Source organism: Collimonas sp. NPDC087041, assembly GCF_044745265.1.
Classification (GTDB): domain Bacteria; phylum Pseudomonadota; class Gammaproteobacteria; order Burkholderiales; family Burkholderiaceae_D; genus Collimonas.
The window spans coordinates 1-113479 of the sequence record NZ_JBIUZX010000007.1 but is presented as its reverse complement, the minus strand read 5'-3'; the positions used below and the strand labels follow the sequence as shown (position 1 = coordinate 113479).

Here is a 113479-nt window from a genome sequence, read left to right as displayed (position 1 = left end):
GTATCTGATTCCAAATGAAATCGAAGCGGCGATGCTGGCCGGTTTGCCTGAAGCCAGTCTCGATAGCGATGCGGCGATCGACGCTGCCATCGTGAAATTGCGCGCCAGTGGTTCCGACAAGGTGCTGGTCACCTTGGGGGCAAAAGGCGTTTACGCCGCGCTATCCTCAGGATCGGAACATTTTGCGGCGCAGCCGACCAAAGCCATCGACACCACCGCCGCCGGCGACACCTTCATCGGCGGTTTCGTGGCAGCGCTGGCCGAAGGGCGCAGCGAAGCCGACGCCATCGCTTTCGGCCAACGCGCCGCTGCGTTGAGCGTGGCGCGCATCGGTGCGCAAACCTCGATTCCTTATCGTCACGAACTGGACGCTTGAAATGAAGAAAAGCCCTTTATTGAATATCGCGCTGTCGCAATTGATCGCATCGCTGGGTCATGGCGAGAGCGTCGTGATCGGCGATGCCGGCCTGCCGGTGCCGCCCGGTGTGCCGCTGATCGACCTGGCGCTGACCCGCGGCGTGCCCGGCTTCATGGTGACGCTGCAAACGATCCTGAGCGAAATGCAGGTCGAGCATCATGTGTTGGCCGATGAATTGCCTTTGCACAGTCCGCAACTGGCGCAACAGATTGACGCGCTCGGTCTGCCGGACAAGCGCACCTTGTCGCACGCCGATTTCAAACGCATGACGCATAGCGCCAAAGCGGTGATCCGCACCGGCGAGTTCACGCCGTATGCCAACATCATCCTGGTTGCCGGCGTAGTCTTTTGATAATATTTGTGCGGTATTTCTGACAATCCAGCGACGGCAGGTACAATAAACGCATGGATATATCATTGCCTGAACTGGAACAAGCCATCAATTACTGGCGCCTGCAACGGCCTGCGGTCGGGGAAGAGTGCGCGTTGTCACCCGAGGTCAACGCGCTTGCCGATGTGTATGCGCTGATGATCATCAATCACAGCAGCAGTGTCGCGCTGGCTTCGATGGGCAGCGTGGCCCAGCAGTTGATTGCGGTATGGCGGCAGCACATGCTCGATCTCGCCAGCGCCAGATCAGTGGGCTAAATGGCGCGCTTGCCGTTTGGGCGCCGCCATGCCCTCGGTTTCCTGCTTAACTACCAATTGCTGCACATCTGCCTGCTTGGCAGGTTTGCCCGCATAGTCCGTGCTGAGCACGGCATTCACTTCTTTTTCCGTCATTCCCTGCAAGCGTAGCCATTGCCCGACCAGGCCCGCCAGCCGGTCCAGCGCGATCCGATGGGTGGCGTCGGTCTTGCCGTACAACCAATCGGAAAACGCCATGAAATTGGCGAACGGCGATTCGCCCAGCAAAATCGGCAGCGTGTGCGCAAAACGTCCCGAATTGGCGACCAGATCCCAATAACGAGAGAAGCGCTGCAGGCGCTGCATGGTCGGGAAATCGATCAGGTTGGTCGCCAGGATGGTGTACGGCGGATGCGGATCGAAGATCAGGCCGAACGGTTCGGTATGGCGGATGATCGGCGTGCCGCGCAGGCGCTTGAGGATGCCGAACTGGATTTCATGCGGCTGCAGCGCCACCAGCTTATCGAAGCCGCGGGCGAAACTGTCGACGTCTTCACCCGGCAAACCAGCAATCAGGTCGACGTGCAAATGCGCGTGCGACTGCTGCATCAGCCAGCGGATGTTTTCTGCCGCTTTCTCGTTATTTTGCTTGCGGCTGACCAGCGCCTGTACTTCCGGATTGAAGCTCTGGATGCCGATTTCGAATTGCAGCGCGCCTGGCGGGAATTGCGTGATCGCATCCTTCAGCGCATCCGGCAAATGATCGGGCACCAGTTCGAAGTGGGCGAACACCGGATCGTCCGGATTGGCGGCCAGCTTGTCGAGGAAAAACTGCAGGATCTTCAGGCTGGTCTTGACGTTCAGGTTGAAGGTGCGGTCGACGAATTTGAACAGCCGTGCGCCGCGTGCATGCAGCGACTCCATCTCGGCCAGGAAGTCGTCGAGTGCGAACGGCCACGCGGTCTTGTCCAGCGCCGACAAACAGAATTCGCATTTGAACGGGCAGCCGCGCGAGGCTTCCACGTACAGCGTGCGATGAGCGATGTCGTGGTCGCTGTACAGGCTGTACGGCAAGGTGATATCGGCCATCGGCGGCTGCACCCCGACATGCACTTTCATCAGCGGCTTCGGTCCATGCAGGATCTGCTTGCACAAGTGCGGCAAGGTCACGTCGCCCCAGCCGGTGACCAGGTAATCGGCCAGCTGGACGATCTGCTGCTCGGCCGATTCGTAGGACACTTCCGGCCCGCCCAGCACGATCACGATATCGGGAGCGACCCGCTTCAGCATCGCCACCACCTTGGTGGTTTCCTCGATATTCCAGATGTAGACGCCGAAACCGACAATGGTGGTGCCTGTGCTGGCTTTGTGCGCCAGCAGCTTCTCGACGATATCGGTAGTCTTGGCGCCGATCACGAACTCATGCAGCTGGGTGGCCTCGCGCAACTCGCCCATGTTGGCCTGCAGGTAACGCAGCCCGAGGGAAGCATGGGAATAGCGCGCGTTGAGCGTGGACAGCAGGATAGTCATAGTTGGCTAGCGGAAAGATGGGCGGCAAAAGCTGCAGAATGCGCCATTTTACGCCTCAGCGCCGGCTCAAAGCCTTTGTCACCAGCAATACCGGAATCAGCCCCACCGCGACGATGGTCAGTGCCGGCAGTGCCGCTTCGCCGAGCCGCTCGTCACGCGCCAGGTTATGTGCGATCACCGCCAGCGTGTCGGTGTTGAATGGGCGCAGCAGCAGCGTGGCCGGTAACTCCTTGACGACATCGACGAACACCATCAGGAGTGCCGTCGCCATCGAGCGCCACAACAGCGGTGCGTGCAGGATGCGGGCGATGCGCCAGCCGCTGCTGCCGAGCGTGCGTGCCGCTTCATCTAGCGTCGCCGGAATGCGGGCGTAGCCGGCTTCGATCGATTGCACTGCGACTGCACTGAAGCGCACCAGGTAGGCATACAGGATGCCAAACGATGTAGCTGTGACCAGGATGCCGATCTGGTTGCGAGGCGCGATCACCTGCAGCCACGCCAGCGGCAGCAGGATGCCGACCGCAATCACCGAGCCGGGCACTGCATAACCCATCGACGCCATGCGCGTGACCAGGCGCAACAGCCACAATTTCAGCGGTGGCAGGTGGCGCGCGCGTTGCACATAGCTGAGCGCCAGCGCGACGGCTACCGCAAGAATGGCGGCGATGGCGCCGAAGCGGAAGCTGTTCCAGACCCAGCCGGCGTAGCGCAACAGGTCGAAACCGGCGTTCATGTAGAGATCGGTTTCCTGATGCAGGAATTCGCGCCACATCAGCCGCAGCAGGATCAATACCGGCAACACGAAGCCGAGCAGAATCGGCAGTGCACACACCAGCCATGCCAGCAACTGGCGGCTGCCGTGTAATGGCGCCAATCGGGTTTCCGGTGCATCGCCATGTTGCCCGCGCACGCTGGAAAAGCGCAGCCGTTGCTGGCCCTTGCGCTCCACCCACAACAGCAATGCGACGATGCCGAGCAATACCGACGCCAGCTGTGCCGCCGCAATGCGGTCATCCATGACCAGCCAGGCTTTGTAGATACCGGTGGTAAACGTGCTGAGGCCGAAGTAGGCGCCGACGCCATAGTCGGCCAAGGTTTCCATCAACGCCAGTGCGGCGCCGGCCATCAGCGCCGGTCGGGCCAGCGGCAGCGCCACACGGCGGATGCGCGCCGCCAACGGTGTTCCAAGCAGGCGTGCAGCTTCCATCAAATGTACGCCGCGTTCGTTCAAGGCATTACGCGCCAGCAGGTAGGTGTATGGATAGAGCGTGAAAATGAACAGGAAAATCGCACCGGGCAAGCTGCGTATTTCCGGCAGCCGCAAGCCCGGAATCAATTGGCGCAAACCACTTTGCAGCAGGCCGCTGTATTGCAGGAAATCGGTATACGCGTAGGCCGAGACATAGGCCGGCATCGCCATCGGCAACAGCAGCGCCCACTGGAAAAAACGCCGCCCGCGAAATTCGAACAGGCTGACTGTGACAGCTGTCGCCGCGCCGACGATCACCACACCGATCGTCACCGCCACTGCCAGCCAGGCCGAGGTCGCCAGATAACCCGGCAGCACGGTCTGCATCTGTTGCGTCAGCACGTCGATAGTTTGCGCGTCGAGATGCACCCAGGCGCCGACGATGCCGAGGAGGGGAAGTGCGATCAACAGGGCGATTAAACCGATCAGTGGCATGTCGATAGAAAAGGAGAGTTGCGGGATTGGAGTACGTTAAACTATGCGATCTTCGACTTGAGCCAGCGGCATGCGTTCACGTCGAGCCACCGAATTGTAACCAGCTTCCAGTATCGCTCTCCCATGTTTCTCACCATTGATCAAGTCAGTGTCCGCTACCCGACCGCACCAGCGCCGGCGGTCAATGCTGTCTCGCTGCAATTGGCCGCCGGTCAGCTTGGCGTGCTGATCGGCCCCTCCGGCAGTGGCAAGACTTCCTTGCTGCGCGCGATTGCCGGTCTTGAGCAGGCGCAGAGCGGACAAATTGCTTTGGACCGGGTGCTGCTCGATGGCCCTGGTACCCGGGTCGCCGCCGAACAGCGCCGGATCGGCATGGTGTTCCAGGATTTTGCGTTGTTTCCGCATTTGAGCATCGCCGCGAATATCGGCTTCGGTTTGCCCGGCGTCGGCAAACAGCAACGCACGCGGCGGGTTGAGGAGATGCTGGCGTTGGTGGGGCTGGAAGGCTCGCAGGAAAAATATCCGCATCAGCTGTCTGGCGGCCAGCAGCAACGGGTGGCGCTGGCGCGCGCCCTGGCGCCGGAGCCGCGGCTGTTGTTGCTGGATGAGCCGTTCTCCAGCCTGGATGTCGAACTGCGCGAACGTTTGGCGCACGATGTCCGGCAGATCCTGACCCAGGCGCGCATCACAGCGCTGATGGTGACACACGATCAGATGGAGGCATTCGCCATCGGCGACGTGGTCGGTGTGATGCAGGCGGGACAGTTGGAACAATGGGCGACACCCTACGATTTGTATCACCGGCCGGCGACGCGTTTTGTCGCCGATTTCATCGGCCATGGCGTCATGCTGCCGGGGCGCCTGGTCGAGAGTGGCGGACGCTTGACGGTATCGACTGCGTTGGGTGAACTGCGTGATGTCAGCGCAACTGCCTTGCCGCCGATTCGGGTCGATGGCGACGCCGGCTGGCAATTCGATGTACTGTTGCGTTCGGACGATATCGTGCATGACGATGCATCGCCGTTCAAGGCGAGGATCGTGCGCAAGTCTTTCCGCGGCGCCGAGTTCCTGTACACGCTGCAACTGGCGAGCGGGCAGGAGCTGCTGGCGTTGGTACCGTCCCATCACGATCATGCGATTGATGAATGGATCGGCATCAAGCTCGACGTTAATCACGTAGTGACATTTCCGTTGTAAATCGAACGACTTTTTTGGTAAATCATCATGGCAAAGTATTTTGTGGTCGGGCTGGAATTTGGTGTGATATTGGTGATCGGATTGGCAATCTACATGATCAGAAAAAAATAAATTTTCCATTCAAATAGAAAAGAGCCAGCGAACTTATGCTCGCCCGCCTTTTGCTTCTTGGCCGGATCTTGATGCTGTCCCCGCGTTGCGATACTGGCTGCCGATATTTCTTCCTTTCTCTATACAACGGATACTGGCGCAGATTGCTGATGTGACGCCTCTTGTCGGCATCGCGTTCGCCTAATTGCAGCGACCATATTCAATTGTTAAGTTGTGCACATTCCGTCTAAAAGATAATATTTTATAAATTTTAATGAGCAGTATTTCTTTTTTTGGAAATATCTGATGAGTCTTTTTTCGGGGCGAGACAGACTTTATTTGTTCATGAAATATTATTTTTCCAAGGAGGAATTCCATGCATATTCCACAATCTTTGAGATTGCAACTAGGAGCGACAGCATTACTCTTCGCCTTGCAGGCTCAAGCCGAGCAACCAACGGTGCCCGCTCTTCTATTGCCGGACACAGAGCCCATCGATACGTTCTATCAAGTTACCCCGGCAGAATTGGGAGTGGGTGAGCATGGTCATTTGATTCGACAAAAGGACATAGTACCGCCGGCTGGATTGGAAAATTCTAGCCGCAACATACTCATTATTTACAAATCAAATCAAAACGATCAAGCGGATACCCCGAGGGCTGTTTCTGCAATAGTCGCGATCCCGAAGGGGCAACGACCTGCAGATGGTTGGCCTGTGGTGAGTTGGGCGCACGGTACCTTGGGTAGCGCTGACAAATGCGCTCCTTCCATGGATAACCAACTGGTAGCGGATACGCCGGCTCTAGTTCTCCACAAGAAAATCAATTACGCGCCACATGAGATGTTAAATGCATTTCTGAGCGCCGGATGGGCGGTGGTCATGACGGATTACGAAGGTACAGGTACTGTTGGGCCGCATCCCTATCTGAATGGGCAATCGGAAGCGAGAGGTATTCTCGATGCGGTACGCGCTGCGCACCAGCTGCCGTCTGATGCGCAAGGCAGCCCGCAGTTTTCGAATAGCTTTGCCATTGTGGGACATTCTCAAGGTGGACAGGCCGCCTTGTTTGCAGCGCATTACAAACCTTCCTGGACCAACGAATTGGATCTGGTGGGCGTTGCCGCGGTTGCACCTGCTTCAAAACTATCCGATTTGCAGTTTTTACCTGGCTTGTCTCTCGTCAATCCAGAAGCCAGGGAAGGTTTGCCATTTTTAATCTTATCGATTCTTGGCGCGCAAAGAGGTGATCCATCGATTGATCTGAATCGGATATTTACGTCTGCGGGTTTGGCCCTCTTTAATGAAACCGCCGATAGCATGTGCCGAACCGAGCTCAGCGACAGTCGTTGGACACAGCCGTCACAAGGACTCTTCAACAGCCTGACGGCATCGGTTCTTAACGAGCAATTGGTCGCGATGCATCCAAATTTGGCTATTTCGGTGCCGATCCGGATTTCGCAGGCAACCAACGACTTGCGCGTAACCGCAGAGAAAACCCGTGCGTTGGCGAAAGAGCTCAATGTGACAAACGCTCAGAATGGTTCGGCCCCTGCCGTTTGCTACAAAGAGTATGCGACAGTCGCGCCGGCTGATCCTGTTTCACTGGGAGATCATTTTGGGACCTTGAAATCCGATATCGGGAATATGCTGACATGGCTGAGCATACGATTTAGTCACCAGACTCTGCCGCTTTGTGACGCCATTCCGGAAAGTGGTGAATTACTTTCGGATTCAACGGTTTTGCACTAACCCTTTTAATGCACGTCTTTCGATCATCACACTTGTAGTCTGCTTTTGCGGACTTGAGTACGGCAATTGAGTGCTACTCCAGAATGAAGAAGGGCTGGCGAACAGATGGTTCGCCAGCCCTTGTTTCTACTTGAACCAGCGCGGCTTATTTGTAGCCGGCGCGATCCAGCAACTGCTGCACTTTTAGCTGATTGCGGCCAACCGCCGAGACATCGATCACTTCAGCCTTGAACGGGCCCAGCGCATCCAGCGCCGGATTGCCAGTCTTTACGCCCTTGACCGCCGGGGTTTCATTGTTGCCTTCGGCGAAATAGCGCTGGGCATCGTCGCTCGACAGATATTCCAGGAACTTGACCGCAGCTTCGCGATGCGGCGCATGCTTGGCCACGCCGGCGCCGGCGATATTCACGTGGGTGCCGGTGGTGTTCTGGTTAGGCCAGATCACCGCGACTTTTTTCATCACTTCGATATCTTCCGGCTTGCTTGATTTCATCAGGCGCGCCACATAGTAGGAATTCGAAATCGCCACGCCGCATTCGCCGGAAGCGACTGCCTTGATCTGGTCGGTATCGCCGCCGACCGGTTGCCGCGCCTGGTTGGCGACATAGCCCTTGAGCAGCGCTTCGGTCTTGGCTTCGCCATGATGCTCCAGCAAGGAGCCGAACAGCGAGACGTTGTACGGATGCGAACCGGAGCGAGTGCACAGCTTGCCCTTGTTCTTCGGATCGGCCAGGGCTTCGTAGGTTTCAACGTCTTGCGGCTGGACGTTCTGCTTGTTGTAGACGATCACGCGGGCGCGTGTCGAAAAGCCAAACCATTGCGAGCCTTTGCCGTCATCCTTGCCGCGCAGGTTGGCCGGGATGCGTTGCTCGAGGATGGCCGATTTGACCGGCTGGAACAGGCCGTCATTCTCGGCGCGCCACAAGCGTGCGGCGTCAACCAGCAAGATCACATCGGCCGGGCTGGCTGCACCCTCGCTCTTGAGGCGGGCAATGGTGCCGGCATCGTCGCCATCGACACGGTTGACCTTGATGCCGGTGGCCTTGGTGAAGTTGCTGTACAGCGCCTCGTCGGTTGGATAGTGACGTGCCGAATACAGGTTCAGGATCTGGTCCTGGGCGACTGCAACGGTGGTTCCGACAGCCAGGACAGCGGTGGCGATGATGGAGCGCAAAAGCATGGACATTCCTCTTTTGGTGATTGAAGTGATAATTTTGTTGCTTGTAACAAATTGTTACATTTTGAGATTGCCAAATATAACACAAATGAGAATCGTTACTGTTTGTGATGATTTCATGACATATCGGGCGTCGCCGTTGCCTGTCATCGCGATCGGTTAATATGGTTGTTCCTCCATACACAAGATGGGCGTCAAATGAGCAATAAAACCACTTCCAAGTCACAACCGCGCACGACCAGCAAAGCCGAGTCCACAACACCGCGTGTGGCGCTGGTGCTGCAGGGCGGCGGTGCGCTGGGGGCTTACCAGGCCGGGGTTTACCATGCGATGCATGAGAATGGCCTGACTCCGGATTGGGTAGTGGGAACCTCGATTGGCGCCATCAATGCCGCGATCATTGCCGGTAACGAACGCGATCTGCGCCTGTCGCGCCTGAAGGAGTTCTGGGAGCAGGTCGGCCACGGCGACCTGATGGATTTGAGCCAGGTCCCCGATAGCGTGCGCCAGTTCAACACCTGGTGGACCACCACCGATGTCACTACCCGCGGCGTGCCGGGATTTTTCTCGCCGCGCGGGCTCAACCCGTTTCTGCTAGGTATGCCGGTGGAGGCCGAACAAGCCAGTTTCTACGACACCACGCCGTTGGCCGAAACGCTGGGGCGCCTGGTCGATTTCAAGTACCTGAACTCCCCGGGCGGCATGCGCCTGACCGTCAGCGCGATGCGCGTCGCCTGTGGCAGCCTGGTCAATTTCGATTCCCAGGAGCGGACCATCGGCGTCGAACACATCATGGCCAGCGGCGCCTTGCCGCCCGGCTTTGCGCCGGTGCGCATCGACGGCGACCTGTATTGGGATGGCGGCCTGTATTCGAATACGCCGTTGGAAGTAGTGCTGGACGACGAATCCAAGACCGATGTCGATGGCAACACGTTGTGCGTGATGGTGGATTTGTGGAGCGCCAACGGTCCTGAGCCGCTGACCCTGGACCAGATCACCAACCGCCAGAAAGACGTGACGTTCGCCTCGCGTTCGGAACGTCACATCGAGAATTACTTGCGCATGTATCAATTGCGCAAGGCTGCACAGGCGCTCTACGACAAGCTGCCGCCGGCGCTGCGGAAGAAGTCGGACCTCAAGGATTTCGAGGGTTTGTCCGACAACAGCACGATTCATATCGTGCGCTTGCGCTACAGCGGCCACGATTGGAACATGCCATCCAAGGACATCAATTTCTCCCGCGGCTCGGTGGAATGGCGCTGGGAACAAGGCTATTCGGATGCGATGCAGGCCGCTGAGCGGATCCGCGCCAACGGCGAAACTTTCGGCAGTTCCGATGCCGGCCTGGTGGTGCATGAACTGGTCATGCCGCCGGTGACCTGATGCGGATGCCGGTATTTCGTTTTGCATTATTGTTGCCGCTGCTGTTCGGTGCGGCGACGTTCGCCAATGCGCAGTCGTCCGGTGAGCAGGGACTGGATAGCCGACAATGCGCGGCTGTCAGGGAACGCGTGCTCCAGCCCGGCGCGCCGGTCAATTGCCAGCAGTTACAAGTGGTGCGTTTCCCGTATGTCGACTTCGACGGCAAGCGCCACGAGGATGGCGAAATCATGGTGATGGCGGCAGTCGCGCCGCAAGTGAAGGCGATCTTCGAGGAGCTGTTCAAGCGGCGATTCCCGCTTGCGCAGGCCCGTTTGATGGAGCATTATCAAGGCAATGACGATGCGTCGATGGCGGACAATAACACCTCCGCCTTTAACGACCGGCCGATCACTGGCGGCAAGGCAATATCCTTGCACGCATACGGTTTGGCGATCGATATTAATCCTTTGCAAAATCCGTATGTGCAGCGCGATGCGCAAGGCCGGCTGGAATACAGCCCGCCAGCCGGACAGGCGTTTGCGCAGCGCACAGCGGAGCGCCAGGGCGGCAGTGAACAAGTGGTGGAACTATTTGCCCAGCATGGCTTTCTGATCTGGGGTGGCGACTGGAAAAAGCCGATCGATTACCAGCATTTCCAGGTCAGCCGCAAGCTGGCCGAGCGCATGGCGAAGTTGCCGGTGGCCGAGGCGCGCCGGGTCTTTGAAGACTCGATCGTTGCCTATCGTTCTTGCCGCAATGCCCACGGTAGCCAGCTGAAAACCCGCAAGGCTTGCGCTACGGCGGCGGGCTGACAACAACGTGCGGGAAAGTTTTCCGGGGCTGTGAATAGGATGTGCGCCCTGTATTTTGTGACTATGTAATATGCTTTGCCGCAGTTGGATACAACCTTGCAAGAGTTGATTTGTTCACACAGGAGAAGACCATGTTTTCGTTTCATGAACAGTTCGCAGCAGCCACCAAAGCGCATTTCGAAGCCCAGTTGGCCCTACTCAATACCTTGACCACCAAGACTTTCGAAGGCGTGGAAAAGGTCATCGAACTCAATCTGAGCGCCGCCAAAGCTTCGCTCGAAGAATCCGGCGGCGCCGCCAAGCAACTGCTGAGCGCCAAGGACCCGCAGGAATTCCTCAACATCTCCGCGGCGCAGGCAAAACCTGGCGCCGACAAGGCCGCCGCCTACGGTCGTCACCTGGCCGGCATCGCTTCCGGCACCCAGGCGGAATTGACGCGTGCGGCAGAAGCGCAAGTCGCCGAGACTACGCGCCGCATCAACGCGTTGATCGAGGAAGTCAGCAAGAACGCGCCGGCCGGTTCGGAAAATGCGATTGCGATCCTGAAAACGGTGATCAGCAACGCCAATGCCGGTTACGAACAACTGACCAAAAATACCAAGCAGGCAGTGGAGACGCTGGAAGCCAACTTGAGCAATGCTACTGCCCAGCTGACCCAGGCGGCGACGCCACGCAGCAAGAAATAAGCGAAAAAATGTACGTTAGCGCGCTAGTAAGCGCTAACATTGAAGGATATTGAAAAGGCCGCATCAGCGGCCTTTTTTTATCATATCGGCAAGTCGCGATCCCATTCCGGCGACTCGCCGAATTGCTGCGCCAGGAAATCGACGAAAGTGCGTACCTTGGCGGACAGGTGCTGCCGGCTTGGGTAGACCGCATGCACTGCCAACTGATCGCTACGGTAGTCGGTCAGCAATGGCTGCAGTTTTCCGGCACGGATGGCGTCGCCGATGATGAAGGTCGGCTGGCGGATGATGCCCATGCCGGCCAGCGCCGCCGCCAGCAGCAGGTCGCCATTATTGCAATGCAAGCCGCCGCCGATGCGTACCGTATGCACCTTGCCGTCGCGTTGCAGGCGCCATTCATTGTCGGGCTGGGTGTAGGCATAGGTCAGGCAGGCATGCCGCGCCAGGTCGTCCGGATGCTGCGGCACGCCATGCTGTTCCAGGTAGGCCGGGGCAGCGCAGGTGAGGACATGTACCGGCGCCAGTTTGCGCATCACCAGGCTGGAGTTTTGCAGCTTGCCGATGCGGATCGCCAGGTCGAAGCCTTCCTCGACCAGGTCGACAACCCGGTCCGACAGCGTCACGTCCAGCTCGACATTCGGATAACGCTGCGCATACAACGGCAGCAGCCGGCCCAGATGATTGACCGAAAACGATACCGGCGCATTGATGCGCAACACGCCGCTCGGATTGGCCGCGTGCATGCCGGCCGCCAGCGTGGCCTGTTCCAGGTCGGCCAGCAACTGGCGGCACCGTTCCAGATAGGCGCTGCCGGTATCGGTCAGGCTCAGGCGCCGGGTGCTGCGATTGAGCAGGCGCGCGCCGAGATAGGTTTCCAGATCGGCAATATGCCGCGTCACCGACGGATTCGACAAGTCCAGGATGCGCGCAGCGCCCGACAGACTGCCAACCTCGGCCACTTTGACAAACACTTTCATCGCTTCAAACAGGTTCATCGGCGACCCTTATTGTTTTGGAATTCGGAAATAACATTTCAAGAAAATCGTATTTTTCTTTCAATTGGAAGAATATATAGTGAAAACCGATCCATGAACAAATCATCGAGTTATTGCCCGCAAAACGCGCATGGCTCCGGCTTTTAACCAATATCAAGAAGAGAACATCATGACTACGACAAAAACCATCGACACCGGCGCTTATGCCGCCACCCTGCTGCGCCTGACCTTGGGCATTGCGCTGCTGGCACACGCCTATTTGAAAGTGTTTATCTTCACGCTGCCAGGCGCCGCTGCATTTTTTGTCAGCCAAGGCTTTCCAGGCTGGTCGGTGTACCCTGTGGTGGCGGTTGAAGTGCTGACTGGTATTGCGCTGCTGCTGGGATTGCAGGCGAGGATTGCCGCTGTCATTTCGCTGCCGGTGCTGCTCGGTGCTTTGTCGGTGCATGCTCCGAACGGCTGGGTATTTACCAGCCCGAACGGCGGCTGGGAATATCCGGCATTCATGGTAGTGACCGCGATTGCCATCGCCCTGCTGGGTAACGGCGCGTTTGCGTTGAGCAAGGCAAAATAAGCACATTGCAGGAATTTTTTAGAAAGAGATCAAGATGAGCACAAGCGCCACCCGCATGCCGGCGATTTTCTTCGGTCACGGCAGCCCGATGAATGCATTGGAAGACAACCGCTATACCGCCGCCTGGGAACAACTTGGCGCCAGCGTGGCGCTGCGGCAGCCGAAAGCGATCCTGTCGATTTCCGCGCATTGGTACACCCGCGGCATCGGTGTGACGGCCATGCCGCAGCCGAAAACCATCCACGATTTCGGCGGCTTCCCGCAAGCCTTGTTCGACGTGCGCTATCCGGCGCCCGGCGATCCAGCGCTGGCTGCGCAGGTGCGTGATTTGCTGGCGCCGCTCGATGTGACGATGGATCAATCCTGGGGCTTGGATCACGGCACCTGGTCGGTGCTGGTCAAGGCTTTTCCGAAGGCCGATGTGCCGGTGATCCAGCTGAGCATCGATGCCACGCAGCCGGCGCAGTTTCATTTCGACCTGGGTCGCAAACTGGCGGTGCTGCGCGAGCAGGGCGTGCTGATCATTGGCAGCGGCGATGTGGTGCACAACCTGCGCCTGATGACGCGCGGCGGCCCCGCCGCGGCGCACGATTGGGCGCTGCGTTTCAACGACCACATCCGCGAGTCATTGCTGAAGGGCGATCTGCAGGCGGTGATTGATTACGCCGACCAGGGCCGCGATGCGCAATTGTCGGTGCCGACCCCGGAGCATTATCTGCCGCTGTTGTACATTGCCGGCGCCAAGCAGGATGACGAGGCGATTTCGATTGCGGTGGACGGCATCGATATCGGCTCGATCAGCATGCTGACTGCGGTGGTGGGGACGGCCTGATCTGTTTGATTTGTTTGAGTGGCTCTAGTCGATAAGAATGAACAGCGCTTATCGACATCCAGGATTATTCCTTGCCCTTGACCGGCTTGGGATAATCCTTCATCACATCGATCGGCTGGGCATACGCCGAGTCCCAGGTTTGCTGGTGTAGCTCGGCAATCCGCTTTGCCATCTTCTCGTTGCGCAGCACGATTTCCAGGTTGCGCGAATTATCCAGATAACCCCCGCTCCAGTTGCTGGTGCCGATCCAGGCCACCTGGCCGTCGATTTCCATGGTCTTGCTGTGGATCACCCGCGCAAATGGAATGAAGCCGCTGCTCGCCTGCGGCAGCGTCACAATCCGGATCTCCATGCCGGGCAACAGCGCCAGGCTCTTCAAATAATCAATCGCCGGTTTCTCGGTATTCCAGTTCGACACCATCAGCTTGACCTTGACGCCACGCGCCAATGCGCTGCGGATCGCATCGTCGATCACCGCGTAATAAGGACGCGTGTGATTGGGGCCGTAGCTGAGCGGCGCGTAGTCGAGCAGCTGGATCCGTACTTCGGATTTGGCGGCAGCCAGCAGTTTCGGCAGCTCGGTTTCGGAGTCGCCAACGCCGGGCGGATTGAAGGCGTTCGGGCTGGCCACCAGGAATGTCGCTTGCTGGTCGTTGGCGGCTACTGTGGTTTGATTGAGGCGTGGCACCGGCTGGCCTTGTGCGATCAATTCCTGGGCATGCCAGTCATGCTCGAAAATATTTTGTACCTGGGCGACCACGACCGGATCGGTGATGCGCAAACCGGTTTCGTGGATGTGGGCGAACGAGCGCCAGTCGAAATTCTGGCTGCCGACATACGCAGCGCTGCCGTCGACCACCATGTATTTGGCATGGATGATGCCATTGCCGGTCAGCTTGGAGTAATCGAGATAGCGGAATTCCAGATTGGGAATTTTCTTCAGGCGTTCGATGGTCGGCATATCGGAGGCGAACTTGCCTTTTTCTTCCATCAGGAAGCGGATCTTGACGCCGCGCGCGCCGGCGGCGGCCAGCCGCTCGATCACGCGCTCGAACGCTGCGCCGGGCTGGCTGGCGACATAAAACTGACCGAGCACGATATCGTGCTTGGCGCTGTCGAACATTTCGCTCCAGACCTGCAGCGGTTCACGCAGATCGGGCGTGGCCAGCGCGGTTTCAACTGGCACTGTATGCACCAGTTCATAGCCGGGGATGCCGAACTCGGCATGGGCGGCAGTGCCATAGCCAAGCAGGATGGCAATCGAGACGATCAGTTTACGCATTGGGTAATCCGGGAAAATTAAATTATTGAGAGTTTTATAATTCACGACATAGCCATAGAAAACGGGCAGAGTCATCTGGGGTCAGAGTTTTTTTTCGCGGCCTCTTGCGAAAATTACTCTGACCCCACATGACGGATTCGGAGAAAGACAGAGCGCATTCATGGTGTTGTTTTCAAAGGATGAAGCATGTACTCCGTAGCCCGCTAAGTGGGGTCAGAGTGAAGTTTCTGCAAAAAGCACGCAGAAAGTTCACTCTGACCCCAGTTAGCTGCGCTTGTTAAGCGCGATGAAAACCAGACCACGGTTTTGTCGCTTTTTTAGAAATTCTCATTAGTGAACGCGCACGATGCGACCGGCTGTTTGGGCGCTGCCGGCCGGATGGCCATCGTGCTCGCTGGCGATCAGGTAATGGCTCAATGCATCGAGGTCGTTGATGCCGGTGTCGACGCGATCTGCGCCTTGGGTCAGCAAACTGAAACCGTCGCCGCCCTGTGAGATGAAGCTGTTGACGCTGACGCGGTATTGGCCGCGCGGATCCAAGGCGACGCCGTTCAGCTTGATGCTGCCGGGCAGCACGCGCTGTCCGAGCGGTTTGGCGGCGTCCCAGCGATAGCTCAAGCCGTGTGAAACCTGCAGCATGACGCGGCCGCCTTGGCGATCCTGGTCGAGCCAGCTTTGTTGTTCCAGCAAGGCCTGGATCTGGCTGCCGGTGAGCGTCAGCAGGATCAGCGTATTGCCATACGGCGTTGTCGCCGCCACCTGCGCGTAATTGGTGCCGGCGGCGCCGCTTTCCAGGCTTTCGCGGATACTCTTGTGATTGGTCATGGCGATTTGCGCACCGAGCTTGCGCGTGGCCGCCAGCTGCGAATCGGCCAGCACGTCGCCGAGCGGCGATTCGCCGGCTTCGTTGATATGGTTATCGATGCGCGGCACTGCGATGCGCGCAATCGGCTGCGCCAGCACTACGTCGCTGCGCGCCTTGAGTTTTTGCAGGAACGCCGACAGCGCCGGATCGGGAGTGAAGCGTTGCGTATCCATCAGCACGTTGTGTGCGTGGATCGCGGTAATTTTTCCAGGCAGGTCGGCAACGCGTGGGTCGATGGTCAGGCTGATGCGGGTCAGCATGTGGCCGAACGATTCGCCTTGCGTGACGGTGCGGCCGTCGACCTGGCATGTGTAGCCCTGGTGGCTGTGGGCGCTGATCACCAGCTTGATGGCTGGATCGAGGTGTTTGACGATGTCGACGATCGGGCCTTGCAATTGGCTGCAGGCCACCTTGTCGAACGGTTCCTTGGTTTCGCCGCCCTGATGGATCAGGACCACGATGGCGCTGACGCCTTGCGCCTTGATCTCGGGCACCCAACGGTTGATGGCCTCGGCCTCGTCGATGAAATGGACGTTGGCGATACCGTCGGCGGAGACCATTTTTTCAGTCTCGCGCACGACACTGCCGATGAATGCGATCTTGACGCCACGCACTTGCTCGATGCGATAGGGCGGCAGCATCGGCCGGCCGCTGGCATTGTCGATCACGTTGGCGGCGAGGTAGGAAAATTTCGCGCCAGGATAATGGGCTTCGAACTGGCAAGCCTTGTCGGGGCGAGTGGAGTTACAGCCGCCGTTTTGATAGCGCAGCAACTCTGCGCTGCCCTGGTCGAATTCATGGTTGCCGACGGAGCTGACGCGCAGGCCGAGCTGGCCGAGGGCGGAGATGGTTGGTTCGTCGGCCCAGATCGAGGAGAGTGCAGGGCTGGCGCCGATCAGGTCGCCGGCGCCGACCAGCAGCAGTTGTGGATCTTCAGCGCGCCAGGCATTGAGGGCGCCGCCGATGGTGTCGATGCCGCCGACCTTGAGCTTGCGCGGCGTGGCGCCGACAGCGTCGGCAACGCTGGCAAAGCTCTTTGTTTCGGCTTCGAGGTGGCCGTGCAGGTCATTGATGGCGACCAGGTTGATCTCTACCGGCGCACTGGCCGGGGCGTTTGGCAAGCTGCTGCAAGCACCCAGCAACGTCGCTGCCACGCAGCACAATAACTTGGTACGGCCAATAGATATTGCGCGCATGGAGTTCAACCAATCCTCAAATAAAATGTCATCAGGCCAGATGCAATTTGCCGGCTTCTGCCGCAATTGCCGCTTTGTTGCCGTTGTCAGCCAAGCGGCCGACGCAGGCGCGCAACATCAAGACTTTCAGGTGATCGTTGATGCGCTCGATCCGCTCCTGGAACATGTTGAAGAAGAACATGCCGACCACCGCAATGCCGATCCCCAACGCAGTCGCATACAGCGCGGTGCCGATACCTTGCGATACCTGGCCTGGATCGGATACACCCGATACCGCCAATGCCTTGAAGGTATCGATAATACCCAAAATCGTGCCAAGCAGGCCAAGCAGTGGCGCCGCGGTGACGATGGTATCGAGGATCCACAGGCGGTGCTGCACTTCGCCACGGTTGGCGATGTAAACGGATTCACTGAAATCTTCGAGATCCTTCTCGCTGGTCAGTTGATGCTTTTCTGCCAGGATGTCGGACACCAGCGTCAGCGGCAAGCTGCCGCGCGCCGTCAATTCGGCCGGCAGTTCCTGCACGTGCTGGACCGCATGGGTCATGGCTTTTTCCAGCCCGATGGCCTGGCGCAGCGTGTAATTGAAGAATAGACCGCGTTCCACAATCACGAATAGCGCCAGGGCGGCACAGGCGTACATCAGGTAGAAAGCGAGCTCGTGGAATAATTGCATGTTCATGGTGGCCTCTCTGCGCACGAATGCACTTGTCGGGACCTCGTAAAACCTGCTGCACGCTGCCATCTTGACATTGCAGCGTTCGCTACGGTTTTGGAGATCCCTTGTGTTAATGGCGGTAGACCGAAGTCCACCGCCGGGGTTGCTACAACTTGATTAGAAATCCGCGATCAGCGACACGCTGAAGGTACGCGGTGGGCTGACATAGAACGACGGCGCCGATGCCGCGATGCTGCCGATTGCCACGGAGTTCGTGGTGAACTGGCTGCCGCTGCCGGAGCTCAGGCTCAGGAACTGCTTGTCAAAAATGTTGTTGACGTTGAATTTGATCGTCGGCTTTTTCAACCAGGTCGACGACGGGAAGGTATACCCTGCGCCGGCGTTGAATACGGTGTAACCGCCGATGCTGTCGTCGTTGACCAGCGTGGTATAGCGCTTGCCGGTGTATTTGGCTTGGCCGAATACGTACCAGCTGTCTTGCGCATACTGCAGGCTCATGCCGCTCAGCCAGTTTGGCGTATCAGGAAATTCCTTGCCGGCGGTTGGCAATGTCGCAGTCGCCGAGTACTGCATATTGCTGTCCATTTTGCTCTTGATGTAAGAGAGCGAACCGTACAGGCTCAGGTTCTTGGTGATCGAGTAACCGGATTCCAGTTCCAGGCCCTTGGAGGTTGAATCGCCGACGTTGTAATCGGTATTGCTGTTGGTGTCCTGGTTGTACGAAGTGGCGATGCGGTTCTTGAAGTTGATATAGAACAGCGAGCCGGAGAACGTCCATTTGTCAGCAGCGTAACGGTAGCCGAGGTCGTAGTTCCACGAGGTTTCCTTGTCGACCGGTACAGGACGAACGGTGCCGCCGGTGTATACGCCGTTGACGATGGTGCCGCCGGAGATCAGGTTGAAATACGAGAAATTGCCTGGCGCCTTGAAGTTCTTGGCCGCATTGAAGAACACCGATTGCACCTGGTCCAGCTGATAGCGTGCGCCGAAGCTAGGCAGCAGGTCGGAATACGATTTCTGCAAGGTGTAGAAGCCTGGCGAGCTTTGGCTCGGATTGTTGGTGAAGTCGCGGTCGATGCTCGAATAGCGCGCGCCAACCTGCAGGTTCAGTTTGTCTTGCAGCAGGCTGATGCTGTCTTGCGCAAACGCCGATTTGCCGGTGCTGATGGTCATCGTGTCGCGATACTGCACGTAGGAGCCGTTCTGGTTTTTCAACCATGCGCTTGGATTATTGAGCCAGACATCGGAAGCGTCGCCGTTGTTGTCGATCGCCGTGTATGGACCGGTTTGCTGATGACGTGCGCGCTCATACCAGTAGCCGACCATCAGCTTGTGGTTGTCGATCTGTTGGTTGTACTTGATCGTCACACCTGGACGATAGGTGCGGGTGCGGCTGCCTTCATAAGCAAACACGGTGTCCTTGGTGTCGCCGTCGCCGTTGGCATCACGCACGCCGCCGCCCAACAGGTTGCCGGCATTGCCTTCAGTGACAGTCTGCAACTGGTTGCCGCCGGTGCCGAAGCCGTACCACATGTAGGGGCTGACATCGATACTCGATGTCGGCGCCAGCTGGAAGTGGGCATTCATGGTGCCGAGCCAGTTCTTGAACGGATTCAGGTTGTAGCCGTAGTACAGATTCTTGGCGCCGGTGTTGATGCCGGCATTCGGGCCGTAAGTCGAATCGTTTTGCGCGCCTGGTCCGCCTGGTTGATGCACCGGAGCGACAGTGCCGAAATCCAGGTTCGGGCCGTACTGGGCGATCTGCGCCTTGGTCAGCGAACGGTAGTTGTTGTTGATGGCGGAGTTGTACATGAAGCCGGTGTCGACATAGCTGCCGCCGCCGAGGTCAAATTTGCTGTTGAAGTCGACGTGTTCCTTGTCGGCACGGCCTTCGCCCTTGAACTTGTCAGCCTGGGTTTTCGAGTAGGACAGGAAGAACTTGAAGCGGTCGTTGAAAATCTTGCCCGAATCGAAGCGCACATAGCCCTTTTGCAGGCTGTTGGAACCGAATGTGTATTCGGTGCGGAAGCGTTGCTGGTCTTCCGGTGTGCACATGGTCATGCCGATATTGCCGCCGGAGGCGCCGACGTGCGGCGCTTCAGTGTCGGTCGAACCTTGCGTGACGAAGATGTCGCACAGGTTTTCGGCATCGGTGTATTCCTGTGGATAGACGGCGAAGCTGCCGGAATCGTTGACTGGTGCGCCGTTGATGGTGAAGCCCAATTGATCGCTATTGAAACCGCGCACACGCACGTTGCCGCCGAACAGGCCGGTGCCGTCCTGGTCGTAGGAGTTCACGCCCGGCAGCAGGTTGATCATCTGGTATGGATTGCTGGTGGTGCTTTGCTTGTCCATGTAATCGCGATTGACCGAGCTGCGCGCTTTCGGCGTTTCTTCCTGCTGGATCAGTCCGGTGCTTTGACCGCCGTTGGCATCGCCCTGCACGGTGACCTTGCCGACTTCAGTGGTGTCGGCAGCATAGGCCAGCGGACTGGCGGCGATGAATAACCCGGAGATCAGCAGTGACAGCCGGGTGACTTTGAATTGCATGGCATTACTCCCTGTACGTTTTCGGTGTTGTAAGTGATTAAAAAGTGCGTGTTTCAAAAATCATCCCGCCCCCGGGACGAACTCCAACTCGGCGCTGAATCGGTGTGTCGCTTCTCCGGTCCAGCTGGATTCGGGAAAAGCGGGAAAAGCAGCTCTGTTGATGGTTTTGCGGGCCGCGTCGTCAAGCAGCATGGAGTTCGATGACTCGTCGATGCCTTGCTCAACCAGCGTGCCGTCGCGCTTCAGGACAAACCAGACCTTGACCTTGCCTTGCGGCTTTTGCTGGCTGGCTTCGCGCCCTGTCGGATAGCGCTTGATGCTGTTCAGGTGTGCACGTAATTTGGCGACATAACCGGACTCGATGCTGGCGTTGCTCGGCTTGACGGGCGGCGCTTCCGGTGCCGGCGTCGGTACTGCGGCGACGGCTTTTGGCGGCGCCGGGGTCGGCACTGGCGCTGGAGCCGGAGCAGCCATTTCAGCGCTCGGCAGAGTGCTGACCGGCGCCGGGCTGACTGTCGGTTGCGGCACTGGCTGAGGGCGCACCGGTTGTATCACCGGAACCGGTTTCACAATCTGCGGCGGTGTTGGCGTAGGCGGTGTCGGCGTCACAGGTGTTACCACGGGCGGCACCGGTGGCTCTGGTTCCGTCAACGCAATCTGCACTGTGGAATCGTCCGTGTGCGCCTGGATCTTCACGGCCTTCTGGACGCCGGCAAGGATCAGGATGGCGAGTATGAGTAGCGACGGCAGCGTTGCCACCGCATCTCGGAATCGATAAAAAAACGGCATGGTCGTCATGTCTGGGCTTACGGCTTGCGGGTAGCGATGGAGATCGACTCGAAGCCGTTCTGCTTCAGGTTGTCCATGACTTCCACCAGGCGCTGCACCTCGACACCGCGGTCGCTATTGACGATCACGTTGAGTTTCTCGCCGTCCTTCTTGGCTTGATTCAGGCGCGTCGTCAGCTCACCGATTTTGGTGTCGACACCATCGACCTGCAGTGCATCGTTCAAGCCGATCGTGATGACGGCCTTGTTTTGCGGTTTCAAATCCTGCGAGCTGCTGGCGCTCGGCAAATGGGTTTTCAGGCCGAGTGCGGGAATCACGTTGAGACTGATCAATACAAAAAACACCAGCAGGAACATCATCACGTCGATCATCGGAATAATTTCGACGCGGGCTTTCCGCTTTTTTGGTTCGTCCCAACTACGCATTGCCGCACTCCAGTTGAATATTTGCAGAGATAGCGATCTGTTTGATCGCTATAATTTCTATAACTGTGCGGCAGGATAACGACGAAATATTTCGTCAGTATTACAATCGGTTTCAATTACGGCGCATGTGGTCGCAGCACCACGCGCATGCGTCGCGCAACGCATCGGCGTGCTTGCGCGTTATTGCCGTGCGAACGATTGCAAATGATTAACGGCGGGGCAGTGGGAAGAAGGACAGGAGAATCTTGATCGCGTAGACCACGATCAGCGAACCGGTCAGGTCGCCGATCGACATCACGATCAGGCCCGACCAGAAATGATAGGAGATGCCGCGCATGACGAACCACATCAGCTGCAACAATGGATTGGTCAAGCCATACAACAGGATGCAGGCCAGCAGGCGAGTGGTTGTCAGATTGCTTAACGAGCGTTGCAGGCGCATCTCCTGCAGCGTGAAGCGATAAGCCAGATAGGGCGCCAGCGCCGAGATCACGCTATAGCCGACAGTGGTGACTGGATCGCCGGGAAATATGGCATAGATGCTGGAGGTCAGCAGCGAAGCGATGAGGATGCCGAGCACGCCGGATTCGGCAAACAGCAAGGTGCAAATAAGCCGTATGCCGGCCGGCAGATAGACCCAGGCGATTCCTTGTGTAAACTCGATTTGCTTGAACAGCCAGTCATTTGCCATGTAGACCAGCATGTAGACGACCACGGTGGTGCTGACCGTCATCAGGCTGAGGTGCAATTTCGCGGCAGGAGACGAAGTGGAGGACATGGCGCGCGTATATTACCGAAGTATCCGTATGCGCGCAGGAAAGATACTTGCGAATGTTGTTAAATGACGAGTATCATCGATACAAATTTAAGAGCGCTACCAGACTGTTCCACATTACAGAGTTGATAAAGTAGCCATGGACAAACATAATCGCCCCGCCGATATTTACGTGCGTTTTCTGCAACTGGCGAATGCCTTGCGCGGCTTGCCGTCGTTGCCATCGCTGGACCCGTTGGAAGACCGCATCCTGGCTTTCGTGGCGCGCGCCGGACAAGCCAAGGAACGCCTGTCCGTGCGCGACATGATGGCGCAAAGCGAACTCGGTTCGCCGGCCATGCTGCATGCGCGCCTGAAATCGATGCGCGAAAAAGGCTGGATCGTCCTCAGCGATACCGACGATACGCGCCGCAAGCAGATCGAGTTGAGCCAGGCCGCCTGGCTGCATTTCGACAAATTGTCGAAATGTCTGGTGCAGGCAACGCGCGACGCCAGCAAGTAGCCCGTTCATCGTAGATTGGATTTCTAAAAAAAATACGCCAGCTTGAACTGGCGTTTTTTTTTGCTGCAAACAATCGAAAAATCCAAATCCGATCGTTTAATTTTTCCCCAGTATGCTCAGCGCCACCGCTTCCGCCACCCGGATGCCGTCAATCGCCGCCGACATGATGCCGCCTGCATAGCCGGCGCCTTCGCCAGCCGGAAACAAGCCGGTAGTGTTCAGGCTTTGCAGATTGTCGTCGTGACGCTTGATGCGGATCGGTGACGAAGTGCGGGTTTCGACGCCGGTCAGCACCGCATCGGCCATCGCGAAGCCGCGGATTTGCTTGTCGAATGCCGGCAATGCTTCACGCATGGCCGTGATGGCATAGTCCGGCAGCGCGGTGCTGAGGTCGCCCAGATGCACGCCGGGTTTGTAGGATGGGATCACCGAACCGAGCGCGGTCGATGGACGGCCGGCGAGGAAGTCGCCGACCAGCTGGCCGGGAGCGTCGTAAGTGCCGCCGCCCAGTTCGAAGGCGCGCGATTCCCACTCGCGCTGGAAGGCGATGCCAGCCAGCGGATGGCCGGGATAGTCAGCCGGCGTGATGCCGACCACGATGCCGCTATTGGCATTACGTTCGTTGCGCGAATACTGGCTCATGCCGTTGGTGACGACGCGGCCCGGCTCCGATGTAGCGGCGACTACAGTACCGCCTGGGCACATGCAGAAACTGTAAACCGCACGGCCGTTTTCAGCATGATGCACCAGCTTGTAGTCAGCCGCGCCGAGGATCGGATTGCCGGCGCTGGGGCCGAAGCGGCAGCGGTCGATCAGCGATTGCGGATGCTCGATACGGAAGCCCAGCGAGAACGGTTTGGCTTCGATGTAGACGCCGCGGTCGTACAGCATCTGGAAGGTGTCGCGAGCGCTGTGGCCGATCGCCAGCACCACATGGTCGGTGACGATGGTCTCGCCGCTGGCCAGCACCACGGCCTGTACCTGGCCCTGGCCGTTTTCGGATTTGATGGTGATGTCTTCCACCTTTTGCTGGAAGCGGAATTCGCCGCCCAACGCTTCGATGGTGGCGCGCATCTGCTCGACCATCTTGACCAGCCGGAAAGTGCCGATGTGCGGCTTACTGACGTACATGATTTCTTCGGGCGCGTCGGCCTTGACGAATTCGGTCAGCACCTTGCGGCCGTAATGCTTGGGATCCTTGATCTGGGTCCACAGCTTGCCGTCGGAAAAAGTGCCGGCGCCGCCTTCGCCGAACTGGACGTTAGATTCTGGCTGCAACTCGCGCTTGCGCCACAGGCCCCAGGTGTCCTTGGTGCGTTCGCGCACTGCCTTGCCGCGTTCCAGGATGATCGGATTGAAGCCCATCTGCGCCAGGATCAGGCCGGCGAACAGGCCGCAAGGACCGGTGCCGATCACCACTGGGCGCGATTTCAACTGGCTCGGCGCTTGCGCCACGAAGTGGTAATTGGTATCCGGCGTCGGCATCACGGTGCGGTCGCGCGCCAGGCGCTTGAGCACTTCAGCTTCATCCTTCAACTCGACATCCACGGTGTAGGTCAGGATGACCGCGGATTTTTTGCGCGCATCGTAGCTACGGCGGAAAATCGTGTAACCAAGCATGGCTTCGGCGCCGATTCCCAGGCGTTCCAGGATCGCGCTGTGTAGCGCGTCTTCCGGGTGGTCGAGGGGGAGTTGTACTTCATTCAATCGCAACATGGGTATTCCGGGAAGTCAGGTGGGGTTTCGGGTCTGGCGTCGCGCTGCGGCAACTTTCCTGCGTTGCCCCACAATTATTTTGTAAAACGACAATGCCGTCCGGCAGAGCGCCATTTTACCTTAGGGGCGGCGCCGTGGCAGCCCTGCGGGCGATTCGGGAGGGCCTGGAGCCTGTATCTTTTGGAAACACAAAATTACAAGTAGCCGCATATTTATGACCTATATTTAATCGTCGCTCGAAGTTTTTAAATGAATCAGGAGGTAGTCGATGAAGATCAAATCCATTTTATGCGTCAGCTTGCTGACCTTGGGCGCTGGATTGATGGCGCCAATGAGCCCTGCGCAGGCGCAGGCCTATGTCAATGTCCAGATCGGCCAGCCGCCGCCGCCACGCTATGAAGTGGTGCCGCCGCCACGTCGCGGTTTTGTCTGGGCGCCGGGTTATTGGCGCTGGGACGGCCGTCGCCATGTGTGGATGACTGGTTCGTGGATCAGGGCGCGGCCGGGTTACCGCTATGTGCCGCCACGCTGGGAACGCGGTCCGCGCGGTGACTGGCAGTTCAGGCCGAATCAGTGGGCTCGCTAAGTCGTTTGCACTGATACAAAAGGCGCCTTCGGGCGCCTTTTTTCATGTAGCGTTACCCGGCGCGACGTTGCTTTTTGAGTAAAAACCGCGCCGGATCGAGTGCCGCCGCCAGTTCGCTTTCCAGCGGCAGCGGTTCGCCATCCAGCTGCGCCGCCAGTATTTCCGCTGCCAGCGGCGCCCAGATCAAGCCGCGCGAGGCGTAGCCGAGCAGGCTGTGGAGTCCGGGCAGGCGCGGCAAGTCATGCAATTTTGGCTCGCGCACAGGGCTTGCTGCATCGCCGTCCGGCAACGCTCCCACCAATGGCAAACGATCGCTCGCCACACAGCGAAAGCCGACCCGTCCGCGCAATGGCAAATTGTCATGACGCCAGTCCGGCAGCATCCTTGCCAGGCGCGTCAGATTATCGTCCTGGCTGGCTTGCCGCAGCGTCGGTTGATCATCTTCGTCGTACGACGCGCCGCTGCTGCAGATGCCACCGTGGGCTGGCGTCAGGTAGGCTTCGCCGCATAATACCGGGGCGATGGCGGGCACGCTGGCCGCGTCGAGATGGGTGATTTGGCCACGAATCGCCGTCAACGGCAGGTCTTGCGCCTGCCGAAAGCTCAATGCGCCGCAAGCGTTGGCCAGGATGACTACCGGCGCGCTGGCAATCTTCACGCCATGCGAATCGCGCAGCAGCCATTCGTCGTCGATGCGTTCAAGGCTGGCTGCGCGTTGTCCAAAATGGGATTGCAGCGCAGTGCCGCAATCGTCCAGCAAGGCTTGGCACAGGCTGCCCGGCTGCACCCAGCCGGCGGCGCGGAAGTGCCAGCCACCGGCGTTGACCCGACAACCCGCCGCGCGCGATGCGGCGGGTTGTTCGAGCCATTCGGCAAATTCGGCCGGATAGCGCCAGTGTGCGGCCAATTGGCGTTGTGCTTCGGCATGGGTGTCGTCGCGGGCAATCTGCAGGACGCCGCAGGCGGCGCCGCTGAACGCCTGGCCGATGCCGCCGAGGTTGCGCCACACCTGTTGCGCAAACAGGTAGGCGTTGCGGCTCAGACGTGAGCTAGGGTTGTCGTCGCGCGACAGCAGCGGCATGAAAATGCCGGCGCTGTTGCCCGATGCTTCCTGCGCCGGTGCTGCGTGGCTTTCCACCAGCGTGACGCGCCAGCCGCGTCGCGTCAGGCGTTGGCAGGCGGCGCTGCCGGCCAGCCCGGCGCCGATGACGATCGCATGGCGCTCGCTGTGCGGACGCGCGGCTGTCAGTGGTGTGCGTGCGGTGAAGCGCGGTGCAAACTCTGCATGCAGCATGCCATCGGCGCCAGGGGCGTCGTTGCCAAATGCGAAGCCGCTTTGTTCAAGTCTCTTGCGTCGTGCGTCGTCGGTAGTTGGAAGCGTGAGACTGGCATGTTTGCCGGCCAGTTTTCCCAGCGTGCCCAACGTCGACAGCGACCAGTCCTGCCAGCTATGCCCATGCAGATGGAAGGCATCAACGCTGGCGGTGATTTGCCGCAAACAGGCGGCGCTGTCGCCGCACATCAGCGTCAGCACTACTTGTTCGCGTTCCAGAAGCAAGCGGTGAAATCCAGGGAGTGCTGCGGGCCATGAGGCGCACAGTTCGGCCGACAGCGCTTGCCATGCCGGCTGCCGGCTGCAGGTTCGTTGCACATCTTCCATGGTTGCCATGTGCGGCGCCAACGCCAGGTAATGCAGCCGAGGCGGTCGTTGAGGATCATCGCGCCAAGCCTGCCAGGCAGCAAGAAAATGCGCGCCGTCGCCAAACTCGCTATCCAGCAATACAAAGCGCTGCCGCCCGCTCCAGAGGAAGCGGTGATCTGGCAGTGCTGTTGCGTTGTGGCTTGCAGGCATGGGGTGGCGGTGTGACAAGTGGATAAGACCGGATTATATGCAGTATCGACGCGCAATACTCATACGAGACATCGGCAAGAGCCGCGCCCAGTTGATCTATGTCAAAGCGCTTGCCGCCTGCGCAGGATACGCTTGACCTGGTCGATGTGGTTAGCGCAAGTCGCTGGCGCATCCAATTGCCGGAGCTTGTATATGCTGATTTCCAATGAATCGACGCCTGCCGTTGCGGCAGTTTCTTTCGATGCCTCCCTGCTGCGCAAGCTCAACCAGCTTGGACCGCGCTACACCTCCTATCCAACCGCAGACCGCTTTGCCGAAGCGTTCACGGCCGACGATTATCAGCAGGCAGTTGCGCATCGCCGCGACATGGGCGCGCGCCATGCGCTGTCGCTCTACCTGCACATCCCGTTCTGCAACACCATCTGCTATTACTGCGCCTGCAACAAAGTGGTCAGCAAAAATACCGCCAAGGCGGCTCTCTACCTGACTTACCTGCAACGCGAGATATCGATGCAAGCGGCCTTGTTCGAAGGGATGAATCAGGTCGAGCAGCTGCATTTCGGCGGCGGTACGCCGACGTTTCTGAGTGATGACCAGATGGATGGACTGATGGCGCACCTGCATCGCAACTTCGAGTTCGCAGCGGACGAGCAGGGCGAATATTCGATCGAGATCGATCCGCGCACGGTGACGCCGGCACGCATCGTTACTTTGCGGCGGCAAGGCTTCAACCGCATTAGCCTGGGTGTGCAGGATTTCGACCTGGCGGTACAGCAGGCGGTCAACCGCATCCAGCCTGAAGAAGATACGTTGCAGATAATCGATGCTGCGCGTTATGCAGGTTTTCGGTCAGTCAGCATCGACCTGATCTACGGCTTGCCGCGGCAGAATGTGATCTCGATGTCGCAAACGCTGAACAAGGTGATTGCGGCATCGCCGGATCGCATCGCGATCTACAACTACGCGCACATGCCGCACATTTTCAAGCCGCAACGGCGCATCAATGAGAGTGAGCTGCCGACTCCGGACGCCAAGATCGACATGCTGTTCCTGTGCATCAAGCGCCTGACCGATGCCGGTTATGTTTACATCGGCATGGATCACTTTGCCAAGCCGGATGACGAGCTGGCGATTGCGCAGCGGCAGGGTCGCCTGCATCGCAATTTCCAGGGATATTCGACGCACGCTGAAGCGGATCTGGTTGCCTGCGGCGTCTCCGCCATCAGCGCCGTAGGCGCCAGCTACAGCCAGAACGAGAAGACGCTGGAAGCGTATTACCAGCGTCTCGACCGGCACGAATTGCCGGTTGCGCGCGGCATCAAGTTGAGCATGGACGATTTACTGCGGCGCTTGATCATCCAGCATCTGATGTGCCACTTCGAACTGTCGCTGGCATCGATCGAGATCGCCCATCCGATCAAGTTTTCAGAATATTTCGCCAGCGAACTGGCGCAGCTGGAACTGCTCGCTGCGGATGGCTTGCTCAATCTGGACGATGGATGGATTACCGTCACCATGAAAGGGCGCCTGCTGATCCGCAATATCTGCATGGTGTTCGACCGCTATCTGGATCCAGGAAAATCGCCGTTGCGCTATTCGAAAACCATTTGATTCGAATTTGATTCGAGTTTGGATCAGTTACAGATTTCGCTGCCGGTCGCCACTATTTTGAGGGCCGCCAAATCGATCAACTCAATGTCGCGGTTGCTGACTTTCAGCATGCCGTCTTTCTTCAATTTGGACAGCATGCGACTGATACTTTCAATGGTCAGTCCGAGATAGTTGCCGATATCTTCGCGCGTCATGCGCAATTGAAAATTGGTCGCGGAATAGCCGCGCGCAGCATAGCGCGCCGACAGGTTCACCAGGAATGCTGCGAAGCGCTGTTCTGCGCGCATATTGCCGAGCAACAGGATGACGCCTTGCTCGCGCGTGATTTCCTTGCTCATGATGCGATGGAAATGGCGCAGCAGCGTCGGGATGTCGCTGAACAATTCTTCCAGGCGCGAGAAGGGAATTTCGCATACTTCACTATCTTCCAGCGCCACCGCATCGCATTGATGGGTGTCGGTACTGATGGCATCCATGCCCAACAGTTCGCCGCTCATCTGAAAGCCGGTGATCTGTTGCGCGCCATCGGGATTGGCCTGGTAAGTCTTGAACTGTCCCACCCGCACGGCATACAACGAGCTGAATTTGTCGCCGATTCGGTACAGGGTTTCGTCGCGCCGCACGCGACGACGGCCGATGATGTGGTCGAGACGTTGCATGTCGGCTTCTTCCAGCCCCATCGGCAGGCAAAGCTGGTGCATGCTGCACGAGGAGCAACTGTTGCGTAAGGCGGAGATGTCCAGTAGCGGTACGGGACGGTGTGACGGTTGATTCATTGCGCGGTCCGGTAGAAGGCGTGGCGTTGCACTTGCCACGACACGCCATTCTACCGCTACGCACCTGCGATTTGCCGCTATCCGGCCAAATCAGGCGACAATTGTGGCCGCGCTGGTTGGTATGCCGGCAAAGTCGGTCCAGCAGCGCCGGCGGAAATCGTAGAGTTTGCAACGGCGCGCCGTATCGAAATACCAGCGCCACGAGAATTTCTGGATCACGATGCGCAGCGGCAGCATGGTTTCAAGGATCTGCTGCGCTTCCTGCAAACGATACAGCGGGATGCTCATGTCGACGTGATGCGCGGTGTGTTCCATGATGTGATGCAGCAACGCGCCGATGCGATAGCGGAAGGTCAGGTGCACGGTGGTCGAGACAAACGGCTGCGCCGCTGCCCACACGGTTTTCTGGTCGTACCAGGCAACGCCGGTATGGGTATGGTGCACGTACACGACGAAGCCGATCATCGCGTTCCAGAACAGGAACGGCACCGCAAAACCAGCCAGCAAAGTCAGCCAGAGCGCTTGCCCGGTGGCCAGCGCGGCGGCGCTCAGCATGGCGATCCAGAGCAGCGCCGCCACGGTTACCAGCACGCCATCCCAGACGAATACCGGGCGCCGGGTCGGCATGGTGCGGCGGTTCGGAAAGTACATGCGCTGCCACCACATTTCGACCAGGTAGTACAACCACGGGGCCCAGCCGCTGCGATAGATGCGCTCCAGCCATTGACGCCAGCGCGGTAGCGCCTGGAACTCCTCCAGCGAGAGCGGATGCCAGACGAAGTCGAAACCTTTCAGGTTGGTGTAGCCGTGGTGCACCACGTTATGGCCGACATCCCACAAGCTGTACGGCGTCAGCGACGGCAGGAACACCAAGCGCCCGAGCCAGCGGTTGAGGCGCCGGTGCGGCGTGAAACTTTGATGGCAGGCATCGTGGCCGAGAATGAACAGGCGGCCGATGATGAAGCCGGCGACGCAGCCGAAAAATAATTTTGCTGCTGCATTCTGCAACCACACAGTGGCGCTGATCGCCAGCGCAAACAGGGCCAGGTCGAGCAGCACCAGGGCCAGTGCGCGGCCGGTGTCGCGTTGTGCGATAGGCAGCAGCCAGGAGCGGATCACCTTGCGATGCGGCATAGGTGCCGACGGCGGTACCGGATCGGGCAAGTGGGACGGAATCATGGACAAACCTTTGATAATGAAGAGATAGACGCCGGCCGATCTTAGGTGATTTGCCGGGTTCAAACGTTGACTTCGATCAAAGATTCGCCGGATAGCGGCGTAGATTGCTCCTAGTAAACCCGTTGCACCGTATAGCCGCGTTGCCGCAGCAGCGTCAGCACGCTGTTGGCGCCGACCAGGTGCAGCATGCCGATGGCGACGAAGGCGCCCGGCGCGGCGTTGGTCAGCTTGTCGATACCGTCCGCCAGGCCAGGATTCCTGCCATCGAGCAATGCACGCTGTACGAAGCGGCTGGTAAATGTGTCTTCGCTGGTCATCTCAGCCAGCATCGCCGCCAGGCCGTCGGTGTCGCCGTTGCGCCACAGGGTGACCAGTTGCAGCGAGCGCTGCGCCTTGACCGGGTCCTGGATTTCATCGACGCTGTCCTGCAGGAATTCAATTTGTTCGGCGTCCGACAGACTGCCCAGCAAGGACAGTTGCTGTTCCGGTGTTTCCAGCTCAACCAGGCGCTTGTTGTTGCTCTTGGCGAAATTCGCCAGCGTGGTGTCGACACCGTATTGCGGCAGATAGCCCTGGCTGGTGTATTCGCCGATGCCGAGCAGGGAAGCGAGCAGCCATGGCTTCAAGTTGGCGACAGAGGCCGGCGTCATGCCGTATTTTTCCAGCAAGGCGTCGAGATCCTTTTGCAATGCGGCCGGCAGGTCTTGCTGGTGCGACTTGCCGTCGGCATAGACGCCGTATTTGGCCATTAACGGCGCCAGCGCCTGCGTATTGTTCGGATCGATCTCCAGCGCGATGCTTGACGAATGTTGTAGGGCTTGCAAGACCTTGTCGTCGAACGGATAAAAATCGGCGCGGCCGACGTGGATGGTGCCGAACACATAGGCACTGTGGCCGTTGCGCTGGATCTTGAACAGGGCGCCGCCCTGGCGGCTGGTTGCCGTCGGTGGCTTGGCAGGTGCGGCAGTGTCGCTGGCGCCGGCCGGGCAGGTCGCGCTCAGCAAAGCGCCCAGGCCCAGCGGCAGCATCAGCCGCCCCAGCTGCCATCGCCGCAGCGGGCTGGACAGTCTGTTGAGTAATGCGGCGCTTAAGCCCAATATCACTATAATCTGACGAAACACACTTCCCCCTTGATCAACGCTTCCCGTTTCCGGCAAAACAGTGGCACACAAACGAATGACGAATACTACAGCGCTCTGGCTGTTCGATCTGGACAACACGCTGCATGATGCATCGCACGCGATTTTTCCGGCGATCCATGACAATATGAATGCATTCATGGCGCGCACGCTGGGTAGTGGCGGCGTCGATGCCGACGCCGCCACGGTCAATGCTACCAGGGAGACTTACTGGCGGCGCTATGGCGCGACTTTGCTGGGCCTGGTCAAGCATCATCAGGTGCGGCCGGAGGATTTTTTGCGGGAAGCGCATCATTTCGACGATTTGTTGAGTATGATTCGGGCCGAACGCGGCTTGATCAATTTGTTGAAGCGGCTGCCCGGCCGCAAGATACTGCTGACCAATGCGCCGCAGCGTTATTCGAGCGACGTGATGCGGCATTTGCGCCTGCAACGGCATTTCGGCAAGCATATCTCGATTGAGTCGATGCACGTGCACCGGCAGTTGCGGCCGAAGCCGTCGCGCCACATGTTGCGGCAATTGATTGCGCGGGAGCGCGTGCCGGCCGGGCGCTGCATTCTGGTGGAGGATACGATCGCTACGCTGAAGGCGGCCAAATGGGTTGGCATGCGCACGGCGTGGGTGACGCAGTACCTGGGGGGCAATCGGAATGTGATAAAGCGCCCCGGCTACGTCGATGTCAAAGTAAAATCCGTCCGGCAGCTGGCAAGGAATTTGCATCGGTTACGTTGAAATTCAGCCGTTCAACGTCTACCATTCCGGGTTTGCCGTCGATGACGGCGATGCCGGCCGACTCAGGCGAAAGCCTGGGCGTTGCAGGGAGTGCAACAACGGCAGGCAGCGTGGCAATTTCGTTTTCTTTATCTCGATCGATTCGATCCATTACTAAAATAAAAATCATGGCAACTAGCAAACCTGGCGAACGCAAACTACAAATCCTGCAGACATTGGCGACAATGCTGGAACAGCCCAAGGGTGAAAAAATCACCACGGCCGCGCTGGCTGCAAAGATCGAGGTATCGGAAGCGGCGCTGTACCGGCACTTCGCCAGCAAGGCGCAGATGTTCGAAGGCCTGATCGAATTCATCGAATCGACCGTGTTCGGTCTGGTCAACCAGATCACCGAGCAGCAGGAAAAAGGCTTGCACCAGGCGCAGGCGATCGCCCTGATGCTGCTCAATTTCGCCGAGCGCAATCCCGGCATGACGCGCGTTATCATCGGCGATGCGCTGGTCAACGAAGACGAACGCCTGCAATTGCGCATGAACCAGTTTGTCGATCGCATCGAGCTGGCGCTGAAGCAGGCGCTGCGGCTCGCCGCTTCGCAAGGCGAAGCGAACGAAGCCGAAGCGACGCTGCGCGCCAACATCCTGACCAGTTTCGTGCTGGGCCGCTGGCAGCGTTTCGCCAAGAGCCGTTTCCAGCACAAGCCGGGTGACGACGCTGCGCAACAGATCGCCCTGATGCTGGTGTAATGATGTTGTTCGGCTGAGTCCATCCCGTTGGATGCGATTTCGCCGAATTTCCCCGATTTTGCATGTCTCGTTGTGGTCTGGCCTGCTTGTCTGGTGGTAGTCGAAAAGCTACACTGGCAGCCGCCAACTCAGTACCCTGCTAACATCTGCGGTCGTGGCGACCGAAGCCGTTGCTGCTGAGCACAAACGCTGAAACCAGGCGTTACCACCATAATGGAGTACATCAAATGAAAAAAGCATGGTTGGGGACCACCCTTTCCGCATTAATGACAGTGGCGTTGGCTGCCAGCTACGGCAGTGCAATCGCCCAGATCAAGGTTGGCGTGAGCGTCTCCGCCACCGGACCCGCAGCCTCGCTCGGCATCCCGGAAAAAAATACCTTCGCGCTGTTGCCGAAGGAAATCGCCGGCCAGAAAGTGCAATACATCGTGCTCGACGATGCCACCGACAGCACCACCGCCGTCAAGAATGCGCGCAAGCTGGTCAGTGAAGAAAAGGTCGACCTGCTGATCGGCTCGACCGCGGTCCCCGGCTCGCTGGCGATGAGTGACGTTGCAGCCGAATCCGGCACGCCGATGATTTCGATGGCGGCTTCGGCGTCGCTGGTCGAACCGGTCGACGCCAAGCGCCGCTGGATTTTCAAGACCCCGCAAAACGACTCGCAGATGGCAACAGCCATCGTCGCCCATATGCTCGATGCCGGCGTCAAGAGCGTGGCTTTCATCGGCTTCTCGGATGCCTACGGCGAAGGCTGGTATCGCGAATTCTCCAAACTGGCTGAACTGCGCAAGATCAAGATCGTCGCCAACGAGCGCTTCGCCCGTCCCGACACATCGGTTACCGGACAAGTGTTGAAGATCGTCAGCGCCAATCCGGATGCGGTGCTGATCGCCGGCGCCGGTACGCCAGCTGCGTTGCCGCAAAAAACCTTGAAGGAGCGCGGCTACAAAGGCAAGATCTATCAGACCCACGGTGTCGCCAATAACGATTTCCTGCGCGTCTGCGGCAAGGATTGCGAAGGCACCTTCCTGCCGGCCGGACCGTTGCTGGTAGCCGAGCAACTGCCGGACAGCAATCCGGTCAAGAAGTCCGCCATGACCTATCGCACTGCCTATGAAAAGGCCTATGGCGTCGGCAGTATTTCCACCTTCGGCGGCCATGCCTGGGACGCCGGCATGTTGCTCGGCGCAGCCGCACCGCAAGCGCTGAAGAAGGGTAAACCTGGCACGCCGGAATTCCGCGCCGCGCTACGCGATGGCATCGAAGCGATCAAGAACCTGCCGGTGTCGCAAGGCATCGTCAACATGAGCCCGACCGACCACGTCGGCTTCGACCAGCGCTCGCGCGTGATGGTGGAAATCGTCAACGGCAAGTGGAAACTGTTGGGCACTGCACAGTAAATGGATCTTTCTATTGCCGCCATCCTGGCCCAGGATGGCATCACCAGCGGCGCCGTCTACGCGCTGCTGGCATTGGCGCTGGTACTGGTGTTTTCAGTCACCCGCGTCATCTTCATTCCGCAAGGCGAGTTCGTCGCCTTTGGTGCACTGACACTGGCCGCAATTCAAGCCGACAAATTTCCCTTGTCGGCGACGTTGCTGGTGCTGCTTGGCATTCTCAGCTTCATCCAGGAAACGGTGACTGCCATACTCGGCCGCAACGGCGAAAGTCGGCCTGCAGTCGTGCGCCGCATTGCCCTGGCTTTCCTGAAGTTTGTGCTGTTGCCGTTGGCGGTCTATGCATTCGCGCGCCTGTACGGTCACGCCACGCTGGCGATGCCGCTGCAGGTTCTGTTGACCTTGTTGATCGTGGTGCCGATGGGGCCAATGGTGTATCGATTGGCGTTCCAGCCGCTGGCGGAAGCCAGCACGCTGGTGCTGCTGATCGTGTCGGTGGCAGTGCATTACGCATTGATTGGCATCGGGCTGCTGATGTTCGGCGCCGAGGGTTCGCGCACCACGCCGTTTTCCGACGCCAGTTTCCAGGTCGGCGGCCTGACTGTATCCGGCCAGAGTTGCGTGATCATCGGCGTGGCATTGCTGCTGATCGTGGCGCTCTATCTGTATTTTGAACGGACCTTGTCCGGCAAAGCACTCCGCGCCACCGCCGTCAATCGTCTCGGCGCGCAGCTGGTCGGCATCGGCACCGTGCAGGCGGGACGCCTGGCATTTACGCTGGCGGCGGCACTGGGCGCCTTGTGCGGCATCCTGATCGCGCCGTTGACCACCGTGTATTACGACAGCGGCTTTCTGATCGGCTTGAAAGGTTTTGTCGGCGCCATCATCGGCGGCCTCGGCAGTTATCCGATTGCCGCTGCCGGCGCCTTGCTGGTCGGTCTGCTGGAATCGTACTCGTCGTTCTGGGCCAGCGCCTTCAAGGAAGTGATCGTCTTTACGCTGATCATCCCGGTGCTGCTGTGGCGTTCGCTAACCAGCAAGCAGGTCGATGAGGGGGATCAATGATGCGTCAGCTCTCCATCGGCAAGCTGCCGTTCATTGTCTTCGCTGCGATCCTGGTTTTACTGCCAATCTTGCCGACGCCAGAATTCTGGATCACGCTGGCCAACTACATCGGCCTGTATGCGATCGTTGCGCTCGGCCTGGTGCTGCTGACCGGCGTCGGCGGCCTGACCTCGTTCGGCCAGGCGGCATTCGTCGGCCTTGGCGCCTATTCGACCGCTTATCTGAGTACCCAGTTCGGCTTGTCGCCATGGCTCGGCCTGCTGGCCGGCTTGTGCGTGACGACGCTGGCGGCCTTGGCCATCGGCGCCATCACGATGCGCTTGTCCGGCCACTATCTGCCGCTCGGCACGATCGCCTGGGCCTTGTCGCTGTATTTTCTGTTCGGTAATCTGGAATTTCTCGGCAAGTACGATGGCTTGAACGGCATTCCGTCCATCAATCTGTTTGGCATCGAGCTCGATACCGGGCGCAAGATGTTTTACCTGATCTGGGTGATCTTGCTGATCGCACTGGCCGGCTTGCAGAACCTGCTGAATTCGCGCCCCGGGCGCGCCATCCGTGCGCTGAACGGCGGTGGTGTGATGGCCGAGGCGATGGGCGTCAATACGGCCTGGATCAAGGTTCTCATCTTTGTATTGGCGGCGTTGCTGGCGAGCGTCTCCGGCTGGCTGTATGCGCACTTGCAGCGCTCGGTGAGCCCGACGCCGTTCGGCCTCAATGCTGGTATCGAATACCTGTTCATGGCGGTGGTTGGCGGCGCCGGTTATGTATGGGGCGCGATCCTCGGATCGGCGCTGTTGACCCTGCTGAAAGATCAACTGCAATCGCTGTTGCCGAAACTGCTGGGCGCCAGCGGCAATTTCGAAACCATCGTATTCGGCATCCTGATGCTGCTGCTGTTGCAGCGCGCCCGCGACGGTTTGTGGCCGTATTTGCGCAAGCTGGTGCCGAGCAAACCGACTGCGGTGGCGCCGCTCTCGGCGACAACATTGCCGGCCCGCGCCCGGCATGCGGATGGCGACGTGGTGTTGGAGATTGAAAACGCGCGCAAGGAATTTGGTGGCCTGGTGGCGGTCAATGACATCAGCTTCAATGTGCGTGCCGGACAGATCGTCGGCTTGATCGGTCCCAACGGCGCCGGCAAGTCGACCATGTTCAACCTGGTCACCGGCGTCTTGCCGCTGACCAGCGGTACGATCCGCTTCCGCGCGCAACGCGAGTTGCAACAGATATCCGGCTTGCCTTCGCGCCAGATCGTGGCGCGCGGCATTGCCCGCACCTTCCAGCACGTGCGGCTGATGCCGGCCATGACGGTGCTGGAAAACGTCGCCATCGGCGCCCATCTGCGCGGCAGCCACAATGATGTCAACGGCATCGCGGCCAGCCTGCTGCGGCTCAACCGTAGTGAAGAACAGACGCTGCTGTTTGAGGCGAAGCAGCAGTTGGAACGCGTCGGCCTCGGGCACTTATTGTATGAAGAGGCTGGCAGTCTGGCGCTCGGTCAGCAGCGTATCCTGGAAATCGCCCGCGCACTGTGTTGCGATCCGACCTTGTTGCTGCTGGACGAACCGGCGGCGGGTTTGCGTTATCAAGAGAAACAGGCGCTGGCGGAATTGCTGCGCAAGCTGAAGGCGGAGGGCATGAGCATTTTGCTGGTGGAGCACGATATGGATTTTGTGATGAACCTGACCGATCAATTGGTGGTGATGGAATTCGGCACCAAAATTGCTCAGGGCTTGCCGGCGGAGATACAGCAAGACCCGGCCGTACTGGAAGCCTATCTGGGAGGCATCGATGACTAATACCGTTGCCAATCCCGTGCTCGAAGTCACCGATCTGCATGTCGCCTACGGCAAGGTCGAGGCGCTGCACGGCGCCAGCCTGCAAGTCGGCTCCGGCCAGATCGTCACCGTCATCGGCCCTAACGGCGCCGGCAAATCGACCATGCTCAACGCGATTGCCGGCGCCATGCCGAACAACGGCAGCATGCGCGGCACCGTGCGTTTGCTGGGCCAGGATACTGCCGGCGTGGCGATCGAAACCCGCGTCGCGCGCGGCATGTGCCTGGTGCCGGAAAAGCGCGAACTGTTCGCCAGCATGACGGTGGAAGACAATCTGCTGTTGGGCAGCTACCGCCGCTACAAGGCCGGCGAGCGCGCTTATGCCGACCAGATGGCGGTCGTGTACGACCTGTTTCCGCGTCTGCAGGAGCGGCGCAAGCAACAGGCTGGCAGCTTGTCTGGCGGCGAACGGCAGATGCTGGCGGTCGGCCGCGCGCTGATGGCCAAGCCGCAGCTGCTGATGCTGGACGAGCCCAGCCTCGGCCTGGCGCCGCTGATCGTCAAGGAAATTTTCCACATCATCGTGCGCCTGAAACAGACCGGCGTGGCGATCCTGCTGGTTGAGCAGAATGCGCGCGCCGCGTTGCAGGCCGCCGATTATGCGTATGTGCTGGAAACCGGCGACATGGCCTTGCAAGGTCCGGCGGCGGAGCTGGCAAATGATCCAAAGGTGATCGACACCTACCTTGGATTGGCGAAGAAAACCCATTGATGCGAATTGATTCGATCAGCGACGCCGGATTCGTCCGGCTTGTGCAGCGCCGCAATTTCTGTGATAAATTTGCTGCTCGCTTAATTAATTAAGCGAGTGTTCTCAGGGCGGGGTGCGATTCCCCACCGGCGGTAATTGCGTGCAATGCGCATAGCCCGCGAGCGCTTGTTGGAGTAGCGACAAGGTCAGCAGACCCGGTGTGATCCCGGGGCCGACGGTATAGTCCGGATAAAGAGAGAACAGGCGGTCCGGTGTTTGCCCGGACGGGCTTGAGTATTGCTGCGCGCGGCTGACGCGTGCAGCGTTGCGATTGCCTGTCGTGTAAATTCTTGCCTCCTTTCGATCCAACACGCCCTGTTTTTATTGATTAAACAGGAGTCAGTCAGATGCAACAGCAACAACACCAGCCAGTCGATATCAAATCCAAAGCACCAACCGCCGTGGCCGGCGAGCGCATCGCTTTCATCCAGGCAGGATGGCACCGCGATATCGTCGATCAATGCCGGATTTCCTTCATTGCCGAAATCGCCAAGTCCGGTTACACCGAAAACGATATCGATTTCTTTGAAGTCGCCGGCGCCTACGAAATCCCGCTGCATGCCAAACTGCTGGCCAACAGCGGCAACTATGCAGCTGTCGTCGCTACCGGCTTAGTGGTGGACGGTGGCATCTATCGTCATGAATTTGTCGCGCAGGCAGTGATCAGCGGCATGATGCAGGTGCAGCTGGAAACGGCGGTGCCGGTGCTGTCGGCGGTGCTGACGCCGCACCATTTCCATGGCGGCGAAGAGCACCACAAATATTTCTATGAGCATTTCCTGGTCAAGGGCGCGGAGGCAGCGCGCGCCTGTGCCGATACGATCCAGAAGGTGTGTGCCTTGAAGGCGCTGCAACAGCCGGTCAATTCGACGCGGGCGCTGCACAGCGCATAAACTGCGTAATCCGCCATCGCTTGCCGGACTAACGGTGGGCGATGGCCGAGGGCTTAAAATCAGGAGTGTGGATGCGTTCCGCACACCAGGCAGCCGGCATCGCGCGCAACGCCGATGCGGCTCCATTCCATGCTGCGTGCATCCAGCATCAGCAACTTGCCGACCAGCGGCGTGCCGATACCGGCGATCAGCTTGAGTGCTTCGGCGGCCTGCATGCTGCCGATGATGCCGACCAGTGGTGCGAACACGCCCATGGTGGCGCAGGCGATTTCTTCAAATTCCCGATCCGGCGGAAACAGGCAGGCATAACAGGGCGAGCTGTCGTCGCGCGCATCGAACACGCTGATCTGGCCGTCGAACTGGATTGCCGCACCCGATACCAGCGGCACTTTCAACGCCACGCAGGCGCGATTGATCGCGTGCCGGGTGGCGAAATTATCGCTGCAGTCGATCACCACGTCAGCGTTGCCAATCAGTTCGGCAAGACGCGCTTCGTCTGCGCGCTCGGCCAGCGCGACGACCTGGATATCCGGATTGATTTGCGCCAGCGCAGTCTTGCCGGAAGCCACTTTGGCCTGGCCGACGCGCTCGCTGGTGTGCAGGATCTGCCGCTGCAGGTTGGTCAGGTCGACCGTATCGTTGTCGACCAGCGTGATGCTGCCAACCCCGGCCGAAGCCAGGTACAGCGCCACCGGCGAGCCGAGGCCGCCGGCGCCGATGACCAGCGCGCGCGCTGCCAGGATTTTCTCCTGGCCTTCGATGTCGATGTCATCCAGCAGGATGTGGCGCGAGTAGCGGAGTAGTTGCTGGTCGTTCATAAGATGCTGTCGATAAAGTCCGGGAATGCGGTGTGGCAGGGCGAAAAAAAGGGCCGCATCGCTGCGACCCTAGTTTAGCCGAAAATAATTTTATTTTTTCTGCTCTTTCTTGATGATGGCGCCGCCGCCGGCCTTGTCATCGTCGAGCGGCGTCTTGTCGTTCTTGTCGCTCTTATCATCCTTGTCGGCATCGCTGCGGCTATCCGGCTTCACCTTGGAGACCTGGACCGGCAAGCCCTTCAACTGGTTGAGAGCCTGCGCCAGCTGGAAATCGTCCTTGCTGCCGTATTCCAGCGGTTTGCGCTTCTTCTCAGCAGCAGCAATCCGTTGCGCTTCTTCCAGCTCATCGACTTTCGGCGAGGTCACTTCCGGGCCCTTGTCGGTGTCGTTGCTCAAATGCTTGGTCAGGTCGGCTTCACGCAGACGCAGGCCGTTCAGGCCGTCGCCGTCAGCGTATTCATCGACCATCACGTCAGGCACGATACCCTTGGCCTGGATCGAGCGGCCGTTCGGCGTGTAGTAGCGGGCAGTGGTCAGCTTGACCGCAGTGGTGCGGTCAGGCGGCAACGCGATCACCGATTGCACCGAACCCTTGCCGAAGGTCTGGGTGCCCATGATGGTCGCACGCTTGTAATCCTGCAGGGCGCCAGCGACGATTTCCGAGGCGGAGGCCGAGCCGGTATTGACCAGTACCACCATCGGCACTTTCTTCAGCGCATCAGGCAGTTTCGCCAGCGGATCGCTGCCTGGATTCGCATAGTATTCGCGCTTGGCGTAGAACGAAGCCTTTGAACTTGGCAACTGGCCGTTGGTGGTGACCACCACTGAATCCTTCGGCAGGAAGGCGGCAGAGACGCCGATCGCGCCTGGCAGCACGCCGCCCGGATCGTTACGCAGGTCCAGCACCAGGCCCTTCAGATTCGGCTCCTGGGCGTAGATTGCCGCAATCTTCTTGGCCATGTCGTCGACCGTCGGTTCCTGGAACTGGGTCACGCGCAGCCACGCATAGCCCGGCTCGACCACTTTGGCCTTGACGCTCTGCACCTTGATTTCCTGGCGCGTGATGCCGATGATCAGCGGCTTGTCTTCATCCTTGCGGGAAATGGTCAGCGTGATCTTGGTGTTCGGCTCGCCACGCATGCGCTTGACCGCCTGGTCCAGGGTCATACCCTTGACCGGGGCTCCATCGAGGCGGGTGATCAGGTCGCCGGCCTTGATCCCGGCCCGGTAGGCCGGCGAATCTTCGATCGGCGAGACGACCTTGATGTAGCCGTCTTCCATCCCGACTTCAATGCCGAGGCCGACAAACTTGCCTTGTGTGCTCTCGCGCAACTCCTTGTAGGCCTTCTTGTCCAGATAGGCCGAGTGCGGATCGAGCGACGCCACCATGCCGGAAATGGCTTCGGTCAGCAGTTTTTTATCATCCGCCGGTTCGACGTAGTCGGACTTGATCAGTCCAAATACATCGGCCAGTTGCCGCAGTTCTTCCAGTGGCAAAGGAGCAGCAGCGCTCTTCTGCGCAATGGCGTCGAACTGGATTGAGGCGCCGATCCCTGCGATCACGCCCAAGCTGATGAGACCGATATTCTTGAGTTTACTGCCCATGTTTCACCTAGTAGTTACCCATCCGAGTGGGTCAAACGCACGGCCCTGATGCCGAATTTCAAAGTATAAACCCGATTGTTCGTTACCGCCGCTGTTGCCTGCACTGGCAATCACATCGCCGGTTTTGACCGCGTCGCCGGGCCGCTTCAATAATGCCTGATTATTACCGTAAATGGTCATGTACTGGTTGCCGTGGTCAACAATGATCAGATTGCCGAAGCCGCGCAGCCAGTCGGCAAAGACCACGCGGCCGGCGGCTACCGCCTTGACCTCGGTGCCTTCCGGAGTGCGGATAAACAGTCCTTTCCAGGTCGGACCATCGCCGCGCTTGGAGCCGAAACGCGCCATCAGGTCGCCGCGCACCGGCAACCGCAGCTGGCCGCGCAGCGATTCGAACGGCCGCCCATAGGCGTCATCCTTGGCATCGGCCTGCGGCGTCAGATCATTGCGGCCGATCGGGGCCGACGGCGTTTCGGCGACGGTTGGTGCGGGCGTTGGTGTGGCTGCAGTTGGCGGCTGGTCGTCGTCGATGGCATCCGGATTGACCGCTTTCGGCTTGTCCCGGGTGTCAGTCGACGGTGGCGTCTTCCTCGCCAGCGCGGCGGCGCGCTGTTGCTCCAGCGCTTTCTGGCGCTCGCGAGCGGCTTGGGCCTTGGCTTGCGCCTGGGCCTGCGCCTGTGCCAGTTGCTGTTGGCGCAGTTTCTCGCGGGCGGCGGCATCGGCTTTCTTTTGCGCCTCGATCAATTGGTCGAGGCGGTCGACTAGGCCAGACAGGCGTTGGTCGTCGCGCTGGATATTGCCGACTTCCTTGCGCTGGCTGGCCAATTTGCCGGACAACTGGCTCAGCAGCGTGGCGCGCTTGGCTTTTTCCTTCTCGAGCAGGGCCTTTTGGTCGCGTTGTTCCTGGGCAATCTCATCCAGGTCATCCTTGGCATTCTGGGTTTCGCTCTGGTTGGCTTCGACCGCCGCCAGGTTGGCGCGCAGCGATTCCAGTAATTTGGCTTGTGCCTGCGACACATAACCCATGTATTGCAGGTCGCGATTGATGCGGTTCGGATTGTCGCCCGACAGCAGCAGCTTGATGCGGTCTTCGTTGCCCGCAATGTACTGTTGGCGCAGCAGGTTGGCCAGTTGGGTCTGCTGGGCTGCCACGGTTTTGCTGAGTTCGTCGTGTTTCTTGGCCAGCTGGGCCAGTTTGGCCTGGGTCTGGCCTTGCTCTGCGCTCAGGTCGCGCAACGAGCGGTTGGCTTTGGAAATGGCGCCTTCGGAATCGGCCAGGGCGTCGCTGGCATTGTCTTTTTCGGTTTCAGTCTGGCTAATGTCGCGCTTGAGGACGTCGAGTTTTTCGCGCAAGTCGGCCCGCTGCGCTTCCGCCGCCTGCTTTTGCTTGCTGCGTTCAGTCACCTTGGGGGCGGCAACGACCGCAGCCGGCAGCGCCGATCCCAGCGCTGTCACCAGAATCAACGTTGCCGCCGCCAGCCGCCGTTTGGCGGCACGGCCGTGCCTGCAAATGCCCAGCACTTTCTCCAGCGAGATATTTATTTCGCTTTCCCCTGGCTGGCGACCGCGTTCATCGCCGCTTCGATCGCAGCCTGGTCGCCCAGGTAGTAGCTCTTGATCGGCTTCAGGTCGGCATCCAGTTCGTACACCAGCGGCTGGCCGTTGGGGATGTTGAGGCCGACGATATCATCGTCGGAGATGCCGTCCAGCATCTTGATCATGGCGCGCAGGCTGTTGCCATGGGCCGAGATGATGATGCGCTTGCCGCTGCGGATTGCCGGTGCGATCTCGTCGTTCCAGAATGGCAGGACGCGGGCCACAGTATCCTTCAGGCATTCGGTCAGCGGGATTTCTTCGCGTTTCAGGCCGGCGTAGCGCGGATCGTTGTAGGAGGTACGCGGATCGCTTGGTTCCAGCGGCAGCGGCGGGGTGTCATAGCTGCGGCGCCACACCATGACTTGCTCGTCGCCGTACTTGGCCGCGGTTTCAGCCTTGTTCAAGCCTTGCAGCGCGCCGTAGTGACGTTCGTTGAGACGCCAGCTGTGCTTGACCGGCAGCCACATCAGATCCATCTCGTCGAGTGTGCCCCACAGCGTGCGGATGGCGCGCTTGAGCACCGACGTGTACGCCAGGTCGAAGGTGAAACCGGCCTGTTTCAGCAAATTACCGGCTTGCTTGGCTTCCGCCACGCCTTTTTCAGTGAGGTCGACATCGACCCAGCCGGTGAAGCGGTTGGCCAGGTTCCAGGTGGATTCGCCGTGGCGCATCAATACGATTTTATACATAGTAAATTGCGGGACAGAGTTTAAGAGCCACCGCAGCGTGGCGAATTACTCTGTCCTCAACTGATCAGATAAAAGGTTAAATTACAAAGAAAGCATGAGATACAAACTGCGAAACTGCAAAATTCATGCTTGTTGGCCACGATGCAATAGCAACAACGCACCAGACTTTTTCGCGGGACCCGATACGAATTGAATGGCGCTGCAGCTTCTATTTTATAATGGCGGGATTGACTAATACCATTGGATCCCTGTGAAATTCTTGATTGATAACATTTTTCTGGTTGCCGTAGCAATTTTGTCTGGTGGCGCACTGTTGCTGCCGTTGTTGCAAAAACGCGGTAATCGGGTAACTACCCTGCAAGCGACCCAATTCATTAACCAGGGCAAAACATTGATACTGGACGTGCGCGACAGCGACGCCTTTGCCGCCAGCCACCTGATCGACGCCAAGAACATCCCGTTGAAGGACTTGCCGCAGCGTATCGCCGAACTCGACAAGTTTAAAGCAAAGACTGTGGTGGTGGTGTGCCAGACCGGCACCCAGTCGTCGAAAGCTGTTGCCCAGCTGGCTCAGGCCGGCTTCGCGCAGGCTTACAGCCTGGATGGCGGGATTGCCGCCTGGCAGACCCAAGGTTTGCCGACCGTCAAATAAATACCCTGTCGCGGAGCCGGTAGCCCGTAGGGTGGGCAAAGTTTTTTTGCCCACGCGTTGCTGCGGCGACCGACGAAGGCAACATTGACGTAACGTGTGGGCACAAATGCCCACCTTACGCTCCGTACGGATTGAATAAGCCGGATCGGGCCCCAGTTAATTAATACCCGGTCCAGGCCTTGAAAGGAAGAAGCATGACTGCCCACGTTGTAATGTATAGCACTGCCGTATGCCCATATTGCATCCGCGCCGAACAGTTGTTAAAAGCCAAAGGCGTGGAAAATATCGAAAAGATCAGGATCGACCTTGATCCTGCGCAGCGCGATACGATGATGCAGAAGACCGGCCGTCGCACCGTGCCGCAAATATATATCGGCGAAACGCACGTTGGCGGCTTCGATGACTTGCATGCGCTCGATCGTGATGGCAAGCTTGAGCCCCTGCTGCAAAATGCCTGATTTTCGGTAATAGCTGTTATTGTCACCTGTTGCAAAGGGATGGCTTTTTCTGCTATTTATTTGCTGCTATTTATCTTATTTTAAAATTAACTGAAAGAGTGTCATGGCTGAAGAGAACCAACAAGCAGAGCAATCGGCACAACCGGTGTTCCAGATTCAACGCGTATACCTGAAGGATTTGTCGCTTGAGCAACCAAATTCGCCGGCCATTTTCCTCGAACAGGAAGCACCGCAAATCGAAGTCGCGGTAGATGTTGGCGCCGAAGCGCTGGCTGAAGGCATTTTCGAATCGACCGTGACGGTCACCGTGACCGCCAAGGTCAAGGACAAGGTAGCGTTCCTGGTCGAAGGCAAGCAAGCCGGTATTTTCGAACTGCGCAATATCCCGACCGAACAACTGGATCCGCTGCTCGGCATCGGTTGCCCGAACATCGTTTATCCTTACCTGCGCGCCAACCTGGCCGATGCCATCACCCGCGCCGGCTTCCCGCCGATCCACCTGGCCGAAATCAATTTCGAAGTGTTCTACCAGCAGCGTCTGCAAGCGCTGGCTGAGCAACAACAAAAAGGTAGCGGCGACAGTATCGCAGTTGACGGATCGACTGCAATCAACTGATTCTGCACAGCTTTAGCTTGTGGAGTAGGACAGGGCCAAGCCACGCGTCAGCGCGACGGCTGGCCCTTTGCCGTTGTTGATGAGTAGACAGGAAAGTTGCCGGTTGCCGGGAAACTTTGCTTTGCGGAAGCCTGTCTCAAGCTTCGGGTATAAGAAAAAACTGCCAGGAACGAACAGGGCGGAGAGCGCAACGTAATCCGTCCCGGCCAGCAAGAGCTACATTTGGAGACCGTTAGATGAAATTTGTACGCATAGCCGCTTCCGTCACGCTGTCGCTGGGAAGCTTGCTTGGTCTCGCCAATTCCGCGCATGCACTCGATTTCAAGTCGATTGGCGCTGCGCCGGTGATCCTGTACGATGCGCCGTCCGAAAAAGGCCGTCGCGTAGCTGTCGCACCGCGCGGCATGCCGGTTGAAGTGGTGCTGACTTACGGCGAATGGACCAAGGTGCGTGACGCCAGCGGCGATCTGTCATGGCTGCAGTCGAAGGGCCTGGTCGGCAAGCGCAATCTGCAAGTCAGTGTCGCCAATGCCAAGATCCGCGCCAATCCCGACGATGCTGCAGCAGTGGTGTTCAGCGCCGATAAAGGCGTCTTGCTGGAATTGGTTGATCCAGTGGCATCCGGCTGGGCCAAGGTACGTCACCGCGACGGCCAGACCGGCTATGTCAAGGCGGCCGAGGTTTGGGGCGACTGAGTTTCCCCAGTTGTTTTACGATTAGTCTTAAATTCCCCAATGAATCCGGACGCCAGGCGTCATCGTAGCGCACACTCTGACTGTCGCGTTCCCGGAACTTGTCCCAGAAATAACAAGCGAGTAACCGCCCGTGCCATCTGATCTCACTATTTCTCCCATGAATATCACTGTGCTCGGCGCCGGAGCGTGGGGCACTGCACTGGCGATCGCGTTGGCGCAGCGGCATCGGGTAACGCTGTGGGGACGCAATCCGGACACCATGGCCGCTGCCGCCGCGCAGCGCGAAAACTCTGTTTATCTTCCAGGCTTCCCGCTGCCGGACAATCTATTGCTCAGCGCCGATTTCGAACAAGCCATCCGCCATGTGACGACCGACGCCGCTGCCGCCAACAGCGAAGCGCTGTTGATCGTGGCCTCTTCGGTGGCCGGTTTGCGCGAACTGGCGCAGCAATTGAAGGCATATCCGATCCCCAATATCGTCTGGCTGTGCAAAGGCTTCGAAGAGAACACGCGCCTGCTGCCGCACCAGATCGTGCGGCAGGTGCTGGGCCAGGCGATTCCGGCTGCCGCCTTGTCGGGGCCGTCTTTCGCGCAGGAAGTCGCGCGCGGCTTGCCGTGCGCATTGTCGGTCGCCAGCGGACACGCCGGGTTGTGCGAGCAGGTGGTTGCGGCGGTGCATGGCGGCCATATCCGGGTCTACTCGACTGATGACCTGGTTGGCGTCGAAGTTGGTGGCGCGGTAAAGAATATTCTGGCGATCGCCACCGGCGTTGCCGATGGCCTGGGTCTCGGCCTCAACGCGCGGGCGGCGTTGATCACCCGCGGCCTGGCGGAAATCACGCGATTGGGCGTGGCCCTTGGCGGCCGCAGCGAAACCTTCATGGGATTGTCGGGCGTCGGCGATTTGATCCTGACCTGCACCGGCGACCTGTCGCGCAATCGCCGGGTCGGACTGGGTCTGGCGCAAGGCAAGAAGCTGGAATCGATCGTGACCGAACTGGGCCATGTGGCCGAGGGGGTGCGTTGCGCCGCTGCGGTGCGTGCATTGGCGCAAGAGCGCGGAATTGATATGCCGATCACCAATGCGGTAGCCGGCCTGCTGTTCGATGGCGATTCGCTGGAAGCTGTTATGGAGTTGCTATGGTCGCGCAATCCGCGCGAAGAGTCGGCCTGACTGTTCTTGAAGGAGCCATACCAGTGGCGTTCGATCGCGCGGCCAGGCGTGGCGTGCAATGCTGCCGCGCCGGTTGGAAGTAATACCATTTCTATGTGTCAAAACAGTGACAAAATTCCAGTAGATACACTCTTGAGAATTAAGTATATTTTCATGCTTGTGAGCAAGGATTGCGGCATATAATCGCCCTTTCCAAATATGGCCATGGCTTTTTGATAAGGAAAGAAATGCTGAACACAATGCACCCGTCTATTCGACATCGCTCCGCAGCTGTCATGCAGCGCGGGTTTACGCTGATTGAAATCATGGTGGTGGTTGTGATCATGGGCATTCTTGCGGCTTTGGTCGTGCCCAAGCTCATGGGCCGCACCGACGATGCGCGGATCCAGGCCGCGCGCCAGGACATCGGCACGCTGATGCAGGCGCTCAAGCTGTACAAGCTCGATAACCAGCGTTATCCGACGACAGAGCAGGGGCTGCAGGCATTGGTCACCAAGCCGACCAGCGGCCCGGCCGCCAACGGCTGGAAAACCGGCGGTTATATCGACAAGCTGCCGAAGGACCCTTGGGGTAATCCATATCAATTCCTGTCGCCCGGCATCAAGGGTGAAGTGGACATATTTTCGTACGGCGCCGATGGCCAGCCGGGCGGTGAGGGTGTCGACGCCGATATCGGCTCGTGGGATCTGTAATGTCTCTCATGGCGCATCGCAATTTGCGCGCGCGCCAGATTCCAGCCATTGCATGCCGTGGCTTTACCTTGCTGGAGTTGCTGGTGGTGGTGGTCATCGCCGGCATCACCCTTGGCGTGGTCTCGCTTAACGCTTTTCGCAGCGATCGCCAGGTCGTGCAGAACGATGCGCAACGCATCGCACTGTTGTTGCAGCTGACGCGTGAAGAGGCCATCCTGCGCAACCGGCCGACGGCGTTTGAAGCCGACGCCAACGGCTATCGCTTCCTGGTGCGTGAAGAAAACGGCTGGCAGCCGCTGAGCCAGGATGAGATGCTGCGTCAGCGCGATTTCAAACGGACGCCGATGCAATTGTCGATGACGCCGCCGCCGCTGGAAAATGGCGCCCCGAACTCCTTGCGCATCGTCTTCGGCCGCGAACCGGTCGACAAGCCCTTCGCCTTGACCATGGCCAATGGCGACAGCAGTGTCGTGATTCGCGCCGACGGCATCGGTCATTTTGCGGTCGAATAGATGCCTATCCAATACACGTCTTGCCATCGCCGCAAAGCCGGATTCACCCTGCTGGAAGTGCTGGTGGCATTGGTCATTGTCGGCACCGCGCTCGGCGCCAGCCTGCGTGCAGTTGGTAGCCTGACGCAAAACGGCAACGGCCTGCGGGCGGCAATGATGGCGACCTGGTCGGCCGAAAATCGCCTGACGCAAATCCGTCTTGGTCACGAGTGGCCCGGCATTGGCAATCGCTCCTTCGATTGCTCGCAAGGGGAGCTGCAGCTGCGCTGCGAAGAGCACGTGATGGGCACGCCGAATCCTTATTTCCGCCGCGTCGAAGTCTCGGTGTTCGATGCCGGCGACGCCGCACGGCGTATCGTCAATTTGTCGCAGGTGGTGCCGAATGTGCGTTAACAAGGTGCCGCAGAAATCCTCTTCCGGTTTTACGCTGGTTGAAATGATCATCGCGATCACCATCCTGGCGATGGTGGCGATACTCGGCTGGCGTGGGCTCGACGGCATAGTTCGTTCGCGCATAGCGTTGACCACCGAAATGGAGCAGACGCGTGGCATGCAACTGACTTTCGCCCAGTTGCAAAGTGATTGCGCCCAATTGGCGCCCATCAGCCTGATGCTGACGCGCCCAACCTTGCTGGCGACGCAGGATCGCCTGCTGATGGTGCGGCTGGTGTTTGCCGAAGATCAGCCAACCCGCGTGCAGGTGGTCGATTATCGCCTGCGCAATGGCGTACTGACGCGCCAGGAATCGCTGGCGACGCGCGACCTGAATGTGCTCGACGGACTGTGGCAAAGTGCGCTCAACGACGCCGGCGATAATCCCGAGAATAGTCAGGCAGTGACGCTGCAATCCGATCTTGCTTCGATGCAGATGCAATTGTGGGGCAGCGATGGCCAGGGCTGGCGGCCACCGGCTGCGGCTTCTGCCGGCAGCCAGGATACCAGCGCCAACGCCAATCAATGGACCGGCTTGCAGGTGGCGTTGCAGCTGCGCGGCCGTAACGGCAGCATGCTCAAGACTTTTCTGCTGGGGGCCGCATGAGACCCTCGCTCAGAAAACAATACACTCAACGCGGCGTGGCAGTGGTGACGGCCCTGTTGCTGACCACGCTGGCGGTGACCATCGTCGCCAGCTTGTTCTGGCAGCAGCAGGTCCAGGTGCGCTCGATCGAAAACCAGCGCCTGCAATTGCAGAAAGACTGGATCATGCGCGGTGCGCTGGACTGGGCCAGCATGATCCTGCGCGCCAGCGGTCGCCAGTTCAACTACGATCATCTGGGGCAACCCTGGGCGGCGCCGCTGGCCGAAACCCGGCTCGACCAATATGCGGATGACGCCCAATCGGCAGACGATGCCGGCGATGCGGTGCTGTCCGGCAGCATCGTCGATGCGCAATCGCGCTACAACCTGAATAACCTGAGCGTCAACGGCGTCGTCAGTCCCACCGAGTTGCTGATGTTCCAGCGTCTTTTATCCAACCTGCGTCTTTCAACCGGCCTGGCCACTGTCGTCGCGCAGGCGATCGCCAGCAGCCAGCCGCTGACAACGCCGGCGGGGCAGCAGGCGCCGGCCAATTCCGGCAATGCCACGCTGCCAATGCTACAGGTCGACGACCTGCTGGCATTGCCGGGCTTCCAGCCTGCGATGGTGCGTCAGTTGAAGGATTTCGTGGTGGTGCTGCCGACCAGTTCGACGGCGCCGACGCCGGTCAATGTCAATACTGCGCCGCCGGAGGTGTTGGCCGCGCGTTTCGCCAATCTATCTTTGACCGAGGCGAATACCTTGGTAGCCGCCCGGCGCTCGGCGCCGTTCCTGGATACAAACAGCTTGTCGGCGCAAATGACGCAGTTATTCGGCAAGTCATTTCCGGAGGCTGCCAATCCGAGCCTGGTCAGCGTCGCCACCAACTTTTTTTTGGTGAACGGCAAGATTCGCATGGGGCGGGCCGGGCTCAATACCGTATCCTTGCTACAGCGCATTAATAATCGCACCGGCAGCATCATCGTGTGGATCCGAGAACTATAAATGGATAAAACGTCTTGAGCACTTTATACATCCGCTTACCTGCAAGAACCACGCTCGACAGCGCGGCGGCGGTGCCGATGCCGGATTGCCGCTTCGCGCTGGTATCCGATCAGGGCCGCATTACGCGCCAGGGCAGTGAGCAGCTGTCCGGCCTGGCCGAGCCGATCGCCGCCGCCACACGGGTGGTGCTGATCCTGGCTGCCGCTGATGTCAACTTGCTGCAGTTGCAGGTGCCGCCATTGAGCGATACCAAGCTGAAGCTGGCGTTGCCGAATCTGGTTGAAGAACAATTACTCGCCGACCCATCCGATTGCGTGATCGTCGCCGGCCGCAAGCGCGGTGCCGCGGATAACTCGCGCCTGATCGCGGTGGTGCAGCGGGATTGGCTGGAACTGCTGGTCAAGACACTGCGCGCATTGGGCGCGAATCAATTGCAGGCATGGCCGGGCCAGCTGTGCCTGCCGTTGCGCGAACCTGACACGTCGGTTGCCGCCATCACCGATCACGGCGGCGATATTGATGTGGCGCTGCGGACCTCGAAGGAGCAAGGACTGGGCTGGTCGCTGGCGCCGGTATCCGGCCAATCGGTGGCGCACGAAGTGCTGGGCGCGCTGGCTGCCGTGGCGCCGCAACAGGCGCTCACCTTGTACGTGCCGCAATCGAGTGTCGCGGCTTATCAGGAACTGGGGGCCGAACAGGTAACGGTGCAGCCCGACGACTGGTCGCACTGGATCGCCGGGGCGCAGGAATTGTCGCGCGGCGGCATCGACCTGATGGGCGGTTTGACCGCCAGCGCTGCCGGCACCGAATTCAGCTGGCGCCGTTGGCGTTGGCCGTTGGGTTTGGCGGCGGCGCTGCTGCTGGTCAATGTGGTCAGCCTGAATTACGACTGGTTGCGCATGCGGCGCGAAGCCGGCAGCCTGCGTGCCGGCATGATGCAAAACTATCGTGCCGCTTTTCCTAAAGAAACCGTGATCGTCGATCCGATCGCCCAGGCCAAGCAAAAGATCACCGCCGCCGAGCGCAGCGGCGGCCAATTGGCGCCGGATGATTTCATCGCGCTTGCAGCCGCGTTTGGCGCAGCCTGGGCCGGCGTACCGCAAAGCGCGGATGTCAGCGCCATTGCGGCGCTGGAATATCGCGACCACCATCTGCTGGTGCGTCTGAAGAATGCCGCCGATGCCGATGCGGTCGAAGCGCAAATCAAGGCCGCGCTGCAGGCGAATCGGCTGACACTGAGCAAGCCGGCTACCGGCGTATGGCAAATCGGGAGTGGCAAGTAATGGCGGCAACGAATCCAATGCAGCAAGCCTGGGGAAAAATCCGCGCGCCGATGGCCGTCTACTGGTCGCAACGGAATCAGCGCGAACGCCGTTTGCTCGGTTCTGCCGCCGCAGTGATCGTACTGGCATGCGTCTATCTGTTGTTGATCGATCCGGCCTGGAGCGGCCGTATCCGTTTGCAAAAGGATCTGCCGGTGCTGCGCCAGCAGGCCGCCGAGTTGCAAGCGCTGACCGCCAAGGCAGTGTCTCTGGCCGGCCAGCAGGCGGAGCGGCCGGCTGCGCCGTTGACCAAGGAAGCGGTCGAGACGGCATTGAAGGTCAAGGGATTGAGTGCGCAAAGCGTCGCGCTCAGCGGCGATATGGCCAAGGTGCAGTTGTCCGGGGTAGCGTTCGCCGGCTTGCTCGACTGGCTCAACGATGCGCAAACGAACGGCCAGTGGCAAGTGGTGGATGCCAACATCAGCACGCCTGCCGGGGGCAACGCCCAGCCCGGCGTGGTCAATGCTTCGCTTACCTTGTGGCAGCAGAAGCATGAGTAATGGCTGGATTTTTTATGTCACGGGCTACTGATGCAACGACTCGGCATTACAGTCATGTGGACTGCGGCCGCGCTCTTGAGCGTGCTGGTCACGGTATTGGCATTTTTCCCGGCCGCATGGCTGGCGCCGTTGCTGGAGAGCCAGACCCATGGGCGTATCACGCTGGGCGATGCGCAGGGATCCTTGTGGAGCGGATCGGCATTTATCGGCGCGGCGCCGAGCGGTCGCGAAGCGGTGACGGCGTTGCTGCCGGGGCGCTTCAGTTGGCAGTTGTCGCCGCTGGTGTTGGTGGGGCGGGTGGATGTGCGGTTGGCGAACGCGCAAGTGCTGTCGCAGCCGGTAACTATCCGCGGCAGCTGGAGTGCGTGGAGCATCAGTGCGGCCAGCCTGGCCTTGCCGGCCGAGCGGCTGGCGGCGCTGGGCGCGCCATTGAATACGCTGCAGCCGTCGGGCCGGATGTCGCTGTCGTGGCAGCAGATCGAGCTGGTGCGCAGTGCGAGCGGCATCGATCTGACTGGCGTCATGACGCTCGACTTGCTGTCGATGGCGTCGCGCCTGTCGCCGGTCAAGCCGCTCGGCAGTTATCGCATGCGCCTCGACTGGCACGGGCGAGAGGCCGGATTGAAGTTGCAGACCTTGAGCGGAGCAATGCTGCTGGATGGCAGCGGCAATCTTCGTAACGGGCATTTTCAGTTTTCAGGGACCGCGCAAGCGGCGGTGGGGCAAGAGGAAAAGTTGGCCACGTTACTAAGTTTGTTGGGCCAGCGTCGCCAGATGAACGGCAAGAATGTTATCGGACTAGAGTTCAAATCATGAAAGATAAAATGTATCTCGCAATACTCTCGACATTTGACGCACGCAACTGGCGTAGCGCCGCAGCCATCACGTTGTTGAGCTGCGCCGTCGTCACTGCGGTGCAGCCGGTGCTGGCAGCGGATGCAGCAATCAGCCCCGTCGAGGGCGTGAGCGGCCAGGCGGTGATGAACTTTGTCGGCGCCGATATCGAGTCGGTGATCAAGGCGGTTGGGCAGTACACCAACATGACCTTCATCATCGATCCGCGCGTCAAGGGCACCATCAACCTGGTGTCGGAAAAGCCATTGAGCAAGGCCCAGGCTTTTGACCTGCTGGCGTCGACCTTGCGCCTGCAAGGTTATGCCGTGGTGCGCGGGGACGGTTTCGTCAAGGTCGTGCCGGAAGCCGATGCCAAGCTGCAGCTGGGTGCAATCTCCGGCGGCGCGCGCGCACCCGGCGTGCGCGGCGACCAGATCGCGACGCAGATATTCTCGCTGAACTACGAGTCGGCCACGAATATCCTGCCGGTGCTGCGCCCGCTGATTTCCCCGAACAATACGATCAACGCCAATCCGGGCAACAACACCTTGGTGGTGACCGACTACGCCGAGAACCTGCAGCGGCTGGGCAAGATGATTGCCGCCCTCGACGTGCCCGCCATCAGCGACCTGGATGTGATACCGGTGCGATATGCGGTAGCCAGCGATATCGCTGTCATGGCCAGCAAGCTGCTTGATTCCGGTTCGGCGGCGCCAGGCGCCGGCGATGGTTCGCGCACTATCGTCATGGCCGATTCGCGGACCAATTCGGTGATCGTGCGTGCACCTTCGGCGGGACGCGCCAATCTGGCCAAGTCGCTGATTGCCAAGCTCGATCAACCGACCACCAACGCCGGTAATGTGCATGTGGTTTATCTGAAAAATGCCGATGCGGTGAAATTGGCCAAGACCTTGCGCGCCATTGTCTCGGCGGATACTTCGCTGCCGACCAGTAATTCATCGAGCAAGGGCGCTGCCAGCACGAGCGGTAACTCGGGCAGCATGCTGCAAAGCTCCAATACCAATTCGCCAGGCACTTCCGGCACAACGCCGTCGGCCACCGGTGACGCGTCATCGCAATCGACCGGTGGCGGCAGTAGCGGCGCCGGTTTCATCCAGGCCGACGATACAACCAATACCTTGATCATCACCGCCAGCGAACCGGTTTATCGAAATATCCGCGGCGTCATCGACCAACTCGATACACGTCGGGCGCAGGTGTATGTGGAAGCCTTGATCGTCGAAGTGACTGACACGGCAGCGAGCGAAATCGGCGTGCAATGGCTAGCCCTGACTGGCGACAGCAACAGCAATTACCGGGTCGGCGGCGGCACCGGTTTTACCGGCACCAATTCGGGCATCACCAGCGGCAACCTGTTTAATACAGCGATCGGCCAGGCGATCAACTCCGGCACCAGCACAACTACCGTGCCGACGCTCGGCAGCGGCCTGCAGCTCGGCGTGTTCCGCCAGATCGCCGGCAAGATCGGCCTGGGAGCATTGGCCAGCGCGTTGAACAATACGACCGGCGGTAACGTCTTGTCGATGCCGAACCTGCTGACGCTGGATAACGAAGAAGCCAAGATCATCGTCGGTCAGAACGTACCTTTCGTTACCGGTTCGTATGCGACTACCGGCGGCACTACGACCAATCCGTTCACTACGGTTGATCGCAAGGACGTCGGCACCGCGCTGAAAATCAAGCCGCATATTTCGGAAGGCGGCACGGTACGCCTGGAAATTTCGCAGGAAGTGTCGGCGGTGATACAGTCCACCGCCAGTAACCAGAACGGCCCGACCACCACCAAGCGTTCGCTGGATACCAATGTGCTGGTCGACGATGGCCAGATCATCGCCCTCGGCGGCCTGATCGGCGATGACAACGAAAGCAGCATCCAGAAGGTGCCGTTGCTCGGTGACCTGCCGTTCATCGGCAACTTCTTCAAGTATCAATCCGGTTCGCGCAGCAAGACCAACCTGATGATTTTCCTGCGGCCGACGATCATCCGCGACAAGGAACAGAGCAATCTGGTGGCGGTCGATCGCTACGATTACATGCGCAAGCAGCAGATCACTGTGCAGCCGGGCAAGAGCATCCTGACCGATTTTGGTCCATCGGTGATGGCCAAGCCGGAGGATGGCGGTCCTTTCCTTGACCTGCGCAAACAAGGCGCTGCAGCGGATGCATCGGCACCCGACCAGGCTACACCAGCCGGGCCTGTCCTGGTGATGCCTAAGCCTGCCGCTGCCTCGCCAGCGCCGGGCTTCCTCAACGACAGAACGCCATGAGCGATCCCAGAATGACCGACGCACGCCTGCTGCCTTACGCGTTCGCCCGCAATTTCTCCTTGCTGGCGCAGCGCATCGAAGATGCCAATGGCGCTGACAACCCGGTCGAGGTGTGGATTTCCGAAGCCACCCAGCCGACCGCCATCGCCGAAGTCAGCCGCCGTTTCGGCCGGGTGACGTTCCGCTCGATGGCGCGCGATGCGCTGGACGAAGCGATTGCCAAGGCTTATGCCGGCGCCGGCGGTAACGCCGCGCAGGTGGTGGATGAGTTCGAATCCGATCTCGACCTGGCCAAGCTGATGCAGGACATGCCGGCGATCGAGGATTTGCTGGAGTCCTCCGACGATGCGCCGGTGATCCGCATGATCAACGTGCTGCTGACGCAAGCGCTGCGGGAAGGCGCGTCGGATATCCATATCGAGCCGTTTGAGCAGATATCGGTGGTGCGCTTCCGCATCGACGGCAGCCTGCGCGATGTGGTGCGGCCGAAGAAGGCAGTGCATGCTTCGCTGATTTCCCGTATCAAGATCATGGCGCAACTCGACATCGCCGAAAAGCGCTTGCCGCAGGACGGCCGTATCACGTTGCGGGTCGGCGGCAAACCGGTCGACGTGCGGGTCTCGACCTTGCCGACCGGTCACGGCGAACGCGCCGTGCTGCGTCTGCTCGACAAGGAAGCCGGCCGGCTTGACCTGCAGCATCTCGGCATGAGCCCGGCGGTGTTGCCGCAGTTCGATCGCCTGATCGCACAGCCGCACGGCATCGTGCTGGTCACCGGTCCGACCGGCTCCGGCAAGACCACCACGCTGTACGCGGCACTGTCGCGCCTGAATACCAGCAGCACCAATATCCTGACGGTGGAAGATCCGATTGAATACGAGTTGGCCGGCGTCGGCCAGACCCAGGTCAATGCCCGTATCGACATGACGTTCGCCAAGGCCTTGCGGGCGATCTTGCGGCAAGACCCGGATGTCATCATGATCGGTGAAATCCGCGACCTTGAAACCGCCCAGATCGCGGTGCAGGCATCGCTTACCGGTCACTTGGTATTGGCGACATTGCACACCAACGATTCGGCGGCGGCAGTCACGCGGCTGCTCGACATGGGCATTGAACCGTTCCTGTTGTCGTCGTCGCTGCTGGGCGTGGTGGCGCAGCGGCTGGTGCGCAAGCTGTGCGTCCATTGCCGCCGGCACGATGGCCAGATGTGGCATGCGGTAGGCTGCGAACAGTGCGGCCATACCGGCTATCATGGCCGCGTCGGGGTCTATGAGTTGTTGCTGACGACGGACGAGATCCAGGCGCAGATTCACAACCGGGCTTCCGAAGCCGAGATTTTGCAGGTAGCGCAGCGCAACGGCATGCGCACCATGCGCCAGGACGGCGAGCGTTGGCTTGCCGATGGCGTCACCACGCAGGCCGAACTGCTGCGTGTGACCAAAGAATAAGCGAGGAGCAGAGTGCCAGCATTTCGTTACGAAGCGGTGGATGCCGCCGGCAGCACCACCAAAGGCGTGGTCAATGCCGACAGCGCCAAGATGGCGCGTGCCGACCTGCGCGCCCAGGGTTTGCTGCCGCTGACGGTGGAGGCGATTGCGCAGCAGATGGACGCCGCCGGCAATATGCGGCGACGCGGTTTTGGCGAGCATCTGTCGACCGTCGAAATCGCCTTGTTCACGCGTCAGCTGGCCAGCCTGCTGGAAGCCAGCCTGCCGCTGGAGCAGGCCTTGACGGCGTTGCTGGAGCAAGCTGAGCGCACTTACCAGCGCGACCTGATTGCATCGATCCGCTCGGAAGTGATGGGTGGTGCGTCCTTGTCCAGTGCGCTGGCAGGCCATCCGCGCGACTTCGCTGAAATCTACCGGGCGCTGGTCGCCTCGGGTGAGCAGATCGGCCAGTTGTCGCGCGTGCTGTCGCGCCTTGCCGATTACATCGAACGCCGTAATTCACTGGTGCAGAAAGTGAAGCTGGCGTTTACTTACCCTGCCATCGTCACCGTGGTGGCTTTTGTGATCGTGATCTTCCTGCTGACCTACGTAGTGCCGCAGATCGTCTCGGTATTCGCCAACACCAAGCAAAAACTGCCGATGCTGACAGTGATGATGCTGGCCACTTCCGATTTCGTGCGCAACTATGGCTGGATCGTGCTGATCGCGGTGATTGCCTTGTTCTACGGCTGGCGCACCGCCCTGAAGAATCCGGCGACCAAGATGCGCTGGCACACCTGGTTGCTTAGTGCGCCGTTGTACGGCAAGTTCGAACGCAGTTTGAACACCGCCCGTTTCGCCAGTACGCTGGCGATCACCACCGGCTCTGGCGTGCCGATCCTGAAAGCGCTGCAAACCAGCCGCGATACGCTCTCCAACGTCGCTATGCGGCAGCAGGTGGACGCCGCGGCGACCAGCGTGCGCGAAGGGATCGGTCTGGCGCGTGCATTGGCGGCAAACAAGCATTTCCCGCCGATGCTGATCCACATGATCCGCGCCGGTGAAGTCACCGGGGAGCTGCCCGCCATGCTGGAACGCGCAGCCAGCTCTCAGGAACAGGATCTGGAACGCCGCGCCATGACAATTGCCGGCTTGCTGGAACCGATGCTGATCCTGGCGATGGGCGTGGTGGTATTGCTGATTGTGCTGGCGGTATTGATGCCGATTATTGAAATTAACCAGTTGGTGCGCTAGGGCGAGGCTAGGACAAACGTGAACGGACAAATGAGCAAGAAACTGGGTAGACACGCAAAGCGCTTGCCGGGATTGGTCAGCCTGCTGCTATTCATGCTGCTGTGCGCATGCACTGCGTATTGGGTGATGCAGTTGATCAAGCCGCCGCTGCGCGCTGTGGCGGCGCCGCCGTTGGCGGAAGAGCAGCAAATCGATGTGTCACTGGCGGCAGGGCTGTTCGGCGGGCGGGGGGCGGTAACCGTCGCCAGCAATTATCAGCTGCTGGGTGTGGTGGCTGCAAAAAAAGGTGAAGAGAGCGTGGCGATCCTGAGTGCCGATGGCAAGCCGCCGCAAGCGGTACGACAAGGCAAGGATTTGTTGCCCGGGACCAGCGTCAAGGAAGTGCATGCGACTTACGTCTTGCTGTCAGAAGGAGGCGTGTTAAAGCGCGTGATGTTGCCACAAGATCCGTTGCCGCAGACTGGAATGGCAGCCACTTCGCCGATCCTGGCGCCGACCCAAACGCCAATGCCGGCGTCAGCACCGGCTCCGGCAATGACTACCCAGGAAAGCGCCGTCGAGGGGCCGGCCTCGGCAGCTCAGGATAAATAATAAGTGACTCACAGATCCGGGATCGCTTATTTGCAATGCAATGCAATGCGATCCCGGGCCTGCTCTACGCTGGAATTACAGGACGTAGCGCGACAAGTCCTCGTTGACCACCAGCGCACCCAGCCGCTCGTCGACATAGGCCGCATCGATCACCATGGTTTTTTCGGTGGCGTTGGTGGCTGAGAACGAGATTTCTTCCAGCAGCTTTTCCATCACTGTGTACAAGCGGCGTGCGCCGATGTTTTCGGTTTTCTCATTGACCGAGAACGCGATTTCCGCCAGCCGCTGGATCCCTTCCTTGGCAAATTCCAGCTTCACACCTTCGGTTTGCAGCAAGGCTTCGTACTGCTTGGTCAGGCAGGCGTCGGTACCGGTCATGATTCTTTCGAAATCGCTGATCGACAACGAATCCAGTTCTACCCGGATCGGGAAGCGGCCCTGCAGCTCGGGGATCAGATCCGATGGCTTGGCCAGGTGGAAAGCGCCGGATGCAATGAACAGGATGTGATCGGTCTTGATCATGCCGTACTTGGTGTTGACTGTGGTGCCTTCGACCAGCGGCAGCAGATCGCGCTGCACGCCGGCGCGCGAGACATCGGCGCCGCCACTGTTTTGCGAACGGGTGGCGATCTTGTCAATCTCATCGAGGAAAACGATACCGTTCTGCTCGACATTGTTGATGGCTTTTTGCTTGAGCTCATCTTCATTGACCAGTTTCGCCGCTTCTTCCTCGATCAAGACCTTCATTGCATCCTTGATCTTGATCTTGCGGTTTTTCTTGCGGTTGCTGCCGATGCCGGAAAACATCGACTTGATCTGCTCGGTCATTTCTTCCATGCCGGGCGGCGCCATGATTTCCATTTGCGAAGCCGCTTCCGACAATTCAATCTCGATTTCCTTGTCATCGAGCGCGCCTTCACGCAGTCGCTTGCGGAATGTCTGGCGCGTGCTGTTGCCCTTGTCGGCGTTAGCGTCGACTTCGTTCGGCTCCGGATGGAAACCGAAATCGCGTGCCGGTGGCACCAGGATATCGATCACGCGATCTTCCGCCGCATCTTCGGCACGGGCGCGCACCTTGCGCATTTCTGCTTCGCGGGTTTGCTTGATGCCGATGTCGATCAGGTCGCGGATGATGGTGTCAACGTCGCGGCCGACGTAGCCGACTTCGGTGAATTTGGTCGCTTCGATCTTGATGAACGGCGCATCCGCCAGTTTGGCCAGGCGGCGTGCGATCTCGGTCTTGCCGACGCCGGTCGGGCCGATCATCAGGATATTCTTTGGCGTGATCTCGTGGCGCAGCGGCTCGGCGATCTGCTGGCGGCGCCAGCGATTGCGCAGGGCGATCGCGACCGCACGCTTGGCGCGATCCTGGCCGACGACGTGTTTGTCCAGTTCGGAGACAATTTCTTGGGGAGTCATGTTCATGATTTTTCCGCGTGATGTTTGGAAGCCTGCCGGCATGTCGCTGTCGCCTGATCCATGATCGAATCAGGCAGGCATGCGGTCGATGTGGCGCAGTGCTTCACAGTCGAGATTGGATGGAGGCTTAATCGAGGGTTTCGATAATGTGCGACTGGTTGGTGTAGATGCAGAGCTCGCCGGCAATTACCAACGATTTCTTGACGATCTCGGCCGGCGTCAGCTCGGTATTTTCCTGCAGCGCCTTGGCCGCCGACTGGGCGAACGTGCCGCCTGAGCCGATTGCGCCGATGCCGTCGGTTGGCTCCAGTACGTCGCCGTTACCGGTGATGACCAGCGTGGTTTCGCGGTCGGCGGTGAGCAGCATTGCTTCAAGGCGGCGCAGCATGCGGTCGGTGCGCCATTCCTTGGCCAGGTCGACCGAGGCGCGCATCAGGTTGCCCTGGTGCTTTTCCAGCTTTGCTTCAAACAGGTCGAGCAAGGTGAATGCATCGGCGGTGCCGCCGGCAAAGCCGACCAGGACCTTGCCTTGGTACAGCTTGCGCACCTTGCGCGCAGTGCCCTTCATTACGACATTGCCGAGCGTTACCTGACCGTCTCCGCCCAATGCGACGCTGTTGCCGCGTCGTACCGAGAGGATGGTGGTGCCATGAAATTGTTCCATTTTTAGAGCCTTAGAAAATCATGCGGGGCGCGGATACCGCGCCAGGCTGCATGTGATTCATTATCGACCGATAAATCGATATTGTTCCGAAAAAATGGGGACGGCCAGCTTGATTGCAAGCGCGAATTTGTATGGAATTGATGTTGTTGCAGCTAAGGCAAGAAGAGAAGCCTTACTTTTGCCAAACAGCCAACCTGTTTTCGACAGTTTTTAGTTCTTGCGCGGCACTACGCGGACGATTTCGTGGATACCGACTACCTTGAACAAGGCGGTAATGAGGTGGTTGACGCCATGGAATTCGATCGCGTTGCCGTTGCTGGCAAGCACCGCCAAGCCATTCAGCAATTCGCCCGCGGCGCTGAAATCGACCCGGATCAGGCGCGAACAATCCATGATTGCTGGGCTGTGGGCATTGGCATGGGTTTGTATCTTCGTCAGCAGCTCATCGGTGCGGCCTTCGATCAGCGTTGGCATCAGCAGGGTATTACCGGCCGGAATACCGGGAGACGGGATATTTTCCTCGGCGGCTGTGATGACTTTGTTATGCGGTGCAATGAACGGCGGTGGCGAGACTTCGAAGGTGATCGAATAATCGATGCTGGCGTCTTCATAAGCCTGTTCGAGATTCAGCAGATGCAGAATTTCCAGCAACAGCAACCAAGGCGCGGCGGTTTCGTCACGACGCCCGACCTGCAGGATTTCGCGGATTCTTTCAGCCAGTTCATCGGCTCCGACCAGGGTCAGGTCAAGCCCGGCCTTTTGCAGCTTCTTCAGCATGCGCAGCAGCAGCCCGCAACCGATTGGATCGACCGAGCTGACTCGGGTGAATTCCAGGCGCAGCGCCGGGTGGCTGGCGCTCAGTTTCTGGGCGCGTTCCAGCTGCTTGCCGATGTTGGCGTCGAGCTTGCCGGAAAACGCTACCGCCGGAATGCTTCCCGGCCGTTCCTGGTTCTTGGCTTGCGGGTCGAGGGTCAGGATGTCGATCCAGGTCGGCGGCGAGGTTTCGAATTTGTTGGCAAAGTCGACAGACAGATTGTCGAATTCCTGCTGCTTGCCGGTGATTTGATACAAGTCCAGCAACATCCACCAGACGATATGGGTCGATGCGCCGAGATCGTTATCGGCAATGGCATTAAGCAGCAGCTGTTCGGCGATCTCGCTCTGGTCGCTGGCGAACAGGACCGCGGCTTCTTCGATGACCTCTGGCGTGTCGGAAACCGATACTTCAATGCTGCCGCTGCGGGATTCGTTGTCCAGGTACTCGGTGGTCCTGCTCATCACCGGTAAAGTCAGCTGGGTAGTGTTGGAGCCGTGGGTAGTGGTTGCCGGCGCCAGGTCGGCTTCGCTGGCGGATTTTGCTGTTGGTGGCAAATGGACGAATTCGGAAGACATTTCCGATTCGATTGCGTCGATCTTCATCGAGGTCGTGCTGCGGGACGCACTATCGCGCAGAGTTGTCGAATTGGTCGACCGCTCAACCGTGTCGCCATACAGAATCGGCGTTTGATTGTCTGCTGCGGCTGGAACTTTATCATCCTCCGGTGGTGCACCGTTTGGACGATTATTTTTGCCGAAGAGCGAGAAAATCCCCACGTATTAACCCTGAAAGTAAGTTGCTATGAAAGCTGTATGACTAGCCCTGCCTGATTGAAAACGTGCGCCGGGCGAGAGGTCGGCAGCGCTGCTGCCGGCTACCGATTCGCGAATTCCGAGGGTGCTTTTGCCAATGCGTTCGGCAAATTCGCCGTTGTCTTATTGTTATTGGCTGACATCCCTGCTTCGGCTTTTTAGCAGTTTCCACACTAAAAAAGCACGATCAATCGATACCGCTAAAGGTAACACAAAGGAACTCGGGAAAGATGTCATTGGCGTGATAAATTGTTACACAAATATTTCCATAAGGCAATCATATGATTGGAAACTTATCTCGGTCGTTCTGAATTGCCGCGCGGCATGACATTGCGCGACAATCCAGGCTGCTGCGAGATCAGAACTTCGTACGAACGCCCAGAATCAGGCTGAGCCCGGGCTGCGGCGCCACATCTTTCAGTACCGAGGTCGCCAGTCGGATATCCTGGTTCAACAGGTTCTTGACCAAGGCATACCAGGTTACCTGCGTCTTGCCGAGTTGCTGGGTATAGGACAGGTTGGCGTCGAGTTTGGTGTAGGCCGGCGTGACGCTGTGCTCAAAGGTGGCCAGGCGGTCTTGCTGCTGCGCCCGCATGACCGACATGCCGCTGCGCCACGGTCCTTGCAGATAGCCGATTTCCACGCCATAGCGCGTGGCCGGCTGCAGCGGCAGGTTGCCCATCTGGTCCAGCGTACCGCGTGAGGTATCGGCAAAACCGCGCACCGAGAAACCTTCGCCGCGCAGGTTATAGCTGATCTCGGCCTCGGCGCCGCGGATCGTGGCGTCTGCCTGCGACCAGAAGCGCTCGGTGAATTCGCCATCTGGATTCGCGGCACCGTCTTCATCAACCTGGCCGGCATTGCGGCCGAACACGTAATTGCTGACATGGTTCTGGAACAGATTGGCTTTCCAGCGGATCAGGCCCGAGGTTTTCTGCAGGGTCAGCTCGATATTGCGCGAGGTTTCCTTTTTCAAGCCGGGATCGCCGATGTCGAATGTGGCAGTCGATTCGTGCGGACCGTTTGAGTACAGTTCCTCGGCAGCTGGTGCGCGCTGTGCAATGGAAACCGTCGGGCCGAAGCCGTAACCCGGCATGAAGCTCCACAAGGCACCTACTGAATAGGATGCCAGGTTGAACTTGCGGTCGGCAAAGCCGGAGTCGCTGTCGGGCCGGCGTTGCACCGATTCCAGGCGCAAGCCGGCGCTGGTCAGCACCGGGCCGAAATTGCGCTCTTCGACCAGGAAGGCGGCAATCGAGGTGGATTTGGTGCGCGGCACGGTATCCGGCAGGCCGCTCTCGGCAGCCAGCGCGGAAAAGCGCGTGTCTTCGGTCTGTATGCCGAAGGTGCCATGCCAGCCGGCCAACGGCTTGTGGGCCAGTTCCCAGCGGGTTTCCGTCGATTTATTGGAGAAAATGGTATTGGGATCGCCGTTTTCCTGTTTCTCGGTGTGGGTGTAGTCGGTGTGGCCCAGTTTGAACGTCAGTTTTTCGATTCCAGTGAATGGGGCGTCAACCTGGCCGGCGATGTCGTAGCGGGTCTGGTGCAGGTCGATGAAGGATTTTTCTGCAGTGGGAATGCCGTAGTGGTCGTCCAGTGTCGCCACCGATGCGCCGATATAGCCCCAGGAGGCGATATACGAGGCGCCAGCGCCAAGCCCGGTCTCGTGGGTGAACGAGTTCGGCAGACGGCCTGAGGGCGATTCTGCATCGTTCTGGGTGGTATGGCCGGGGATCTTGTAGTTGCCGGTATCGCGCCAGTCGCCGTCCAGATGCCAACCGACCGGGCCAGCCGAACCATCCAGCACCAGCGATGTGCTGCGACCGTTGTCGACGCTGCTGTAACGCGCTTCGGCCTCGCCGCTGACGCCTTTTTGTAACTCAGTCGGGATGCGATCGTTGATCACATTGACCAGGCCGCCGATGGCGCCGGAGCCATACAGCAGTGCGGCCGGTCCACGCAGGATTTCAATCTGGCGCGCAGTCGCCGCTTCAGTTGCTACCGCGTGATCGTTGGACAAGCTGGAGACGTCCGCCACTGACATGCCATTTTGCAGGATCTTGACGCGTGGACCTTCCATGCCGCGAATGATCGGGCGGGAAGCGCCGGCGCCGAAGCCGGATGCCGATACGCCGAGTTCTTGCGCCAGGGTGTCGCCTAGCGAGGTGCCGACCTTGTTGCGCAATTCTTCGCCGGACAGCACTTTGGTCGGGGTCAGGATCTGGGTGTCGGGATTGGCGTTGAGTGGACTCGCCGTGACCGTGATCGGCGCCAGTTGCTTGGGCGTTTCGCTGGTGGTGATTTGGGCGGAAGCGCCGGACGAGAAAGCGGCGAGCGCGGACAGAACCGCGCTGGATAAAAGCGTACGTTGGGCAAACATGATGATTCCTTGACAGGCAGCTGCCGCCGCTGGCTGCATCGTGCAATGCGGATGTTCTGACGCAAGGCGCACCCATACGTTGCCGGCTTCACCATTACAGTCGACGCAGATCGACTGCAACGGCGTTAGCCATGCGACACAGGCACGCCGCTGCGCGTCATCGAACGCAAAGACGGTTTTGGCGGCGGCAATAAATGATTGGTGATCCGGTTTGGCCGGATCTTCTGGAGGGCGCCGCTAGGCGGCGCCGATGGCGTCAAAGCCTGTCAGGGCTGGGTGGGGCACGCGGTGAAAAATGGCAGGTGAACGGCGCATCCCATGAAGCGAATGCCTGCCACTTTGCCAGTACATGCTTGCCCGGCAATGGCGGCAGGGTCAGCGGCACCGTGTAGATTGCCGCAGCCAGGGTGGCGTCGTCGAATGCGGCGCAGGAGTGATGCGCCTTGCCGCCGCCCTCGATCGATTGTTCGATAACGGACGTCAGGTGCGTCAGATGAGTCGACTGCTTGTTTTCCCAGGCCGCGTGGACAATGCTATGCGTCAGCCCCAACCACTGCGCGAACAGGATCGTCAATACGAGCAGCGGCGCAAGCGCGGCGTGCCCGAAACGTCTGGAGCGAATTGACGAAGCTGACATCAGATGGTGACGAGTAGCGGAAATTGTTGAAGAAGCGGCGTGCGAGCGATCGGAGATCAGGGGAGATGCAAGGAAAGACGCGCCGCGAGATTGCCGGGCGCGTTATCCGATATCCGACCGGGATTGGGAATCAGTCGCCGTAAAGCTTCTGTTTCAATTCGCGGCGTTGCTGCGCTTCCAGCGACAAGGTCGCTGTCGGACGGGCCAGCAGGCGTGGAATGCCGATAGGCTCGCCGGTTTCTTCGCACCAGCCGTATTCGCCGGCATCGATCGATGCGATCGACTGCTGTACTTTTTTCAGCAATTTGCGTTCGCGGTCGCGGGTGCGCAATTCCAGCGCATGTTCTTCTTCGATGGTGGCGCGATCTGCAGGATCCGGCACCAGGACGGTCTCACGCAAATGTTCCGTGGTTTCTCCGGCGTTCTTGAGCAGGTCGATTTCCAACTGCTGCAAGCGCGCTTTGAAGAAAGCCAGTTGCGCCTCGTTCATGTAATCCTTTTCGCCCATCTTGAGGATTTGCTCTTCGGTCAACAGAACGGTTTCTTGGGTCGGTTTGGTTGTTTTAGTAGCCACTTCGCTTGCTTTCGATACGACGTTTTTTTCAATTTTATCCGTTGATCCGGCACTTGCGGGCTTGTCGCTGATGCTGCCAGCGCCGGATCTGGCCGTTGGGGAATTCAGTTTCTTTGTAACAGAACTACTGGTTTTCACCGTGGTATTGCGCGTTGCCTCGTCAGCGGCGGGACTTGATTTCGATACTGACTTGGCAGTCGCCGTTTTCTTGGCTAAGGATTTTACAACAGGTTTGGGACTGGGTTTGGCAACTTTGGGCAATGCTTTTGATGCAGTAGCAGTGGGTGTCTCGGTCTTGCGCTCCGCCTTGGCGGAAAGTTTCCGGGTTTTCTCAACTGCCTTTTCAGTTGTCGCTGCTTTGCTGGAGGGAACACTGGCCTTACCCGCGGCCTGGGCTTTGCTTGACGCAGTCAATTTATCCAGCGCCGCCGGAGCTTGCTTGGCGACAGTCTTCTTAACGGTCAGGTTCATGGTCCTCTCCCTTGCGGCTTGTCGGGATCCAGATTGAACATTGGTGTCGGTCGTAACTGGTGCACTGCTGCATCGGCGCAGCGCGCCGGCTGCCTTGTTGCGCATCCAGTTGTGACTGTCCATCTATCCAGTCTGGTTCTCAACAATCCCGTAAATCAGCAGTCATGCCATCATGTTTCGGGTGTGCTATCCAGTGATTTCCCAGCGCAAAACTGCCATAGTTTATACCAAACATTGCTCCAAACCGCGAATAAAGATGTCTTTTGGTAGATTTTTGCCAATGAAGACCATTTTGCTGCCGCGTGTCTCATTTGCGTCCCATTTGCCGCCGACATCGCTGCCCATGATTTGATGCACGCCCTGAAATACGACTTTGCGGTCTGCGCCATCCATCAACAATACGCCTTTGTAGCGCAACATGCGCGGTCCATAGACTTGCACCAGGCCACCGAGGAATTCATCCAGGCGGGCGGTATCGAAAGGCCTTTCACTTTTGAAAACAAAAGCGGCGATTTCATCGTCGTGGTGCGCGTGATGGTGATTATGGTGGTGACCGTCGTGGTGGCCGTCATGCTGATGCGAGGGATGGTCGCAATCGTCGCCGCTGTGATCGTGCGCGTGTTCTTCGGTTTCCAGGAAATCGGGGTCGATCTCCAGTTTGGCGTTGAGGTTGAAGCCGCGGATATCCAGGATTTCTTCAATCGGCGTGTGCTGCGGATCGAGCGTAATGATCGGCGCACGCGGATTGATGCGTTTCAGGCGCGACGTCAGGGCAGCGACTTCTTCGGCATCGACCAGGTCGGTTTTGGACAGCAGCAGCTTGTCGGCGAAACCGACCTGGCGTTGCGCTTCTTCTTGCTGATCGAGCTGCGACATCGCATGCTTGGCGTCGACCACAGTGACGATTGCGTCCAGCATGAAATGCATCGCTACTTCGTCGTCGACGAAGAAGGTTTGCGCCACCGGGCCGGGATTGGCCATGCCGGTGGTTTCGATGATCACCCGGTCGAAATTGAGTTCGCCTGCGGTGCGGCGGCGCGCCAGCGTGGTCAGCGCGACGATCAGGTCGCCACGCACGGTGCAGCAGATGCAGCCGTTGTTCATTTCAACGATTTGCTCGGTGCTGTCCTGCACCAGGATTTCATTGTCGATATTTTCCTGGCCGAACTCGTTTTCAATCACGGCGATCTTGTGGCCGTGCTGCTGTTGCAGGATGCGGTTGAGCAGGGTGGTTTTGCCGGCGCCGAGAAAGCCGGTCAGGATGGTGGTCGGGATCAGTGCCATAGTGATAGTCGGAAAAAGGAAAAACGAAGAAAGGGGATGGAGCCGCCAGGTAATGCGCGTGCCGGCTCCGGATCAATGAACGCAGTCGGCGCACCAGCCTTTGATGGTCAGTTCGATCTCGTGGCCTTGGAAGCCTTTGCCCAGCGTCTCTTGCAAGGTCTGCTGCAATTGCTTGCGCAGCGCGGCCGGACTGGCGCCGTCGTTGCTGCTGCCGGCGGCCAGCACGCTATCGAGGAAATTGGCGTCGCCGCTGCCATCCAGGCAAAACACCTTGGCGCAGCGCGTGCATTTGAAATGTCCGTGCTGGTGCTGGGCGTGGTGGGCTGGATCGCCATGGTGGCCGGCATCGCTGTGTTCGGCGCCCGCGCTATAGCGGAACACGCGGTCGTCGCCGGCGATCTTGTGGGCCAGGCCGGCATCGGTCAGGCAATCGAGCGCGCGATACAGCGTTACCCGGTCCATGTCGACGAACTGGTCTTGCATGTCCTGATGAGAAAAAGCGCAGCGTGCTTCCAGCAGGGTTGCCAATACTTTGGTGCGGGCCGGCGTAATGCGTACGGCGACCTCGCGTAGTTGTGCCTCAGCCAGCGCAGCAGCATGCTGATGAGAGCTGTCCTTGGCTGCTGTTGCAGCTTGAGCGCCGGCAGATTTGGATTTTTGACTTGGGTTCATGGCTGCGATGGTAGGAGGTAAGAGTTCAATTATGCCCCAAAATGCAATTCAGTTGCATATTTGATGTGGCAAATGCGTCAAATGGGTGCGGGCGGATGCTGCCGCGCTCCAGCTAGCTGCGTCATTCCCGCGAACGCAGGAATCCATTTTTTTCATTCTGCTCTGTAATTTGGATCCCCGCGTTCGCGAGGATGATGGCGTCGTGATGAGGTAGTGCCAGCGAAATGTCATTGAAATCTGGAGTTACATCATTTATCCGGGATTTTTTTTGCTCGCGGATGGGCCGCGTCATAGACTTGCGCCAAGCGCTGGAAATCGAGAGCGGTGTAGACCTGGGTGGCGGCAATCGACGCGTGGCCCAGCAATTCCTGCACCGCGCGCAAATCGCCCGAGCCTTGCAGCATGTGCGAAGCGAAGGAGTGGCGCAGCACGTGCGGATGGACATTGCTGGCAATGCCGAGAGATTGCGCGTGGTGTTTCAGACGCAGTTGAATCACCCGTGGCGACATGCGAGTGCCGCGTTCAGTCAGGAACAATGCAGAAATATCGTTGACCTGATCGCCTTTGAGCAGTCTTTCCCGCTGTGGCAACCACGCGGCAATCGCCTGCAACGCCGGCTTTCCTACCGGGACGTTGCGCATCTTGTTGCCTTTGCCGGTCACGGTTACTTCCGCCGCATCAAAATCGATCCAGCCAGCCGATTCATGGCCGTCCTGGCGGGTGTAGCGCAAATCCAGTCCAGCCAGCTCCGACACCCGCAAGCCGCTGGAATACAGCAATTCGAACATCGCTTGGTTGCACAAGGCTAGGCTCGATCCTGCCTCGGCAAGCGGGTTGCCGCTGGCGACCAGGTGTATCGCATCGTCCGCCGCCAGGGCCTTGGGCAATGGCTTGGCGCGCTTGGGCGCTTTTACGCCATCGACCGGATTGCTGGCCAGCGTGGTTTGTTCCGCCAGCCATTCGAAGAAACCGCGCCAGGCGGACAGCTTGCGGGCGATCGAGTTTGGGCTCAAACCACGGGAGTGCAATTGCGCGGCGAATTTGCGGATATGGAAGTGCGTGACTGCGGCATAGTCCCAGTCCTCGCCAAGCCCTTGCGTCAGGGCGGCGAGTTCATCCAGGTCACGCGTGTAATTGCTGATCGTGTGCGGCGACAGCTGGCGTTGACCGGCCAGGCTGCTCAGATAGGCGGTCAGATAGGCCTGGTTGGCGGCGCGGCTCACGGTGTCGGGCAAAAGAGGGTTATTCGAGCAGGCAGGTCAACGCGGCGCTGGTCGTCTCGCCGATTTGCACCAGGAAGTCGGTTGCCATATCGGCGCTGAAGCGCTGCGGGTCGGGGGAGCCGAGCACCAGCAGGCCGAAGGTTGTCGAACCGTTCCGCAACGGCAGCATGGCGACCGACTGGACACCCGCTTCCAGCCACGAAGCTGCCTCGAAATCGTTGTTGCTGCCACAAAATGGCAGGCTTAGACCGTTGGCGAAAATCTTGGCGTCATCCGATGCCGGCGCGGCAAACCAGGTATGTGCATAAGCGTCGGCAACACCCCAGATACGCAAGGTAGCTTGCGGCACGGCGAACGTGGTGCGCAGTCCGTCGACCAGCGTATGCGGCAGGTCGACATCATTGCGGGCCAGCAGCAGGCTGCGCGTCCAGGTGTGCAGCTTGTGCGTGATTGCATCGTTTTCCTGCGCGTTGCGGACCATGTCGGCGAGGCGCAGATCCTGCACTTTTATTTTTTCGCGCAGCACTTCCATCTGGCGTTCCTGCAGCGATACGGCGCGCCCCAGCAGCGGGCTGGTCAGCCTGATCTTGGCAAGCAGTTCGGCGTGTTCTTCAAAAAAATGCGGTGAGTCGATCAGATATTGGGCGACAGTATCGGGATCAAGATGGGTGGTCATGTGGAGTGTGGACGATGTGAGTGATGAAGAAATAATATGAACAACAGAGAATGACCAAGAGTACACCGCTACCGCGGTGAATGACAACCTGGAATGTCCGTTGGTCTCTGCGCGAACGGACGATGCAATAAAAAAGACCCACATGGTTTCCCATGTGGGTCTTTTCATTTCTAGTCAAGCAACCTGGTCCGCTGCATGCAGCGGGTTCGGTCAACTTAAATTAGAACTTGTGACGGATACCAACAGTAACTGCTGTTTGGTTTGCTGTGCCGCCTGTGCCGCCGTTTTCAACGCCTGGGTTAACAGCGTTCTTGGCTTGCAGGTACGAAGCAAATGCATACAGGTCAGTACGCTTGGACAAGAAGTAGTCTGTACCCAGGTTGTACTGGATCAGCTTACCGTTGCTGTTCAGGCCAGTGCCGTCAGGAACGAACGACAGCTTGTTGTACTGAACTGCGCCCAACAGGTGCAGAGGAGCAGTTACAGCGTAGTTGACACCCAGTTCGAAGATGTCAGACTTGTTGTTGTTGATCGAACCAACGCTGTAGAAAGCAGGAGCGCCCGATGCTGTTGACAGAGGAGCTGTGCCGTTCCATGCGCTAGCCAGTGGCTGCTTGACGCGCGACCAGTTACCGTACAGACGTGCTGGGCCGGCTTGGTAGCTAGCGCCCAACGAGAATACTTTCAGAGCTGTATCGCCTGCGTTGCCGGCTGTGAATACTGTGCCGTTAACCAGGGAAACGTCGCTAGGAGTAGTACCCTTCTTCGATTGGTAGTAAGCAGCGTACAGACCCAGTGGGCCGTTTGCGTACTGACCGCCCAGACCGAACGATTGGCCGTTCGATGTTTGACCAGCTGCTTCGCCGAAACCGTAAATCAGGCTACCTGTGAAGCCCGATACGTCAGGTGTGTTGTAGCGGATCGAATTGTTGGTACGTGTACCTTCCAAACGGTCCAGATTGTGACCAACGTTACCAGTCACGCCGCCGAAGTCTTGAACCGAAGTCCATTGGCTAACGTCGTCCAGGATGTCAGTTTGACGACCCAGCAGAACGGAACCGAAGTTGCCGCCCAGACCGACTACCGATTTACGACGGAACAGAGTCGACGACGAACCAACGTCGCTTTGCAGAGCGCCAGTGTCGTTAGCGAAGCCAGCTTCCAATTGGAACAGAGCCTTCAGACCGCCGCCCAGATCTTCAACGCCCTTGAAACCCAGACGCGAACCTTGGATGACGCCGGAGTTCACAGCAAACTTGCTGCCGTTAGCGGACGATGTGCCGTTTGCGCCGCCATTTGCAGTCGAAACCTTGCTCGAGTAAGTGATGCCGGTATCAACGATACCGTAGATGGTTACGGAGCTTTGAGCTTGTGCTGCACCTGCGATTGCGCCGAGTACGGCCAGTGCGATTAGTGATTTCTTCATTTGACGTCCTTTATTTAGAAAACTGTCTTAAGGATCCGTACATCTTGCCGGATGGATGAACATTAAGGGGTCTAGCTGTCCATGCCTGCGGTTTGGTTTGCTGTGAGGTTATAAATTGGTCGAAATTGGCGAAGAATGTTAATTGTGTTGTATTTTTGTGACACACGGTAGGGACGAGCGTAAGCGAGCCCAAGGTTTGACCGGGCTTGACGTTTCCAATTGGAAAAGAGGGGGACTGCGGGGATGGGGGAGGATTATTTACCGTTTGGCATGCTATTGCTGCGGGGGGTATCCAATACTGCAAAGTAATGCATTTTTACACTGCTCAACTTCAATTCAGGTGACGATAAAATACGTCAAAATTTCGTATTACTAGTTAATGTCGGGCTACATGCTGGTAATTTCCTTCCCGATCAGGGAGGGGATACGTCTGAATCGGGAAGGTTGATGGGCATGTAGCCCTATACGGTATTAGCAAAAACAGATTGCTAAACTGTAATCATGTCATGCGTCTTAGAACTTGTGACGAATGCCAACTGCAACGGAAGTCTGGTTGCTCTTGCCGTCGGCGTTCTGCACTGCTGGGGAGGCGATATCGCCAACCAGGCCACCGTTGCGGCCCGATGCGTACGATGCCAGTGTGTACAGGTCGGTACGCTTGGACAGGTAATAGTCCACGCCCAGGTTCAGTTGGGTAACCTTTGGCTTGGAGCCGTCGAAGCCGTCAATCGACATGGTGCTGTGTTGAACTGCGGCCAACAGATGTACTGGCGCCGACAAGGCATAGTCTACGCCCAGTTCGAACACGTTTTGCTTGAGCAGCTCAGGCACGTTGACGCGCGACCAGTTGCCGTACAGGCGTGCAGGACCGGCTTGGTAGCTGGCGCCCAGGCTGAATGTCTTGTTGACGGTGTTGCCGTCGGCGACAGGCAGTTCTTCAGGAATCAGGCCAGCGATACTGGAAACCAGTGTGTCGCTTGGGTTCGAGCCGAATTTCGACTGATAGTAGCCCAGGTACACGCCCAACGGACCATTGTCATAAGTACCGCCGGCGCCGAAGGATTGGCCTGCCGAGTTTTGACCAGCTTGTTCGCCGAAACCATAGATCACGCTGCCCTTGAAGCCTTGCATATTTGGCGAGTCATAGCGGATCGAGTTTTGTGTGCGGGTGCCTTCCAGGCGATCCAGAGCATGTGGGCTGCCGACGAAATTGCCGAAGTCCTTAACGGAAGTGTACTGGTGACCTGCGTCATCCAGGATGTCGGATTGACGACCCAGCAAGACTGTACCGAAGTTGCCGCCCAGGCCGACTACCGATTTACGGTTAAACAGGGTGGTGCCTTGTTCTGTTGCGCCGGTATCGCTGTTGAAACCGGCTTCCAATTGGAACAGTGCTTTCAGGCCGCCGCCCAGATCTTCAACGCCCTTGAAGCCGATGCGCGAGGTATCGATGTTGCCTGAGCCAACGCCGAACTTGCTGCCGTTGTCGCCATTGGCGGTAACGTTGTGGTTCGAATAAGTAATGCCTGTATCAACAGTACCGTAGATGGTAACTGCGGTTTGAGCTTGTGCTGCACCTGCAATCGTACCGAGAGCGGCTAATGCGATGAGTGATTTCTTCATTTAACGTCCTTCATTTGAAAACGGGCTTTAAAAACGGGCTTTGGAATCCGTACATCTTGCCGGAGGAGTCAACGTTAACTCGGCTTATTAAAAAAGCCACAAATTTAGCGCGTTGATTTTGTGATAATTGGTAAAAAGTTACGTAATTTGCCAATTGTGTTGTTTTTTAGTTACGCGTATAACGCCTCGCAACTATTCAAATCAAATTTGCCGGCTTGTTTTTACCTATCTCCAACATGAGAAAAACCGAATCGATTTTCCGCATGGCAAATCTGCATGCCGGAAGCTGATGAGAGGGAGGTCGTATTGTTGTGAGAAAGATACATATTCGGTAAAAATTGAGCCGAAATAAAATCCAATCCATTTATCAAGCATAATTTACGTTTTCGTAATGAATGCTTTATGGCTAAACGTGAAGATCTGGCGATTATTCGTTCAGCCCGTGCCGGGCAGGCAGCCGCACAGCTGGCGCTAGGAAAGCGCTATCTGTTTGGCGGCAATGGATTGCCGCAAAGCCTGTCGACCGCGTTGCACTGGCTGAGTCGCGCCGCCCAACAGGAAGAGTCTGAAGCCTGGATGCTGATCGGCAGCCATATTCCGCTTGAGGTGGCGCTCGGTTTCAGCAGTCCGTTCGACCTGTGCATCTGGTATGAACGTGCTTTTGACGCCGGCGTGATGCAGGCGGGGCTGGTGTTCGCCCAACTGGTGTTGACGTCGCGAGATCCTGGCGTGCTGCAAGCCATGCGTGGCAAGGCCATCAAAGCGCTTGAAACCGTCGCACACTCGGGGGTTGCCGAAGCGCAGTGGCTGCTGGCGCAACATGCCGACAATGCCCCGGGCAATGTATCCGACCGCGTTCGCGTCGCAGCACAGGCCAGCGGCACTCTGCCCGAAGCCAAGACAGAACAAGAAGCAACGCTGGAATGGACCTCGCGCGCGGCGAATGCCGGCGTCATGCAGGCACAACAATCCCTTGCCCAGATCGCCTGGGAAAAAGCCGACTGGCCGGTGTTTCTGGAGCGCGCATTGCCGCTGGCGCGGGCGTTGTCGGAACAATATGCCGCTACCCTGGCGCAGTTGAACGTACCGTCGGAAACACTGGCGCGCCAGCTCGGGGAAGAGAATCTGGCCCTGTTGATCCGTACGGCTCAGGTATTGCAGGCTGGCGATGTCTTCGACGCAGCCGAAGTCCAGCAATTCCTCGAACTGGCGGCGTATGGCGATGACAAAGGCGCGCAACTGGCGCTCGGCCTGTGGTACGCCCGTATGAACAGCGACGGCCAGCGTTTGCAGGTCGGGAGCGGCTCGGCAAATTACAAAAAAGCGATCCGCTGGCTGACCTTGGCCGGTGAAGCGGGTCTGGCCGACGCCTGGTATGCGCTGTCGCGGATCTATTTGAAGTCAGAATTTTCCCAGCGCAACCTGGTGGATATGCAGCGCCATCTGGAGCATGCCGCAGAGATGGGACATTGCGCGGCGCAACTGGAATGCGGCTTGAGCGCCTGGCGCAATCGCCGCGAGACATTGACCAACGACGTCCGTGCTGTTTATTGGTTACAGAAAGCCGCCGCCCAGGGCAGCAGCGAAGCGGCCGATTTACTGGCCAAGATTGCCGACAGCGCACAGCCGGCAGCGTGGGCCGAAGCGGCCCAGCGCCAAATGACGCGCGAACAGTCCAAGGCGCATCCGTTTCTGGCGGCGCGGATCGAGTTGGCAACCTTGTTCGGCCTGAGTCGGCCGGAAGCCTTGTTGCTGGATTTGAACCTGGCCGATTGCGGTCACTGCCTGGCGGTCGACATCCGCTCCCAATACGCACGTAGTAAACGGCGCTTGATCTTGATCCAGACCGGCGATGAGCGCCAGGCGCTGAGCCGGATTGCGCGTTTGTTTGAAGATGTCGATTGCGGCCCGAACGGGCCGGAAGGAAATTACCGGCAGCGCCTGTATCGTTTCAAGGCCGCCATACCGGAAGCGGCGCAGGAGGCCGATCCCGACTGAGCGCGGCGACCGCATGCGCGGAAAGTCAGCTAGCCGCGCCGATTTCGATTTCGCCTTCAAAGACAGAAACCGCCGGCCCGGTCATCAGCACCGGTTGATTGTTTCCAGCCCAGGCAATCGATAGTTCGCCGCCGTGGGTTTGCACCTTGACCGGCGAATCCAGCAGGCCGCGCCGAATCCCCGCTACCACAGCCGCACAAGCGCCGGTGCCGCAGGCGAGCGTTTCGCCGGCACCGCGTTCAAACACGCGCAACTTGATCTGATGGCGATCGACAATCTGCATGAAGCCGGCGTTGACGCGCTTCGGGAAGCGCGGGTGATGTTCGATCACCGGGCCGTCGATCAGGACCGGCGCCGCCTCGCTGTCGTCGACCACTTGCACTGCATGTGGATTGCCCATCGATACCACCGACATCAGCACTTGCTTGCCATGGATTTCCAGCGGCCATGCGGTATCGTCACCGAGCATGCTGCCAGTCAGATTGCTGGCATCGAACGGCACCTCGGCCGGCGTCAGGATAGGCGCGCCCATATCGACCGTGATGCGGCCGTCGCTTTCCAGCTTCGGCTCGATGATGCCGGACATGGTTTCTACCCGGATCTGACGCTTGTCGGTCAGGCCCTTGTCGGTGACGAACTTGACGAATGCGCGGGCGCCATTGCCGCATTGCTCGACTTCGCCGCCGTCGGCGTTGTAGATGCGGTAACGGAAATCGACATTGTCGGCCTGCGGCTTTTCCACCACCAGCATCTGGTCGGCGCCGACGCCAAAGCGACGGTCGGCCAACAACTGCCACTGTGCTGGCGTGAAGTCGATGTGCTGGTGAATCGCATCGATGACGACAAAATCATTGCCGGCGCCGTGCATTTTGGTGAATTTGAGTTTCATGGCTTCATTATGCGGGAAACGGCGACGCAATGCTGTGCAGCGCGGGGAAATTACAACGCTTCAGCAGATCGCCGCAGGATTGCGGTTGGTACGCGGTTAGTAAATACTTGCTTCCCCCGGCGGGCGCGTCTTGAAGCGTTTGTGCGCCCAGAAGTACTCAGCCGGTGCTTCCAGCACGCGCTCCTCGATAAAGGCATTCATGCGACGCGTGGCTTCGACGATGTCGTCGCCGGGATAGTTTTCCCAGGCCGGATAGAAGGTCACTTTCCAACCCTTGTAGCCGGGCAGGAAGGTGGCGATCATCGGCACCACATTGGCCTTGGTGGCGGCGGCAATGCGCGCGGTCGCCGTCAGGGTTGCTGCCTGGACGCCGAAGAACGGCACGAACTCGGCGTCTTTCAGGCCAAAATCCATGTCTGGCAGCATGATGAACGGATAACCTTCGCGCATCGCCCGGATGATCGGCTTGACGCCTTGCTCACGGGAAAACAGTTTGACCGGGCGGAAACGCGAACGGCCCTTCAGCAATGCGGCATCAACCACGGCGTCCTGCTGGCGCGTATAGATGGTGCAGATCGACAGCGAAGAATTGAGCACCAGCGCGATGCCGGGGATTTCCAGGCAAACGAAATGCGGACACAGCAAGATTGTCGGTCCGGCTTGCAAGGTGTCGAGCGGCAGCGCCGAATCGATCTGGATCAGGCGTCGCAAACGTTTTTCCGACGCCCACCACAACACGCTGCGTTCCAGCACGCTGCGCGAATAGGCCTGGAAATGGCGGCGCGCCAGATCTCGGCGTTCTGCTTCCGGCATATCCGGGAAGCAGGTGGCGAGATTGGTCAACGTGATGTGGCGGCGCGGTTTCATGATGATGAACAGCAGCGAGCCCAGCGCTTCGCCGACCGGTCCCAGGATCCACAGCGGCAGGAAGTGCGCCAGCCACAACAGGCCGATCAAGGCCCTCATGCATCCACCTTTGTTGCCGCGGCAGTCGCGGGCGGCGCTTCCACACCGGGTGGTGTCTTGTAGCGGTTGTAGCTCCAGATATATTGCGCCGGGCAGCGCGCAATCAGTTGTTCCATGGCACGGTTGATGGCCAGCGTCTGTTGCTCAGGCGTATCGCCCAGGTTGCCTTCGAACGGCACGAAACGAATGACATAGCCGCGCCCGAAGGGCAGGCGCTCGGCATACGACAGGATCAGCGGCGCGCCGCTCATCTGCTGCAGCTTGGCCGGCAACGTCATGGTGTAGGCCGGGCGGCCGAAGAAATCGACCCAGATGCCTTCGCCGTTCTGCGGCACCTGGTCCGGCAGCAGGCCGATTGCCTGGCCTTTCTTCAGGGCCTTGAACAAGGTGCGGACACCCGCCAGGTTGGCCGGCGCCAGCAACAGGTTGTGGCGTCCGCGCGCACCTTCGATCAATGGTTTGAGTGCATCCTTGCGCGGCGGCCGGTACAGCGCGGTCAGGGATGTCTTGGCGGCGATCGCCTGGGCGATGATTTCAAAGCAGCCGAGGTGCGGCGTCAGGAAAATCACGCCGGTCTTGGCGTCCAGCGCCGCTTGCGCCAGTTCCCAGTTTTCGATGGTAGCAGTGCGCAATACCCGCTGCGGCGAGGCGCACCAGATGAACGGCAGCTCGAACATGCTCTTGCCGGATTCGCTGATGGCTTGCGACAGGTGATTCGGGTAGCCGGCGCGGAACAGGTTGTCCTTGAGCTTGTTGCGATACGAGGCTGACGCCAGGTAAACCAGCCAGCCGCACGCGCTCCCTATTGCGTGCAAGAAAGATAGCGGCAGTGTCGACAGCAGGCGGAAAAGCGTTACAAGCATTGGAGAAGCCCAGGAAGAGCCAAATAAGGAACCGGATTAGCACCAAAAACGCCGGGTTTTGGCGATTTTTTTCAAGTGGCGTAAAATAGCACAATAGTCCGATCTCGAAATGGTGTTGAAACAGCATTTTTGGATCCAGATCAGATGTATGAAGGCGATATCTTAATATATAGTCTTCTGCATCATCCGCCGAGTTAATAGACAACTTGCGAGGCGGCATACAAATTTCGCTAAAGCGTCGCAGGCTCAACAGGATTGACTGCGACATGGTCACCACTGTTTTTTTGTTGGAGCTTGCAATGGCACATGAATACCTCTTCACCTCGGAATCCGTCTCGGAAGGTCATCCGGACAAAGTCGCAGATCAAATCTCGGATGCGATTCTCGACGCAGTTTTCACACAAGACCCTCTCGCACGCGTAGCCGCCGAAACCCTTTGCAACACCGGGTTGGTCGTGCTCGCCGGTGAAATCACCACGCATGCCAATGTCGATTACATCGCCATTGCGCGCGAAACCATCAAGCGTATCGGCTACGACAACGCCGATTATGGCATCGACTACAAGAGCTGCTCGGTGCTGGTCGGTTACGACAAGCAATCGCCGGACATCGCTCAGGGTGTGGACGAAGGCAAAGGCCTCGACCTCGACCAGGGTGCCGGCGACCAGGGCCTGATGTTCGGCTACGCCTGCGATGAAACGCCGGAACTGATGCCTGCCGCAATTTATTACGCGCACCGTATCGTCGAGCGTCAATCGCAATTGCGCAAGGACGGCCGCCTGCCTTGGCTGCGTCCGGATGCAAAATCGCAAGTTACCCTGAAGTATGTCGACGGCCGTCCGGTGGCAATCGATACCGTAGTGCTGTCGACCCAGCACGCACCGGAAATGGAACATCGCGCGATTGAAGAAGCTGCGATCGAAGAAATCATCAAGCCGGTAGTGCCGAAGGAATGGCTGCAGAATACGCGCTACCTGATCAACCCGACCGGCCGTTTCGTCATCGGCGGCCCGCAAGGCGATTGCGGCCTGACCGGTCGCAAGATCATTGTCGACACCTACGGCGGCGCAGCCCCACACGGCGGCGGCGCGTTTTCCGGCAAGGATCCATCCAAGGTTGACCGTTCGGCTGCTTATGCCGGCCGTTACGTGGCGAAGAATATCGTCGCCGCTGGCCTGGCGGAACGCTGCCAGATCCAGATCTCGTACGCGATCGGTATTGCCAAGCCGACTTCGGTGATGGTCACCACTTTCGGCACAGGCAAGATCAGCGACGAAAAGCTGGCGCAACTGGTGCTGGAACATTTCGACCTGCGCCCGAAGGGCATCGTGCAGATGCTCGACCTGCTGCGTCCGATTTACCAGAAGACCGCAGCTTACGGCCACTTCGGCCGCGAAGAGCCGGAATTCACCTGGGAGCGCACCGACAAGGCTGCCGCCCTGAAAGCCGCCGCGCTGTAATAGCACTTCAAAGCCATGGTCGGGATCGAGTCTCGGCCATGGCAGCCTGATCCCATCCCGGCTGTTACCGACTCCGATCGTGCTTTGCACTATGGTAACGACTTGTTACACTGGTCGCTTTAGTGACTACGATAAGCTGCAGATTCAAGAAGCCCTATGTACTAGTCCTACGTACTAGTAAGTAGGCGCTTGGGTCTAAACAAGTCTCCACATGGCCTCCCAATCAAAAAACGGTTCTGAATCGCATCCCGATGGCTTGCAATTGCGCCCGGTAATTACGGAGTTGCCACGATTTCGGCTGGCCGCGTGGCTGGTGGCGATCGCCGTGCTGTTCCTGGTGATGGCCTTGCACATGCTGACGGCGTTGCTGGCTGGTTTGCTGGTCTATGAACTGGTGCGGGCGCTGACGCCCTTCGTCCAGCGCCGCTTGACCAGCGAGCGGGCGCACCTGATTTCCGTGGTGTTCCTGTCCACCATCATTATCGGATTGCTGACGTTGGTCATCGTCGGCCTGGTTGCGTTCTTTCATGGCGGCCCCGACCGCTTGCAGTTGCTGCAAACGAAATTGATGGTTGTGGTGGACCAGGCGCGCACGCAACTGCCAGCCTGGCTGCAGCAATATCTACCGGATGATGTCGATGACATTCGCCAGATCGTCGGCGACTGGTTGCAATCGCATAGCGGCGAAGTGCAACTGGCCGGCAAGGAAGCGGTGCAGGTATTCGTGCATGTGCTGATCGGCATGGTGCTGGGCGCCATGATTGCCATGAACGCCGCGCACCCGATGCCGCTGTTGCAGCCGCTTGCCGGTGAATTGCTGGGGCGGGCGCATTTGCTGGCCGAGGCGTTCCGCCGCGTAGTGTTTGCGCAGATCAAGATTTCATTGCTGAATACGGTACTGACAGCGATCTTCCTGGAGGTGGTGCTGCGGCTGGCCGGTATTCATCTGCCGTTGACCAAGACCATGATCATTGTCACTTTCCTGGCGGGTTTGCTGCCGGTGATCGGCAACCTGATTTCCAATACGTTGATCGTGCTGGTTGCGATGTCGGTGTCGATTTACGTGGCATTGGCGGCGCTGGTGTTCCTGGTGGTGATCCACAAGCTGGAATATTTCCTGAATGCGCGGATTGTCGGTTCGCAGATCAATGCGCGCAGCTGGGAAATGCTGCTGATGATGATCCTGGCTGAAGCTGCGTTTGGCTTGCCGGGGCTGGTGGCAGCGCCGATTTACTATGCTTATATCAAGAGCGAGTTGCATGAGATGGGGTGGGTCTGACCTGACATGACGCCTGCTATTGCATTACAGGGATAGCCGTAATGTGTGATTTAGTCAGCCGAAAATCCGCCGTTTTGCTTTAAAATGATGGATCGTATCCAAGGAGCGTTGCGACAGACATGGTCTGCCAGGCTTGGAACGGTCAATATGCAACTGCGCTCACGTTACTTTTTTTCTAACGAAAGGAGGGCGTGATGAACGCCGCTGTAATGAACAACTCTACAACATCTTCCACCCAAGACTACGTCGTTGCCGATATCAGCCTGTCTGGCTGGGGCGACAAGGAAATCAAGATCGCCGAAACCGAAATGCCGGGCCTGATGGCGATCCGCGATGAATTTGCCGTTGCACAGCCGCTCAAGGGCGCACGCATTACCGGTTCGATCCACATGACGATCCAGACCGCAGTGCTGATCCAGACCCTGGAAGCTTTGGGTGCCAAAGTGCGTTGGGCATCCTGCAACATCTATTCGACCCAGGACCACGCCGCCGCTGCGATTGCCGCTGCCGGTACGCCGGTGTTCGCATTCAAGGGCGAATCGCTGGACGACTACTGGGAATTCACGCACCGCATTTTCGAATGGCCGGGCGAAGAACAAGCCAACATGATCCTGGACGACGGCGGCGATGCAACCCTGCTGCTGCATCTCGGCACCCGTGCTGAAAAGGACGCTTCGGTCCTGAACAATCCAGGTTCGGAAGAAGAAATCTGCCTGTTCAATTCGATCAAGAAAAAGCTGGCCACAGCGCCGAACTGGTACTCCACACGTCTGGCCCAGATCAAGGGCGTGACCGAAGAAACCACCACTGGCGTGCATCGCTTGTACCAGATGCACAAGGAAGGCAAGCTGGCTTTCCCTGCGATCAACGTCAATGACTCCGTAACCAAATCGAAATTCGACAACCTGTACGGTTGCCGCGAATCGCTGGTCGACGGCATCAAGCGCGCCACTGACGTCATGATCGCCGGCAAGGTTGCCGTGATCGCCGGTTACGGTGACGTCGGTAAGGGTTCGGCACAAGCGATGCGCGCCTTGTCGGCGCAAGTCTGGGTAACTGAAGTCGATCCGATCTGCGCATTGCAGGCGGCGATGGAAGGCTATCGTGTGGTCACCATGGATTATGCGGCTGAGCACGGCGACATCTTCGTCACCTGCACCGGCAACTACCATGTCATCACGCATGCGCACATGGCAAAGATGAAAGACCAGGCAATCGTCTGCAACATCGGTCACTTCGACAATGAAATCGAAGTCGCCGCCCTGAAGCAGTACACCTGGGAAAACATCAAGCCGCAAGTCGATCACATCATTTTCCCGGACGGCAAGCGCATCATCCTGTTGGCAGAAGGCCGCCTGGTGAACCTGGGTTGCGGTACCGGCCATCCGTCCTACGTGATGAGCTCGTCGTTCGCCAACCAGACCATCGCCCAGATCGAACTGTTCGTGAACACCAAGGCCTATCCGGTCGGCGTGTACACGCTGCCGAAACACCTGGATGAAAAAGTCGCGCGCCTGCAGTTGAAGAAACTGAATGCGCAGTTGTCGGTATTGACTGAAGAGCAGGCCGCCTACATCGGCGTCAAGCAAACCGGTCCGTACAAACCAGAGCACTATCGTTATTAATCAGGCCGCCGATACGGCAATTGCCTGAGTTGTACCGTGCGTCGGCATCTCGCTGATTCGAAATGCCGACGCAGCACACATCCCATCATCAAGAGGATCCCCGATGCGCTTACTGATTACCTGGCTGATTAACACACTGGCGTTGCTGGCCGTGCCTTACCTGATGCATTCGGTGCAGTTTTCCAGCTTCGGCGCGGCATTGATCGCGGCGCTGGTGCTCGGTTTCGTCAACACGCTGATCCGCCCGATCCTGCTGTTGCTGACCCTGCCTGCAACCCTGCTGACGCTGGGCCTGTTCATCTTCATCATCAACGGCCTGATGTTCTGGCTGGTGTCGCACCTGGTGAGCGGTTTCTATGTGGCCAGCTTCTGGTCGGCAGTCGGCGGCGCCATCTTGTACAGCATCGTTTCGTGGGCCTTGTCCACCTTGTTACTGAAGAAGAATTAAATGTCGCGAAAAAATTTCAGCATTGAATTTTTCCCGCCCAAGACTCCCGAAGGCGCTGAAAAACTGCGGGTGACGCGCGCCAAGCTGGCCGAGTTGCATCCGAAATATTTCTCGGTGACTTTCGGCGCCGGCGGTTCGACGCAGAAAGGCACGCTCGATACGGTCCTGGACATTCGCAGCGAAGGCCATGAGGCGGCGCCGCATCTGTCTTGCCTGGGCAGTTCGCGCGAATCGTTGCGGGAGATCCTGACGCAATACAAGAGTCACGGCATCAAGCGTCTGGTGGCCTTGCGCGGCGATTTACCGAGCGGTTACGGTGCGATGGACATTTCATCCGGCGAATTCCGCTACGCGAATGAACTGGTGGAATTCATCCGCGCCGAAACCGGCGACTGGTTCCACATCGAAGTCGCCGCTTATCCGGAAATGCATCCGCAGGCGAAGTCGCCGCAGGATGACGTGCAGCGCTTCGTCAGCAAGGTCAAGGCCGGCGCCAACGGCGCCATCACCCAGTATTTCTACAACGCCGATGCGTATTTCCGCTTTGTCGACGAGGCGCAGAAACTGGGTGCGAGCGTACCGATAGTGGCCGGCATCATGCCGATCACCAACTACTCGCAACTGATGCGTTTTTCCGACATGTGCGGCACCGAGATCCCGCGCTGGATTCGTCTCAAGCTGGCCAGCTACGGCGACGACACCGATTCGATCCGGGCGTTTGGGCTGGATGTGGTGACGCAGTTGTGCGAACGACTGCTGGCGGGCGGCGCGCCGGGCTTGCATTTCTACACGCTGAACCAGTCGCCGGCGACGATTGCGATCTGGCAGCGGCTCAAGTTATAACTCGTTTCGGGGTGTACGCGTGGGCAGGTCTTTCTGCCCACGCGTCATGCCGATAATCCCAACAAGACCGACAAGAAAATCACGACACCGGCGCTCGCCCGGTAAATCTATAATCCATCGGCTTCTGTAATGATGGCGTCCAGCGCAATGTCATGCGCAGCTCCGTCAAATTTCGCCAGCCCGCAAGAATAAGCAATCCCGATCGCCTGCGGACGTGGCTCAACCGCCAAGGTCCGGTCATAGAATCCGCCGCCGTAACCGAGCCGTATCCTGTTCCGGTTGAAGCCGACGCAAGGAATCAGCAGCGCCGTTGGCGCAACCGTCACGTCGCTGGCCGGTATCGATACACCGAAGCTGTCCTTCTGCATGACCTCGCCAGGTGTCCAGGCGACGAAGCGCAACGCCATGTCGTTTCCAACTACCACTGGCAATGCCAGTTGCAAGCCACTGGCCGCCAGCGCTGCATAGGCCGGGCGCAGGTCGGGTTCGCCGCGGATCGGCCAGTACACACCTAGCGCGCCGCCCGGGTTTGTCTCGCGCCACTGCGCAACCCATGAGGTCACACGTCGGCCCAGTTCGTTATCCCATTCACTGCGCGTCGCGCCATCGAGCGATTGCCGCGCCGTCAATAGTGCGCGCCGCAACAAGGCTTTGTCTTCGCCGCTTTCTGGTGTTGCATCACTGGCATCACATGCTATGCTAGACATCATCATTCGCATTCGTAAATTTAAGGTTGGCTAGTTATATGTTTAAAAAGAAATGGCTTGCTGTCGTTGCCGTCGCCGTGGTTTCCTCGGTTGCCTTGTCTCAAGCAGCTTATGCCCAAAAGCGTTCCGCTGGAAGCGCTACCGCGCCCAATTTTGCCAGCCAGGACGATGCATTTCTGGCATTGCGCGACGCTGCGCGCGCCAATAATGCCGACAAGGCAGAGCTTCTGGCTGCCACCCTGACTGATTATGACATTCCCTCGTATGTCGATTATTACCGTTTGAAACCGCTGATCAAGGATCTGGTCGCGCCGCAATCGGATATCCGCGATTACCTGACGCGCTACGACGGCAGCGCTATTGCCGACCGTTTGCGTAACGACTGGCTGTTGGAGTTGGGCAAGGCAGGCGATTGGGCCACTTTCGATGAGCAGTATCCGAAATTTGTGCTGGACGACGACACCCAATTGAAATGCTATGCGTTGACTTCAGCAGCGCTGAAAGGCACTAATGTCGCAGCGGATGCGCGCGCCTTGCTGACCACGCCTAAGGATTTCGGGCAGGGCTGCACCGGCCTGGTCGGCTTGTTGGCGCAGAATGGACAATTCACCGCGGATGATGTGTGGTTCCAGATTCGCCAGGCGGTGGAGTCTGGCTTCGCCGGTGTCGCTCGGCGCATGACGCCATTTATCGATGCCGACGACACGCAGGTGGCGCAGGCTATCGACAAGTCGGCACTGGTCGTGGCGCGCGGCCCGGGAGCTGGTCGCACCGGTCATGAACTATTCATCCTTGCCTTGGGACGTGTCGCTAAAAACGATACCGGCCGCGCCGCAGCGGCACTGACCGGGTCATCCGATCAACTGACTTCGTCGGAGCGGTCGCTGGCTTGGGCGCAGATCGCACTGCAATCTTCGCTCAAACTGGAACCGGAAGCTGTCGATTATTGGCGCAAGGTAAAGACCAGCACTCCGTTGTCGGCGGATGCGTATCAATGGCGGATCCGTTCCGCCTTGCGCGCGGGCGACTGGAAACTGGTCAAGAGCGGCATTGAGGTAATGCCGGAGGCATTGCGCGCCGACCCGACCTGGATTTATTGGCTGGCGCGCGCCAACCAGGCTGACGGAAAAGTCGATCTGGCCCAGCAGCAATTCCAAAGTATCGCAGACCAGACGAATTTCTATGGCCAACTGGCGTTGGAAGAATTGGGACAGAAAATTATCGCGGTTTCTTCGACCCAGGCTTTTAGTCCGGCAGAAATGGCGCCGATGGCGAATAACCAGGGCTTCCGCCGGGCGCTGCGTTTCTTCGACATGAACTTGCGCTTCGAAGGCGTGCGTGAATGGAATTGGGAGCTGCGCAAGATGACCGATCGTCAGTTGCTTGCCGCCGCCGAATTCGCGCGTCAGAACAACGTGCTGGATCGCATGGTGAATACTTCCGATCGGACCAAGGTCGAAGTCGATTTCACCCAGCGTTTCCCATCCCCGCATCGCGACGTGATGACCACCAATACCCAAAACCTGGGACTCGACATGGCTTGGGTTTACGGGCTGATCCGGCAAGAGTCACGCTTCATCAGAAGCGCCCGCTCGAATGTCGGCGCTAGCGGATTGATGCAGGTGATGCCGGCGACGGCACGCTATGTCGCCAAGAAAATCGGCCTGAGCGGATTTACCAGCGATCAGATTTCCGATGTGAATACCAACATCCTGCTCGGCACCAACTACCTGAGCATGGTGCTGAACGACTTGGATGGCTCGCAGGCGCTGGCGTCGGCGGCCTATAATGCCGGTCCAGGCCGGCCACGGGCTTGGCGCTCGACCTTGCCCGGCACGGTCGAGGGCGCGGTGTTCGCCGAGTCGATTCCGTTCAGCGAGACCCGTGGCTACGTCAAGAATGTGTTGTCCAATGCGACGTATTACGCTGCGCTGTTTGATGGCAAGCCGCAATCGTTGAAAGCGCGCCTGGGCACCGTGGCGCCGAAAGGCTTTGTCGAATCGGCGCTGCCTTGATACGTCGGGTTGCCGTCATTGGCAACCTGGCGCGGCATAGAATCTCGATATCCGGAATCATTCATGCAAACAACTGAACTGGATCCCAGCCTGTCCGCCACCTTGCAAAAGGCCGGCAAGGATGGGCTGTTGCTGGTGATTGGCAATAAAAATTATTCTTCATGGTCGATGCGGCCATGGGTGGCGATGACGGCTTTCGGCATTCCATTCAGGGAGCATCGGATTTTGCTGCGTCAAGCAACTACCGCCGACGAAATCGCCCATTATTCAGCCAGTGGCCGGCTGCCGATCCTGTTGGTGGGCGAAACGCCGATCTGGGATTCACTTGCCATTTGCGAATATCTGGCGGACCAATTTCCCGATCTCGGCATGTGGCCGGAGGACGTGCTGGCGCGCGCTACTGCGCGCTCAATCTGTGCTGAAATGCATTCCGGATTTGCCGAATTGCGTAGCGCAATGCCGATGGACATTCGCGCTTATAAGCCGGGCTTCGGGCGCACTGCCGGCGCGCAGGCAGACATTGCCCGGGTCATCGAAATCTGGGAGACCTGCCTGTCCGAATTCGGCCATCATCAATTTCTGTTCGGTGCTTTCTCAATTGCCGACGCTTACTTCGCGCCGGTGGTGATGCGCTTCCGCAGTTACGGCGTATCGCTGGCGCCGGCGCTGCAAGCGTATGTCGACCGTGTCCAGGAACACCCTGCAGTGGCGCGCTGGATGCGTGAAGCCGAGGCGGAAACCGAAGTGCTGCCGGACTGACCAGATGCAATCTTCAACATGAAAATTTTTGCGGTGGGTGGCGCGGTACGCGACGAATTGCTGGGTTTGCCGGTCAAGGACCGCGACTACGTGGTGGTCGGGGCGACGCCGGACGATATGCTGGCGCAAGGCTTTCGTCCGGTCGGCAAAGACTTCCCGGTATTCCTGCATCCGCAGACCCACGAGGAATATGCGCTAGCGCGCACTGAGCGCAAGACCGCGCCAGGCTACAAGGGATTTGTGTTCCATACCGATCCCGATGTCACGCTGGAACAAGATCTGGTACGGCGTGACCTGACGATAAACGCCATCGCCCGTGCCGATGACGGCACGCTCGCCGATCCGTTTCACGGCCAACAGGATTTGCAGCAACGGGTGTTCCGCCACGTCTCCGATGCCTTCGCCGAAGATCCGGTGCGGATTTTGCGCGTGGCCAGGTTTGCCGCGCGCTTTACCGATTTCACGGTGGCGCCGGAAACCAACGCGCTGATGCAGAGCATGGTGGCGGCAGGCGAGGTGGATGCGCTGGTGCCGGAACGGGTATGGCAGGAACTGGCGCGCGGCTTGATGGAAGCGCAGCCTTCGCGGATGTTCGAAGTGCTGCGCGCTTGCGGCGCGCTGGCGCGCATCCTGCCCGAGCTGGATGCCTTGTGGGGCGTGCCGCAGCCGGCGAAATATCATCCGGAAATCGATACCGGGATACATGTGATGATGGTGGTGGACACCGCCGCCCAGGAAAATTATGCATTGCCGGTGCGCTTCGCCGCGCTCGTGCACGATCTCGGAAAGGGCGTGACGCCGCCGGACGCCTGGCCCAGCCATCATGGTCATGAAGGGCTTGGCGTCGAACTGGTGGAACGAGTTTGCCAGCGGCTCAAGGTGCCGGGCGAGGTGCGCGACCTGGCGCTGATGACGGCGCGTGAGCATGGCAATGTCGGCCGTGCTTTCGAGTTGCGCGCGAATACGATCGTCAATCTGTTCGGCCGCTGCGATGCATTCCGCAAGCCGCAGCGCTTTATCGACATGCTGCGCGCCACCGAGTGCGATTATCGCGGCCGTACCGGTTATGCCGGGCGGCCATTCCCGCAGTTCGCCTATCTGGAAGCGGCGTTGCGTGCCGCGCAGTCAGTCAATGCCGGCGTGATTGCCGGCATGTTCCAGCAACAGCCGCAACGGATCCCGGATGCGATTCATGCCGCTCGTGTCGAAGTGGTCGATCAGGTCGTGCAAGCACAACGCGCATGATCCGGGTAATCTTGTCGGACAGGAGGGGTGATGACATTGACCAATGACTCGACACCGTCCGCCGGCAACCCGCCAAACAATCCCGGCGTCGCCAGTACGGACAAGAGCAAGGCCGCGCGACCGACCATTTTCGTCAAGGAGTTGTCGCGGCGCGCCCGCAAGCGTCTGCTGCGCCACTTCCTGGCGTTGAGCAGCGGCGATCGGCTGCTGCGTTTCGGCTCGGTGCTGTCCGATGACCTGATTACACGTTACGTAGAGAATATCGATTTTTCGCGCGACACGGTGTTTGGCGTCTACGACAGCAAACTGCGCCTGCTCGGCGTCGGCCATCTGGCGTTCGCGCCACGCGAGGCGCTGCCGTCGGTGAGCGCCTCCACCACCAAAGAGCGCGTGGCGGAATTCGGTGTCTCGGTTGATGCTTCTGCGCGCGGCATGGGTGTCGGCAGCCGATTGTTTGAACGCGCCGCGATACGCTGCCGCAATGTCGATATCGATACCTTGTACATGCATTGCCTGTCGTCGAACAAGGTGATGATGCATATCGCCAAGAAGGCCGGCATGGCGATCCATCGCGACTACGGCGAAGCCGACGCCTATCTCAAGCTGCCGCCTGCCAATCCTGCCAGCGTGCTGCAGGAAGCGGTCCAGGAGCAGGTCGCAACGCTCGATTACACCTTCAAGGCAAACCTGCGCGCCTTGCTGAAATGGCTCGGCAACTTGCCGGGCATCAAACGCGACTGATTCGGGTTGCCTGTCCAACGATCCGCCATATACGGGCGAATCATCCCTGCTGGCGGTCTTGCCAAGCCAGCCGTCACAGCAGCGGCAACGCCGTCGTATCCTTGATGCGCTGCAGGGCAAAGCTTGATTTGACGTCCAGCACTGCCGGATGGCGCAGCAAGGTTTCCATCATGAAGCGCGAGAAGTGCGCCATGTCTTCCACATGCACCCGCAGCAAATAATCCATCTCGCCAGTCATCGCATAGCAGGCAACCACTTCCGGCCAGTGTTCGATCGCCGCTGAGAAATCGGCGCGCGGCGAGTGCGCTGTGTGTGCCGCCGTCCTTGCGCTGCCGCTGAATTGCGGGTCGCTGTGTTTTTCCAGGCGCACGTTGACATAAGCCAGCAGGCCGAGGCCGATCTTTTCCGGCGCCAGCAGCGCCACATACTGGCGTATCACGCCGGCCTGTTCCAGTTGCTTGATACGACGCAGGCAGGGCGACGGCGACAGGTTGACCCGTTCCGCCACCTCCTGGTTGCTCAGGCGGCCATCCTCCTGCAGGATCGCCAAAATCTTGCGGTCTGTTGCATCCATTTCAATGCTTGGCATAAATCGCCTTAAATTTAATATATTGAGCAATATTACTGCGCAAATTTGTGCATGTGGGGATGATTTTGCAATTTTCTGCCTCGGACTCGCCTCTATACTGTAGACAATTACAACCACCAAATTGGAGATGGAAATGGAGTTTCAACCTTGGGAAAACCCGATGGGCACCGACGGTTTCGAGTTTGTCGAGTATGCCGCTCCGGATCCTCAGGCGCTGGGTGCGCTGTTTGAAAGAATGGGTTTTACCGCGATTGCACGGCATCGTCACAAGGACGTGACCCTGTATCGCCAGGGCGATATCAATTTCATCATCAATGCTGAAAAGGACTCGTTTGCGCAGCGCTTTGCGCGCCAGCACGGTCCTTCAGTGTGCGCAATTGCATTCCGCGTCAAGGATGCGGCCTACACCTACAAGCGCGCACTGGAACTGGGCGCCTGGGGCTTCGATAACCGTACCGGCCCAATGGAGCTGAATATTCCGGCCATCAAGGGTGTCGGCGATTCGCTGATCTATTTCGTCGACCGCTGGCGCGGCAAGGAAAAGGACAACGGCGTCGAAGCTGGCGCCATCGGCGATATCAGCATCTACGACGTCGATTTCGTGGCGATCCCGGGCGCACAAGCCAATCCCAAGGGTTGCGGCCTGAACTACATCGACCACCTGACACATAACGTGCACCGCGGTCGCATGAAAGAGTGGGCGGATTTCTATGAGCAGTTGTTCAATTTCCGCGAAGTGCGCTATTTCGACATCGAAGGCAAATTAACCGGCCTGAAATCCAAGGCAATGACCTCGCCTTGTGGGAAAATCCGTATCCCGATTAATGAATCGTCCGACGATAAATCGCAAATCGCAGAATATCTCGATCAGTACCATGGCGAAGGGATCCAGCATATCGCGCTGGGCACCGAGGATATCTACACCAGCGTGAGCGAAATGAAGGCGCGCCTGGTTGAGTTCCAGGACACCATCGAGACCTACTACGATCTGGTCGACCGCCGCCTGCCGGAGCATGGCGAGCGTTTGGCAGACCTGAAGCGCCTGCGCATCCTGATCGACGGCAACAGCAACGCCAAGAGCCGCGAACTCCTGCTGCAGATCTTTACGCAAAATGTCATTGGACCGATCTTTTTCGAGATCATCCAGCGCAAGGGCGACCAAGGTTTCGGCGAAGGCAATTTCCGTGCGCTGTTCGAATCGATCGAGCTGGACCAGATCCGCCGCGGCGTGCTGACGGACGACAGGCAGGCTGCCGCCAGCTAATTCCGGCGTAGCGGTAGAATTGAGCATGGGCATGGCTGCTGGTCGGTCATGCCCATGTCTGCTTGCAGATGGAAATGCGCTCGCGCGCGTCGGACAGCCAGTTTAGGACATGGAAATGAATGCAAATGTAATGGATACAAACGTCAGTACCGACGATTTTTTTGCCACAGTGGCAGAAAAATCGGACGGCGCCAAGCTGCGCGGCGACTACAGCAAGATCGACGCCCAGTACGTGGTGGCGCAGGACTGGGATGCCTACACGCCTGAGCAGCACGCGTTGTGGCGCCGTTTGTATCAGCGCCAGGCCAAGCTGATCCCGGGCCGGGCCTGCGACGTGTTCATTGAAAGCCTGGAGCTGCTTAACATCGGCGACGGCATCCCGAAATTCGAAGAGAGTTCAGAGCTGCTGTTCAAGGCTACCGGCTGGCGTCTGGTGGCTGTGCCGGGCCTGGTGCCGGACCATACCTTTTTCGAACACCTGGCCAATCGCCGTTTTCCGGTCACAGTCTGGCTGCGCGATCCGGAAGAGTTCGACTACATCGTCGAACCGGACGTGTTCCATGACTTTTTCGGCCACGTTCCGCTGTTGTTCAATCCAATTTTTGCCGACCACTTGCAGGAATACGGCAAGGGCGCCCTGAAGGCGATGAAGCTGGATGGTTTGTCGATGCTGGCGCGCCTGTACTGGTACACGGTCGAATTCGGCTTGATCCAAAGCCCGGAAGGCTTGCGTGTCTACGGCGCGGGGATTCTGTCGTCGGGTGGCGAAATCGAATACTGCCTGAGCAATCCGGCGCCACTGCGCCTGCCGTTCAACGTCGAGCGCGTGATGCGGACCCTGTACAAGATCGACTCTTACCAGGAAACTTATTTCGTTATCAACGATTTCCAGCAGCTGTTCAATGACACCGCACCGGATTTCACGCCGATCTACCAAAAATTGAAGGCGCTTGAAACCTTGCCGGCCAATGCCCTGTTGCCGGGCGAAAGCAATCTCGCCGTATAAAAACCAGCGGCAATGCCGTTGCCGCATTGCCGCTGGTGAGGCGCCCGCTGTCTCCGCCACAGTGGTGCGCAGCCACTCCTGCGCTCCCAGGTAAACCTGCCGCCCAATAAAAAAGCGGATCCTGCCGGGGAGAGCAGAATCCGCAAACTAGTGATAATGGGAACACTAGAGGGAGGAATGCCCGACATGGCTGGTCCAGGGGAGGTAATTCAGCCATATCAGACAAGTTGCCATTACACCCCTCGCTGTTCGCCTTTCCTACTTGATTTACCAGTTGTTACAGTTGTTACTGCTGTGCCAACGCCGGCTATTTATTGCAGCGTGCATTGAGTAGGGTACCTGCTTGTGATACTGTGGCAGCTGCAATTAAAAGAACGATTTGCCCACAAGGCAGAGACGTTTTTTCCGCGTCGAATAACCTTCACGCAGTGCAATCAAAAACATAATTTTTGGCACGGAGACTGAATGAACGCACCACTCAAAACGGCGCAAGCCTTGCTGCCTACTCAATCGGCGCAAGCGTCTGAAGCTGGCAATATTTCCCTGGATGACAAATTTACACTAGAGCGTGGACGTGCTTTCATGACGGGCACACAAGCCATCATTCGCTTGCCAATGTTGCAACGGCAGCGCGATGTCCTGGCAGGCTTGAACACCGCCGGCTATGTGACCGGCTATCGCGGATCACCGCTGGGCAGCATCGACATGACGGCTGCCAAGGCAAAAAAATATCTCGAAGCGCATCACGTCAAATTCCACCCAGGCATGAACGAAGACCTGGCCGCGACCAGCGTCTGGGGCACGCAGCAGGTCAATCTTTTCCCTGGCGCCCAATACGACGGCGTCTTCGGCTTGTGGTACGGCAAAGGCCCTGGCGTCGACCGCTGCGGCGATGTCTTCAAGCATGCCAACATGGCCGGCACCTCCAAGCACGGCGGCGTGCTGGTATTGGCAGGTGATGATCACGCCGCCAAATCCTCAACGACTGCGCATCAGAGCGAACACATCCTGAAAGCCTGCGGCATCCCGGTGCTGTATCCGTCGTCGGTGCAGGAATACCTGGATTACGGCATGCATGGCTGGGCCATGAGCCGCTATACCGGCCTGTGGGTCTCGATGAAGTGTGTCACCGACCTGGTCGAATCCGGCGCTTCTGTGGACCTCGATCCGGACCGCGTCAAGATCGTGCTGCCGACCGCTGCCGATCTCGAACTGCCGCCGGATGGCTTGAATATCCGCTTGCCGGACACCGTGCTGGGTCAAGAAGCACGGATGAACAACTACAAGTGGTACGCCGCGCTGGCCTACGCCCGCATCAACAAGCTGAACCAGATCATCTGGGACAGTCCGCGCGCCAAGATCGGCATCATCACCGCCGGCAAATCGTATCTCGACACGCGCCAGGCATTGGCCGACCTCGGCATCGACGAAAACGTCGCGCGCGACATCGGTATCCGCCTGTACAAGATCGGCATGACCTGGCCGCTGGAAGCGGAAGGCGTGCGCGAATTTGCACAGGGCCTGGAAGAAATCCTGGTGGTCGAAGAAAAGCGCCAGATCCTCGAATACCAGGTCAAGGAAGAACTGTACAACTGGCGTGACGATGTGCGTCCACGCGTGGTCGGCAAGTTCGATGACACCGGCGAGTGGAGCAACCGCAGCGGCGAAGGCCACGGCGACTGGCTGCTGCCGGCGACCTACGAATTGAATCCGGCGCAAATCGCCCGCGCGATCGCTACCCGCATTTCGAAATATTTCGCCGGCCATCCGGTGGCGCAACGGGTACAGCAACGGGTTGCCTACCTGGAAGCCAAGGAAGCGCTGCTGAACATCAGCAGCAAGCCAGATCCGGCCAAGGATCGCGTGCCGCATTTCTGCTCCGGCTGCCCGCACAATACCTCGACCAAGCTGCCTGACGGCAGCCGCGGCCTGGCTGGTATCGGCTGCCATTACATGGTGCTGTGGATGGATCGCGAATCGTCAACGTTCACCCACATGGGCGGCGAAGGCGTGACCTGGGTCGGCCAGGCGCCGTTCACATCGGAAAAGCATGTGTTCGCCAATCTCGGCGACGGCACCTATTTCCACTCGGGCTTGCTGGCGATCCGCGCGTCGGTTGCGGCCAAGGTCAACATCACTTACAAGATCCTGTTCAATGACGCGGTTGCCATGACTGGCGGCCAGGCGTTCGACGGTCCACTCGATCCTGCCATGATTTCGCGCCAGATCGCCGCCGAAGGCGTGACGCCGATTATCGTGGTGACCGATGAGCCTGAGAAATATGGATCCAGCATGGACTGGGCGCCGGGCGTGACGATCCGTCACCGTAGCGAACTGGATGCCGTGCAGCGTGAATTGCGTGAGATCGAAGGCTGCTCGGCCATGATTTACGACCAGACCTGCGCGTCGGAAAAACGTCGCCGCCGGAAACGCAACGAATATCCAGATCCAGCCAAGCGCGCAGTGATCAACGAAGCCGTGTGCGAAGGTTGCGGCGATTGCAGCGTGCAGTCGAATTGCCTGTCGGTGGAACCGTTGGAAACCGAGTTCGGTCGCAAGCGGCAGATCAACCAATCGTCGTGCAACAAGGACTTCTCGTGCGTCACCGGCTTCTGCCCGAGCTTTGTCACGGTCGAAGGCGGTAGCCTGAAGAAGCCGGCCAAGGTGACGGTTGCAGCAGGTGTTGCTGAAGCGCCGGTGGCCAGCCTGCCGGAGCCGATCCTGCCGAATACCGAAAAGCCATATGGCATCCTGGTGACCGGCATTGGCGGCACCGGCGTGGTGACCATCGGCCAGATCCTGGCGATGGCGGCGCACGTTGAAGGTAAAGGTTGCTCGGTGCTCGACATGAGCGGCCTGGCGCAAAAGGGTGGACCGGTGATGTCGCACGTGCGACTGGCCGATCATCCGGACGATATCTATTCGACGCGCGTCGGTACCGGCGACGCCGACCTGGTGATCGGTTGCGATTCGATCGTCAGCGCCAACCGCGATGCTTTGTCGCGGATGGGCGAAGGCCGCACTTACGCGGCGATCAATTCGACCCGCACACCGACCGCCGCCTTCGTCAAGAATCCGGATTGGCAGTTCCCGGATGCCGCAGCAGAACAAGACATTCGCGCCGCTTGCGGCAGCGACCGCGTCGAATTCATCGACGCCGGCCGGATTGCCACTGCATTGATGGGCGACGCGATTGCGACCAATATGTTCATGCTCGGCTATGCCTGGCAAAAAGGCTGGGTGCCGCTGACAGAAGCTTCGCTGATGCGGGCGATTGAATTGAATGCGCTGCAGGTCGCGTTCAACAAGCAGGCTTTTGTCTGGGGCCGCACCGCGGCTTGCGACATGGCTTCGCTGGAGAAACGCACCCGCCTCAGCGACACGCCGGCTCAGGTCATTGAGTTCAAGCGCGCGCCGAATCTGGATGACTTGATCAAGCGTCGCGTGGCAGTCCTGACCTCCTATCAGGATGCGGCTTACGCCGAGCAATACCGCAGCTTCGTTGAGCAGGTCGCAGCCGCTGAACGCCAATTGCCGCAAACCGACGGTGCACGCGCAGCGCAGCGCCTGAGCATGGCGGTGGCGACGTATCTGTTCAAGCTGATGGCTTACAAGGATGAGTACGAAGTGGCGCGGCTGTATACCGATGGCGCTTTCAAGGCCAAGGTTGCCGGCATGTTCGAAGGCGACTACAAGCTCAAGTTCCACCTGGCGCCGCCGCTGTTGGCCAAGCACGACGCACACGGGCATTTGATCAAGCAGGAATTCGGTCCATGGATGATGCGTGCGTTCGGCATGCTGGCCAAGCTCAAGTTTCTGCGCGGCGGTGCGTTTGACATCTTCGGTTACACCGCGGAGCGTAAGGAAGAGCGCAGCTCGATTGCACGCTACAAGGAAACCGTCGCTTCCCTGCTGACGAAATTGAGCGTCGATAATCTTTCCGCAGCCGTGGCGATCGCTAGCATCCCCGAAGAAATTCGCGGCTATGGTCATGTCAAGGAACGCCATCTGACAGCGGCACGCGCCAAGGAAGCGCAGTTGCTGGCGCAATTCCACAATCCTGCCGCTGAGAAGAAAAGCGAATTGGCGCGGTCGATTGCAGCGTGATGATGTGGGAGGTTTAACGCTGAAGTGAGCGTTGAAAAAAACGGCTGGTAGAGAATATCTACCAGCCGTTTTTATTTGCTTGCGGGTTTGCCGCCGAGTTGTCGAATTGCTTCAGGCGCCGCCGGTCTGCTTGAATTGCTGGTAGCCGCGCGCCCGTAGTGCGCAGGCGGGACAGGTGCCGCAGCCGTAGCCCCAGTCATGCAGTGCACCGCGCTGGCCCAGGTAGCAGGTATGGGTATCCGCGCGGATCAGGTCGACCAGGGCTTCGCCGCCGAGGTCTTGCGCCAGTTTCCAGGTTTCCGATTTGTCGATCCACATCAGCGGCGTTTCCAGCTTGAGCTGGGTTGCCATGCCGAGGTTCAATGCGACCTGCAACGCCTTCATGGTGTCGTCGCGGCAATCGGGATAGCCGGAGAAATCGGTTTCGCACATGCCGCCGACCAGCACATTCAAGCCGCGCCGGTAGGCGACGGTGGCAGCGACTGTCATGAACAGCAGGTTGCGGCCGGGCACGAAGGTGTTCGGCAAGCCGTTTTCCTGCATGACGATCTCGACATCTTCGGTCATCGCCGTCGATGAAATCTTCGAAATCAGCGACAGGTCGATCATGTGATCCTCGCCGAGTTTGCCGGCCCATTGCGGGAACTGCTCGCGGATTTTTTGCAGCAGGACCGGGCGCACGGTCAGTTCGATCGCGTGCCGCTGGCCATAATCGAAGCCGATGGTTTCGACCCGCTCATAGCGCGACAATGCCCAGGCCAGGCAAGTGGTCGAGTCCTGGCCGCCGCTGAACAGGACGATGGCGCCGTTTGGTGTAGTCATAGTATTTACTGCTCCAAGATTGAATGAGGTGATTTTATGCGTTCGCAGCCGTGTCGGCTACGGACGACATCGCAGACGCCCTTATTTGGCGGCCTTGTTGCTCACCTGCTGCAGGTTCTGCTCGACGTAGTCTTTGTTTGGCTCAGTAAAGCGCAGCCGCACCGGATACCATTCCAGCGATGGCGCCAGCCAGATATCTACCTGCTGGTCTTTGGCGTCAGGTGGCGGCGCCTTGAAAATATGCACGGTATCCAGCTCACCCATCGGCGTGCTGATCTTCTCATTCTTGATGACCTTGAATGTCCATGGCTCCGCATCGTGCATGCCGGCCACAAAGAAAGTCCAGTCCGATCCCGGCTTGAATTGCTTCGGCGCGGCGCGCGCAACCGAAATCAATTGCCAGATGATGCTGGTGCGATCCTGCTCGCCGCCTTTCAGCGGATAGCTGTCGGCGGATTCGGAAAATCCGATGGTGCCGCTATCGCGATGGAAAGTCGTGGTGGTGGCTTCCTTGCGGAAGCGCTTGTTGACGAATTGGGTCGGCGCCAGGCCGTAGTCGTCGATCGCTCCTTCGCTGGATGCTTCGAGGATCTTGCCGACGATCATGGCGCGCGTTTCCGAATTGACGCTGAAGCGCTTGTCGCCGACTTGCCATTTGAGCGAGCCTTCGCCGCTGATCGTCATGCCGCTTTGCTTGGCCTGGATCGTATAGCTGAGGTCGGCCGACGGCGGCAGGTCGATCTTGTATTTGTGCGTCGGGTGATCGGCGTCTGCTGCGAAGGCAGTCAGCGTGCTGGCGCATAGTGCGGTGGCGAGGGACAGACGGAGTAGGGTTGATTTCATGGTTTTCCAAAAAAATGATGCAGATTTTGCGTGCAGGTCTAAATGTCAGACGGCAATAACGGAAAATTAGTTCGCCGCGGCAGTATCGAGCCGCTTCAATTTGGACAGCGTCATATCCGTGTAGTCGCCGTCGGTCTCGGTAAAGCGCAGTTTGACCGGATACCATTCCTGCTGCGGCGCCAGCCAGATATCAAGCCGCTGTTCGTGGGAGCCTGCCAGCGGGATGCGGATCACGTGCCATACGTCGGTATTGTTGCCATTAACGCTAATCTGCTCCTCGCCGATCACTTGCATGCGCCAGGTTTCGGCATCCTTGGGGCCGGCCACGAACATGTCGATCACCGCGCCTGGAGTGAACTGGCTGCTGTCGCCGCGGCCGATGCTGGCCAGTTGCCATACCACGCTGGAGCGATCCTGCTCGCCGCCACTGAGCGGGTAAGTATTGCTGGAATCCGAAAAAACGATCTGGTTGAGCTCGCGATGGAAGGTCGTGATGGTCGGCTGTTTGCGGAAACGCTTTTGCGTAAAGGTAATCGGTGAGACGCCGAAGCCATTGATATCACCTTCGCTTTTGACGTCAAGGACAGTGAAGAACAGCGCGCCAGCTTCGAGATTCATGGTGTAGCTGCCGCCGTCGGTATGCCAGGTGATTTTGCCGCTGCCATGGTAATTCTGGCCCTTGTTCAGCGCTTCCACGTCATATTTCAGCTCGGCAGATGGCGGCGGATTGGTATGGTATTGCTTGCCGGCCTTGGGCGTCGGTTCAACTGGCGCGGCAGCGGGTTCGGTGGCGGCCGGCGCGGCTTCAACGGGTGCCGCCGCGGCAACGGCGTCGGTTCCGGGAGCGCCAGCAGTATCGACGATGGGGGTAACGGTCTCCCTGATCGGTGTATCCGGCACCTGCTCAACCGGCTCTGGACGTGGTCTGGCTACCGGCGCGGAGCGTTTGGGGGCGCTGGCCTTGGGTTTGGCGGCTTGCGGCAATATCACCGGTTTTTCGACTGGCGGCAATGGCACCAGGTCGGCCAGGATGATTTGCTCCGGACGATTGATCGGTTGCGAAACGCTGAACTGGCGGCTGCCCCAGCTAAACAGCAAGACGTGCAACAAGATCGTCAGCGCCAGCACCCACAGCCAGCGGCGGCTGGTCAGGGTGTAGTCTGAAGTTGTAGGGTGGGAAGAAGGCGACGACATCCGCATAGTGTAAACGTATCCGCTGTGATTGACCCGACAACGCCGGGGAGGTTTCGATAAACCACGTAAAATATTGTATTTCCATCAAAGAAGAATGCTTGCCGATGTTTCATCGTTCTCGTCATCTAGTCAGCGCCGCCCTGGTTGGCGCGCTGGCGTTTTATGCCGCAGCCTCTCCCGCATCTGCCGCACCTGCCGCCGCCAACCTGCCGCCGATCCGGCTTGGCATGATCGAAGGAATGTCGGGGCCTTTCGCCAACGCCGGCGAGGCGGTGGAGCACAATATCCGGTTCGCGGTGGAGCAGGTTAATGCGCGCGGCGGTGTACGCTTACCGGATGGCCGCCATCCTCTGGCCTTGACCGTATTCGACAGCAAGCAGGGCGTCGAGGACGCGCTCTTGCAATTGCGGCAATTGACTGACCAGAAAATCCCGTTCGTGCTTGAAGGTAATAGTTCGGCGGTGGCCGGCGCGCTGGTCGAGGCGATCAACAAACACAATGCCAGGACCCCGGACAACCGTGTGCTGTTCCTGAACTACTCAGCGGTCGATCCGGCATTGACCAATGAAAAGTGCAGTTTCTGGCATTTCCGTTTCGATGCCAACGCCGACATGCGCATGCGCGCATTGGTTGAAGTCATCAAGGGCGACCGCCAGGCGAAAAGCGTCTACCTGATCGGCCAGGACTATAGTTTCGGCCAGCAGGTCGCCAAGGCCGCACGCCGCCAGCTGGAGGTGGCGCGGCCGGACATCAGGATCGTCGGCGACGAGTTGCATCCGATCGGCAAGATCAAGGATTTTGCGCCGTACATCGCCAAAATTCGCGCCAGCGGCGCCGATACGGTGATTACCGGCAACTGGGGCAACGACTTGACCTTGCTGGTCAAGGCCGCCAAGGAAGCCGGCCTGCATCTCAAGTTCTATACCTTCTATGCCAACAGCCTGGGAGCGCCGGCGGCGATCGGCGATGCCGGCGTCGGCACGGTGCGCGCAGTGGCCGAATGGCATCCGAATGTTGCCGACGGTATTAGCCATAGCGCCAGCGATGCGTTCTATCGCAGTTTCCGCCAGCGTTATCCGCAACCAAAAGACGACTATCTGTTTTTGCGGATGGATGTCATGATCGACATGTTGGCGGCGGCAATCGAAAAAGCGCAAAGCACCGATGCGGTGGCGGTGGCGCGGGCGCTGGAAGGTGCGCGCTTCAAGAGTGCTTTCCACGAAGCCAGCATGCGCGCCGACGATCATCAACTGATCCAGCCGCTGTATGTCGCCGTGATGCAAAAGCTTGCCGATGGCGGTATCCGGTTTGATAATGAGGGCAGCGGCTACGGCTTCAGGACCGAGCGTTATCTGGCGCCTGAAGCAACGGTGATGCCCACTACTTGCAAAATGCAGCGACCCTGAACGGTTGTTGCAAATGGCGGTGATGCGAGCTATCTCTGAAGGAGATTGTAATGAGTCATTCAAATATTCCAGGAGTCGATGCAATGCAGGACAGTCTCGAATTTATCAAGAAGATGTGGGGCGGCATGGGCGTGCCTGGCATGGTTGTGCCGACCTTGTCGGTGGATGAAATCAACAAGAAGATCACCGACCTGAAAGCCGTGGAGTCATGGTTGAGCCTGAACCTGAACATGTTGCGCACCACAATTCAGGCGCTGGAAGTGCAAAGCGCGACCCTGACTGCGCTGCAAGCGATGGCGGCAGTCAGCCAGTCGGGTGCCGATAGCCGCGACAACGGCTCGGATGAGCCAGCCGGCAACGCATGGACGATGCCACCCGGATTTCCGTTTTCGTTCATGAATCCTGGGCAGAGCGCCGATGCGGCATCAGTGGCGAAGCAAGCCGAGCCAGAGGAAGAACCCGAGCCGGTTGCAGCTCCCTCAGCGCCTGAAAACGCGCAGACCACTGCCGAAGCCGCCTCCCTGGGGAACGCCAACGCCTGGTGGGATTTGCTGCAGAATCAGTTCAAGCAAGCCGTCAATAGTGTGGCCGCGGCTGAAAAGGCAACGCAGCCGGCGAAAAAGACAGCTACAAAGAGTGCCGCCAAGCCGCGCAGCAAGGCAGCGCCGAAGCCGGTCGTCAAGAAGGCCGCAGGCAAACCTGGGGCACGAACAGGTAAAGCAAAAACGGCTACCAAGTAATTGGAATATTGCAAACGCTGGCGATCAGTTACGCGCCGCGCGTTTCAGTATGCGCATCAAGCCGCCCAGCAGCGGCAGCTTTTCATACAATTCCTCAGCCGCATCCCAATAGTCGCGATGATAGGTGACCAATCCGGCATCGTTGAATTGCAGATGCGAGGCGCCGTGTATCGATTGCCCGGCGCTTGAAAAACGCTTCATTTTGAACTGGAAATTCCAGGTCAGGAAGGCGCTCTGGTTTTCTACCGTCTGGCTGGTGACAACGAAACGCGGAGCGTCGACCTGTACGAACATGTGAGCAAAGATGCGATTGATTTCCGCCACTCCGCGCACTTCGTTGAACGGATCCTTGAACCAGGCATTGTCGGCATAGATCAGCGGTATGTCGGATAAATTGTCCGGAGACAGATTTTCAAAGAAATCCACCACGCGTGATACATGTTGATGTGAAGTGATGCTCATAATCCGGTCACCTTGTGGATCAATGCAAAATAAGCGCGATATGGCAGCAGGCGCGCCAGCCGCAGCCAGTTGGTAAAGCGCTTCGGAAAGTGCAGGTGGAAGTCGCCGCGTTCCAGGCCTTTGACCAACGCCGATGCGGCATCAGCGGCGGGCATCAGCGCCGGCATCTTGAAATCGTTGCCGGCCGTCAGAGGCGTGTCGATGAAGCCCGGATTCACCAGATACACGCCGATGCCGCGCGGCCGCAGGTCGAGGAACAGGCATTCCGCCAGATTGATCAACGCGGCCTTCGACGGCCCGTACACCATCGCTTTCGGCAAGCCGCTATATCCCGCCACCGATGCGACGATGCCGATTGCGCCCGCACCTTGCGCCAGTAGAATCGGCAGGGTTGCATCGAGGCAATTGAAGACGCCGTGCAGATTGGTGTCCAGCAGGTGGTTGGCGATTTTCAGGTCAAAATTGTCGGCGCGCATTTCGTTGTAGGCGCCGGCCACAACCAGCACCAGATCAATACCTTGCCACCGCTGCATGATGACATCGCGCGCCGTAGCGATGCTGGCGGGAATTGTGATATCCAGTGTCAACTTCAGCGCATCGGGATGCGCTTGCGCGATTTTTTCCAATGCATCCGTGTTGCGCGCGGACAGGGCGACGCGGGCGCCCTTCTGCAAAAGTAGCAGCGCCGTCTCGGCGCCGATGCCGCTCGATGCGCCAATGATCCAGACACGCAGGTTGCGCCATTCCTTGATGGGAGGATTCAGTGGTTTCATTTTCATTTGTCCTGGCGGCGCTTACTGAACGACAAAGTGATATCGCCCAGTTTGATGCCATATTTGCTCATCACCGCGTGATTGAGCATGATCTTGTCGTTCATCAGTATCATCCAGTCGTCCAGCGTAACGTTGATTACCCTGCCATCGACAGGTAAGGCCAACACATAAGCCCAATGCAAGGTATTGCCTCCAGTGTGGCCGATGGCTTCGCCTACGATATCGGCGGCGCTGCCGATGTAGGTATTGTCGCCGGTCTTCTTGATGGTCCAGATGCGTTGCTGGGTGCTGCCGTCGGCGTAGGTGAAGTGTTCATCCAAGGTTCCGGTATCGCCTTGCCACTTGCAGTCGATGACCACGGTGAAGCGTTTGACCACTTTGCCTGAACGATCTTGAAACATGCCCCAGGCATCAAGTGTGCCATTGAAATAATCCTGCATGCTCAAGAGCGGTTTTTGATCTGCGTAATATGCCGGTTCCACCGGCGTGCTGCAGGCTGTCAGCAGCATGGTCAGTGCCAGTAAAGTGGATTTTAGGTATTGCATGATGGTTGCTCCATATGTCGGCGTCATTCAGATGTCACGAAGGGGCGCCCGCCACAGCGTGAACGCGGCAATTAATTTGAGGGCGCACGGCAGCAACGCGTAAGCGCACGACAGTGCTTGTACGCCACGGTGGTCTGCACTTCCCGGCACGTATCCCAGAAACTGCAGCAGCGGCAACGAGATGCCGGCAGCCAGAGCCAGGTTCATTTTGGTTCCCCAGTTCCAGAGTCCGAAATAGGCGCCTTCCTTTTGGCCGCTGTGTCCTGCCTTGCCGATCACTGCCGCCAGCAATGCCGGCGGCAAGGCCAGATCGGCGCCGAGGGCGACGCCGGACATCGTGCAAATCACGGCGAACGGCAAGAGGTCGCCGGCAGACAAGGCGTAAGCCCAGATAAATATGCAGATCGCCAGCAGCATTGCCGTCAGCCAGGCGCGGGCTTCGCCATAGCGCCTTGCCAGCAAATACCAGCCTGGCATCGACGCCGCACCGGCAACGAAGTACAGCACCAGCAGCGCACCGCCCCAGGATGCAAGTTGCAATCGGTCGTCGACAAAAAACAGGAACAGCGTCGCTGGAATTGCCGATGCAATGCCATTGAGCAGGAAGACGGCAAACAGCCAGCGGAAGCGGCTATTGCGGAATGGCTCGAATGCAGCAACGGCCGCCGACCTTGGTTTGCTTCCAGTTACCAGCAACGGCCGCGGCGCAGTGCGCAACACCAGGGCGCTGGATAAAAGAATCAGGGCAAAGATCAGCGGCAGCCACTGCATGCCCAGCGTGCCAGGCAAGATGGCCGCGAGGATGACGCCGAGCAGGCCGCAGGATTCACGGGTTGCCGTCAGGCGGCTGCGCTGTGCCTGGCTTTGGGTCAGGGCGGCGCCCCAGCTTTGATGGGCGATGGTCGCCATGCTGAAGCCGATGTACACCACCAGCAAGGTAGCAAGCAGCCACTGCAGCGGGAAGTTTGCGGCCCTGGCCGGCGGCAGGAACAAGCCGCAGAGGCCCACCACCAGGAACGGCAACGAGATATTGATGGCCCTGCCGTAGCGGTCTGCGCTACCGGATCGATCGAGCCAGCTGCCCAGCGCCGGATCGAGGAAAGCGTCGAACAGGCGGGCGGCCAGCAAGATGCCGCCGATCGCCGATAGCGACAGATTGAAATGCTGGGCGTAGAAATGCGGCACGTAAACATATACCGGCAACGCCACCAGCGCCAGCGGCATACCGAACAGGCCGTATGCCAACAGCGCCGGGAAGCGATAGGTGTCCATCAGCGCTGCTCGGCGTCGGCGATTAATTTCTTGCGCAATGCCGGGGCGCTGGTTTTCGGGCTGAGCCAGATGGAAAAAAATGCGTGGGAAAACTGCGGATCGGCAATGTCGCCGAGCGCCTTGCCGTCCAGGAAAAAACGGGCGCCATAATTGGGAAGGAAGATGCCGGTGATATGCGTTCCTTTGACGACATTCTTGAACACGCCTTTCATCTGCAACAACCAGCGGTCGTAGGGAGCATCGCCGGGAGTGCCGACTTTTTTCATTTCTTCAATACTGGTTTCGGCGATGCTGTCGCTATCGAAGGAGCGGGCGTAGTGCAGGTCAAGCGCGAACGGCGCCATGTCTGGCGCGCTGGCTTGATAGCCTTGGGGGCCGACCCAGAACTGTGCATCGTAGACCAGCAGGCCGAACCAGCGAAAGCTGCCCTGGCCGGCAAGGCGTGCGTCGGGGACCGCCCGTTGGATATGCAGTGGCGCAACGATGCGCGTCTCTAGCGCATCGTTGCTACTCGAGCTGGCGCTGGCGCTATGCACGGTCAACATGGTCAGCAGCGATACGGAAAGCAATCGGATCGGCATGTGTCCCTCGGTGGATTAAATTTTTTGCAAAGTGAATTGCGCGACGTTGATGCTGCCGGCGCGGAATCCCGCTTCGCAATAAGCCAGGTAAAAATCCCAGGTGCGCAAGAATCGGTCGTCGAATCCTTGCGTGAGCAGGCGCGGCAGTTGCTGCTTGAACGCTTGCCGCCACTCGGCCAGGGTGCGTGCATAGTCGATGCCGAACAGCAGCGTATCGACCACTTTCAATCCGTGCTGCTCGGCGTTACGGCAAAAGACCGACGGCGAAGGCAGCATGCCGCCCGGGAAAATGTATTGCTGGATGAAGTCGGTGCTTTTGCGATAGCGCTCGAACAGTTCGTCGGCGATGACGATGCTTTGTATGCAGGCGCGTCCGCCGGCCTTCAGATTGCGCGAGACGCAGGAGAAATATCCGGGCCAGTATTTTTCACCGACCGCTTCAAACATTTCTATCGACGCGATGGCATCGAACTGGCCGTCAATGTCGCGATAGTCTTGCAGCAGCATCTCGGTCTTGTCGACCACGCCGGCTTGCTGCAGGCGCTGATTGGCGAACTGCAACTGTTCGGTGGACAGGGTCAGCCCGGTCACATGGGCCGACGCTTCGCGCGCGGCGATTTCTGCGAAGCCGCCCCAGCCGCAACCGATCTCCAGGATGCGCGCGCCGTCGCCTATGTTGAGTTGCTTGAGGATGCGATGGTATTTGGCCACTTGTGCGTCTTGCAGGCTTTCAACGTGGCCGTCGGAAAACAGGGCGCTGGAATAGGTCATCGAAGGATCCAGCCACAATTGATAGAAATCGTTGCCGATGTCGTAGTGGGCATGGATATTCTTGCGGCTGCCGGCCTTGCTGTTATTGTTGAACAGATGCTTGATGCGATACAGCAGGTTGCCCCACCAGGTGCCGTAGATGACCGATTCAACCGCTTGCCGGTTGCGGATGAATAATTCAATCAGGCCGGGCAGGTTGTCGGTAGTCCAGTGTTTGTCGATATAGGTTTCGGCAAAGCCGATATCGCCGGATTTGAGTGCGGCGTGGCAGACATCCCAGTTTTTCAAGGTCATCGTCAACGGCCTTGGATGCTGGTCGTTCACCTTGCCGAAAGTGGCACTCTGCCCATCCGGAAATTGCATCGTCAGTGCACCGTGTTCGAGCTTGCCAAGCATCTGCAGGATAAACCTGGCCTGCGCCGGATATGACTCGGTCGACAGATAGCCAGCATTCGGATTGAGGTCGAATGCATTTGTGTGAGTGGAATCGGAATTCATCTTGTCACCTCGCTGGATGGCGGAACGGGTTTGCTAAAAAAGGGAACGTGCTTGAGCCACAACTTCAGCGCTTGCCAATGAATCTTCAGGATCACGCCGAAAGTCATCAGCGGGTAAGCCAGCATTGCCCGCGTGATTGCGCTGTTGGAAATCGATTGCGCTGTAGTGGAACTGCCGCAAATGCTGGTGATCAGCAGCGGACCGTCGTTGTCTTCGTATTCGATGCGCGCGGTGGTGTGTTCATATTGCTGGCGCTCGGCTGTGCGCTCGGTACGCATGAAGCGGAAGCGATAGCTACCTTCGACGCGGCAGAATGGTGAAACATGAAAAACTTTGTTGGCGCGCAGTTCAAGGCCGAAAGGGATCTCCGCTCCGCCAGGTCCCTCCAGCAGATAGCAATGTTTTTCACCAAATGTATTGCGCACTTCGCACAAGACCGCGCGCAGCGTGCCATCTATGCGATGGCAGAACCAGAATGAAATCGGATTGAAGGCATAGCCGAAGACGCGTGGAAATGTCTGCAGCCAGATCTCGCCGCCGGCGTCATCTATGCCTTCGGCATGTAGCAAGGCGTCGATCCATTCCAGAGGCTTTTGTTTGCCATCGCCGTAGTCCTTGTCGTGAAACGACAAAAGATTAAAACGGTTGCGCGAGAAAAAGCGGTTGTCGAAGCCGTCGGCGGCGAGCGTGCGCAGCGGTAGACGCAGGTAATAGACGCCGTAGCTGAATGCATTGCGTTTGGGCTTCAGGCGCAGATGGCGCACTGTGCCGAAGCATAGTTGGGGCTGGTGAGGGATCGGTTGCATGGCGGGGCCGTTGCTATGTGTCGCGGCTCAGGCCGCCATGCCATGCAGATCCGGCACTGCGGTCACGGCGATTTTCTGGATCGCCTGTGCCACGGCCTGGCCGGACTTCAAGCCATCTTCGTGGAAGCCATAGCCAAGCCAGGCGCCGGCAAACCAGGTGTTGCGTTGACCCTGGATGGCGGCGAACTGGCGTTGAGCGTCGACGGCGGCGGCATCAAATACCGGATGCGCATAGTCGAAGCTTTCGATCACGGTCTCAGGAGCCGGCGCTTCGATCGGATTCAGCGAAACAATCAGCGGCGTCTTGAACGGCAGCGGCTGCAGTTGGTTGAGCAGATAGTGGACGCATACTTTTTGCTCCTGCCCGCCCGAGCTTTGATAGTTCCAGGCCGACCACGCTTTGCGCCGCTGCGGCAGCAGGCTGGCGTCGGTATGCAGCACGGCCCGGTTCGGCTGATAGCTGATTGCTGCCAGCAACCTGGCTTCTTGTGCGGTCGGGTCTTGCAGAAGGCGCAAGCTCTGGTCGCTGTGGCCGGCCATCACGACATGGTCGAAGCGGTGGCTGCCATTGCGGGTTTCGATATGGATTTGCAGGTTGGCGCCATGACCGATGCGAGATACCGCCGTGACTGGCGTTTGCAGATGTTTGTGCGGAATCGCCGCCAGCATTTTTTCGACGTAATGACGGGCACCGCCCTGCACAGTACGCCACTGTGGCCGATTGCTGACTTGCAGTAATCCGTGGTTATGGCAAAACCGGACAAAACTGGCAATCGGAAACGCCAGCATTTGCTCGGTTGGGCAAGACCAGATGCAGCCGGCCATCGGCAACAGATACCAGTCGCGGAATGGCTGGCTGTAGCGGTGCTGTTCCAAAAACGTCCCGAGCGACATCTGGCCGGTGTTGTCGCCAAGCGCCAGCGCGGTGGCCTGCCGATTGAAGCGCAGGATGTCGCGCAGCATCAGCAGGTAGCGTGGGCTGAACAGATTGCGGCGCTGGGCAAACACGCTGTCGAGGTTGGAGCCGGCCCATTCCAACGGGCGAGTGCGAGCTCCGGCGGCAATCGGCATCTTCACCGAGAACGACATGTCTGTTGCCGTAGTGGCAATCTCCAGTTCGTCGAACAGCTTGACTAGTGTCGGATAAGTGCGATGATTAAAGACTAGGAATCCGGTATCCACGCCATAGGTCTGGCCTTCCAGCGTCACGTCGACAGTGTTGGTATGGCCGCCAAAATAATTGTTGGCCTCATACAGTGTGACCTGCTGCCCGGATTTGACCAGCCGGTATGCGCAAGAGAGTCCGGCGATGCCCGAACCAATGACCGCGATTTTCATCTGTTTGCTTTCTGCGGGAAGATCATTCGATGGCTGCCCCGGATCGGGGCTTGTAGAGTGATACGCAGGGAAGCAAAGAATGGATTCAAAAGCGAGATTCAAAAATGGGCTTTAAAAATGGCAAATTGGGCCAATATTCTCAACATGACAACTATTTTGAAGCTTGAATCCGAATCCCTCGGATCGACGTAAAAACTGAGACCGAATCCTTTATCCGATTTCGATTAAGAGTTCTAAGCGAACGTTTGACTTTGTTGCGGTTTGTGGCATTTTTTTGGCAAAAAATAGATCGCCGATAGGTTTAAAAACGGGTTTGTAACAATTTCTTGGTAAAATCGAATAGTTAACTCACTTGCTAAGGTATGTATGCTGTATCCAGAACTGTTTAAATCGCTTGAACAAGTCCGCTGGAACATGGAGACCGATATTCCATGGGACAAGTTTGAAGCCGTCAAGTTGTCCGATGAACAAGCTCAAACTATTCGTATGAATGCGATTACGGAATGGTCGGCGCTGCCTGCAACTGAGATGTTTTTGCGCGATAACCATGGCGACAGCGATTTTTGCGCATTCATGTCGGTCTGGTTTTTTGAAGAGCAGAAGCATTCGCTGGTCCTGATGGAATACCTGCGCCGCTTCCGCCCGGAACTGGTGCCTACCGAAGCCGAGCTGGACAATGTGCGTTTCGAATTCGATCCGGCGCCGCCGCTGGAAACCCTGATGATGCATTTCTGCGGTGAAATCCGCCTTAACCACTGGTACCGGTGCGCCTCCGATTGGCACACCGAGCCGGTGATCAAACAAATCTACAAGATCATCAGCCAGGATGAAGCCCGTCACGGCGGCGCTTATCTGCGTTATATGAAGAAGGCATTGTCCGAAGTGGGCGATAGCGCTTCCGCAGCATTCGCCAAGATTGGCGTGCTGATGGCCTCGGCGCGGCGCACCGAAAAGCCGCTGCATCCGACCAACCTGCACGTCAACCAGTCGCTGTTCCCGAACGACACGGTGCAAAGCCGCCTGCCGGATCCGGAATGGCTGGAACGCTGGCTCGACGAGCAGATCAAGTTCGACGGCGTCTGGGAAAAGAAGGTTGTCGATCGCATCTTGCACAATATGTCGTTGTTGTTCGAACGGACATTCGATACGGTGCAGGAACTGAACCGCTATCGCAAGGAAGTCGTTGCGCGCCTGGCGGTGAAGCCGATCGAAGCAGTTTGATGGTTGCGGCGCTGATCCCGGTCAGCGCCATCACTGATGACAGACAAGCCGATTCAATCCAAGCCGCAAATTTGTTGCGGCTTTTTTCTTTCCAGCCATGCCTAAATTCGAAACCAAGCTTTCCACCCGCGCTGAACTGAAGGCGCGCGTTGCCGCCCTGCCGCAGCCGGTCGTGCTGACCAACGGTGTGTTCGACATCCTGCATCGCGGTCACGTCACCTATCTGGCGCAAGCACGTGAGCAGGGCGCGTCACTGGTCGTGGCAGTGAACACCGATGCCTCGGTCAAGCGCCTGGGCAAGGGCGATGATCGTCCGATCAACACGTGCGCCGATCGTATGGCGGTACTGGCGGCATTGGAAGCGGTCAGCCTGGTGGTTGAGTTTGACGAAGATACCGCGCTGGAAGTCGTGCAGGAAGCCCAGCCCGGCGTGTATGTCAAAGGCGGCGACTACCAGATGGATGCGATTCCCGAAGGGCAGGCGGTGCTGGCCTACGGCGGCCAGGTGGTAGCAATCCCGTTTGAGCATGACCGCTCGACCAGCAAATTGCTGAACAAGGTGCGGCAAAATTCATGAAGGCCGGGCAGCTGCCCGAATAAATAGCAGAGCGAAAAAAAAGCGCGAATCTCGCGCTTTTTTTATGTGCGGGTGGTTCGTAATCAGTGCTGATGCATCGCTTGGCCTTGCTTGCCGCTCATGTCGGTGACATCTACTGCGACTTCGATCTTGCCGGCCTTTTGGAAAGTCAGCGTCAATGGAAATTTGTCGCCAGCCTTCAAGGGCTGGGTCAGGCCGATCAGCATGATGTGGTAGCCGTTGCCGGGGATCATGTCGAGCTTACTTGCAGGCTTCAGCTCAATGCTGCCGACCTCGCGCATTTTCATGATGTTGCCATCCATCGACATGGTGTGGATCTCTGCGCTTTTGGCCGCCGGCGAACTGACGCCGATCAGCGTGTCGGTTTCCTGGCCGGTATTCTCGATGCTCAGGAAGGCGCCGCCACTCGGCTGTCCTGGCACGGTAGCGCGCGCGTACGGATGGTCGATATGCAGCTTGCCCAGCTGGTATTCGTGCGCGTGGGCGGAGATGCTGAGCGCCAGGGCGCAGACAAACAGCGAGACGGAACGCAAAGACATGATGCTCCTTTAGTAGAGTTGAATAGCGACGAACAGCGAATATTTATGGACTTGGTTTTGTTTCGGCTGCTGTGTTTCAGTTGTGCGCTGGCCGATTATAGCAATCGCCACCGCACATTGCTTCGCGGGAATCCGAGTTTTGTCAGGCGCCGCCGCTAAAGCCATTTTGGCGCCAAGCTTCGTATACCACCACCGCCACCGTGTTGGACAGGTTCAGGCTGCGATTGTCCGGGCGCATCGGCAAGCGGATGCGCTGTGACGGCGCAAAGGATTCACGCAGTGCCGGATCAAGGCCGCGCGTCTCGGAGCCGAATACGAAGATGTCGCCGGGCCGGAACTGAAGGCTGGCGAACGGCGTCGAGCCGTGGGTGGTCATCGCAAACATCCGGCTGGCATCGTAACTGCCGGTGCTACGCATGCTGGCGACGAAGGCATCCCAATTGGCGTGCACCTTCATGGTGGCGTAGTCATGATAATCCAGGCCTGCCCGGCGCATTTTGGTGTCGTCGAGCGGAAAGCCGAGCGGCTCGATCAAATGCAGCTGCGCGCCGGTGTTGGCGCACAAGCGGATGATGTTGCCGGTATTCGGTGGGATTTCCGGTTCAACCAGTACGACATGGAACAACGTGATTCTCCTTGATATATATAAGTAATGCGCAAACGGCGGTCAGGGCGTTCTGGCGAAGACCAGGTTGGTGATACGCCGTGCACCGGCGCGCCGCAGCGTCCTGGCAAATTCATGCAGCGTCTCGCCGGTAGTCATGACATCGTCGACCACGCCGACATGACGGCCGCGTATCTGTTCAATCGCTTCAGGCGGTATGGTAAACGCTCGGCGCAAGTTGCTGCGCCTGTGTTCCAGATCGCGTACCAGCGACTGCGGCAAGGTGTCGCGCTGCCGCCGCACCAAATCGTGCTGCAGCGGCAGCGCCAGCCTGCGCGCCAAAGGCTTGGCGATTTCCAGGGCCTGATTGAAGCCGCGTAGCTGCAGGCGTGTGGCGCTAAGTGGCACCGCGGTCAATACGTCGGGCAGCGTCGAATCCTCGGTCGCGATCAGCATATGCTGCCTTATTGTATTACCTAGCATCTCCGCAAACACCGGCGCCAGCGCCAGCCGCCCGCCGAATTTTAGCGCCAGAACCAATTGATCGACCGGCGCAGCATAATCGATGACGGCGAAAGTGGCGTCAAATGCCCGCGGATGTTTGAGGCAGCTGCCGCATAACATGGACGGTCGGGACATCCGATTTGCGCATTGCCGACAGCGCGGGGGATCGGTCGCGAAGTAATCCTGGCGGCAACCATCGCAAATGGTCTGTCTGCCGGTACTTCCGCACAGTGCGCAACACGATGGCATCCCCGTAAGCATGCGGGCCAGTTGCTGTTGCGACCATTGGCGTAGTTGTGAGAATGACAAAGAATGGCTCTCATTCCTGTAAAAGCGGGCACAAAGCCGACGCAAACAGCCTACCGCCAATCAAGCGTGTAAACTACTGCCGATTATCGCATTTCACCTTACCAGCCGGATTCTGATGTCTACTTCCTCTTCCCCCTCTGAAACCAGTCAAAGCGCGCCGATCGATTTGCGCCGGGTACGCCACTTGTTTTCGCAGCCTGCACTGGTGCGTGAATCCGAGTTCATGCGACGCGAAATTTCCAACCGCATGCACGAGCGTCTTGCCCTGGTGAAGTTGGCGCCACAACGTGTGCTGGATGCCGGTTGCGGAACCGGTCCTGATATATATACATTGCAGCAGCGTTTCACCGAAGCCACGGTTTTTGGCCTGGATGCCTCCGCGCCCATGCTGTCGATGGCAAAAGAGCAACGACAAAGCGCGCAAATGTCAGTCAATCGCCTGTTAAAGAAGTGGCTGCCATTTACCGGTAGCGGCGACGACCTGGCATCTGGATTAATTTGCGGCGATTTCGCACAGTTGCCGCTGGGCCAGAATACAGTTGATCTGGTCTGGTCCAACCTGGCGTTGCATTGGCATCCGCAGCCAGATCGCGTGTTTGCTGAATGGCGCCGCGTGTTGCGAGTAGATGGTTTGCTGATGTTCTCCTGTTTCGGTCCTGATACCTTCAAGGAATTGCGCAATGCGTTTGCCGGTATCGACGACGGCGCTCATATATTACCGTTCGTCGATATGCATGATTTCGGCGACATGCTGGTCAATGCCGGCTTCTCGACGCCGGTCATGGATATGGAAACTATTACCGTCACTTACGATACGGTCGAGAAGTTGCTGGCCGATGTTCGCGCCTGGGGCGGTAATCCACTGGCAACCCGCGGCCGTGGCCTGCTGGGCCGCGCCGCCGCCGCCCGCTTGCGGGCGGCGCTGGAAGCGACCCGCCGTGCGGACGGCAAACTGCCGCTTACCTTTGAGATCGTCTACGGCCATGCCTTCCGCCCGGTGCCCAAGACAACCGGTAGCGGCGAGTCGATAGTGCGGTGGGATTTAGGTAAAAACAGATAAATCGAAATATTTTAAAGAATTTGAATAAAAGTACTTGCGGGGTTTGTAGGGGATTGCTATAGTTCGCCTCCCGTTGAGAACGACGCGAAATAAAACGAATGAGCAGCGAGTAATTGAGGCTGATTTGAGAGCGAAGTTTGAGGGAAATAAAGCGGGTTGCAGGTTGTGTTGGAAGTAAAAAGTTTTTCGGTAAGTAGTAAAAAAGTAGTTGACGAAAAACTTGAAACGCTACATAATCTCATCTCTCTGCTGCTGACAAACAAAACGATTTGACGGCGACGCGAACC

108 protein-coding genes and 2 riboswitches (1 of these 110 cut by a window edge) are annotated in these 113479 nt (G+C 58.6%); of the genes, 56 read left to right on the top strand and 52 right to left on the bottom strand.

Features of this window, described 5'->3' with window-relative positions; translation table 11 throughout:
* The 3 genes in view from rbsK to ACIPF8_RS14600 are tightly spaced (at most 53 nt apart) and all read left to right on the top strand, a layout consistent with a single transcriptional unit that may run on beyond the window.
* Positions 1-376: the 3' portion of a ribokinase gene (rbsK, locus tag ACIPF8_RS14610; RefSeq protein ID WP_400422100.1), read on the top strand. The gene continues 539 nt to the left of window position 1, outside the view; 376 of the gene's 915 nt are visible here — the last part of the coding sequence; the start codon falls outside the window, past its left edge; it ends in the stop codon at positions 374-376.
* A gap of 1 nt (position 377) precedes the next feature.
* A complete protein-coding gene (gene rbsD / locus ACIPF8_RS14605; protein ID WP_400422097.1) occupies positions 378-770 on the top strand; it encodes a D-ribose pyranase in 393 nt (130 codons plus the stop codon).
* Between the two features lie 53 nt (positions 771-823).
* On the top strand, positions 824-1066 hold the full coding sequence (locus ACIPF8_RS14600) for a DUF3717 domain-containing protein (RefSeq protein ID WP_400422094.1): 243 nt from the start codon (positions 824-826) through the stop codon (positions 1064-1066).
* On the opposite strand, the gene ACIPF8_RS14595 is transcribed toward ACIPF8_RS14600, so the two are convergent.
* Positions 1055-2575, bottom strand: a complete 1521-nt coding sequence (locus tag ACIPF8_RS14595) for a DUF4080 domain-containing protein (RefSeq protein ID WP_400422091.1) — start codon at positions 2573-2575, stop codon at positions 1055-1057. The two genes, ACIPF8_RS14600 and ACIPF8_RS14595, sit on opposite strands and share 12 nt — an antisense overlap.
* Before the next feature lie 55 nt (positions 2576-2630).
* A complete protein-coding gene (locus ACIPF8_RS14590) occupies positions 2631-4259 on the bottom strand; it encodes an ABC transporter permease (RefSeq protein ID WP_400422088.1) in 1629 nt (542 codons plus the stop codon).
* A 123-nt stretch (positions 4260-4382) separates the two neighbouring features.
* Here ACIPF8_RS14590 and ACIPF8_RS14585 point away from each other — a divergent pair, with 123 nt between their 5' ends.
* Both ACIPF8_RS14585 and ACIPF8_RS14580 read left to right on the top strand, forming a co-directional pair.
* Positions 4383-5456 (top strand): ABC transporter ATP-binding protein, encoded by a 1074-nt coding sequence (locus tag ACIPF8_RS14585; RefSeq protein ID WP_400422085.1) that lies wholly within the window; start codon positions 4383-4385, stop codon positions 5454-5456.
* A gap of 466 nt (positions 5457-5922) precedes the next feature.
* Positions 5923-7296, top strand: a complete 1374-nt coding sequence (locus ACIPF8_RS14580; RefSeq protein WP_400422082.1) for an alpha/beta fold hydrolase — start codon at positions 5923-5925, stop codon at positions 7294-7296.
* Between the two features lie 145 nt (positions 7297-7441).
* Here the strand turns inward: ACIPF8_RS14580 and ACIPF8_RS14575 are convergent, their stop codons facing one another.
* Positions 7442-8476 (bottom strand): Fe(3+) ABC transporter substrate-binding protein, encoded by a 1035-nt coding sequence (locus ACIPF8_RS14575; RefSeq protein WP_400422079.1) that lies wholly within the window; start codon positions 8474-8476, stop codon positions 7442-7444.
* 195 nt (positions 8477-8671) lie between these two features.
* On the opposite strand from ACIPF8_RS14575, the gene ACIPF8_RS14570 reads away from it, so the two are divergent.
* The 3 genes from ACIPF8_RS14570 to phaP all read left to right on the top strand — a co-directional run bounded on the left by ACIPF8_RS14570 (position 8672) and on the right by phaP (position 11333).
* Positions 8672-9856: a patatin-like phospholipase family protein gene (locus ACIPF8_RS14570; RefSeq protein ID WP_400422076.1), complete on the top strand. Its 1185-nt coding sequence runs from the start codon at positions 8672-8674 to the stop codon at positions 9854-9856.
* Positions 9856-10647, top strand: a complete 792-nt coding sequence (locus ACIPF8_RS14565) for a M15 family metallopeptidase (protein WP_400422073.1) — start codon at positions 9856-9858, stop codon at positions 10645-10647. Before ACIPF8_RS14570 ends, ACIPF8_RS14565 begins: the two co-directional genes overlap by 1 nt.
* 131 nt (positions 10648-10778) lie before the next feature.
* Positions 10779-11333, top strand: coding sequence for a TIGR01841 family phasin (gene phaP, locus ACIPF8_RS14560; RefSeq protein WP_400422071.1), 555 nt, complete (start codon positions 10779-10781; stop codon positions 11331-11333).
* Positions 11334-11413: 80 nt separating this feature from the next.
* On the opposite strand, the gene ACIPF8_RS14555 is transcribed toward phaP, so the two are convergent.
* Complete coding sequence (locus ACIPF8_RS14555) at positions 11414-12328, bottom strand: LysR family transcriptional regulator (RefSeq protein ID WP_400422068.1); 915 nt, start codon at positions 12326-12328, stop codon at positions 11414-11416.
* A gap of 169 nt (positions 12329-12497) precedes the next feature.
* On the opposite strand from ACIPF8_RS14555, the gene ACIPF8_RS14550 reads away from it, so the two are divergent.
* Together ACIPF8_RS14550 and ygiD are read left to right on the top strand one after the other, a co-directional pair.
* Positions 12498-12902: a DoxX family protein gene (locus ACIPF8_RS14550; protein ID WP_400422066.1), complete on the top strand. Its 405-nt coding sequence runs from the start codon at positions 12498-12500 to the stop codon at positions 12900-12902.
* 34 nt (positions 12903-12936) lie between these two features.
* Positions 12937-13734, top strand: coding sequence for a 4,5-DOPA dioxygenase extradiol (ygiD, locus tag ACIPF8_RS14545; RefSeq protein ID WP_400422063.1), 798 nt, complete (start codon positions 12937-12939; stop codon positions 13732-13734).
* A gap of 64 nt (positions 13735-13798) precedes the next feature.
* Here the strand turns inward: ygiD and ACIPF8_RS14540 are convergent, their stop codons facing one another.
* The 7 genes from ACIPF8_RS14540 to ACIPF8_RS14510 all read right to left on the bottom strand — a co-directional run bounded on the left by ACIPF8_RS14540 (position 13799) and on the right by ACIPF8_RS14510 (position 22298).
* Positions 13799-15016, bottom strand: a complete 1218-nt coding sequence (locus ACIPF8_RS14540; protein WP_400422061.1) for a phospholipase D-like domain-containing protein — start codon at positions 15014-15016, stop codon at positions 13799-13801.
* A gap of 330 nt (positions 15017-15346) precedes the next feature.
* Positions 15347-17077 (bottom strand): bifunctional metallophosphatase/5'-nucleotidase, encoded by a 1731-nt coding sequence (locus ACIPF8_RS14535; protein ID WP_400422059.1) that lies wholly within the window; start codon positions 17075-17077, stop codon positions 15347-15349.
* A 31-nt stretch (positions 17078-17108) separates the two neighbouring features.
* Positions 17109-17759 (bottom strand): MotA/TolQ/ExbB proton channel family protein, encoded by a 651-nt coding sequence (locus tag ACIPF8_RS14530; RefSeq protein ID WP_400422058.1) that lies wholly within the window; start codon positions 17757-17759, stop codon positions 17109-17111.
* Positions 17760-17912: 153 nt separating this feature from the next.
* The gene (locus ACIPF8_RS14525) at positions 17913-20306 is read right to left on the bottom strand and encodes a TonB-dependent receptor (protein ID WP_400422055.1); all 2394 of its coding nucleotides are present in this window, start codon (positions 20304-20306) and stop codon (positions 17913-17915) included.
* A gap of 60 nt (positions 20307-20366) precedes the next feature.
* The gene (locus tag ACIPF8_RS14520; protein ID WP_400422052.1) at positions 20367-21065 is read right to left on the bottom strand and encodes a TonB family protein; all 699 of its coding nucleotides are present in this window, start codon (positions 21063-21065) and stop codon (positions 20367-20369) included.
* A 47-nt stretch (positions 21066-21112) separates the two neighbouring features.
* On the bottom strand, positions 21113-21520 hold the full coding sequence (locus ACIPF8_RS14515) for an ExbD/TolR family protein (protein ID WP_400422049.1): 408 nt from the start codon (positions 21518-21520) through the stop codon (positions 21113-21115).
* A gap of 208 nt (positions 21521-21728) precedes the next feature.
* Complete coding sequence (locus ACIPF8_RS14510; RefSeq protein ID WP_400422046.1) at positions 21729-22298, bottom strand: hypothetical protein; 570 nt, start codon at positions 22296-22298, stop codon at positions 21729-21731.
* Between the two features lie 136 nt (positions 22299-22434).
* Between ACIPF8_RS14510 and ACIPF8_RS14505 the strand changes: the two genes are divergently transcribed.
* Positions 22435-22797 (top strand): hypothetical protein, encoded by a 363-nt coding sequence (locus ACIPF8_RS14505; protein ID WP_061534747.1) that lies wholly within the window; start codon positions 22435-22437, stop codon positions 22795-22797.
* A 96-nt stretch (positions 22798-22893) separates the two neighbouring features.
* Here the strand turns inward: ACIPF8_RS14505 and ACIPF8_RS14500 are convergent, their stop codons facing one another.
* On the bottom strand, positions 22894-24513 hold the full coding sequence (locus tag ACIPF8_RS14500) for an NAD(P)/FAD-dependent oxidoreductase (protein ID WP_400422044.1): 1620 nt from the start codon (positions 24511-24513) through the stop codon (positions 22894-22896).
* A gap of 268 nt (positions 24514-24781) precedes the next feature.
* Here ACIPF8_RS14500 and ACIPF8_RS14495 point away from each other — a divergent pair, with 268 nt between their 5' ends.
* A complete protein-coding gene (locus tag ACIPF8_RS14495) occupies positions 24782-25099 on the top strand; it encodes a YXWGXW repeat-containing protein (RefSeq protein ID WP_400422042.1) in 318 nt (105 codons plus the stop codon).
* A 52-nt stretch (positions 25100-25151) separates the two neighbouring features.
* Here ACIPF8_RS14495 and mnmC read toward each other — a convergent pair whose 3' ends face one another.
* Positions 25152-26951: an FAD-dependent 5-carboxymethylaminomethyl-2-thiouridine(34) oxidoreductase MnmC gene (gene mnmC / locus ACIPF8_RS14490; protein ID WP_400422039.1), complete on the bottom strand. Its 1800-nt coding sequence runs from the start codon at positions 26949-26951 to the stop codon at positions 25152-25154.
* A gap of 192 nt (positions 26952-27143) precedes the next feature.
* On the opposite strand from mnmC, the gene hemN reads away from it, so the two are divergent.
* The gene (gene hemN, locus ACIPF8_RS14485) at positions 27144-28562 is read left to right on the top strand and encodes an oxygen-independent coproporphyrinogen III oxidase (protein ID WP_400422037.1); all 1419 of its coding nucleotides are present in this window, start codon (positions 27144-27146) and stop codon (positions 28560-28562) included.
* Between the two features lie 23 nt (positions 28563-28585).
* On the opposite strand, the gene fnr is transcribed toward hemN, so the two are convergent.
* The 3 genes from fnr to ACIPF8_RS14470 all read right to left on the bottom strand — a co-directional run bounded on the left by fnr (position 28586) and on the right by ACIPF8_RS14470 (position 31545).
* Positions 28586-29338 carry a fumarate/nitrate reduction transcriptional regulator Fnr gene (gene fnr / locus ACIPF8_RS14480; protein ID WP_400422034.1) on the bottom strand — a complete coding sequence of 251 codons (753 nt, stop codon included), beginning with the start codon at positions 29336-29338 and terminating at the stop codon, positions 28586-28588.
* Positions 29339-29428: 90 nt separating this feature from the next.
* Complete coding sequence (locus ACIPF8_RS14475; protein ID WP_400422032.1) at positions 29429-30517, bottom strand: fatty acid desaturase; 1089 nt, start codon at positions 30515-30517, stop codon at positions 29429-29431.
* 110 nt (positions 30518-30627) lie between these two features.
* Positions 30628-31545, bottom strand: coding sequence for a TraB/GumN family protein (locus ACIPF8_RS14470; RefSeq protein WP_400422029.1), 918 nt, complete (start codon positions 31543-31545; stop codon positions 30628-30630).
* Between the two features lie 148 nt (positions 31546-31693).
* Here ACIPF8_RS14470 and ACIPF8_RS14465 point away from each other — a divergent pair, with 148 nt between their 5' ends.
* From ACIPF8_RS14465 to ACIPF8_RS14435, 7 genes are all read left to right on the top strand, one after another.
* Positions 31694-32389 carry an HAD-IA family hydrolase gene (locus ACIPF8_RS14465; RefSeq protein ID WP_400422026.1) on the top strand — a complete coding sequence of 232 codons (696 nt, stop codon included), beginning with the start codon at positions 31694-31696 and terminating at the stop codon, positions 32387-32389.
* 167 nt (positions 32390-32556) lie between these two features.
* The gene (gene slmA / locus ACIPF8_RS14460) at positions 32557-33132 is read left to right on the top strand and encodes a nucleoid occlusion factor SlmA (protein WP_400422023.1); all 576 of its coding nucleotides are present in this window, start codon (positions 32557-32559) and stop codon (positions 33130-33132) included.
* Positions 33133-33398: 266 nt separating this feature from the next.
* Positions 33399-34532, top strand: a complete 1134-nt coding sequence (locus ACIPF8_RS14455) for an ABC transporter substrate-binding protein (protein ID WP_400422442.1) — start codon at positions 33399-33401, stop codon at positions 34530-34532.
* A complete protein-coding gene (locus tag ACIPF8_RS14450; RefSeq protein WP_400422020.1) occupies positions 34533-35594 on the top strand; it encodes a branched-chain amino acid ABC transporter permease in 1062 nt (353 codons plus the stop codon).
* Complete coding sequence (locus ACIPF8_RS14445) at positions 35591-37396, top strand: ATP-binding cassette domain-containing protein (protein WP_400422018.1); 1806 nt, start codon at positions 35591-35593, stop codon at positions 37394-37396. Before ACIPF8_RS14450 ends, ACIPF8_RS14445 begins: the two co-directional genes overlap by 4 nt.
* Positions 37389-38147, top strand: a complete 759-nt coding sequence (locus tag ACIPF8_RS14440; protein ID WP_400422016.1) for an ABC transporter ATP-binding protein — start codon at positions 37389-37391, stop codon at positions 38145-38147. Before ACIPF8_RS14445 ends, ACIPF8_RS14440 begins: the two co-directional genes overlap by 8 nt.
* Positions 38148-38241: 94 nt before the next feature.
* Positions 38242-38392, top strand: a riboswitch (FMN riboswitch).
* 141 nt (positions 38393-38533) lie between these two features.
* Positions 38534-39079, top strand: a complete 546-nt coding sequence (locus tag ACIPF8_RS14435; RefSeq protein WP_400422015.1) for a 6,7-dimethyl-8-ribityllumazine synthase — start codon at positions 38534-38536, stop codon at positions 39077-39079.
* A gap of 59 nt (positions 39080-39138) precedes the next feature.
* On the opposite strand, the gene ACIPF8_RS14430 is transcribed toward ACIPF8_RS14435, so the two are convergent.
* From ACIPF8_RS14430 to gpmA, 4 genes are all read right to left on the bottom strand, one after another.
* Entirely contained in the window at positions 39139-39897 is a 759-nt protein-coding gene (locus ACIPF8_RS14430) for a HesA/MoeB/ThiF family protein (RefSeq protein WP_400422012.1), read from the bottom strand.
* 90 nt (positions 39898-39987) lie between these two features.
* Complete coding sequence (locus tag ACIPF8_RS14425; RefSeq protein ID WP_400422011.1) at positions 39988-41502, bottom strand: S41 family peptidase; 1515 nt, start codon at positions 41500-41502, stop codon at positions 39988-39990.
* Positions 41503-41505: 3 nt separating this feature from the next.
* Positions 41506-42957 carry a murein hydrolase activator EnvC family protein gene (locus ACIPF8_RS14420; protein WP_400422439.1) on the bottom strand — a complete coding sequence of 484 codons (1452 nt, stop codon included), beginning with the start codon at positions 42955-42957 and terminating at the stop codon, positions 41506-41508.
* Positions 42958-43040: 83 nt separating this feature from the next.
* A complete protein-coding gene (gpmA, locus tag ACIPF8_RS14415) occupies positions 43041-43787 on the bottom strand; it encodes a 2,3-diphosphoglycerate-dependent phosphoglycerate mutase (protein ID WP_400422009.1) in 747 nt (248 codons plus the stop codon).
* Positions 43788-44037: 250 nt separating this feature from the next.
* Here gpmA and ACIPF8_RS14410 point away from each other — a divergent pair, with 250 nt between their 5' ends.
* The 17 genes from ACIPF8_RS14410 to ACIPF8_RS14330 all read left to right on the top strand — a co-directional run bounded on the left by ACIPF8_RS14410 (position 44038) and on the right by ACIPF8_RS14330 (position 58824).
* Positions 44038-44439 carry a rhodanese-like domain-containing protein gene (locus tag ACIPF8_RS14410; protein WP_400422006.1) on the top strand — a complete coding sequence of 134 codons (402 nt, stop codon included), beginning with the start codon at positions 44038-44040 and terminating at the stop codon, positions 44437-44439.
* 194 nt (positions 44440-44633) lie between these two features.
* Complete coding sequence (gene grxC, locus ACIPF8_RS14405) at positions 44634-44897, top strand: glutaredoxin 3 (protein ID WP_400422005.1); 264 nt, start codon at positions 44634-44636, stop codon at positions 44895-44897.
* A gap of 103 nt (positions 44898-45000) precedes the next feature.
* Positions 45001-45513 carry a protein-export chaperone SecB gene (secB, locus tag ACIPF8_RS14400; RefSeq protein ID WP_400422003.1) on the top strand — a complete coding sequence of 171 codons (513 nt, stop codon included), beginning with the start codon at positions 45001-45003 and terminating at the stop codon, positions 45511-45513.
* 236 nt (positions 45514-45749) lie between these two features.
* Complete coding sequence (locus tag ACIPF8_RS14395) at positions 45750-46208, top strand: SH3 domain-containing protein (protein ID WP_400422000.1); 459 nt, start codon at positions 45750-45752, stop codon at positions 46206-46208.
* 157 nt (positions 46209-46365) lie between these two features.
* Positions 46366-47382, top strand: a complete 1017-nt coding sequence (locus ACIPF8_RS14390) for an NAD(P)H-dependent glycerol-3-phosphate dehydrogenase (RefSeq protein WP_400421997.1) — start codon at positions 46366-46368, stop codon at positions 47380-47382.
* Between the two features lie 227 nt (positions 47383-47609).
* Positions 47610-48074, top strand: a complete 465-nt coding sequence (gspG, locus tag ACIPF8_RS14385; RefSeq protein WP_400421994.1) for a type II secretion system major pseudopilin GspG — start codon at positions 47610-47612, stop codon at positions 48072-48074.
* The gene (locus ACIPF8_RS14380; protein WP_400421992.1) at positions 48074-48586 is read left to right on the top strand and encodes a GspH/FimT family pseudopilin; all 513 of its coding nucleotides are present in this window, start codon (positions 48074-48076) and stop codon (positions 48584-48586) included. The genes gspG and ACIPF8_RS14380 overlap by 1 nt, the downstream gene beginning before the upstream one ends.
* Positions 48587-48979, top strand: coding sequence for a type II secretion system minor pseudopilin GspI (gspI, locus tag ACIPF8_RS14375; protein WP_400421989.1), 393 nt, complete (start codon positions 48587-48589; stop codon positions 48977-48979). It abuts the gene before it with no gap.
* A complete protein-coding gene (locus ACIPF8_RS14370) occupies positions 48969-49625 on the top strand; it encodes a type II secretion system protein J (RefSeq protein ID WP_400421987.1) in 657 nt (218 codons plus the stop codon). The genes gspI and ACIPF8_RS14370 overlap by 11 nt, the downstream gene beginning before the upstream one ends.
* Positions 49622-50608, top strand: a complete 987-nt coding sequence (gene gspK / locus ACIPF8_RS14365; protein WP_400421985.1) for a type II secretion system minor pseudopilin GspK — start codon at positions 49622-49624, stop codon at positions 50606-50608. The genes ACIPF8_RS14370 and gspK overlap by 4 nt, the downstream gene beginning before the upstream one ends.
* A 14-nt stretch (positions 50609-50622) precedes the next feature.
* A complete protein-coding gene (gspL, locus tag ACIPF8_RS14360) occupies positions 50623-51891 on the top strand; it encodes a type II secretion system protein GspL (protein WP_400421983.1) in 1269 nt (422 codons plus the stop codon).
* Complete coding sequence (gene gspM / locus ACIPF8_RS14355) at positions 51891-52430, top strand: type II secretion system protein GspM (RefSeq protein WP_400421982.1); 540 nt, start codon at positions 51891-51893, stop codon at positions 52428-52430. Before gspL ends, gspM begins: the two co-directional genes overlap by 1 nt.
* 30 nt (positions 52431-52460) lie before the next feature.
* The gene (locus ACIPF8_RS14350) at positions 52461-53246 is read left to right on the top strand and encodes a type II secretion system protein N (RefSeq protein ID WP_400421980.1); all 786 of its coding nucleotides are present in this window, start codon (positions 52461-52463) and stop codon (positions 53244-53246) included.
* Positions 53243-55552: a type II secretion system secretin GspD gene (gene gspD, locus ACIPF8_RS14345; protein WP_400421978.1), complete on the top strand. Its 2310-nt coding sequence runs from the start codon at positions 53243-53245 to the stop codon at positions 55550-55552. The genes ACIPF8_RS14350 and gspD overlap by 4 nt, the downstream gene beginning before the upstream one ends.
* A complete protein-coding gene (gene gspE, locus ACIPF8_RS14340) occupies positions 55549-57000 on the top strand; it encodes a type II secretion system ATPase GspE (RefSeq protein ID WP_400421976.1) in 1452 nt (483 codons plus the stop codon). Before gspD ends, gspE begins: the two co-directional genes overlap by 4 nt.
* 12 nt (positions 57001-57012) lie before the next feature.
* On the top strand, positions 57013-58233 hold the full coding sequence (gene gspF, locus ACIPF8_RS14335; RefSeq protein ID WP_400421974.1) for a type II secretion system inner membrane protein GspF: 1221 nt from the start codon (positions 57013-57015) through the stop codon (positions 58231-58233).
* Positions 58234-58263: 30 nt separating this feature from the next.
* Positions 58264-58824, top strand: a complete 561-nt coding sequence (locus tag ACIPF8_RS14330) for a type II secretion system protein N (RefSeq protein WP_400421972.1) — start codon at positions 58264-58266, stop codon at positions 58822-58824.
* A 75-nt stretch (positions 58825-58899) separates the two neighbouring features.
* On the opposite strand, the gene hslU is transcribed toward ACIPF8_RS14330, so the two are convergent.
* The 6 genes from hslU to dksA form a co-directional block, all read right to left on the bottom strand.
* Positions 58900-60249: an ATP-dependent protease ATPase subunit HslU gene (gene hslU, locus ACIPF8_RS14325; protein ID WP_400421970.1), complete on the bottom strand. Its 1350-nt coding sequence runs from the start codon at positions 60247-60249 to the stop codon at positions 58900-58902.
* Positions 60250-60370: 121 nt separating this feature from the next.
* Positions 60371-60907 carry an ATP-dependent protease subunit HslV gene (gene hslV / locus ACIPF8_RS14320; RefSeq protein ID WP_400421968.1) on the bottom strand — a complete coding sequence of 179 codons (537 nt, stop codon included), beginning with the start codon at positions 60905-60907 and terminating at the stop codon, positions 60371-60373.
* A 210-nt stretch (positions 60908-61117) separates the two neighbouring features.
* A complete protein-coding gene (locus ACIPF8_RS14315; protein ID WP_400421966.1) occupies positions 61118-62326 on the bottom strand; it encodes an STAS domain-containing protein in 1209 nt (402 codons plus the stop codon).
* A gap of 568 nt (positions 62327-62894) precedes the next feature.
* Positions 62895-64916 (bottom strand): TonB-dependent receptor, encoded by a 2022-nt coding sequence (locus ACIPF8_RS14310; RefSeq protein ID WP_400421965.1) that lies wholly within the window; start codon positions 64914-64916, stop codon positions 62895-62897.
* Between the two features lie 256 nt (positions 64917-65172).
* Positions 65173-65553 (bottom strand): hypothetical protein, encoded by a 381-nt coding sequence (locus tag ACIPF8_RS14305; RefSeq protein WP_400421963.1) that lies wholly within the window; start codon positions 65551-65553, stop codon positions 65173-65175.
* Between the two features lie 130 nt (positions 65554-65683).
* Positions 65684-66088, bottom strand: coding sequence for an RNA polymerase-binding protein DksA (dksA, locus tag ACIPF8_RS14300; protein WP_041743743.1), 405 nt, complete (start codon positions 66086-66088; stop codon positions 65684-65686).
* A gap of 19 nt (positions 66089-66107) precedes the next feature.
* On the opposite strand from dksA, the gene ACIPF8_RS14295 reads away from it, so the two are divergent.
* Positions 66108-66635 carry a hypothetical protein gene (locus ACIPF8_RS14295; RefSeq protein WP_156477169.1) on the top strand — a complete coding sequence of 176 codons (528 nt, stop codon included), beginning with the start codon at positions 66108-66110 and terminating at the stop codon, positions 66633-66635.
* Positions 66636-66820: 185 nt separating this feature from the next.
* On the opposite strand, the gene ACIPF8_RS14290 is transcribed toward ACIPF8_RS14295, so the two are convergent.
* From ACIPF8_RS14290 to ACIPF8_RS14265, 6 genes are all read right to left on the bottom strand, one after another.
* A complete protein-coding gene (locus ACIPF8_RS14290; RefSeq protein WP_400421961.1) occupies positions 66821-67882 on the bottom strand; it encodes a CobW family GTP-binding protein in 1062 nt (353 codons plus the stop codon).
* A 72-nt stretch (positions 67883-67954) separates the two neighbouring features.
* A complete protein-coding gene (locus tag ACIPF8_RS14285) occupies positions 67955-68554 on the bottom strand; it encodes a Fur family transcriptional regulator (RefSeq protein ID WP_400421959.1) in 600 nt (199 codons plus the stop codon).
* Positions 68555-68802: 248 nt separating this feature from the next.
* Positions 68803-69777: a tyrosine recombinase XerC gene (xerC, locus tag ACIPF8_RS14280; RefSeq protein ID WP_400422436.1), complete on the bottom strand. Its 975-nt coding sequence runs from the start codon at positions 69775-69777 to the stop codon at positions 68803-68805.
* Between the two features lie 19 nt (positions 69778-69796).
* Positions 69797-70453, bottom strand: a complete 657-nt coding sequence (locus ACIPF8_RS14275; RefSeq protein WP_400421957.1) for a DUF484 family protein — start codon at positions 70451-70453, stop codon at positions 69797-69799.
* Between the two features lie 220 nt (positions 70454-70673).
* The gene (locus ACIPF8_RS14270; RefSeq protein WP_400421956.1) at positions 70674-71879 is read right to left on the bottom strand and encodes a porin; all 1206 of its coding nucleotides are present in this window, start codon (positions 71877-71879) and stop codon (positions 70674-70676) included.
* A gap of 513 nt (positions 71880-72392) precedes the next feature.
* Positions 72393-73502, bottom strand: coding sequence for a porin (locus tag ACIPF8_RS14265; protein ID WP_400421955.1), 1110 nt, complete (start codon positions 73500-73502; stop codon positions 72393-72395).
* Positions 73503-73904: 402 nt separating this feature from the next.
* Between ACIPF8_RS14265 and ACIPF8_RS14260 the strand changes: the two genes are divergently transcribed.
* The gene (locus ACIPF8_RS14260) at positions 73905-75500 is read left to right on the top strand and encodes a tetratricopeptide repeat protein (RefSeq protein ID WP_400421954.1); all 1596 of its coding nucleotides are present in this window, start codon (positions 73905-73907) and stop codon (positions 75498-75500) included.
* Positions 75501-75525: 25 nt separating this feature from the next.
* Here the strand turns inward: ACIPF8_RS14260 and dapF are convergent, their stop codons facing one another.
* The 3 genes from dapF to ACIPF8_RS14245 all read right to left on the bottom strand — a co-directional run bounded on the left by dapF (position 75526) and on the right by ACIPF8_RS14245 (position 78218).
* The gene (dapF, locus tag ACIPF8_RS14255; RefSeq protein WP_400421952.1) at positions 75526-76389 is read right to left on the bottom strand and encodes a diaminopimelate epimerase; all 864 of its coding nucleotides are present in this window, start codon (positions 76387-76389) and stop codon (positions 75526-75528) included.
* A gap of 96 nt (positions 76390-76485) precedes the next feature.
* Positions 76486-77355 carry a lipid A biosynthesis acyltransferase gene (locus tag ACIPF8_RS14250; protein ID WP_400421950.1) on the bottom strand — a complete coding sequence of 290 codons (870 nt, stop codon included), beginning with the start codon at positions 77353-77355 and terminating at the stop codon, positions 76486-76488.
* Positions 77352-78218 (bottom strand): lysophospholipid acyltransferase family protein, encoded by an 867-nt coding sequence (locus ACIPF8_RS14245; RefSeq protein WP_400421948.1) that lies wholly within the window; start codon positions 78216-78218, stop codon positions 77352-77354. The genes ACIPF8_RS14250 and ACIPF8_RS14245 overlap by 4 nt, the downstream gene beginning before the upstream one ends.
* Positions 78219-78517: 299 nt before the next feature.
* On the opposite strand from ACIPF8_RS14245, the gene metK reads away from it, so the two are divergent.
* The 5 genes from metK (at position 78518) to metF (ending at position 83873) form a co-directional block, all read left to right on the top strand.
* The gene (gene metK / locus ACIPF8_RS14240) at positions 78518-79678 is read left to right on the top strand and encodes a methionine adenosyltransferase (protein WP_400421947.1); all 1161 of its coding nucleotides are present in this window, start codon (positions 78518-78520) and stop codon (positions 79676-79678) included.
* Positions 79679-79889: 211 nt separating this feature from the next.
* Positions 79890-80957, top strand: a complete 1068-nt coding sequence (locus ACIPF8_RS14235) for an AI-2E family transporter (RefSeq protein WP_082797994.1) — start codon at positions 79890-79892, stop codon at positions 80955-80957.
* 94 nt (positions 80958-81051) lie between these two features.
* Positions 81052-81125, top strand: a riboswitch (S-adenosyl-L-homocysteine riboswitch).
* Between the two features lie 26 nt (positions 81126-81151).
* A complete protein-coding gene (gene ahcY / locus ACIPF8_RS14230) occupies positions 81152-82582 on the top strand; it encodes an adenosylhomocysteinase (RefSeq protein ID WP_400421945.1) in 1431 nt (476 codons plus the stop codon).
* 103 nt (positions 82583-82685) lie between these two features.
* Entirely contained in the window at positions 82686-83030 is a 345-nt protein-coding gene (locus ACIPF8_RS14225) for a phage holin family protein (RefSeq protein WP_061534700.1), read from the top strand.
* A complete protein-coding gene (gene metF / locus ACIPF8_RS14220; protein WP_400421943.1) occupies positions 83031-83873 on the top strand; it encodes a methylenetetrahydrofolate reductase [NAD(P)H] in 843 nt (280 codons plus the stop codon).
* A 107-nt stretch (positions 83874-83980) separates the two neighbouring features.
* Here metF and ACIPF8_RS14215 read toward each other — a convergent pair whose 3' ends face one another.
* Positions 83981-84580, bottom strand: a complete 600-nt coding sequence (locus tag ACIPF8_RS14215) for a 5-formyltetrahydrofolate cyclo-ligase (RefSeq protein WP_400421941.1) — start codon at positions 84578-84580, stop codon at positions 83981-83983.
* 38 nt (positions 84581-84618) lie between these two features.
* Here ACIPF8_RS14215 and ACIPF8_RS14210 point away from each other — a divergent pair, with 38 nt between their 5' ends.
* The 4 genes from ACIPF8_RS14210 to ACIPF8_RS14195 all read left to right on the top strand — a co-directional run bounded on the left by ACIPF8_RS14210 (position 84619) and on the right by ACIPF8_RS14195 (position 89340).
* Positions 84619-86595: a transglycosylase SLT domain-containing protein gene (locus ACIPF8_RS14210; protein WP_400421940.1), complete on the top strand. Its 1977-nt coding sequence runs from the start codon at positions 84619-84621 to the stop codon at positions 86593-86595.
* A gap of 63 nt (positions 86596-86658) precedes the next feature.
* A complete protein-coding gene (locus tag ACIPF8_RS14205) occupies positions 86659-87354 on the top strand; it encodes a glutathione S-transferase family protein (RefSeq protein WP_400421938.1) in 696 nt (231 codons plus the stop codon).
* A gap of 18 nt (positions 87355-87372) precedes the next feature.
* Positions 87373-88599 (top strand): multifunctional CCA addition/repair protein, encoded by a 1227-nt coding sequence (locus tag ACIPF8_RS14200; RefSeq protein ID WP_400421936.1) that lies wholly within the window; start codon positions 87373-87375, stop codon positions 88597-88599.
* Positions 88600-88629: 30 nt separating this feature from the next.
* Positions 88630-89340 carry a GNAT family N-acetyltransferase gene (locus tag ACIPF8_RS14195; RefSeq protein WP_400421934.1) on the top strand — a complete coding sequence of 237 codons (711 nt, stop codon included), beginning with the start codon at positions 88630-88632 and terminating at the stop codon, positions 89338-89340.
* Between the two features lie 73 nt (positions 89341-89413).
* Here the strand turns inward: ACIPF8_RS14195 and ACIPF8_RS14190 are convergent, their stop codons facing one another.
* Complete coding sequence (locus ACIPF8_RS14190) at positions 89414-89929, bottom strand: Lrp/AsnC family transcriptional regulator (protein ID WP_400421932.1); 516 nt, start codon at positions 89927-89929, stop codon at positions 89414-89416.
* 133 nt (positions 89930-90062) lie between these two features.
* Here ACIPF8_RS14190 and hppD point away from each other — a divergent pair, with 133 nt between their 5' ends.
* From hppD to ACIPF8_RS14175, 3 genes are all read left to right on the top strand, one after another.
* Positions 90063-91193: a 4-hydroxyphenylpyruvate dioxygenase gene (gene hppD, locus ACIPF8_RS14185; protein WP_400421931.1), complete on the top strand. Its 1131-nt coding sequence runs from the start codon at positions 90063-90065 to the stop codon at positions 91191-91193.
* A gap of 130 nt (positions 91194-91323) precedes the next feature.
* A complete protein-coding gene (gene phhA / locus ACIPF8_RS14180; RefSeq protein WP_400422434.1) occupies positions 91324-92199 on the top strand; it encodes a phenylalanine 4-monooxygenase in 876 nt (291 codons plus the stop codon).
* Between the two features lie 465 nt (positions 92200-92664).
* Positions 92665-96306 carry an indolepyruvate ferredoxin oxidoreductase family protein gene (locus ACIPF8_RS14175; protein ID WP_400421929.1) on the top strand — a complete coding sequence of 1214 codons (3642 nt, stop codon included), beginning with the start codon at positions 92665-92667 and terminating at the stop codon, positions 96304-96306.
* 111 nt (positions 96307-96417) lie between these two features.
* Here ACIPF8_RS14175 and queC read toward each other — a convergent pair whose 3' ends face one another.
* The 3 genes from queC to ACIPF8_RS14160 all read right to left on the bottom strand — a co-directional run bounded on the left by queC (position 96418) and on the right by ACIPF8_RS14160 (position 99165).
* On the bottom strand, positions 96418-97128 hold the full coding sequence (gene queC / locus ACIPF8_RS14170) for a 7-cyano-7-deazaguanine synthase QueC (protein ID WP_061534691.1): 711 nt from the start codon (positions 97126-97128) through the stop codon (positions 96418-96420).
* 81 nt (positions 97129-97209) lie between these two features.
* Positions 97210-97971, bottom strand: a complete 762-nt coding sequence (locus ACIPF8_RS14165; RefSeq protein WP_400421927.1) for a DUF3108 domain-containing protein — start codon at positions 97969-97971, stop codon at positions 97210-97212.
* A gap of 66 nt (positions 97972-98037) precedes the next feature.
* Positions 98038-99165 carry a DUF3108 domain-containing protein gene (locus ACIPF8_RS14160; RefSeq protein WP_400421925.1) on the bottom strand — a complete coding sequence of 376 codons (1128 nt, stop codon included), beginning with the start codon at positions 99163-99165 and terminating at the stop codon, positions 98038-98040.
* 104 nt (positions 99166-99269) lie between these two features.
* Between ACIPF8_RS14160 and ACIPF8_RS14155 the strand changes: the two genes are divergently transcribed.
* Complete coding sequence (locus ACIPF8_RS14155; protein WP_400421923.1) at positions 99270-100571, top strand: branched-chain amino acid ABC transporter substrate-binding protein; 1302 nt, start codon at positions 99270-99272, stop codon at positions 100569-100571.
* A gap of 50 nt (positions 100572-100621) precedes the next feature.
* The gene (locus ACIPF8_RS14150) at positions 100622-101311 is read left to right on the top strand and encodes a PhaM family polyhydroxyalkanoate granule multifunctional regulatory protein (RefSeq protein WP_400421921.1); all 690 of its coding nucleotides are present in this window, start codon (positions 100622-100624) and stop codon (positions 101309-101311) included.
* 24 nt (positions 101312-101335) lie between these two features.
* On the opposite strand, the gene ACIPF8_RS14145 is transcribed toward ACIPF8_RS14150, so the two are convergent.
* From ACIPF8_RS14145 to ACIPF8_RS14110, 8 genes are read right to left on the bottom strand one after another with little or no spacing between them, the layout of a single operon-like run.
* Positions 101336-101773 carry a nuclear transport factor 2 family protein gene (locus ACIPF8_RS14145; RefSeq protein WP_400421919.1) on the bottom strand — a complete coding sequence of 146 codons (438 nt, stop codon included), beginning with the start codon at positions 101771-101773 and terminating at the stop codon, positions 101336-101338.
* Entirely contained in the window at positions 101770-102546 is a 777-nt protein-coding gene (locus ACIPF8_RS14140) for an SDR family NAD(P)-dependent oxidoreductase (protein WP_400421917.1), read from the bottom strand. The genes ACIPF8_RS14145 and ACIPF8_RS14140 overlap by 4 nt, the downstream gene beginning before the upstream one ends.
* Before the next feature lie 2 nt (positions 102547-102548).
* A complete protein-coding gene (locus ACIPF8_RS14135; protein ID WP_400421916.1) occupies positions 102549-103091 on the bottom strand; it encodes a DUF3833 domain-containing protein in 543 nt (180 codons plus the stop codon).
* Positions 103092-103118: 27 nt separating this feature from the next.
* Positions 103119-104363 (bottom strand): MFS transporter, encoded by a 1245-nt coding sequence (locus ACIPF8_RS14130; protein ID WP_400421915.1) that lies wholly within the window; start codon positions 104361-104363, stop codon positions 103119-103121.
* Positions 104363-104944 (bottom strand): chalcone isomerase family protein, encoded by a 582-nt coding sequence (locus ACIPF8_RS14125; RefSeq protein ID WP_400421913.1) that lies wholly within the window; start codon positions 104942-104944, stop codon positions 104363-104365. The genes ACIPF8_RS14130 and ACIPF8_RS14125 overlap by 1 nt, the downstream gene beginning before the upstream one ends.
* A 15-nt stretch (positions 104945-104959) precedes the next feature.
* Entirely contained in the window at positions 104960-106213 is a 1254-nt protein-coding gene (locus ACIPF8_RS14120; protein ID WP_400421911.1) for a class I SAM-dependent methyltransferase, read from the bottom strand.
* A complete protein-coding gene (locus tag ACIPF8_RS14115; RefSeq protein ID WP_400421910.1) occupies positions 106210-107019 on the bottom strand; it encodes a DUF1365 domain-containing protein in 810 nt (269 codons plus the stop codon). Before ACIPF8_RS14115 ends, ACIPF8_RS14120 begins: the two co-directional genes overlap by 4 nt.
* Positions 107020-107046: 27 nt before the next feature.
* Positions 107047-108357 carry an NAD(P)/FAD-dependent oxidoreductase gene (locus tag ACIPF8_RS14110; protein WP_400421909.1) on the bottom strand — a complete coding sequence of 437 codons (1311 nt, stop codon included), beginning with the start codon at positions 108355-108357 and terminating at the stop codon, positions 107047-107049.
* 366 nt (positions 108358-108723) lie between these two features.
* Here ACIPF8_RS14110 and ACIPF8_RS14105 point away from each other — a divergent pair, with 366 nt between their 5' ends.
* Positions 108724-109578, top strand: a complete 855-nt coding sequence (locus ACIPF8_RS14105; protein ID WP_400421908.1) for a ferritin-like domain-containing protein — start codon at positions 108724-108726, stop codon at positions 109576-109578.
* Positions 109579-109675: 97 nt separating this feature from the next.
* Positions 109676-110155 (top strand): D-glycero-beta-D-manno-heptose 1-phosphate adenylyltransferase, encoded by a 480-nt coding sequence (gene rfaE2, locus ACIPF8_RS14100; protein WP_400421906.1) that lies wholly within the window; start codon positions 109676-109678, stop codon positions 110153-110155.
* An 83-nt stretch (positions 110156-110238) separates the two neighbouring features.
* On the opposite strand, the gene ACIPF8_RS14095 is transcribed toward rfaE2, so the two are convergent.
* From ACIPF8_RS14095 to ACIPF8_RS14085, 3 genes are all read right to left on the bottom strand, one after another.
* On the bottom strand, positions 110239-110715 hold the full coding sequence (locus ACIPF8_RS14095) for a copper chaperone PCu(A)C (RefSeq protein WP_400421904.1): 477 nt from the start codon (positions 110713-110715) through the stop codon (positions 110239-110241).
* Positions 110716-110857: 142 nt separating this feature from the next.
* The gene (trmL, locus tag ACIPF8_RS14090; RefSeq protein ID WP_061534677.1) at positions 110858-111340 is read right to left on the bottom strand and encodes a tRNA (uridine(34)/cytosine(34)/5-carboxymethylaminomethyluridine(34)-2'-O)-methyltransferase TrmL; all 483 of its coding nucleotides are present in this window, start codon (positions 111338-111340) and stop codon (positions 110858-110860) included.
* A 42-nt stretch (positions 111341-111382) separates the two neighbouring features.
* Positions 111383-111958 carry a ComF family protein gene (locus tag ACIPF8_RS14085; RefSeq protein WP_400421902.1) on the bottom strand — a complete coding sequence of 192 codons (576 nt, stop codon included), beginning with the start codon at positions 111956-111958 and terminating at the stop codon, positions 111383-111385.
* Positions 111959-112247: 289 nt separating this feature from the next.
* Between ACIPF8_RS14085 and ACIPF8_RS14080 the strand changes: the two genes are divergently transcribed.
* A complete protein-coding gene (locus ACIPF8_RS14080) occupies positions 112248-113192 on the top strand; it encodes a methyltransferase domain-containing protein (protein ID WP_400421901.1) in 945 nt (314 codons plus the stop codon).
* Between the two features lie 56 nt (positions 113193-113248).
* On the opposite strand, the gene ACIPF8_RS14075 is transcribed toward ACIPF8_RS14080, so the two are convergent.
* Positions 113249-113479, bottom strand: a 231-nt coding sequence (locus tag ACIPF8_RS14075; protein ID WP_400421899.1) for a hypothetical protein, incomplete at its 5' end; no start/stop codon positions are given.

Bases quoted from the DNA above. Each gene is read 5' to 3' on its own strand.
- rbsD (WP_400422097.1), top strand. From the start codon at position 378: ATGAAGAAAAGCCCTTTATTGAATATCGCGCTGTCGCAATTGATCGCA.
- ACIPF8_RS14600 (WP_400422094.1), top strand. From the start codon at position 824: ATGGATATATCATTGCCTGAACTGGAACAAGCCATCAATTACTGGCGC.
- ACIPF8_RS14595 (WP_400422091.1), bottom strand. From the start codon at position 2,575: ATGACTATCCTGCTGTCCACGCTCAACGCGCGCTATTCCCATGCTTCC.
- ACIPF8_RS14590 (WP_400422088.1), bottom strand. From the start codon at position 4,259: ATGCCACTGATCGGTTTAATCGCCCTGTTGATCGCACTTCCCCTCCTC.
- ACIPF8_RS14585 (WP_400422085.1), top strand. From the start codon at position 4,383: ATGTTTCTCACCATTGATCAAGTCAGTGTCCGCTACCCGACCGCACCA.
- ACIPF8_RS14580 (WP_400422082.1), top strand. From the start codon at position 5,923: ATGCATATTCCACAATCTTTGAGATTGCAACTAGGAGCGACAGCATTA.
- ACIPF8_RS14575 (WP_400422079.1), bottom strand. From the start codon at position 8,476: ATGCTTTTGCGCTCCATCATCGCCACCGCTGTCCTGGCTGTCGGAACC.
- ACIPF8_RS14570 (WP_400422076.1), top strand. From the start codon at position 8,672: ATGAGCAATAAAACCACTTCCAAGTCACAACCGCGCACGACCAGCAAA.
- ACIPF8_RS14565 (WP_400422073.1), top strand. From the start codon at position 9,856: ATGCGGATGCCGGTATTTCGTTTTGCATTATTGTTGCCGCTGCTGTTC.
- phaP (WP_400422071.1), top strand. From the start codon at position 10,779: ATGTTTTCGTTTCATGAACAGTTCGCAGCAGCCACCAAAGCGCATTTC.
- ACIPF8_RS14555 (WP_400422068.1), bottom strand. From the start codon at position 12,328: ATGAACCTGTTTGAAGCGATGAAAGTGTTTGTCAAAGTGGCCGAGGTT.
- ACIPF8_RS14550 (WP_400422066.1), top strand. From the start codon at position 12,498: ATGACTACGACAAAAACCATCGACACCGGCGCTTATGCCGCCACCCTG.
- ygiD (WP_400422063.1), top strand. From the start codon at position 12,937: ATGAGCACAAGCGCCACCCGCATGCCGGCGATTTTCTTCGGTCACGGC.
- ACIPF8_RS14540 (WP_400422061.1), bottom strand. From the start codon at position 15,016: ATGCGTAAACTGATCGTCTCGATTGCCATCCTGCTTGGCTATGGCACT.
- ACIPF8_RS14535 (WP_400422059.1), bottom strand. From the start codon at position 17,077: ATGCGCGCAATATCTATTGGCCGTACCAAGTTATTGTGCTGCGTGGCA.
- ACIPF8_RS14530 (WP_400422058.1), bottom strand. From the start codon at position 17,759: ATGAACATGCAATTATTCCACGAGCTCGCTTTCTACCTGATGTACGCC.
- ACIPF8_RS14525 (WP_400422055.1), bottom strand. From the start codon at position 20,306: ATGCAATTCAAAGTCACCCGGCTGTCACTGCTGATCTCCGGGTTATTC.
- ACIPF8_RS14515 (WP_400422049.1), bottom strand. From the start codon at position 21,520: ATGCGTAGTTGGGACGAACCAAAAAAGCGGAAAGCCCGCGTCGAAATT.
- ACIPF8_RS14510 (WP_400422046.1), bottom strand. From the start codon at position 22,298: ATGTCCTCCACTTCGTCTCCTGCCGCGAAATTGCACCTCAGCCTGATG.
- ACIPF8_RS14505 (WP_061534747.1), top strand. From the start codon at position 22,435: ATGGACAAACATAATCGCCCCGCCGATATTTACGTGCGTTTTCTGCAA.
- ACIPF8_RS14500 (WP_400422044.1), bottom strand. From the start codon at position 24,513: ATGTTGCGATTGAATGAAGTACAACTCCCCCTCGACCACCCGGAAGAC.
- ACIPF8_RS14495 (WP_400422042.1), top strand. From the start codon at position 24,782: ATGAAGATCAAATCCATTTTATGCGTCAGCTTGCTGACCTTGGGCGCT.
- mnmC (WP_400422039.1), bottom strand. From the start codon at position 26,951: ATGCCTGCAAGCCACAACGCAACAGCACTGCCAGATCACCGCTTCCTC.
- hemN (WP_400422037.1), top strand. From the start codon at position 27,144: ATGCTGATTTCCAATGAATCGACGCCTGCCGTTGCGGCAGTTTCTTTC.
- fnr (WP_400422034.1), bottom strand. From the start codon at position 29,338: ATGAATCAACCGTCACACCGTCCCGTACCGCTACTGGACATCTCCGCC.
- ACIPF8_RS14475 (WP_400422032.1), bottom strand. From the start codon at position 30,517: ATGATTCCGTCCCACTTGCCCGATCCGGTACCGCCGTCGGCACCTATG.
- ACIPF8_RS14470 (WP_400422029.1), bottom strand. From the start codon at position 31,545: ATGCTGCCGCTGGGCCTGGGCGCTTTGCTGAGCGCGACCTGCCCGGCC.
- ACIPF8_RS14465 (WP_400422026.1), top strand. From the start codon at position 31,694: ATGACGAATACTACAGCGCTCTGGCTGTTCGATCTGGACAACACGCTG.
- slmA (WP_400422023.1), top strand. From the start codon at position 32,557: ATGGCAACTAGCAAACCTGGCGAACGCAAACTACAAATCCTGCAGACA.
- ACIPF8_RS14455 (WP_400422442.1), top strand. From the start codon at position 33,399: ATGACAGTGGCGTTGGCTGCCAGCTACGGCAGTGCAATCGCCCAGATC.
- ACIPF8_RS14450 (WP_400422020.1), top strand. From the start codon at position 34,533: ATGGATCTTTCTATTGCCGCCATCCTGGCCCAGGATGGCATCACCAGC.
- ACIPF8_RS14445 (WP_400422018.1), top strand. From the start codon at position 35,591: ATGATGCGTCAGCTCTCCATCGGCAAGCTGCCGTTCATTGTCTTCGCT.
- ACIPF8_RS14440 (WP_400422016.1), top strand. From the start codon at position 37,389: ATGACTAATACCGTTGCCAATCCCGTGCTCGAAGTCACCGATCTGCAT.
- ACIPF8_RS14435 (WP_400422015.1), top strand. From the start codon at position 38,534: ATGCAACAGCAACAACACCAGCCAGTCGATATCAAATCCAAAGCACCA.
- ACIPF8_RS14430 (WP_400422012.1), bottom strand. From the start codon at position 39,897: ATGAACGACCAGCAACTACTCCGCTACTCGCGCCACATCCTGCTGGAT.
- ACIPF8_RS14425 (WP_400422011.1), bottom strand. From the start codon at position 41,502: ATGGGCAGTAAACTCAAGAATATCGGTCTCATCAGCTTGGGCGTGATC.
- gpmA (WP_400422009.1), bottom strand. From the start codon at position 43,787: ATGTATAAAATCGTATTGATGCGCCACGGCGAATCCACCTGGAACCTG.
- grxC (WP_400422005.1), top strand. From the start codon at position 44,634: ATGACTGCCCACGTTGTAATGTATAGCACTGCCGTATGCCCATATTGC.
- secB (WP_400422003.1), top strand. From the start codon at position 45,001: ATGGCTGAAGAGAACCAACAAGCAGAGCAATCGGCACAACCGGTGTTC.
- ACIPF8_RS14395 (WP_400422000.1), top strand. From the start codon at position 45,750: ATGAAATTTGTACGCATAGCCGCTTCCGTCACGCTGTCGCTGGGAAGC.
- ACIPF8_RS14390 (WP_400421997.1), top strand. From the start codon at position 46,366: ATGAATATCACTGTGCTCGGCGCCGGAGCGTGGGGCACTGCACTGGCG.
- gspG (WP_400421994.1), top strand. From the start codon at position 47,610: ATGCTGAACACAATGCACCCGTCTATTCGACATCGCTCCGCAGCTGTC.
- ACIPF8_RS14380 (WP_400421992.1), top strand. From the start codon at position 48,074: ATGTCTCTCATGGCGCATCGCAATTTGCGCGCGCGCCAGATTCCAGCC.
- gspI (WP_400421989.1), top strand. From the start codon at position 48,587: ATGCCTATCCAATACACGTCTTGCCATCGCCGCAAAGCCGGATTCACC.
- ACIPF8_RS14370 (WP_400421987.1), top strand. From the start codon at position 48,969: ATGTGCGTTAACAAGGTGCCGCAGAAATCCTCTTCCGGTTTTACGCTG.
- gspK (WP_400421985.1), top strand. From the start codon at position 49,622: ATGAGACCCTCGCTCAGAAAACAATACACTCAACGCGGCGTGGCAGTG.
- gspM (WP_400421982.1), top strand. From the start codon at position 51,891: ATGGCGGCAACGAATCCAATGCAGCAAGCCTGGGGAAAAATCCGCGCG.
- ACIPF8_RS14350 (WP_400421980.1), top strand. From the start codon at position 52,461: ATGCAACGACTCGGCATTACAGTCATGTGGACTGCGGCCGCGCTCTTG.
- gspD (WP_400421978.1), top strand. From the start codon at position 53,243: ATGAAAGATAAAATGTATCTCGCAATACTCTCGACATTTGACGCACGC.
- gspE (WP_400421976.1), top strand. From the start codon at position 55,549: ATGAGCGATCCCAGAATGACCGACGCACGCCTGCTGCCTTACGCGTTC.
- ACIPF8_RS14330 (WP_400421972.1), top strand. From the start codon at position 58,264: ATGAGCAAGAAACTGGGTAGACACGCAAAGCGCTTGCCGGGATTGGTC.
- hslU (WP_400421970.1), bottom strand. From the start codon at position 60,249: ATGAACATGACTCCCCAAGAAATTGTCTCCGAACTGGACAAACACGTC.
- hslV (WP_400421968.1), bottom strand. From the start codon at position 60,907: ATGGAACAATTTCATGGCACCACCATCCTCTCGGTACGACGCGGCAAC.
- ACIPF8_RS14315 (WP_400421966.1), bottom strand. From the start codon at position 62,326: ATGAAGATCGACGCAATCGAATCGGAAATGTCTTCCGAATTCGTCCAT.
- ACIPF8_RS14310 (WP_400421965.1), bottom strand. From the start codon at position 64,916: ATGTTTGCCCAACGTACGCTTTTATCCAGCGCGGTTCTGTCCGCGCTC.
- ACIPF8_RS14305 (WP_400421963.1), bottom strand. From the start codon at position 65,553: ATGTCAGCTTCGTCAATTCGCTCCAGACGTTTCGGGCACGCCGCGCTT.
- ACIPF8_RS14290 (WP_400421961.1), bottom strand. From the start codon at position 67,882: ATGGCACTGATCCCGACCACCATCCTGACCGGCTTTCTCGGCGCCGGC.
- ACIPF8_RS14285 (WP_400421959.1), bottom strand. From the start codon at position 68,554: ATGAACCCAAGTCAAAAATCCAAATCTGCCGGCGCTCAAGCTGCAACA.
- ACIPF8_RS14275 (WP_400421957.1), bottom strand. From the start codon at position 70,453: ATGACCACCCATCTTGATCCCGATACTGTCGCCCAATATCTGATCGAC.
- ACIPF8_RS14270 (WP_400421956.1), bottom strand. From the start codon at position 71,879: ATGAAGAAATCACTAATCGCACTGGCCGTACTCGGCGCAATCGCAGGT.
- ACIPF8_RS14265 (WP_400421955.1), bottom strand. From the start codon at position 73,502: ATGAAGAAATCACTCATCGCATTAGCCGCTCTCGGTACGATTGCAGGT.
- ACIPF8_RS14260 (WP_400421954.1), top strand. From the start codon at position 73,905: ATGGCTAAACGTGAAGATCTGGCGATTATTCGTTCAGCCCGTGCCGGG.
- dapF (WP_400421952.1), bottom strand. From the start codon at position 76,389: ATGAAACTCAAATTCACCAAAATGCACGGCGCCGGCAATGATTTTGTC.
- ACIPF8_RS14250 (WP_400421950.1), bottom strand. From the start codon at position 77,355: ATGAGGGCCTTGATCGGCCTGTTGTGGCTGGCGCACTTCCTGCCGCTG.
- ACIPF8_RS14245 (WP_400421948.1), bottom strand. From the start codon at position 78,218: ATGCTTGTAACGCTTTTCCGCCTGCTGTCGACACTGCCGCTATCTTTC.
- metK (WP_400421947.1), top strand. From the start codon at position 78,518: ATGGCACATGAATACCTCTTCACCTCGGAATCCGTCTCGGAAGGTCAT.
- ACIPF8_RS14235 (WP_082797994.1), top strand. From the start codon at position 79,890: ATGGCCTCCCAATCAAAAAACGGTTCTGAATCGCATCCCGATGGCTTG.
- ahcY (WP_400421945.1), top strand. From the start codon at position 81,152: ATGAACGCCGCTGTAATGAACAACTCTACAACATCTTCCACCCAAGAC.
- ACIPF8_RS14225 (WP_061534700.1), top strand. From the start codon at position 82,686: ATGCGCTTACTGATTACCTGGCTGATTAACACACTGGCGTTGCTGGCC.
- metF (WP_400421943.1), top strand. From the start codon at position 83,031: ATGTCGCGAAAAAATTTCAGCATTGAATTTTTCCCGCCCAAGACTCCC.
- ACIPF8_RS14215 (WP_400421941.1), bottom strand. From the start codon at position 84,580: ATGTCTAGCATAGCATGTGATGCCAGTGATGCAACACCAGAAAGCGGC.
- ACIPF8_RS14210 (WP_400421940.1), top strand. From the start codon at position 84,619: ATGTTTAAAAAGAAATGGCTTGCTGTCGTTGCCGTCGCCGTGGTTTCC.
- ACIPF8_RS14205 (WP_400421938.1), top strand. From the start codon at position 86,659: ATGCAAACAACTGAACTGGATCCCAGCCTGTCCGCCACCTTGCAAAAG.
- ACIPF8_RS14200 (WP_400421936.1), top strand. From the start codon at position 87,373: ATGAAAATTTTTGCGGTGGGTGGCGCGGTACGCGACGAATTGCTGGGT.
- ACIPF8_RS14195 (WP_400421934.1), top strand. From the start codon at position 88,630: ATGACATTGACCAATGACTCGACACCGTCCGCCGGCAACCCGCCAAAC.
- ACIPF8_RS14190 (WP_400421932.1), bottom strand. From the start codon at position 89,929: ATGCCAAGCATTGAAATGGATGCAACAGACCGCAAGATTTTGGCGATC.
- hppD (WP_400421931.1), top strand. From the start codon at position 90,063: ATGGAGTTTCAACCTTGGGAAAACCCGATGGGCACCGACGGTTTCGAG.
- phhA (WP_400422434.1), top strand. From the start codon at position 91,324: ATGGATACAAACGTCAGTACCGACGATTTTTTTGCCACAGTGGCAGAA.
- ACIPF8_RS14175 (WP_400421929.1), top strand. From the start codon at position 92,665: ATGAACGCACCACTCAAAACGGCGCAAGCCTTGCTGCCTACTCAATCG.
- queC (WP_061534691.1), bottom strand. From the start codon at position 97,128: ATGACTACACCAAACGGCGCCATCGTCCTGTTCAGCGGCGGCCAGGAC.
- ACIPF8_RS14165 (WP_400421927.1), bottom strand. From the start codon at position 97,971: ATGAAATCAACCCTACTCCGTCTGTCCCTCGCCACCGCACTATGCGCC.
- ACIPF8_RS14160 (WP_400421925.1), bottom strand. From the start codon at position 99,165: ATGTCGTCGCCTTCTTCCCACCCTACAACTTCAGACTACACCCTGACC.
- ACIPF8_RS14155 (WP_400421923.1), top strand. From the start codon at position 99,270: ATGTTTCATCGTTCTCGTCATCTAGTCAGCGCCGCCCTGGTTGGCGCG.
- ACIPF8_RS14150 (WP_400421921.1), top strand. From the start codon at position 100,622: ATGAGTCATTCAAATATTCCAGGAGTCGATGCAATGCAGGACAGTCTC.
- ACIPF8_RS14145 (WP_400421919.1), bottom strand. From the start codon at position 101,773: ATGAGCATCACTTCACATCAACATGTATCACGCGTGGTGGATTTCTTT.
- ACIPF8_RS14140 (WP_400421917.1), bottom strand. From the start codon at position 102,546: ATGAAACCACTGAATCCTCCCATCAAGGAATGGCGCAACCTGCGTGTC.
- ACIPF8_RS14135 (WP_400421916.1), bottom strand. From the start codon at position 103,091: ATGCAATACCTAAAATCCACTTTACTGGCACTGACCATGCTGCTGACA.
- ACIPF8_RS14130 (WP_400421915.1), bottom strand. From the start codon at position 104,363: ATGGACACCTATCGCTTCCCGGCGCTGTTGGCATACGGCCTGTTCGGT.
- ACIPF8_RS14125 (WP_400421913.1), bottom strand. From the start codon at position 104,944: ATGCCGATCCGATTGCTTTCCGTATCGCTGCTGACCATGTTGACCGTG.
- ACIPF8_RS14120 (WP_400421911.1), bottom strand. From the start codon at position 106,213: ATGAATTCCGATTCCACTCACACAAATGCATTCGACCTCAATCCGAAT.
- ACIPF8_RS14115 (WP_400421910.1), bottom strand. From the start codon at position 107,019: ATGCAACCGATCCCTCACCAGCCCCAACTATGCTTCGGCACAGTGCGC.
- ACIPF8_RS14110 (WP_400421909.1), bottom strand. From the start codon at position 108,357: ATGAAAATCGCGGTCATTGGTTCGGGCATCGCCGGACTCTCTTGCGCA.
- ACIPF8_RS14105 (WP_400421908.1), top strand. From the start codon at position 108,724: ATGCTGTATCCAGAACTGTTTAAATCGCTTGAACAAGTCCGCTGGAAC.
- rfaE2 (WP_400421906.1), top strand. From the start codon at position 109,676: ATGCCTAAATTCGAAACCAAGCTTTCCACCCGCGCTGAACTGAAGGCG.
- ACIPF8_RS14095 (WP_400421904.1), bottom strand. From the start codon at position 110,715: ATGTCTTTGCGTTCCGTCTCGCTGTTTGTCTGCGCCCTGGCGCTCAGC.
- ACIPF8_RS14085 (WP_400421902.1), bottom strand. From the start codon at position 111,958: ATGTCCCGACCGTCCATGTTATGCGGCAGCTGCCTCAAACATCCGCGG.
- ACIPF8_RS14080 (WP_400421901.1), top strand. From the start codon at position 112,248: ATGTCTACTTCCTCTTCCCCCTCTGAAACCAGTCAAAGCGCGCCGATC.